Source organism: Thioalkalivibrio sp. ALJ4 (assembly GCF_000377225.1).
Taxonomy (GTDB): Bacteria; Pseudomonadota; Gammaproteobacteria; order Ectothiorhodospirales; family Ectothiorhodospiraceae; genus Thioalkalivibrio.
This window is the reverse complement of the sequence record NZ_KB897917.1, coordinates 1,123,322-1,235,846: the sequence shown is the minus strand read 5'-3', so window position 1 is coordinate 1,235,846 and position 112,525 is coordinate 1,123,322. Positions and strand designations below refer to the sequence as shown.

At 66.9% G+C, this 112,525-nt stretch carries 114 protein-coding genes, 1 tRNA gene and 1 other RNA gene (2 of these 116 cut by a window edge); 43 read left to right on the top strand and 73 right to left on the bottom strand.

All coding sequences use genetic code 11. The features are described from left to right. The 4 genes from recR to ffs all read right to left on the bottom strand — a co-directional run. A protein-coding gene (gene recR, locus C936_RS0105935) for a recombination mediator RecR (RefSeq protein ID WP_018138491.1) crosses the window boundary here: on the bottom strand, positions 1-130 show its start. It extends 461 nt beyond the left edge of the window; only the first 130 of its 591 coding nucleotides appear in the window; its start codon is at positions 128-130; its stop codon lies beyond the left edge, outside the window. 36 nt (positions 131-166) lie between these two features. Continuing rightward, positions 167-493, bottom strand: a complete 327-nt coding sequence (locus C936_RS0105930) for a YbaB/EbfC family nucleoid-associated protein (protein ID WP_018138490.1) — start codon at positions 491-493, stop codon at positions 167-169. 35 nt (positions 494-528) lie between these two features. Further along, positions 529-2,289 (bottom strand): DNA polymerase III subunit gamma/tau, encoded by a 1,761-nt coding sequence (gene dnaX / locus C936_RS0105925; protein ID WP_018649314.1) that lies wholly within the window; start codon positions 2,287-2,289, stop codon positions 529-531. A gap of 86 nt (positions 2,290-2,375) precedes the next feature. Continuing rightward, positions 2,376-2,472, bottom strand: an RNA gene (gene ffs / locus C936_RS14555) — signal recognition particle sRNA small type. A gap of 244 nt (positions 2,473-2,716) precedes the next feature. Between ffs and C936_RS0105920 the strand changes: the two genes are divergently transcribed. Beyond that, positions 2,717-3,466, top strand: coding sequence for a glutathione peroxidase (locus C936_RS0105920; protein ID WP_018175486.1), 750 nt, complete (start codon positions 2,717-2,719; stop codon positions 3,464-3,466). 180 nt (positions 3,467-3,646) lie between these two features. Then, positions 3,647-5,047, top strand: a complete 1,401-nt coding sequence (gene gorA / locus C936_RS0105915) for a glutathione-disulfide reductase (protein WP_018649313.1) — start codon at positions 3,647-3,649, stop codon at positions 5,045-5,047. Positions 5,048-5,200: 153 nt separating this feature from the next. Here the strand turns inward: gorA and C936_RS0105910 are convergent, their stop codons facing one another. From C936_RS0105910 to C936_RS0105900, 3 genes are all read right to left on the bottom strand, one after another. Beyond that, the gene (locus tag C936_RS0105910) at positions 5,201-5,833 is read right to left on the bottom strand and encodes a porin family protein (RefSeq protein WP_018862919.1); all 633 of its coding nucleotides are present in this window, start codon (positions 5,831-5,833) and stop codon (positions 5,201-5,203) included. Between the two features lie 296 nt (positions 5,834-6,129). Further along, the gene (locus C936_RS0105905) at positions 6,130-6,393 is read right to left on the bottom strand and encodes a hypothetical protein (protein WP_018138485.1); all 264 of its coding nucleotides are present in this window, start codon (positions 6,391-6,393) and stop codon (positions 6,130-6,132) included. 25 nt (positions 6,394-6,418) lie between these two features. Then, positions 6,419-6,634: a CsbD family protein gene (locus C936_RS0105900; protein ID WP_018138484.1), complete on the bottom strand. Its 216-nt coding sequence runs from the start codon at positions 6,632-6,634 to the stop codon at positions 6,419-6,421. Positions 6,635-6,839: 205 nt separating this feature from the next. Here C936_RS0105900 and C936_RS14550 point away from each other — a divergent pair, with 205 nt between their 5' ends. Beyond that, positions 6,840-7,004: a DUF1328 domain-containing protein gene (locus C936_RS14550; protein ID WP_012983227.1), complete on the top strand. Its 165-nt coding sequence runs from the start codon at positions 6,840-6,842 to the stop codon at positions 7,002-7,004. Between the two features lie 62 nt (positions 7,005-7,066). Here C936_RS14550 and C936_RS0105890 read toward each other — a convergent pair whose 3' ends face one another. Then, positions 7,067-7,819, bottom strand: a complete 753-nt coding sequence (locus C936_RS0105890; RefSeq protein ID WP_018138483.1) for a Crp/Fnr family transcriptional regulator — start codon at positions 7,817-7,819, stop codon at positions 7,067-7,069. 190 nt (positions 7,820-8,009) lie between these two features. Here C936_RS0105890 and C936_RS0105885 point away from each other — a divergent pair, with 190 nt between their 5' ends. The 7 genes from C936_RS0105885 (at position 8,010) to C936_RS0105855 (ending at position 17,463) form a co-directional block, all read left to right on the top strand. Next, complete coding sequence (locus C936_RS0105885; RefSeq protein WP_018138482.1) at positions 8,010-9,887, top strand: DUF294 nucleotidyltransferase-like domain-containing protein; 1,878 nt, start codon at positions 8,010-8,012, stop codon at positions 9,885-9,887. A 55-nt stretch (positions 9,888-9,942) separates the two neighbouring features. Further along, positions 9,943-10,206: a DUF4212 domain-containing protein gene (locus tag C936_RS0105880; RefSeq protein ID WP_018138481.1), complete on the top strand. Its 264-nt coding sequence runs from the start codon at positions 9,943-9,945 to the stop codon at positions 10,204-10,206. Positions 10,207-10,213: 7 nt separating this feature from the next. Continuing rightward, positions 10,214-11,992, top strand: coding sequence for a sodium:solute symporter family protein (locus C936_RS0105875; RefSeq protein ID WP_018138480.1), 1,779 nt, complete (start codon positions 10,214-10,216; stop codon positions 11,990-11,992). A gap of 234 nt (positions 11,993-12,226) precedes the next feature. Further along, entirely contained in the window at positions 12,227-14,074 is a 1,848-nt protein-coding gene (locus C936_RS0105870; protein WP_018649311.1) for a putative nucleotidyltransferase substrate binding domain-containing protein, read from the top strand. Between the two features lie 190 nt (positions 14,075-14,264). Beyond that, on the top strand, positions 14,265-14,855 hold the full coding sequence (locus C936_RS0105865) for an exonuclease domain-containing protein (protein ID WP_018649310.1): 591 nt from the start codon (positions 14,265-14,267) through the stop codon (positions 14,853-14,855). Positions 14,856-14,946: 91 nt separating this feature from the next. Then, on the top strand, positions 14,947-16,905 hold the full coding sequence (gene acs / locus C936_RS0105860) for an acetate--CoA ligase (RefSeq protein ID WP_018649309.1): 1,959 nt from the start codon (positions 14,947-14,949) through the stop codon (positions 16,903-16,905). Positions 16,906-17,085: 180 nt separating this feature from the next. Continuing rightward, positions 17,086-17,463, top strand: coding sequence for a winged helix-turn-helix domain-containing protein (locus C936_RS0105855; protein ID WP_018138476.1), 378 nt, complete (start codon positions 17,086-17,088; stop codon positions 17,461-17,463). Here C936_RS0105855 and C936_RS0105850 read toward each other — a convergent pair. Together C936_RS0105850 and C936_RS0105845 are read right to left on the bottom strand one after the other, a co-directional pair. Next, positions 17,460-20,795: a GGDEF domain-containing phosphodiesterase gene (locus C936_RS0105850; RefSeq protein WP_018138475.1), complete on the bottom strand. Its 3,336-nt coding sequence runs from the start codon at positions 20,793-20,795 to the stop codon at positions 17,460-17,462. The two genes, C936_RS0105855 and C936_RS0105850, sit on opposite strands and share 4 nt — an antisense overlap. A 235-nt stretch (positions 20,796-21,030) precedes the next feature. Then, positions 21,031-21,531 carry a DUF302 domain-containing protein gene (locus C936_RS0105845; protein ID WP_018138474.1) on the bottom strand — a complete coding sequence of 167 codons (501 nt, stop codon included), beginning with the start codon at positions 21,529-21,531 and terminating at the stop codon, positions 21,031-21,033. A 219-nt stretch (positions 21,532-21,750) separates the two neighbouring features. Between C936_RS0105845 and C936_RS0105840 the strand changes: the two genes are divergently transcribed. Together C936_RS0105840 and C936_RS0105835 are read left to right on the top strand one after the other, a co-directional pair. Next, positions 21,751-21,975: a hypothetical protein gene (locus tag C936_RS0105840; RefSeq protein WP_018138473.1), complete on the top strand. Its 225-nt coding sequence runs from the start codon at positions 21,751-21,753 to the stop codon at positions 21,973-21,975. A 44-nt stretch (positions 21,976-22,019) separates the two neighbouring features. After that, positions 22,020-22,223: a hypothetical protein gene (locus C936_RS0105835; RefSeq protein WP_018138472.1), complete on the top strand. Its 204-nt coding sequence runs from the start codon at positions 22,020-22,022 to the stop codon at positions 22,221-22,223. Positions 22,224-22,268: 45 nt separating this feature from the next. On the opposite strand, the gene C936_RS0105830 is transcribed toward C936_RS0105835, so the two are convergent. The 8 genes from C936_RS0105830 to sdhC all read right to left on the bottom strand — a co-directional run bounded on the left by C936_RS0105830 (position 22,269) and on the right by sdhC (position 27,701). Next, positions 22,269-22,604: an STAS domain-containing protein gene (locus tag C936_RS0105830; RefSeq protein WP_018138471.1), complete on the bottom strand. Its 336-nt coding sequence runs from the start codon at positions 22,602-22,604 to the stop codon at positions 22,269-22,271. Between the two features lie 77 nt (positions 22,605-22,681). Next, positions 22,682-23,095 (bottom strand): ATP-binding protein, encoded by a 414-nt coding sequence (locus C936_RS0105825; protein ID WP_018138470.1) that lies wholly within the window; start codon positions 23,093-23,095, stop codon positions 22,682-22,684. A gap of 43 nt (positions 23,096-23,138) precedes the next feature. Continuing rightward, positions 23,139-24,092: a NifU family protein gene (locus C936_RS0105820; RefSeq protein WP_018862921.1), complete on the bottom strand. Its 954-nt coding sequence runs from the start codon at positions 24,090-24,092 to the stop codon at positions 23,139-23,141. Next, on the bottom strand, positions 24,046-24,300 hold the full coding sequence (locus C936_RS0105815) for a succinate dehydrogenase assembly factor 2 (RefSeq protein WP_018175480.1): 255 nt from the start codon (positions 24,298-24,300) through the stop codon (positions 24,046-24,048). The genes C936_RS0105820 and C936_RS0105815 overlap by 47 nt, the downstream gene beginning before the upstream one ends. Next, positions 24,300-25,001 carry a succinate dehydrogenase iron-sulfur subunit gene (locus tag C936_RS0105810; protein WP_018138467.1) on the bottom strand — a complete coding sequence of 234 codons (702 nt, stop codon included), beginning with the start codon at positions 24,999-25,001 and terminating at the stop codon, positions 24,300-24,302. Before C936_RS0105810 ends, C936_RS0105815 begins: the two co-directional genes overlap by 1 nt. A gap of 212 nt (positions 25,002-25,213) precedes the next feature. After that, positions 25,214-26,989 carry a succinate dehydrogenase flavoprotein subunit gene (gene sdhA, locus C936_RS0105805; RefSeq protein WP_018649307.1) on the bottom strand — a complete coding sequence of 592 codons (1,776 nt, stop codon included), beginning with the start codon at positions 26,987-26,989 and terminating at the stop codon, positions 25,214-25,216. After that, on the bottom strand, positions 26,986-27,324 hold the full coding sequence (sdhD, locus tag C936_RS0105800; protein WP_018138465.1) for a succinate dehydrogenase, hydrophobic membrane anchor protein: 339 nt from the start codon (positions 27,322-27,324) through the stop codon (positions 26,986-26,988). The genes sdhA and sdhD overlap by 4 nt, the downstream gene beginning before the upstream one ends. Next, a complete protein-coding gene (sdhC, locus tag C936_RS0105795; protein WP_018138464.1) occupies positions 27,321-27,701 on the bottom strand; it encodes a succinate dehydrogenase, cytochrome b556 subunit in 381 nt (126 codons plus the stop codon). Before sdhC ends, sdhD begins: the two co-directional genes overlap by 4 nt. Before the next feature lie 188 nt (positions 27,702-27,889). Between sdhC and C936_RS0105790 the strand changes: the two genes are divergently transcribed. Beyond that, positions 27,890-28,936, top strand: a complete 1,047-nt coding sequence (locus C936_RS0105790) for a folate-binding protein YgfZ (protein ID WP_018649306.1) — start codon at positions 27,890-27,892, stop codon at positions 28,934-28,936. Between the two features lie 3 nt (positions 28,937-28,939). After that, complete coding sequence (locus C936_RS15010) at positions 28,940-29,104, top strand: hypothetical protein (RefSeq protein ID WP_018138462.1); 165 nt, start codon at positions 28,940-28,942, stop codon at positions 29,102-29,104. 28 nt (positions 29,105-29,132) lie between these two features. Here the strand turns inward: C936_RS15010 and ribBA are convergent, their stop codons facing one another. The 5 genes from ribBA to glyA all read right to left on the bottom strand — a co-directional run bounded on the left by ribBA (position 29,133) and on the right by glyA (position 34,097). Then, complete coding sequence (ribBA, locus tag C936_RS0105780; protein ID WP_018138461.1) at positions 29,133-30,239, bottom strand: bifunctional 3,4-dihydroxy-2-butanone-4-phosphate synthase/GTP cyclohydrolase II; 1,107 nt, start codon at positions 30,237-30,239, stop codon at positions 29,133-29,135. 27 nt (positions 30,240-30,266) lie between these two features. Further along, a complete protein-coding gene (locus tag C936_RS0105775; RefSeq protein WP_018138460.1) occupies positions 30,267-30,950 on the bottom strand; it encodes a riboflavin synthase in 684 nt (227 codons plus the stop codon). 138 nt (positions 30,951-31,088) lie between these two features. After that, positions 31,089-32,264, bottom strand: a complete 1,176-nt coding sequence (gene ribD / locus C936_RS0105770; RefSeq protein ID WP_018138459.1) for a bifunctional diaminohydroxyphosphoribosylaminopyrimidine deaminase/5-amino-6-(5-phosphoribosylamino)uracil reductase RibD — start codon at positions 32,262-32,264, stop codon at positions 31,089-31,091. Continuing rightward, positions 32,264-32,815: a transcriptional regulator NrdR gene (gene nrdR / locus C936_RS0105765; protein ID WP_018138458.1), complete on the bottom strand. Its 552-nt coding sequence runs from the start codon at positions 32,813-32,815 to the stop codon at positions 32,264-32,266. Before nrdR ends, ribD begins: the two co-directional genes overlap by 1 nt. A 22-nt stretch (positions 32,816-32,837) precedes the next feature. Next, positions 32,838-34,097, bottom strand: coding sequence for a serine hydroxymethyltransferase (glyA, locus tag C936_RS0105760; RefSeq protein WP_018138457.1), 1,260 nt, complete (start codon positions 34,095-34,097; stop codon positions 32,838-32,840). 569 nt (positions 34,098-34,666) lie between these two features. On the opposite strand from glyA, the gene C936_RS0105755 reads away from it, so the two are divergent. From C936_RS0105755 to C936_RS0105715, 9 genes are all read left to right on the top strand, one after another. Further along, on the top strand, positions 34,667-35,341 hold the full coding sequence (locus C936_RS0105755; RefSeq protein ID WP_018138456.1) for a PEP-CTERM sorting domain-containing protein: 675 nt from the start codon (positions 34,667-34,669) through the stop codon (positions 35,339-35,341). 331 nt (positions 35,342-35,672) lie between these two features. Then, positions 35,673-36,305 carry a PEP-CTERM sorting domain-containing protein gene (locus C936_RS0105750; protein ID WP_018138455.1) on the top strand — a complete coding sequence of 211 codons (633 nt, stop codon included), beginning with the start codon at positions 35,673-35,675 and terminating at the stop codon, positions 36,303-36,305. Positions 36,306-36,540: 235 nt separating this feature from the next. Beyond that, positions 36,541-37,542: a TAXI family TRAP transporter solute-binding subunit gene (locus tag C936_RS0105745; RefSeq protein ID WP_018175473.1), complete on the top strand. Its 1,002-nt coding sequence runs from the start codon at positions 36,541-36,543 to the stop codon at positions 37,540-37,542. Next, positions 37,539-40,331: a TRAP transporter permease gene (locus tag C936_RS0105740; protein ID WP_018649305.1), complete on the top strand. Its 2,793-nt coding sequence runs from the start codon at positions 37,539-37,541 to the stop codon at positions 40,329-40,331. Before C936_RS0105745 ends, C936_RS0105740 begins: the two co-directional genes overlap by 4 nt. A gap of 27 nt (positions 40,332-40,358) precedes the next feature. Next, complete coding sequence (locus C936_RS0105735; protein WP_018138452.1) at positions 40,359-40,778, top strand: DUF302 domain-containing protein; 420 nt, start codon at positions 40,359-40,361, stop codon at positions 40,776-40,778. Next, the gene (glcE, locus tag C936_RS0105730; RefSeq protein ID WP_018649304.1) at positions 40,775-41,887 is read left to right on the top strand and encodes a glycolate oxidase subunit GlcE; all 1,113 of its coding nucleotides are present in this window, start codon (positions 40,775-40,777) and stop codon (positions 41,885-41,887) included. Before C936_RS0105735 ends, glcE begins: the two co-directional genes overlap by 4 nt. A gap of 3 nt (positions 41,888-41,890) precedes the next feature. Continuing rightward, on the top strand, positions 41,891-43,156 hold the full coding sequence (gene glcF / locus C936_RS0105725; RefSeq protein ID WP_018649303.1) for a glycolate oxidase subunit GlcF: 1,266 nt from the start codon (positions 41,891-41,893) through the stop codon (positions 43,154-43,156). 64 nt (positions 43,157-43,220) lie between these two features. Continuing rightward, positions 43,221-44,402, top strand: coding sequence for an alanine--glyoxylate aminotransferase family protein (locus C936_RS0105720; protein ID WP_018649302.1), 1,182 nt, complete (start codon positions 43,221-43,223; stop codon positions 44,400-44,402). Between the two features lie 45 nt (positions 44,403-44,447). Further along, the gene (locus C936_RS0105715) at positions 44,448-44,777 is read left to right on the top strand and encodes a hypothetical protein (RefSeq protein ID WP_018138448.1); all 330 of its coding nucleotides are present in this window, start codon (positions 44,448-44,450) and stop codon (positions 44,775-44,777) included. A gap of 123 nt (positions 44,778-44,900) precedes the next feature. On the opposite strand, the gene C936_RS0105710 is transcribed toward C936_RS0105715, so the two are convergent. From C936_RS0105710 to C936_RS0105685, 6 genes are all read right to left on the bottom strand, one after another. After that, a complete protein-coding gene (locus tag C936_RS0105710) occupies positions 44,901-45,431 on the bottom strand; it encodes a phosphatase PAP2 family protein (protein ID WP_018175469.1) in 531 nt (176 codons plus the stop codon). Further along, complete coding sequence (locus C936_RS0105705; RefSeq protein WP_018649301.1) at positions 45,406-46,593, bottom strand: glycosyltransferase family 1 protein; 1,188 nt, start codon at positions 46,591-46,593, stop codon at positions 45,406-45,408. The genes C936_RS0105710 and C936_RS0105705 overlap by 26 nt, the downstream gene beginning before the upstream one ends. 65 nt (positions 46,594-46,658) lie before the next feature. Continuing rightward, complete coding sequence (locus C936_RS0105700; protein WP_018175467.1) at positions 46,659-47,405, bottom strand: 1-acyl-sn-glycerol-3-phosphate acyltransferase; 747 nt, start codon at positions 47,403-47,405, stop codon at positions 46,659-46,661. A gap of 4 nt (positions 47,406-47,409) precedes the next feature. Beyond that, positions 47,410-48,225: a GNAT family N-acetyltransferase gene (locus C936_RS0105695; RefSeq protein WP_018175466.1), complete on the bottom strand. Its 816-nt coding sequence runs from the start codon at positions 48,223-48,225 to the stop codon at positions 47,410-47,412. A 113-nt stretch (positions 48,226-48,338) separates the two neighbouring features. Beyond that, complete coding sequence (locus tag C936_RS0105690; RefSeq protein ID WP_018175465.1) at positions 48,339-48,752, bottom strand: rhodanese-like domain-containing protein; 414 nt, start codon at positions 48,750-48,752, stop codon at positions 48,339-48,341. Positions 48,753-48,844: 92 nt separating this feature from the next. Then, on the bottom strand, positions 48,845-50,878 hold the full coding sequence (locus C936_RS0105685; protein WP_018649300.1) for a thioredoxin domain-containing protein: 2,034 nt from the start codon (positions 50,876-50,878) through the stop codon (positions 48,845-48,847). 72 nt (positions 50,879-50,950) lie between these two features. On the opposite strand from C936_RS0105685, the gene lgt reads away from it, so the two are divergent. The 4 genes from lgt (at position 50,951) to C936_RS0105665 (ending at position 53,778) form a co-directional block, all read left to right on the top strand. Then, a complete protein-coding gene (lgt, locus tag C936_RS0105680) occupies positions 50,951-51,796 on the top strand; it encodes a prolipoprotein diacylglyceryl transferase (RefSeq protein WP_018138441.1) in 846 nt (281 codons plus the stop codon). 1 nt (position 51,797) lies between these two features. Continuing rightward, complete coding sequence (locus tag C936_RS0105675; RefSeq protein WP_018649299.1) at positions 51,798-52,616, top strand: thymidylate synthase; 819 nt, start codon at positions 51,798-51,800, stop codon at positions 52,614-52,616. Continuing rightward, entirely contained in the window at positions 52,616-53,110 is a 495-nt protein-coding gene (locus C936_RS0105670; protein ID WP_018649298.1) for a dihydrofolate reductase, read from the top strand. The genes C936_RS0105675 and C936_RS0105670 overlap by 1 nt, the downstream gene beginning before the upstream one ends. A 209-nt stretch (positions 53,111-53,319) precedes the next feature. Further along, on the top strand, positions 53,320-53,778 hold the full coding sequence (locus C936_RS0105665) for an RT0821/Lpp0805 family surface protein (RefSeq protein WP_018138438.1): 459 nt from the start codon (positions 53,320-53,322) through the stop codon (positions 53,776-53,778). A gap of 39 nt (positions 53,779-53,817) precedes the next feature. Here the strand turns inward: C936_RS0105665 and C936_RS0105660 are convergent, their stop codons facing one another. Both C936_RS0105660 and C936_RS0105655 read right to left on the bottom strand, forming a co-directional pair. Continuing rightward, positions 53,818-55,362 (bottom strand): BCCT family transporter, encoded by a 1,545-nt coding sequence (locus C936_RS0105660; protein ID WP_018138437.1) that lies wholly within the window; start codon positions 55,360-55,362, stop codon positions 53,818-53,820. 24 nt (positions 55,363-55,386) lie between these two features. Then, positions 55,387-55,818 carry a YbhB/YbcL family Raf kinase inhibitor-like protein gene (locus tag C936_RS0105655; protein WP_018138436.1) on the bottom strand — a complete coding sequence of 144 codons (432 nt, stop codon included), beginning with the start codon at positions 55,816-55,818 and terminating at the stop codon, positions 55,387-55,389. 195 nt (positions 55,819-56,013) lie between these two features. On the opposite strand from C936_RS0105655, the gene C936_RS0105650 reads away from it, so the two are divergent. From C936_RS0105650 to C936_RS0105640, 3 genes are read left to right on the top strand one after another with little or no spacing between them, the layout of a single operon-like run. Further along, positions 56,014-57,414, top strand: a complete 1,401-nt coding sequence (locus C936_RS0105650) for an MBL fold metallo-hydrolase RNA specificity domain-containing protein (RefSeq protein WP_018138435.1) — start codon at positions 56,014-56,016, stop codon at positions 57,412-57,414. Positions 57,415-57,435: 21 nt separating this feature from the next. Further along, positions 57,436-59,115, top strand: coding sequence for a Na/Pi cotransporter family protein (locus C936_RS0105645; RefSeq protein ID WP_018649297.1), 1,680 nt, complete (start codon positions 57,436-57,438; stop codon positions 59,113-59,115). Continuing rightward, entirely contained in the window at positions 59,112-60,212 is a 1,101-nt protein-coding gene (locus C936_RS0105640) for an RNA ligase (RefSeq protein WP_018138433.1), read from the top strand. Before C936_RS0105645 ends, C936_RS0105640 begins: the two co-directional genes overlap by 4 nt. A gap of 10 nt (positions 60,213-60,222) precedes the next feature. Here C936_RS0105640 and C936_RS0105635 read toward each other — a convergent pair whose 3' ends face one another. Continuing rightward, on the bottom strand, positions 60,223-60,813 hold the full coding sequence (locus tag C936_RS0105635; protein ID WP_018138432.1) for an RNA ligase partner protein: 591 nt from the start codon (positions 60,811-60,813) through the stop codon (positions 60,223-60,225). Positions 60,814-60,949: 136 nt separating this feature from the next. Between C936_RS0105635 and C936_RS0105630 the strand changes: the two genes are divergently transcribed. Next, positions 60,950-61,801 (top strand): HDOD domain-containing protein, encoded by an 852-nt coding sequence (locus C936_RS0105630; protein ID WP_018649296.1) that lies wholly within the window; start codon positions 60,950-60,952, stop codon positions 61,799-61,801. A gap of 79 nt (positions 61,802-61,880) precedes the next feature. Beyond that, positions 61,881-62,471: a BLUF domain-containing protein gene (locus tag C936_RS0105625; RefSeq protein WP_018649295.1), complete on the top strand. Its 591-nt coding sequence runs from the start codon at positions 61,881-61,883 to the stop codon at positions 62,469-62,471. Between the two features lie 21 nt (positions 62,472-62,492). Here C936_RS0105625 and guaA read toward each other — a convergent pair whose 3' ends face one another. Together guaA and guaB are read right to left on the bottom strand one after the other, a co-directional pair. Further along, positions 62,493-64,070 (bottom strand): glutamine-hydrolyzing GMP synthase, encoded by a 1,578-nt coding sequence (guaA, locus tag C936_RS0105620; protein ID WP_018649294.1) that lies wholly within the window; start codon positions 64,068-64,070, stop codon positions 62,493-62,495. Between the two features lie 64 nt (positions 64,071-64,134). Then, entirely contained in the window at positions 64,135-65,595 is a 1,461-nt protein-coding gene (guaB, locus tag C936_RS0105615; RefSeq protein ID WP_018175460.1) for an IMP dehydrogenase, read from the bottom strand. A 193-nt stretch (positions 65,596-65,788) separates the two neighbouring features. Between guaB and C936_RS0105610 the strand changes: the two genes are divergently transcribed. Then, positions 65,789-66,544, top strand: a complete 756-nt coding sequence (locus tag C936_RS0105610) for a DUF4197 domain-containing protein (RefSeq protein ID WP_018138427.1) — start codon at positions 65,789-65,791, stop codon at positions 66,542-66,544. 47 nt (positions 66,545-66,591) lie between these two features. After that, positions 66,592-68,007, top strand: a complete 1,416-nt coding sequence (gene xseA / locus C936_RS0105605) for an exodeoxyribonuclease VII large subunit (protein ID WP_018649293.1) — start codon at positions 66,592-66,594, stop codon at positions 68,005-68,007. Positions 68,008-68,015: 8 nt separating this feature from the next. Here xseA and gltX read toward each other — a convergent pair whose 3' ends face one another. Beyond that, entirely contained in the window at positions 68,016-69,443 is a 1,428-nt protein-coding gene (gltX, locus tag C936_RS0105600; RefSeq protein ID WP_018649292.1) for a glutamate--tRNA ligase, read from the bottom strand. Between the two features lie 495 nt (positions 69,444-69,938). Here gltX and C936_RS0105595 point away from each other — a divergent pair, with 495 nt between their 5' ends. Together C936_RS0105595 and C936_RS0105590 are read left to right on the top strand one after the other, a co-directional pair. Beyond that, on the top strand, positions 69,939-70,454 hold the full coding sequence (locus tag C936_RS0105595; RefSeq protein ID WP_018137548.1) for a peptidylprolyl isomerase: 516 nt from the start codon (positions 69,939-69,941) through the stop codon (positions 70,452-70,454). A gap of 8 nt (positions 70,455-70,462) precedes the next feature. Beyond that, positions 70,463-71,218, top strand: coding sequence for a UDP-2,3-diacylglucosamine diphosphatase (locus C936_RS0105590; RefSeq protein ID WP_018649291.1), 756 nt, complete (start codon positions 70,463-70,465; stop codon positions 71,216-71,218). Positions 71,219-72,074: 856 nt separating this feature from the next. On the opposite strand, the gene C936_RS0105585 is transcribed toward C936_RS0105590, so the two are convergent. The 17 genes from C936_RS0105585 to rnr form a co-directional block, all read right to left on the bottom strand. Continuing rightward, on the bottom strand, positions 72,075-72,917 hold the full coding sequence (locus tag C936_RS0105585; protein WP_018649290.1) for a ferritin-like domain-containing protein: 843 nt from the start codon (positions 72,915-72,917) through the stop codon (positions 72,075-72,077). A 19-nt stretch (positions 72,918-72,936) separates the two neighbouring features. Further along, complete coding sequence (locus C936_RS0105580; RefSeq protein ID WP_018649289.1) at positions 72,937-75,441, bottom strand: heavy metal translocating P-type ATPase; 2,505 nt, start codon at positions 75,439-75,441, stop codon at positions 72,937-72,939. A gap of 11 nt (positions 75,442-75,452) precedes the next feature. Continuing rightward, on the bottom strand, positions 75,453-75,584 hold the full coding sequence (locus C936_RS15180) for a hypothetical protein (RefSeq protein WP_018138107.1): 132 nt from the start codon (positions 75,582-75,584) through the stop codon (positions 75,453-75,455). Positions 75,585-75,692: 108 nt separating this feature from the next. Beyond that, entirely contained in the window at positions 75,693-76,061 is a 369-nt protein-coding gene (locus C936_RS15095; protein ID WP_026278817.1) for a hypothetical protein, read from the bottom strand. A gap of 96 nt (positions 76,062-76,157) precedes the next feature. Next, entirely contained in the window at positions 76,158-77,630 is a 1,473-nt protein-coding gene (cls, locus tag C936_RS0105565) for a cardiolipin synthase (protein ID WP_018649287.1), read from the bottom strand. Between the two features lie 27 nt (positions 77,631-77,657). Further along, on the bottom strand, positions 77,658-78,848 hold the full coding sequence (locus tag C936_RS0105560; protein WP_026182194.1) for an O-succinylhomoserine sulfhydrylase: 1,191 nt from the start codon (positions 78,846-78,848) through the stop codon (positions 77,658-77,660). Positions 78,849-78,882: 34 nt separating this feature from the next. Then, entirely contained in the window at positions 78,883-79,992 is a 1,110-nt protein-coding gene (gene alr, locus C936_RS0105555; protein WP_018649286.1) for an alanine racemase, read from the bottom strand. A gap of 70 nt (positions 79,993-80,062) precedes the next feature. Further along, positions 80,063-81,421: a replicative DNA helicase gene (gene dnaB / locus C936_RS0105550; RefSeq protein ID WP_018138102.1), complete on the bottom strand. Its 1,359-nt coding sequence runs from the start codon at positions 81,419-81,421 to the stop codon at positions 80,063-80,065. 88 nt (positions 81,422-81,509) lie between these two features. Beyond that, complete coding sequence (gene rplI, locus C936_RS0105545) at positions 81,510-81,959, bottom strand: 50S ribosomal protein L9 (protein ID WP_018138101.1); 450 nt, start codon at positions 81,957-81,959, stop codon at positions 81,510-81,512. Between the two features lie 68 nt (positions 81,960-82,027). Beyond that, complete coding sequence (locus tag C936_RS0105540) at positions 82,028-82,975, bottom strand: hypothetical protein (RefSeq protein WP_018175450.1); 948 nt, start codon at positions 82,973-82,975, stop codon at positions 82,028-82,030. 31 nt (positions 82,976-83,006) lie between these two features. Next, positions 83,007-83,231, bottom strand: a complete 225-nt coding sequence (rpsR, locus tag C936_RS0105535; RefSeq protein WP_018138099.1) for a 30S ribosomal protein S18 — start codon at positions 83,229-83,231, stop codon at positions 83,007-83,009. Positions 83,232-83,273: 42 nt separating this feature from the next. Beyond that, positions 83,274-83,678 (bottom strand): 30S ribosomal protein S6, encoded by a 405-nt coding sequence (rpsF, locus tag C936_RS0105530; protein ID WP_012983301.1) that lies wholly within the window; start codon positions 83,676-83,678, stop codon positions 83,274-83,276. Between the two features lie 165 nt (positions 83,679-83,843). Then, positions 83,844-84,299 (bottom strand): cytochrome c, encoded by a 456-nt coding sequence (locus C936_RS0105525; protein WP_018649285.1) that lies wholly within the window; start codon positions 84,297-84,299, stop codon positions 83,844-83,846. Continuing rightward, positions 84,283-84,909 (bottom strand): cytochrome c, encoded by a 627-nt coding sequence (locus C936_RS0105520; RefSeq protein WP_018649284.1) that lies wholly within the window; start codon positions 84,907-84,909, stop codon positions 84,283-84,285. The genes C936_RS0105525 and C936_RS0105520 overlap by 17 nt, the downstream gene beginning before the upstream one ends. Before the next feature lie 64 nt (positions 84,910-84,973). Then, positions 84,974-85,288, bottom strand: a complete 315-nt coding sequence (locus C936_RS0105515) for a hypothetical protein (RefSeq protein WP_018175448.1) — start codon at positions 85,286-85,288, stop codon at positions 84,974-84,976. Positions 85,289-85,315: 27 nt separating this feature from the next. Then, positions 85,316-86,071, bottom strand: a complete 756-nt coding sequence (gene rlmB, locus C936_RS0105510) for a 23S rRNA (guanosine(2251)-2'-O)-methyltransferase RlmB (protein WP_018175447.1) — start codon at positions 86,069-86,071, stop codon at positions 85,316-85,318. 21 nt (positions 86,072-86,092) lie between these two features. After that, entirely contained in the window at positions 86,093-88,573 is a 2,481-nt protein-coding gene (rnr, locus tag C936_RS0105505; protein WP_018175446.1) for a ribonuclease R, read from the bottom strand. Between the two features lie 238 nt (positions 88,574-88,811). On the opposite strand from rnr, the gene C936_RS0105500 reads away from it, so the two are divergent. Continuing rightward, positions 88,812-88,898 (top strand) — tRNA-Leu (locus tag C936_RS0105500). Positions 88,899-89,047: 149 nt separating this feature from the next. Here the strand turns inward: C936_RS0105500 and C936_RS0105495 are convergent. The 18 genes from C936_RS0105495 to rpoE all read right to left on the bottom strand — a co-directional run bounded on the left by C936_RS0105495 (position 89,048) and on the right by rpoE (position 104,981). Further along, complete coding sequence (locus tag C936_RS0105495) at positions 89,048-90,343, bottom strand: adenylosuccinate synthase (RefSeq protein ID WP_018175445.1); 1,296 nt, start codon at positions 90,341-90,343, stop codon at positions 89,048-89,050. A 4-nt stretch (positions 90,344-90,347) separates the two neighbouring features. Beyond that, on the bottom strand, positions 90,348-91,532 hold the full coding sequence (locus C936_RS0105490) for an ATP phosphoribosyltransferase regulatory subunit (RefSeq protein ID WP_018138093.1): 1,185 nt from the start codon (positions 91,530-91,532) through the stop codon (positions 90,348-90,350). A 216-nt stretch (positions 91,533-91,748) separates the two neighbouring features. Further along, a complete protein-coding gene (gene hflC / locus C936_RS0105485) occupies positions 91,749-92,633 on the bottom strand; it encodes a protease modulator HflC (protein ID WP_018138092.1) in 885 nt (294 codons plus the stop codon). After that, positions 92,633-93,853 carry an FtsH protease activity modulator HflK gene (hflK, locus tag C936_RS0105480; RefSeq protein ID WP_038038384.1) on the bottom strand — a complete coding sequence of 407 codons (1,221 nt, stop codon included), beginning with the start codon at positions 93,851-93,853 and terminating at the stop codon, positions 92,633-92,635. The genes hflC and hflK overlap by 1 nt, the downstream gene beginning before the upstream one ends. Positions 93,854-93,977: 124 nt before the next feature. Then, positions 93,978-94,358, bottom strand: coding sequence for a holo-ACP synthase (gene acpS / locus C936_RS0105475; RefSeq protein WP_026182192.1), 381 nt, complete (start codon positions 94,356-94,358; stop codon positions 93,978-93,980). Between the two features lie 7 nt (positions 94,359-94,365). Continuing rightward, entirely contained in the window at positions 94,366-95,133 is a 768-nt protein-coding gene (locus C936_RS0105470; RefSeq protein ID WP_018138089.1) for a pyridoxine 5'-phosphate synthase, read from the bottom strand. Between the two features lie 46 nt (positions 95,134-95,179). Continuing rightward, a complete protein-coding gene (locus C936_RS0105465; protein WP_018138088.1) occupies positions 95,180-95,839 on the bottom strand; it encodes a DNA repair protein RecO in 660 nt (219 codons plus the stop codon). A gap of 16 nt (positions 95,840-95,855) precedes the next feature. Then, positions 95,856-96,731 (bottom strand): GTPase Era, encoded by an 876-nt coding sequence (era, locus tag C936_RS0105460; protein ID WP_018175443.1) that lies wholly within the window; start codon positions 96,729-96,731, stop codon positions 95,856-95,858. 41 nt (positions 96,732-96,772) lie between these two features. After that, positions 96,773-97,483, bottom strand: coding sequence for a ribonuclease III (rnc, locus tag C936_RS0105455; protein ID WP_018138086.1), 711 nt, complete (start codon positions 97,481-97,483; stop codon positions 96,773-96,775). Between the two features lie 15 nt (positions 97,484-97,498). After that, a complete protein-coding gene (locus tag C936_RS0105450; RefSeq protein WP_017925696.1) occupies positions 97,499-97,855 on the bottom strand; it encodes a DUF4845 domain-containing protein in 357 nt (118 codons plus the stop codon). Between the two features lie 59 nt (positions 97,856-97,914). Then, positions 97,915-98,685: a signal peptidase I gene (gene lepB / locus C936_RS0105445; RefSeq protein ID WP_018138085.1), complete on the bottom strand. Its 771-nt coding sequence runs from the start codon at positions 98,683-98,685 to the stop codon at positions 97,915-97,917. A 51-nt stretch (positions 98,686-98,736) separates the two neighbouring features. After that, positions 98,737-100,542 (bottom strand): translation elongation factor 4, encoded by a 1,806-nt coding sequence (gene lepA / locus C936_RS0105440; protein ID WP_018138084.1) that lies wholly within the window; start codon positions 100,540-100,542, stop codon positions 98,737-98,739. Beyond that, the gene (locus C936_RS0105435; protein WP_026182191.1) at positions 100,539-100,778 is read right to left on the bottom strand and encodes a glutaredoxin family protein; all 240 of its coding nucleotides are present in this window, start codon (positions 100,776-100,778) and stop codon (positions 100,539-100,541) included. Before C936_RS0105435 ends, lepA begins: the two co-directional genes overlap by 4 nt. 52 nt (positions 100,779-100,830) lie before the next feature. Continuing rightward, positions 100,831-102,249, bottom strand: a complete 1,419-nt coding sequence (locus C936_RS0105430; protein ID WP_018175442.1) for a DegQ family serine endoprotease — start codon at positions 102,247-102,249, stop codon at positions 100,831-100,833. An 88-nt stretch (positions 102,250-102,337) separates the two neighbouring features. After that, on the bottom strand, positions 102,338-102,823 hold the full coding sequence (locus C936_RS0105425; RefSeq protein ID WP_018138081.1) for a SoxR reducing system RseC family protein: 486 nt from the start codon (positions 102,821-102,823) through the stop codon (positions 102,338-102,340). A 5-nt stretch (positions 102,824-102,828) separates the two neighbouring features. After that, positions 102,829-103,812: a MucB/RseB C-terminal domain-containing protein gene (locus C936_RS0105420; RefSeq protein WP_018175441.1), complete on the bottom strand. Its 984-nt coding sequence runs from the start codon at positions 103,810-103,812 to the stop codon at positions 102,829-102,831. Positions 103,813-103,818: 6 nt separating this feature from the next. Beyond that, a complete protein-coding gene (locus C936_RS0105415; protein ID WP_018175440.1) occupies positions 103,819-104,388 on the bottom strand; it encodes a sigma-E factor negative regulatory protein in 570 nt (189 codons plus the stop codon). 11 nt (positions 104,389-104,399) lie between these two features. Further along, positions 104,400-104,981 carry an RNA polymerase sigma factor RpoE gene (rpoE, locus tag C936_RS0105410; RefSeq protein WP_018138078.1) on the bottom strand — a complete coding sequence of 194 codons (582 nt, stop codon included), beginning with the start codon at positions 104,979-104,981 and terminating at the stop codon, positions 104,400-104,402. Positions 104,982-105,125: 144 nt separating this feature from the next. Between rpoE and nadB the strand changes: the two genes are divergently transcribed. Then, positions 105,126-106,766, top strand: a complete 1,641-nt coding sequence (nadB, locus tag C936_RS0105405) for an L-aspartate oxidase (RefSeq protein ID WP_018649283.1) — start codon at positions 105,126-105,128, stop codon at positions 106,764-106,766. A gap of 143 nt (positions 106,767-106,909) precedes the next feature. On the opposite strand, the gene C936_RS0105400 is transcribed toward nadB, so the two are convergent. The 3 genes from C936_RS0105400 to C936_RS0105390 form a co-directional block, all read right to left on the bottom strand. Beyond that, positions 106,910-107,638, bottom strand: a complete 729-nt coding sequence (locus C936_RS0105400; RefSeq protein WP_018138076.1) for a ferredoxin--NADP reductase — start codon at positions 107,636-107,638, stop codon at positions 106,910-106,912. Next, complete coding sequence (gene mazG / locus C936_RS0105395; protein WP_018175438.1) at positions 107,635-108,462, bottom strand: nucleoside triphosphate pyrophosphohydrolase; 828 nt, start codon at positions 108,460-108,462, stop codon at positions 107,635-107,637. The genes C936_RS0105400 and mazG overlap by 4 nt, the downstream gene beginning before the upstream one ends. 96 nt (positions 108,463-108,558) lie before the next feature. Then, entirely contained in the window at positions 108,559-109,311 is a 753-nt protein-coding gene (locus C936_RS0105390) for an MBL fold metallo-hydrolase (RefSeq protein ID WP_018138074.1), read from the bottom strand. Positions 109,312-109,541: 230 nt separating this feature from the next. On the opposite strand from C936_RS0105390, the gene C936_RS0105385 reads away from it, so the two are divergent. The 5 genes from C936_RS0105385 to C936_RS0105365 form a co-directional block, all read left to right on the top strand. Continuing rightward, positions 109,542-109,781 (top strand): BolA family protein, encoded by a 240-nt coding sequence (locus C936_RS0105385; protein WP_018138073.1) that lies wholly within the window; start codon positions 109,542-109,544, stop codon positions 109,779-109,781. 15 nt (positions 109,782-109,796) lie between these two features. Beyond that, positions 109,797-110,201, top strand: a complete 405-nt coding sequence (locus C936_RS0105380) for a hypothetical protein (RefSeq protein WP_018175437.1) — start codon at positions 109,797-109,799, stop codon at positions 110,199-110,201. Next, complete coding sequence (locus C936_RS15005; protein WP_018175436.1) at positions 110,198-110,782, top strand: hypothetical protein; 585 nt, start codon at positions 110,198-110,200, stop codon at positions 110,780-110,782. The genes C936_RS0105380 and C936_RS15005 overlap by 4 nt, the downstream gene beginning before the upstream one ends. A 95-nt stretch (positions 110,783-110,877) precedes the next feature. Beyond that, the gene (locus C936_RS0105370; RefSeq protein ID WP_026278816.1) at positions 110,878-112,089 is read left to right on the top strand and encodes an HDOD domain-containing protein; all 1,212 of its coding nucleotides are present in this window, start codon (positions 110,878-110,880) and stop codon (positions 112,087-112,089) included. An 8-nt stretch (positions 112,090-112,097) separates the two neighbouring features. Then, positions 112,098-112,525, top strand: partial view of an HDOD domain-containing protein gene (locus tag C936_RS0105365; protein WP_026278815.1) — the 5' end (the start) only. It continues 772 nt past the right edge of the window; 428 of the gene's 1,200 nt are visible here — the first part of the coding sequence; its start codon is at positions 112,098-112,100; its stop codon lies off the right edge, out of view.

Genomic DNA, 112,525 nt, shown 5'->3' with positions numbered 1-112,525 from the left:
CCCGTGCCAACCGGCGCGCACCGTCGCGGTCGCGCTCCAGCAGGTGCAGCGCCATACGCCGCGCGGACTTGGCACCGACACCCGGCAGGCAGCGCAGCGCCTGCACCAGTTCGTCGAGTTCAGCGTCCATCGCGCGCAGCGCCGGTTCCGACCCAGGGAGACGCGATCAGAACGGCAGCTTCATCCCGGCCGGCAGGCCCATACCTTCGGTCAGGCTGCCCATGCGCTCCTGGGTGGTGGACTCGACCTTCTGCACGGCGTCATTGATGGCCGCGGCCACCAGGTCCTCGATCATGTCGCGGTCGTCCTCCAGCAGGCTGGGGTCGATCTTGACCCGGCGCACCGCGTACTTGCCGGTCATGAGCACACTCACAAGACCGCCGCCTGCCTGGCCCTCGATCTCCATTTCGGCCAGCTCCGCCTGCATCTTCTGCATGTCTTCCTGCATCTTCTGGGCCTGCTTCATCAGGCCACCCATGCCACCTTTCATCATGATTTCGCTCTCCTGCCCTGCGCCTTGCGCAGGGGTTATCGTTCAATCGATTGCGACGCGGACGGCTCGTCACCCGCGCGGTCCTCGCGAATGCGTACCGTGCCCAGTTCGGCCCCGAAGGCCTCGCCCAGGGCCTGCACCACCGGATCCTCGCGCATCGCCGTTTCGGCGCTAGCCTGACGTTCCGCTGCGTCTGCCGCAAGCCGTGCAGCGGGCGTGGCCTGCGAGGGTTGTGTCTGGTCGACAATCTCCAGCCGCACCGAGTGCCCGAGGCGTTTCTCCAGGGCCTCCTTCAGGCGCGTTCGGGTTCGATCCGTATAAAGCGTACCCGGGGCTACGGCGATCACGACGCTTTCGTCATCCAGTTGCTGCAATTCGCCATGCAGCGCGAGTTCGCGCACCGTGCCGGTCGGCAGACCTTCGGCAAAGCGATGCCAGTCAAAGGGCCCGGAATCCGGCTCCGGGGGCATGACAGGCTTGGCATCCCGGGGTGGCGGCGCAGACTCGGCCGGCCCGGTATCCGGGCCGGGATCCGGCTCGCGCACCCGCTCCTGAACCCGCTCGCGCGGCGGCTCCGGGATGGGGGGCGGAGCCGACCGCGCCGTGGTGTCGGGCCGGGCCGTGGCCGAACCCGCACTAGGGCCAGCTTGCGGTGCGGCCGGGGCCCCGCCCTGGCGCTCGACGGGCACGCCCCCTTCGCCGGGCCCTTCCGGCCGAAAGGCCAGCAGACGCAACAGGGTCATCTCCACGCCCATCTGCGCATCCGGCGCCCAGGGCAGATCGCGGGCTCCATGGATCAGGATCTGGTAGGTCAGCTGCAGGGTTTCCGGATCCACCCGAGCTGCGGTCTCGCGCGCCCAGCGTTCGGCGGCATCGTCACCGTCCGCGCCGGCGGCACTGCGAACCAGCTGCTCCACGGCCACGCGATGCACCAGGGCCGCCAGCTCGTCCAGCAGGCGGGACCAGTCAGGCCCCAGCCCCGTAAGCTCCTGCAGACCCTGCATCAAGCCCGGACCATCACCGGAAAACGCCGCGTCCAGCAGGCCGGTCAGGCGGGTTCGCGGCAGCAGGCCCAGCATGTCGCAGGCATCGGACTCGGTCAGGCGATCGCCGCCGTAGGCGATGGCCTGGTCAGTCAGGCTCAGCGCGTCGCGCATGGAACCCTCGGCCGCCTCGCCCAGGCGCAGCAGCGCGCCCGGTTCGGCCTGCAAGCCTTCGGCCTCGAGGATGCGCGTCAGGTGCTCGGCGATCAGCGCCGGCGGCATCGGCTTGAGATTGAACTGCAGGCAGCGCGACAGCACGGTGACCGGCAGCTTCTGCGGATCAGTCGTGGCGAGCAGGAACTTCACGTGATCCGGCGGCTCTTCCAGCGTCTTCAACAGGGCGTTGAAGCTCTTCTCGGAGAGCATGTGCACCTCATCGATCAGGTACACCTTGAAACGCCCCGCCGTCGGGGCATAGGAGACGTTGTCCAGCAGCTCGCGGGTGTCGTCCACGCGGGTACGGGACGCGGCATCGACCTCGATCAGGTCCAGATGCCGGCCCTCGGCGATCTCCACGCAGGAACGGCACTCACCGCAGGGGGTCGGGGTAACACCCGTCTCGCAGTTCAGACAGCGCGCGAGGATGCGGGCGATCGTGGTCTTGCCCACGCCGCGCGTCCCGGCGAACAGGTAGGCATGGTGCAGACGATCCCCGCTCAGGGCATTGGCCAGAGCACGCACCACATGCGGTTGCCCGACCAGGTCCTCGAAACGACCGGGACGCCACTTGCGGGCCAGAACCTGGTGACTCATGCCTCCCCCGTCAGTGCAGTCTTTCGCGAGCCCGCGTGCGGGGCCATCACCGCAGGAGTCGGGGCCGCAGGGAAAAGGGTGGTGGCCCGCACCCGCCACACCCCGGCGCCCGACGCAGCTGCTACCGTTGCTCCCTTCCGGGCCTGGCGGGATTCACAACCTGTCGTCGCGAGGGGACTGATACGGACCACCATAACGCGGTCCTCGAATCGAGGCGAACTCGAATCGGGGTGGCAAGCTTCCGGGTTTGGCCGGGTGACGTCAAGCATACACAATAGCCGAAAACTAATGACACAATAGAAACATAAAACTGGATCAATCGATGGCCAGGCCTTACCTTGAGTCCCGTAGCCGGGAACTACCCCGGCCGAAAAGAAATCTTCATCCCTGACTGACAAGCAAGCGCCATTTAATAAGGAGAGTATTTATGGAACTCGAAAATCGCGAAGGCCAGCGCGTCCCGGAAGTCACCTTCCGCTGCCGCAAGGACAACGACTGGAACGACGTACGCTCGGAAGACCTGTTCAAGGGTCGCAACGTGGTCGTTTTCGCCCTGCCGGGCGCGTTCACCCCGACCTGCTCCTCGGCCCACGTGCCGCGCTACAACGAGCTGGCGCCGGTGCTCAAGAAGCACGGCATCGACGAGATCGTCTGCATCTCGGTCAACGACGGCTTCGTGATGGAGGCCTGGCAGGCTGACCAGCAGGCCGACCGCGTGACCTTCATCGCCGACGGCAACGGCGAGTTCACCGAGCAGATGGGCATGCTGGTCGACAAGAGCGACCTCGGCTTCGGCCACCGCTCCTGGCGCTACTCCATGCTGGTGCGTGACGGTGTGATCGAGAAGCAGTTCATCGAGCCGGACGAGCCGGGCGACCCCTTCGTGGTCTCCGACGCCGACACGATGCTCGCCCACGTCGCCCCGGATGCGGCCTGCCCCGAAGACGTGGTCGTCTTCACCAAGCCGGGCTGCCCGTACTGCTCCAGCGCCAAGGAGATGCTTGAGAACGCCGGTCTCGACTATGAAGAGATCGTGCTGGGCCGCGACGCCAGCCTGCGCAGCCTGCGCGCCGCCACCGGCGCGATGACCGTCCCGCAGGTGTTCGTGGGCGGCCACCGCATCGGCGGCTCGGAAGATCTGCAGGAGTGGATCTCCCGCGAGAAGAAGGCGGCATAAGTCGTCTCTGCCCCTCGGGGCGGGTTCTGTCCCGCCCCGGGTGGTCACCCGGAACATGGGTGGCCATCCGTGTCCGGATGCCCGCACAGACGGACGTCCGGACACGGATGGCAGACCCTGACGCCCGCGCGAAACGCGGTCGTTATGTACCATTTTCACCGAACCCTTCGAGGAACCGACATGGAACACTACGACATCATCGTGATTGGCGGCGGCAGCGGCGGCTTGGCCGTGGCGGAACGCGCCGCCCCGCACGGCGCGCGCGTCGCCGTGTTCGACCCGAAACCGCTCGGCGGTACCTGTGTGAACGAAGGCTGCGTGCCGAAAAAGCTCACCTGGTATGCCGCCGAGCATGCTGCGCAGGCCCGTCAGGCGCACGAGTTCGGTGTCGATGTCGAGATCAAGGGCATCCGCTACACCGATCTGGCGAACCAGCGCCAGGCCATGCTGAAAGGCCTGAACCAGTTCTGGGCCGGGCACCTGGAGAAGCTGGGCGTGACCCACATCCCGGAACGCGCTCGCCTGACCGACAGGAACAAGGTGATCAGCGACAGCGGCACCGAATACATCGCCGAGCGGATCGTGCTGGCGATGGGCGGTGCCCCGATCGTGCCGCCGCTGGAAGGGGCCGAACTGGGCGCGACCTCCGACGACTTCTTCGAGTGGACCGAACTGCCGGAATCCATCGCCGTGATCGGCGCCGGTTACATCGGCCTGGAGATGGCCGGCATGCTGCGCTCCATGGGCGTGAAGACCAACGTGGTTGCGATGGAGGACCGCGTGCTGGAGATGTTCGACCCGATGGTCTCGCAGGCGCTTGATCAACACATGGAGTACCAGGGCATCGACCGCCACCTGGGCGTGAAGGTCGCCGGCCTGGGCGGCAAGCCCGGCGCCGTGACCGTCCAGCTCGAGGGCGGCCAGGAACTGGGCCCGTACGAGAAAGTGCTATGGGCCGTTGGCCGCAAGCCGGCCACCGCTGACATGGGGCTGGAAGACGCCGGTGTCAAACTGGCCCGCAATGGCACCGTCCCGGTGGATGAGTGGCAGGCGACCAGCGTCGACGGCATCTATGCCCTGGGCGACATCATAGGCAAGGGTCCGCTGACCCCGGTTGCCATCGCGGCCGGTCGCCGACTGGCAGATCACTGGTATGCCCCGGAGACGAACCCTGTGCCCGTGGACTACGACCAGATCCCGACGGTCACCTTTACCCACCCGACCGCCGGCATGGTCGGGCTGACCGAGCCGCAGGCCGTGGAGCGCTTCGGTGATTCAGTGCGCATCTACGAGACCCAGTTCGGCGGCCTGGACCGCGCCTTCGCCAAGGGCGAGGTGCCGCCCGTCGCGATGAAGCTGGTCTGCGCCGAAGAGAATGAAAAAGTCGTCGGCATCCACATGATCGGTGCCCATGTAGACGAGATGCTGCAGGGCTTTGCCGTGGCCGTGCGCATGGGCGCCACCAAACGCGACCTGGACCTGACCATTCCGCTGCACCCCACCAGCGCCGAGGAACTGGTGACCCTCAAGGAGGCCCGTCCGGGTCGCCAGCAGGGCCTGGCCAAGGCCAAGGCCGCTTGACAGGCAGCTGGTCGCAAACGGCAAAACGCCGCCCCTGTGCAAAGCGCCGGGGCGGCGTGCCTGTGTTGCCCAGGGCCATGGCGAAACGACCCGGCAAGCCGGATCGGCTTGCTCGCCGATACCCGTCAGGCTTGTATAGCGTCCTTCACTCCCCTAGAAGCGCCAGCCCAGCGACGCGGTAAAGGCGTCCATCTTGTAGTCGCTGTCGAAGTCATAGCGCTCGTATTCCGCGCGAATCATGAACGCGTTCAGATTGACCTGCATGCCGACACCATAGACCGGATCGAAACCATCCTGACTGCGCAGCGTACGGCCCTCGTCTCCCAGGTTGCCGCGCACGTCCGCATCCCACTTGGCCGCGCCGACCTTCGCGAAGGCCTCTACATAGGGGCCAATCGGCAACTTCCCGAGCACACTGGCACCGTAGGCCGTCGAGCGGACGCTCGAATGGGCACCTTCCTGGTCGCCCCGCAGGTGCACCTCGCCCAGATCGGTATAGAAGCCCTCGACCGCGAGATAGCGATTGAAGTTGTAACCGACAAAGCCGCGCCAGACATTGTCGTCATCGTCGATGCTGTAGTCCGACGTCCCGGACCCAATAAAATCCGCGACCTCGTCGCTGTCATTCTTCAATGAACTGAACCCCGTACCCAGACCCATATACAGGCCTGTGGTGCGGTCGCGCTCCTGCGTCGTACGGTCACGGTCCTGCTGTGCAAGCGCACTCTGGGAACCAAACAGGACGAGCGCCGATACTGCAACCCCGGCAGCCAGATAACGTTTCATCTTCATCTCCTTCTCATTTGCTAATCGTGCTTGAGGACGGCAAAGGAACGGAGATGATTCTTGATTCAATCCAGGCCACATGGAAGGCGCAATGGTTGAACCGATTCATAATTACACCGATATCTACATGCCCCGGTCATCAATCATTGACAAAGCGCACACCCACTTTGACTCAGGTTAAGGCGAAAGTCAGGGATCAATCTAAAACGACCCATAAAAACAAAAAGGCTGGGGCGCGGATGACCACCCGCTCGTGGCCACCCGCGCCCCAGCCTTCTGGTTCAAACGACTACGGACTAATCGAAACGAATAGGGTTTCCGTCCCGGTGCTCGTCATAGTACTCGTCTTCGTATTGCTCCTCGTTTTCTTCTTCCTCACGCTGGATTTCGTCTTCGCCCTCACGCTGATCTTCGATCCAGCCGCGTGCCTCATCGCCCGATTCTTCAACGGCATCCACGGCGTCTTCTACCGTTTCTTCGAACGTTTCACCGGCATCATCCGCCGTATCCGAATCGGAACAGGCCGACAAAAACAGCAGGCCTGCCGCAGCCAGTCCCATCGCCACCCAACGAACAGCCGGGGTCTCAGGAGTCTTCTTCATTACGCACCTCGTCCATCAGTTCGTTGATCTTAGCGGCAATCTTTTCCTGGCTATCACCGTATTTCTCGCGAACCCGCGCGGCCAGCTCGTCCATATTGCCCTCGGCCTCAACCACCTCGTCATCGGTCAGGCGGCCCCATTCCTGTTTCAGCCGCGCCTTGAATCGTTCGCTGCGCCCCAGCATCTGATCTTTGTTCATACAGTTTCCCTTTGTTGAATGCGTCTGCATCACGCGGGCGGTAAAGCCTGAACAGACCGGATAACGATGGCATTAACCTGAAGCAAAAAGCTCGCCGGAAACGGAAAAAATGAGAACCGAGACACCCTGCGGGCGCTGGACCGCGCAAAAGCGCGGACCATGCCCTACACTTCAGGCGCGATTACAGCCAAAAAAGGAGTGGACGATGCTGGGATGGGCACTGATGTTCTTGATCGTCGGAATCGTAGCCGGCGTGCTGGGCCTGAGCGGGATCGCGGGCGCAGCGACCAATATTGCATGGATTCTTTTCGTGGTGGGCCTGATCCTGGCGGTCATCTTCTTCATCACGGGACGACGCCCCCCGCTATAGGCGCCCCGCTATAGACGTCTTTCTGGCACTGCAATCGCCCGGCCTTGAGCCGGGCGATTGCTTTATGAGGCTTCCTCCGCGCAACCGAGGCTTGCGCTTTTAACCCAGTTGGCTTCGCAGTCCAGATAGGCCTGGTTGAATCCGGAGAAGCGTACCAGTCCGTCCATATCCTTGATTCGGATGGCTCCGTCTTCCGTGCTAATGAGGTCCCGCTTGCGCAGCTGGCTGAACGATCGACTCACATGCACCGCGGACATGCCCAGCGCATCCCCGAGCACGCTCTGATTCATCGGGAGCCGTACCTCCTCGGACGGACGCTGCAGGCGCACTTTCATCTCGAGGAGAAAATGCGCGAGGCGCTCGGCCGCGGGCCGGCGGCCGATGTTGATGATGCGCTCCACCAGCATCGACTGTTCGCGCGCCAGGATCAGAAAGAACAGTGAAGCCAGACGCGGGGCCTGCTCGAACACCTCGGTCAACTGACGGCGGGGAAACGGGCAGGCCTCGATGTCCGTCAGCGCGACGAAGTCCGAGCGCGCCTCGTTGAACCCCATCTCGCGCAAGCCCAGGATTTGCCCCGGCAGGAAGATGTCCAGGACCTGACGCCGCCCATCGGCCAAGTCGCGTACCGCACAGGCCCAACCAGAACGCAACGTGTAGAAACGCTCGGCCTCCTCGCCAGCCGCACACAGGCAGGTCTGGGCGGCGTAACGCTTCGGGTCCTTCTCCAGTTGCAACAACAGGGCCTTCTCCTCGGGCACGAGGTCTGCAAACTGGTCAATCTGCTCGAGGATGCAACCTTGCGATACAGGCATCGCGGGCTCCTTTGTCTTCGCAAAAAGCGTTCATGTCACGCATCGAAACACCAGCGTTACCTTGCGTAACACCCGCAAGAAAGTCGTACATCCAAACGACTGATTCCCAATACTGTCCACTTATGGCGTGCTTTTTGCAGGCTGAAGGCCATTCTGTGATCCCGTTCACCCAGGGGAATGCGCCACCGCCATGACCGACGCGCTCGACAGCACCCGCGAGTTCCTCAGCGCCCACGCCCCGTTCGATCAGCTCGAACCCGACGCGCTGGAGTTCCTCGTACCGCGTCTGGAGAGTCGCTTCTACGCGCGCGGGGCCCGCATCACAGATCCCGATGCCGGACCGGCGCGCCGCTTTCACATCATCCGCCAGGGGCGCATCCGTGGCGAGACCCCCAGCGAAGACGAGCAACTCTCGGGCAAGGCGTGGGAACTGATCCCCGGCGAGTGTTTTCCGATCGGCGCCCTGCTCGGTCGCCGGGCCGTTCATACGGTACACCGAGCGGCCGAGGACACGGTATGCCTGGAGCTGGACCTGGAGGACTTCGACCGGCTGCGCACGCGCTCCCGCGTCTTCAATGACTTCTGCACGCGACGGCTGGCCAACCTGCTGGACCGCCTGCAACAGGGCCTCGACACCCTGTCCAGCCGTGACGGCGGCGCAGCCGGGCAATTGAATACCCCGCTCGCGCTGCGCATTGCCCGCGTCCCGGTGACCTGCCGTCCCGACACACACCTGCGCGAGGTGCTGACCACCATGCGCGACGAGCGCGTGGGCTCCGTGGTCGCGGTGGACGCCGAACAACGACCGGTGGGCATCTTCACCCTGCGGGACCTGCTGGCACGGGTCGCCCTGAAGGATGTCGACCTCGACACCCCGCTGGACGCGGTGATGACGCCCGAACCGGTCGCCCTGGAGGAAAGCGCGCCGGGCTTCGAGGGCATCGAGGCGATGACGGAACACGGGATGACGCATCTGTGCGTGGTACGTGACGGCCGCCTGGTCGGCGTGCTCGGCGAACGCGACCTGCTCACCAGTCAGCCCCTGACCCTGGACGGCCTGGTGCGCGAGATTCGCCGCGCCGACAGCGTGGCGGCCATTGCCGAACGGCTGCGCCAGGTCCCGCGCCTGATCGAGGCGGTCGTCGGCCAGGGGGCCGAGGCGGATCAGGTGCTGCGCCTGATCACGCGCCTGAACGAGCACGCCACGCGCCGCGTGCTGGCCCTGCTGCGCCCCCAATACGAGGCGATCGAAGGGATCGATTTCACCTGGCTGGCCTTCGGCTCCCAGGCGCGCGAGGAACAGGCCCTGGTCACCGACCAGGACAACGGCATCCTGTTCGATGCCGAGGCCGGCGATGCGGATGCGGTCCGCGAGCGCCTGCTGCCCTACGCCCGGGCCGTGAACGAGGCACTCGCCGAGTGCGGCTTCATGCTGTGCCCCGGCAACATCATGGCGGGCAATCCGGAGTGCTGCCTGAGCGGCCCGGAGTGGGATCGGCGCTTTACCCGCTGGATCGAGCAGGGCACGCCCGATCACCTGCTCAAGAGCACCATCTTCTTCGACCTGCGCGCGGTGGATGGCGACCACGGCCCGGTAGAGGCCCTGCGCACCCAGCTGCTGCAAAAGACCGCCTACAACAGCCGCTTTCGCCGCCAGATGGCGGCCAACCAGCAGGCCTTTCGCCCGCCGCTGGGGCTGTTCGGCGAGATCAAGAGCGGTGCGGACGGCATCGACATCAAGAAGCAGGGGCTGACCCCGTTCGTGGATGCGGCACGCGTGATCGCGCTGGCCGCCGAACTGCCGGCCACCCGCACCCACGAGCGTCTCGACCAGGCCGTCACCGCGGAGGTGATGCGCGAATCCGACGCGCGCGACTATCACGCCGCCCTGCGCTATCTGCAGATGCTGCGCCTGCGGGCCCAGCAAAAGGCGCTGCGAGAAGGACGCGACGACGACAACCGAATCCGGCCGGAGGAACTGGGCACCCTTGAGGGACGCATCCTCAAGGAATCCTTCCGGCAGGCCCGCAAGCTGCAAGGCCAGCTTGAAGTGCAGTACCAGCTGTGACGAATCGCATAGACGAGTCACAGCGAACAATAAAACCTATGAGAGGAGCTACGTCATGTCACAAGAAGACCTGAGCCGGCAGGCCTACTGGCGCGAGCATCTGCGCCTGTTGGCAATCTGCCTTGCCGTCTGGTTTCTCGTGTCCTTCGGGCTGGGGATCATTCTGGCCGCACCGCTGAACGCGTTCTCGATCGGCGGGTATCCGCTGGGCTTCTGGTTCGCCCAGCAGGGCGCGATCTACACCTTCATCATCCTGATCTTCGTTTATGCCTGGCGCATGAACGTCCTGGATCGCAAGTACAACGTCCACGAGGAGTAAGCCTGTCATGGATCAACAGACTCTAAGCCTGCTCGTGGTCGGGGCGACCTTCGCCCTGTACATCGGCATCGCCATCTGGGCGCGCGCCGGTTCGACCAGCGAGTTCTATGTCGCCGGCCGCGGTGTCAATCCCATCGCCAACGGGATGGCCACCGCTGCGGACTGGATGTCCGCCGCGTCGTTCATCTCCATGGCCGGCCTGATCGCGTTCCTCGGCTTTACCGGGGGCGCCTACCTGATGGGCTGGACCGGCGGCTACGTGCTGATGGCCCTGCTGCTGGCCCCGTACCTGCGCAAGTTCGGCAAGTTCACGGTGCCGGAATTCATCGGTGACCGGTTCTACTCGAAGGTCGCGCGTGTGGTGGCAGTCATCTCGCTGCTCGCGATGTCCATCACCTACGTGATCGGGCAGATGCGTGGTGTGGGGATCGCGTTCTCCAACATCCTTGAAGTGCCGCTGGCCATTGGCCTGGTATCGGGCATGGCGGTGGTGTTCATCTACGCGGTGCTCGGCGGGATGAAGGGGATTACCTACACCCAGATCGCACAGTACGTGATCATGATCTTCGCCTACACGGTGCCCGCGGTATTCATCTCGCTGACGCTCACCGGCCAGGTGTTCCCGCAGATCGGCCTGGGTTCCACCCTGCAGGGTCAGGACACCTACCTGCTGGAGGCCCTGGACCAGACGATGGTGGATCTTGGCTTCACCATGTACTCGGCCACCGAGGGCGGCATGAGCATGCTCAACATGTTCCTGCTGACGATGGCGCTGATGATCGGTACCGCCGGTCTGCCGCACGTGATCATCCGGTTCTTTACGGTGCCGCGTGTGCGCGATGCGCGTAAGTCCGCCGGCTGGGCGCTGGTCTTCATCGGCATCCTCTACACCACCGCCCCGGCGGTCGGTGCGATGGCGATCTGGAACCTCGTCAACACCGTGCATCCGGGCGAGATCGGCACCGAAGAAGGCCACCTGGCCTACGAGGACAAGCCGGCCTGGATGGAGCGCTGGGAACAGACCGGTCTGCTCGCGTTCGAGGACAAGAACGAAGACGGCCGCATCCAGTACTACAACGAGGACAACGAAGAGTTCGCCGCGATGGCGGAAGAGGAATACGGCTGGGAAGGCTCCGAGATCGTGACCCTCGACCGCGACATCATGGTGCTGGCCAACCCCGAGATCGCCGGTCTTCCGGGCTGGGTGATCGCGCTGGTGGCGGCCGGTGGTATCGCGGCGGCCCTGTCGACCGCGGCCGGGCTGTTGCTGGCCATCTCGTCGGCCATCTCGCATGACTTGCTGAAGGGCGTATTCATGCCTCGAATCAGCGAGAAAAACGAGCTGATGGCGGGACGTATCGCCATGGCAGGCGCAATCTTGTTCGCCGGATATCTGGGGTTGAATCCACCGGGCTTTGCGGCCGAGGTGGTAGCACTAGCCTTCGGTCTGGCCGCGGCCTCGCTGTTCCCGACCCTGATGATGGGCATCTTCATGAAGAAGATGAACAAGGAAGGCGCGATCGCCGGCATGCTGGTCGGTCTGGTGACCACCCTGCTGTACATCTTTACCTACAAGGGGTGGTTCTTCTTCTCCGGCACCGCCATGCTCCCGGATACCGAGGAGTACTGGCTGTTCGGCGTGAACCCGACCGGCTTCGGCGCCATTGGTGCGGTGTTCAACTTCGTCGCGGCCTACATCGTGATGAAGCTGACCAAGGAGCCGCCGCAGCATATCCAGGAGCTGGTGGAAAGCGTGCGTGTCCCGCGCACCGACAACCCGAGCTGATGTCGTGCCCGGTCATGCCGGCGGCATGACCGGGCCTCTCGGCCCACCATGAATGGAAATGCATGACGAACGTCCATGCAAGAAAGGGGGATCCGGTTCCCCCGGGGGTCGGCCCGGCGCATGCCGGGTCGGCCTTTTTTCCTTCGGGACAATTCTCCAGTACCCGGCAGAGGCACTGGAGAATTGCTCTGACCCCACCACCCACGCCGCGAACGAAGGTTGCCTGGTACGCACATGAACGGTGAACTGGAAGAGATTCGCGAGTTCCTCGAACGCTGCCCGGAGCTCGCACGACTGCCGTCCGAAACCCGTACCAGCCTCGTTCGGCGCCTGACGCTGCGCTACCTGCGCGAAGACAGCCCGTTCCCGCCCGAAGATGCGCCCTCCGGCGAGCTGTGGATCGTGCGCACCGGGGCCGCCGAACTGTACGACGCCCAGGACCAGCTCCAGGACCGTCTGGGCGAGGGCGACCTGCTCAACACCGCCCACACCGACCACCTGCACGGCCGCATCACCGAGGATGCCCTGATCTACCAGCTCGAGGCCGGTCGTGCCCGCGATCTCGCCGGCCGGGACGAGGCCTTCCGCGAGTTTGTCGATCTCGGCACCGACCGCCTGCGGGCGCCAGCCGCGACCTCGCCGGCGGGCGAGCGCAGCCTGCTGACCACCCCCGTGCGTGCCCTGATGACGCCACGACCCATCATGTCGCCCACCAGCCTCACCCTGCGCGAGGCGGCCCAGCGCATGACCGAGGCGGACATCTCCGCCCTGCTGCTGCACGAGCCCGGAATGGAAGACATCCCCGTGGGCATCCTGACCGACACCGACCTGCGCCATGCCCTGGCCGCCGGCACCGATCCCGGATGCCGCGTGGCCGAATGCATGGCCCGGCCGGTCGCCTCGGTCAGCCGCGACACCCCGGCCTTCGATGCTCTCCTGCGCATGGCGCGGCGGGACATCCACCACCTGCCGGTCACCGATGGCGAGAACGGCCCGCTGGTCGGGATCCTCTCCAGCACCGACCTGATCCGACATCAGGGCACCAGCGCGGTCTACCTGGTACGCGATCTGCGCCGCGCCGACGGCCTCGACGGCCTGCGTGACGTGATGCGCGCCCTGCCCAGCCTTCAGGTGCAACTGGTCGAGGCCGGGGCCGATGCGACCCAGATCGGCCAGACCATCACCACGGTGATCGACACCCTCACGCAGTGCCTGATCGAACAGGCGGAAGAGAAGCTCGGCCCCGCGCCAACCGCCTACGCCTGGCTGGCCAGCGGCAGTCAGGGGCGGCACGAACAGACGGTGCATACCGATCAGGACACGGCGCTGGTTTGCGACGATGCGGCACCCCCCGATGCCGACGCCTGGTTCCAGCGCCTGGCCAACGAGGTCGGCGAAGGCCTGGCAGCCTGCGGCATCCGCCGTTGTCCGGGCGATGTCGACCCAAGCCAGCCCCACTGGCGCCGTTCGACCAGCGACTGGGAGCGCGAGATTCGACGGGTGTTGAGCCACCCCTCACCGCGCGATGCGATGCTCGCCACCCATTACCTCGATCTGCGCGTGATCCATGGCCCGACCCGCCTGTTCGAGCCCATGCGCCACGCGGTCCTGGAACAGGGCTATCGCAGCGAAGCGGTATTGAGCACGCTCGCCGACCAGGCACGGGAGCTGCGCCCGCCGCTCGGATTCTTTCGCCAGTTCGTACTCGAGCGCGGGGGCGAACACGCCGACACCCTGGACCTGAAGATGCGCGGCCTGATGCCGATCGTCGCTCTGGCCCGGGTGTTTGCCCTGCGCGCCGGGTCGGACGCCCGTGGCACGGTCGAGCGACTGCGGGCCGCTCGCCACGCGGGTGTTTTGTCGGAGGGCACAGGCGCCGACCTGATCGACGCCTGGCAGTTCATCGCCACGCTGCGCGCGCGCCTGCAGGCCGAGCAGATCCGGCGCGGGTCCGCCCCCGACAACGCCCTGCCCCCGAACGAGCTGTCCGGGCTGGAGCGCAGCCACCTGAAAAACGCATTTCGTCTGGTGGCCCATGCGCAGAAGGCCGCCCTGGCTCAGGCCGAGCGGGTACACGGGTGACTTGCCCTGTGTGTCGAATTCCTCCCCGGCTTGAGGCCCCCTGATGCCCTGCCCACGGCCGGAGGACACCCCATGGATGCGCCCCATCGGGCACTGGCGTTTTTGCCGGGACCGCCAGCGAGCAGCGCGACACGCCCCGGCAGGGGCCCTGCGGGCCTGCCTGGAGTCACCCCTGCCCTCCGCCCGGCACGTGGTGGCGGGCTGTCGCTTTCTCGCGGTGGATCTCGAAACCACGGGGCTCGACCCGGAGCACGATGCGATCCTGAGCATCGGCTGGGTCGCGATAGACGGTGTACGGATCGACCTGGCGACCGCCGATCAGCGGCTAGTGCGCGCGGATTGCCCGGTGCCGGAACAAAGCGCGGTCATCCACCGCATCACCGACCGCGAGGCCGCCGGAGGGGGCACCGTCGACAACGCCCTGGACGCGTTGTTCGAGGCGCTGCAGGGACGCATCCTGGTCGCCCATCACGCCGCACTGGAGCTCGGCTTTCTGGAGGAGGCGTGCCAACGTCTGTACGGCGTGCGTCCCCCGCTCCCGGTGGTAGACACCCTGCGCCTGGCCGAGCGCCAGCTGCGCCGTGCAGGACGCCCCATCCCGGCAGATGGCATGCGCCTGCACACCCTGCGCACACGCTACAATCTGCCGCAGTACCGTGCGCACGATGCACTGTTCGACGCGCTGGCCGCGGGCGAGCTGTTCGCCGCCCTGGTCAGCCAGCTTTCCCCGGACGCGCAGGTCCCGCTGGCGCGCGTACTGTTCCGTCCCGGCTGGTTCTGAAAGCACGGATCCCGGCGGTCGGCATGCTATCCTCAGCCCCCAAAATGCCACGAATTGATCACGATTCCCGAACTGAATCACGGAGGCCCTGATGAGCGACACCATCGAGTCCACGCTGCACGAGACCCGTCACTTCGCGCCGCCGGCGGAGTTCACGAAGAACGCCCGTCTGAAGCCCGAGGATCTCGAGGCCCTGTACAAGAAGGCCGATGCCGACTACGAGGGCTTCTGGTGCGACCTCGCGCGCGAGAAGATCGACTGGCAGACCGAGTTCACCGAAGGCCTGGACAGCTCGAACGCCCCCCACTACCGCTGGTTCGCCGACGGGCGCATGAACGTGTCCTACAACTGCATCGACCGCCATCTGGAGGTCCGCGGCGACAAGACCGCAATCATCTTCGAGGCGGAGAACGGCGAGACCCGCAACCTGACCTACCGCGACCTCTACAACGAGGTCGGGAAGCTCGCCAACGCGCTCAAGACCATGGATGTGGAAAAGGGCGACCGGGTGATCATCTACATGCCGATGAACGCCGAGGCCGTGATCGCCATGCAGGCCTGCGCCCGCATCGGCGCGATCCACTCGGTGGTCTTCGGGGGCTTCTCCGCCGATGCCCTGCGTGACCGCATCGTCGACTCCGGCGCAAAGCTGGTCATCACGGCGGATGGTGGCGTGCGCGGTGGCAAGACCGTGGCACTCAAGGCCAACGTCGACAAGGCGCTGGACTCCAATCCGGCCGACGTCGAGAAGGTCATCGTCTGCAAGCGGGCCGGCAACGACGTGACCATGCAGGACGAGCGCGACGTCTGGTGGGACGACGCCGTGGACGGCGAGTCGGTGGACTGCGAGCCGGAGTGGGTCGAGTCCGAGCACCCCCTGTTCCTGCTCTATACCTCCGGCTCCACCGGCAAGCCGAAGGGCATCCAGCACTCCAGTGCCGGCTACCTGCTGGGCGCGATCATCACCAACCAGTGGGTGTTCGACCTGCAGGGCGACGACGTCTACTGGTGCACCGCCGATGTCGGCTGGATCACCGGCCATACCTACGTCGCCTACGGCCCGCTGGCGGTCGGCGCGACGCAGGTCGTCTACGAGGGCGTGCCGACCGTGCCCGACGCCGGGCGCTGGTGGAAGATGTGCCAGGACCACGGCGTGACCGTGTTCTACACCGCCCCAACGGCGATCCGCGCGCTGATGAAGGCCGGCGACGATTTCCCTGCCCAGCACGACCTTTCGAAGCTGCGTCTGCTGGGTACGGTCGGCGAGCCGATCAACCCGGAGGCCTGGATGTGGTACTACCGCGTGATCGGCGGCGAACGCTGCCCGGTGGTCGACACCTGGTGGCAGACCGAGACCGGCGCCAACATGATCGCGCCGATCCCCGGCTCCACCACCCTGGTGCCCGGATCCTGCACCCAGGCCCTGCCCGGCGTCGACGCCGATGTCGTCGACGAGAATGGCAACAGCCTGCCGGCCGACCAGGGTGGCTACCTCGTGATCAAGAAGCCGTGGCCCTCGATGCTGCGCACCGTTTGGGGCGACGATCAGCGCTACAAGGACACCTACTGGCCCAAATTTGGCGGCAAGTACTACCTGGCCGGCGACTCCGCCCGCCGCGATTCCGAAGGCAACTTCTGGATCATGGGCCGCATCGACGACGTGCTGAACGTCTCCGGACATCGCCTCGGAACCATGGAGGTCGAATCCGCACTGGTCGCGCACAAGGCCGTGGCCGAGGCCGCCGTGGTCGGACGTCCGCACGACGTGAAGGGCGAGTCCATCGTGGCCTTCGTGATCATGCACGGCGACCGTCCCACGGGCGACAGCGCGGAAAAGCTGGTCAAGGAACTGCGCGACTGGGTGGCCGACCAGATCGGGCCGATCGCCAAGCCGGACGACATCCGCTTTGCCGACGGCCTGCCGAAGACCCGCTCCGGCAAGATCATGCGCCGCCTGCTGCGCTCCATCGCCAAGGGCGAAGAGATCACCTCGGATACCTCCACCCTCGAAAACGAGGCCGTGATCCCGCAGCTCCAGGGCAAGGCCTGAGTCACGGGCCGGGGCCCACCGCCCCGGCCCTGCTTTGATCTTCCTGTAGGAGGCCGGCCCTCTGGCCGATTGGGCGCCGGAAAGGGCCGATCGGCCAGGGGGCTGGCCTACTACCGTTTGTGCCTTGGCGGCGATCCCCATTCCGGGCACCATATCCGTTCCACCCGGGGCACCCAAGGCATGACGACACACCACTCCGATCACTCGCAAACCCCGCGCCTGCGCGTGCTGCTCGGCGAAGTCACGGCCATGGGTCCGGGCAAAGCCATGCTGCTGGAGGCCATCCGCGAGAAGGGCTCCATCTCGGCCGCGGCACGCAGTGTCGGCATGTCGTACCGGCGTGCCTGGGATCTGGTCGAGACGATGAACCAGAGCTTCCGTGAGCCCATGGTCGAGACGGCCAAGGGAGGCTCAGGTGGTGGCGGCGCACAAGTAACGGAGTTCGGCGAGCGGGTACTGGCGCGCTACCGGGAGATGGAAGCCCGCGCGACAGCGGCCATTCGCGAGGAGCTGGACGACTTCAGCGAATTCCTGACCGACCCAGCCCGCCCGGACTAATACTCTTCCGCCACCAACCCTTCGGCCAGCAACGTGGCAAAGCGCTCGGCGGGTAGCGGGCGGCTGGCCAGATAGCCCTGGTAGTGATCGCAGCCCAGCTCGCGCAGCGCGCCGAGCTGCTCGCGCGTCTCCACCCCCTCTGCCAGCACGCTCAGGCCCAGCCCGTGTCCCAGCGCCACGATCGCCCGCGCAATCGAGCGGTCATCAGCATCGTGCGCACCCGCCGCCAGGCCATCCACGAAGCTCTTGTCGACCTTCAGCGTATCGACCGGGAAGCGCTTGAGCTGGGCCATGGACGAATACCCAGTCCCGAAATCGTCCACCGCGAAGCTCACGCCCCGCTCGCGCAGCCGCTGGAGGATACGCCGGGCGCGTTCGGGGTCGAACATCAGTGCCGATTCCGTAATCTCCAGCTCCAGATACTTGGCCGGATAACCATGCCCCTCCAGCAGATCGGCCACCTGCTGGTCGATCGCCACCCGCTGAAACTGGAGTGCGGAGACATTCACCGCCAGGCGTACAGCCGGATAGCCGGCATCGCGCCAGGCCTGCCCCTGCGCCAGCACGCGCCGCAGCACCCAGTCGCCCAGCTCCACGATCAGGCCAGTCTGCTCCGCCACCGGAATGAAGCGTCCGGGCGATACGGGCCCCAGTTCGGGATCGGTCCAGCGCAGCAGGGCCTCGGCCCCGATCAGCACACCATCACTGACGCGATACTGCGGCTGGTAGTGAACCTCAAGGCTGTCCTGCTCGATCGCGCGCCGCAGCCGCGCATTCAGGTCGATGCGCTCGCGGGCCGCTTCAGTAAAGGCATCCGAGTAGTAGCGATAGCCGCCGCGCCCGTCTTCCTTGGCACGCGACAGCGCCGTACCGGCCTGCTGCAACAGGGTCTCGGCATCCGCCCCGTGGTCCGGGAACACCGCGATACCAATCGTCGCCGCGATCTCGATCTCGACACCATCACCGATATCCGCCGGACGCCCCACTTCGCGAAGGATGTCTTCAGCGACCAGTGCCGCATCATCCACATGGGCCAGGTTGTCCGCCAGCACGGCAAACTCGTCGCTGGCCAGGCGGGCGACCGTGTCGGTCCCCCGCCGCCCCGCCTGGAGACGATCGGCGACAATCTTCAGCAGGCGATCACCCGCGGCATGCCCTCTTGAGTCGTTGATGTCCTTAAAACGGTCAACGTCGATAATCAGTACCGCCAGCAGACCATTACGCCGCCGCATCAGCCCGATCGCCTGTGCCAGTCGAGCACGTAGCAACCGGCGGTTGGGCAGTTCCGTCAGGGGGTCGTGGTGCGCGAGAAAGTCGAGCTCGGCCTCCGAGGCCTTGAGGCGGGAGATATCCGCGAACACGGAGACATAGTGTGTCAGGCGACCCTGGTCATCGCGCACTGCCGTGATGCTTTGCAGCTCGGGGAAGATCTCGCCGGTCTTGCGCCGGTTCCAGATCTCGCCCTGCCAGTGCCCTTCGGTCTCGATCTGACGCCGCATGTTGGCGTAGAAGGCCTGGTCGTGGCGACCCGACTGGAACATCTTGGGCGTGCGCCCCACTACCTCGTCCTGGGTATATCCCATCAACTCGGTGAATGCGCCATTGACCGACAGGATATGGGCGGTGGCGTCGGTAATCACCACGCCCTCGCGGGTGTTCTCGAATACCACCGAGGCCAGCCGTCGGCGCTCCTCCTCCTCGCGCCGCTCGGTGATATCCTCGATGGTTGCGACCACGCGATCCACGGCGCCGTCGGCGGTACGCGTGCACTTCACATCGATGTCGGTGACCAGAACGCGCCCATCCCGGCGCAGCAGTCGCTTCTGGATGCTGTAACTATCCCGCTCGCCGGCCTGCATGGCCGCGTCCAGCGGCGCTTCACAGCCGCGATCCTCGGGCACCGCCAGCCGATCCCAGTCGGTCCGCACCAGTTCCTCTGGCGAGTAGCCCAGCATCTGTGCCAGGAACGGGTTGACCCGCTCCCAGCCCCTGCCGCCCGGATACGAGATCGCCATGCCCAGAAACGGCATGTCGAAGTACAACCGCAGCAGACGGTCCTGCTCGGCATGCGAATGCATCAGCTGCAAGTGATGGCGCAGCCATTGCTGACGCCAAAGCAGACCGCCCCCTGCCAGCACGACCAGCCATACAAAGAGTGTGGCCGCCCCCATCCAGATCGCCTGCTGGCGCGGAACGATCGCCAGGGGTGCGACATCTCGCTTGAGGATCAGGTCCCATCCCGGCGCCGACAGTGGCTGTACGCCCGCCAGAAAACCACCATCGGCGTCATCGAACAACGCCACGCGCACACCGTCTCGTTCCTGATCGAGCAGCTCGCTGCGCAAGCGCGCAAAGGCCTCGGGCGGGTCGATAATTCGTCCGCCCCCTGCCTCGATCCGCGCGATCGTAGCCCAGCGTGCGTCCTCCCGAGCCACTACATGCGGGTCCACGGTGCCCGCTTCCTCGCCCACGGTCAGGAGCGCCCGCAGCGTCTCGATACCGGAGGACAACACGACTACAGCAACCGCCTCGCCCTCCGGGTCCACGCGGTCCTCGACGGGGACCGCCCAGCTGATACGGGCCTCGCCCCGGGCATTCGCATGCAGATGGGGGGTGCTCACCTCGCCGCTGACCAGGGCCTCCGTCACCGCCTTGTCCACCGCGGCATGGTCCAGCGAGTTGTGCCCCACCTCGACAATCGGGCGCCAGTCGCGGTCAATCAGCGTGATGGCGTCATAGTCGTAGCGCTCGTGCATCAGTTCCAGGCGGTGACGGACCTGTTCCAACGCCAGCGCCGACTGCATCTCGACCGCGGTTCGTGCAAAGACGGAGAAGTCCCGCGCCTCGGCGAGTACCATCGCATCGCCTTCGCGCTCGGCCAGCCAGCGATCCAGCAGCCCGGCTTTCAGGAAGGCAGAGCGGTGCAGTTCCTCTTGCGCCTGCCGCTGGGCCGAGGCGTACTGCACATGGTAGGTCACCAGGGTGGCCCCGATGATCGAGACAATCACGACCAGCACGAGCAATAGCCAGGGCCCGTAGCCGAAACCCCCGGGGCGCAGCGGGCTGGTGACTGCCCCCCCCTCCGGAGGGCGCGCCAGGACCCAGCGGATGGCCAGCAACAGGGCCATACCCGAGACGATCACGAACCCGAAGCCCTTCCCGAGATTCGCTACTGTCAGCGCGTCGCCGACCTGCCCACCCGACCACCAGGCCACCACCGCATCAGACAATGCAATCCACAGCAGACCCAGCACCGTGTAGGTACCGGCAATCCAGGCTGCAGGGCGCAGGGGGCTGTGTACGCGTTCATTCACGCGCAGCCGCCCGTCCACGCCGTACCGCGTGACCTGCGCCAGCTTTCGTCCGGCCCCACCCTGCTCACTCGCATGCCGCTCCCAATGGTCGATCCATGCCGCATTCCGGACAGGCGACATAATCGGTAAGCGATATGCCGCTCGCGCATTATGCCCACAAAAGCGAATGGGGCACGTCCCGGACGTGCCCCATTCGCTGCTTCATCAACCGCGCCCCCCAAATTCCGGGTCCGCGGGTCGAGTTCGAGGCGGATTATTCCGCTACAGTCTGCTCGATGATGGCCTCGATCTCGTTGCTGGAGAGTTCCATCACCTCCGCAATCTCGTCCGGCATCATCGGCAGGAAGGCCGGGACGTTCATCCGCGAGATAAAGACATCCCCCTGGCTGTCCTGGTAGATGCTGACGCGGCAGGGCATGAAGGCAGAGACCGGCCGAAACGCGTCTTCCTCGAGAATGCGGGCGCTGTACTCCCCGCTGCAGACGTCGATGATGACTACCGGATCCAGTGTGAAACCACGCTGCGAGAGCACACCGGACATGTAGTTCTTGTTCAGCACGCTCCAGCCGGCGTCTTTCACCTGGGCCTCGAAGGCCTCGACCGTGTCCGGGAAGGACATCGGGCTGGGCGTGACCTTGACCATGTCCGGCTGCTCGCCGCCATGGCTGCCGGCCTGGGCGGCACCAGCGAGCAGCAAACCCGCGAACAGCATCGCGAAAATCGGCAGGAACCGGGCACCGGCGCGTGATGTCATCTTTGTAAGCGTTCTGGTCATTGCAATTCTCCTGGCGTGAATCGGCACAAGCTTGTGATTAGAGGCCGCCCGGAGAGTTCCCGGAGGCTGCGGAGCCATTATTCGGGCACCGGCGCGGGAAGGTATTGACCCAGATCAACGGAATGCGATTCAGACGCGCTCCAGCCCCTGCGGGCAATGCGGACGCGACCCACGAAGCCAGACGACAAGGAGCACGACATGGAGGCCACACTGAAGGACGGGACCCTGACCCTGAAGATCGACAAGAAGACCGCCGAGAGCATCGCGGAGAACATCACCGAGCTTGAGGGCGAGATCAGCAACGGGGCGCGCGCGCTCGGCTCCGTACTGCAGCAGGGCGTCTACGAGCTGGGGAACGAATTCCGCCAGCCGCCACATGCCTTCGACGAGCACGCACCCAAGCAGCCATCGATCGAGGACTGACGCGAGCCCGCTCGTATACACACGGAACCCGCGAGGAGGACGTTATGCACCTGGAAAAGGCCGAGAACGGCGAACTGCTGATCACGATGCCGGAGGCGGAGGCCTCCGATGCCCTGGCCACGCTGAAAAAGCGCGCCGATGAACTGGACGAATGCGAGGAACTGACCGAAGCGCTCGAGGAGGCCGGGATCCAGCTGCCCGCGCAGCCCGATCACATCCGGCACGAGTACATGCCCCCGGCGGATTAATGATCCGATCTGCCACCCGGCCCGCGACCGGGCCGGGTTTTCCCATCAGGCGTTGACCTGTTCCACGGCCCCCAGGGGATCGTCACACACCTCGAGGATGGTCAGGAACCCGCTGATCTCGAACACCTCGCGAATCGGATCCCCGATCTCGCACAGCACCAGTCTCCCACCGTTCTGCTTGACCTTCTTCGCGGTCATCAGCATCACGCGAAGGCCCGCGCTGGAGATGTAGTCGACGTCGCCAAAGCGGATGACCAGCGACGGGTGATCTTCCATCCGCTGGAACAGATGGGCTTCGAATTCGGGCGAGGTATTGCTGTCCAGACGGCCGGTCGGACTGACGACCAGCACGCCGTCGATCGTCTCTTCGTTGACTTGCATCGGTGCGCCTTGCCTTTTCGTTTGCGTTGAATAGCGGCCCCGCCCACACGCGCTACACCGCGCGGACGCGACCGGAATCAGACCGGTTGCTTGCGCAGGGTCAGACGATTGACGCCATCGGCGGATCGGTAGTCGATCTCGTCCATCAGCGTCTTCATGAAATGAATCCCCAGCCCGCCGACCTGACGCGACTCGATATCACCGTCGAGCTGGGCCTCGGGGGCATCGGTCAGCGGATTGAAGGCCTGGCCGTCGTCGGTGACCGTAATCGTCAACCCGTCATCCGCCTTGCGCAGCTCCACCTCGATGGTGTGCTCCGCGCCATCATCGAAGGCGTAGGTGATCAGATTGGTCAGCCACTCGTCCAGCACCAGATTAATCGGGTAGACCGAGGACATCGAGACGCCGGCCTCCTCGCAGAAGGCCTCCACCTGCTCGGCCAGGCGCGGGATCTCCCGCAGTTCAGTCTGGATCCGGAACGCCCGCTGCATCATGCACTCCCTGCCGGCGCTCGACGAGCGAACGCCCGTCGAGTCAAAAGGTATTCGCGACGCTGGCAACCCCCGGCGCGCGCGAGCGCACCAGGCGCTCGACCACGTTCTTCAGATCCAGCGTCGAACGCGGGCAGCCTACGCAGGCCCCCTTCAAGCGCACCCGTACGGTGCGCCCGTCGAGCTCCACGAACTCGATATCGCCGCCGTCCTGCATCAGGATGCGCCGTGCCTCCTCGATCGCCGCGCGCACCGCATCTTCGTCGATCGGCCCGTCCGCCGGGACATCGGACGCCTCGCGCTCGGCGAAGGTCTGTGCCCGGTCCAGGCGCAGGGCCAGTTCCGGATCAAGCTCCTCGATCGCGTCCAGTTCGTCCTCACTGTACACATGATCCGGGTCGTCGTTCAGCAGGTGGGAGACGTCCACCATCACCTGTGCCTTGTCGGGTCCCGCCATGGTCGGTCCTCCGCATGATCGCATTCGCGCCAGTATAGCAACGCCCCATGCCCACCCGGCCCGAAGCCGCACGCGCCAACCGGATTCCGGTGTTGCGACTGGCGGCCAGCGCAGGCGGACCCGCAGCCGGCGCAGGTCATCAGGATCCAAGCGCGCGGCATGCAGCCAGAGCCGCCACAGGCGCCCCCCGTCCCGTTCGCGCAGCACCAGCAGGACCATCCCGGCCAGGACCCGGCTGTCGGGCAACAACTCCACCCAGGTTACCTGTTCCTGGCGAAGGCCCTCGCGGGTCGCGACCCAGGTATCCCCCTCCGGCGTCTGTCCCAGCCAGGCCCAGTCCGGTGCCGCATCGCGACGCTGCCACCACCAGCCGACGGCCGCCAGGCCCCAGACGGGCAGCAGCATCCACAACGGGCTGTAGACCAGCACAAAACCGGAGACGGCGAGGACCAGCAGGATCTGCCCGGCCTGCGCGAGCCGCGGCAGGACGGGGTCAGGGTGCAGTCTCAGCCGCAGCGGCGGCGCGGATCGCCGGGACAAGCCGCGCTATCCCGTCGTCCACCGTAGTCTGGCGACCCATGACCACATCCAGCAACACATTGTCGGGGTAGTCGAGCAGGCGCTCGAAGGCATCGCGACCCTCCTGGTCCAGTTGCGCATATCCCTGCGCGAGAAACTGCCCGAGCAGCCAGTCGTTCTCCAGCATGCCGCGGCGGCAACGCCAGCGGGTGCGGCTGTCGGGTTCCATCACAGCGACTTCTTGAGCATGGTGCGGCGGATATCGCCGATCGCCCGGCTCGGGTTCAGGCCCTTCGGGCAGACCTGCGTGCAGTTCATGATGGTGTGGCAGCGGTAGAGCTTCCAGGCATCGTCCAGCTCAGCCAGGCGGTGATCGGTGGCCTCGTCGCGGCTGTCCTGGATGAAGCGCGCGGCCTGCAGCAGTGCGGCCGGGCCGAGGAACTTGTCCGGGTTCCACCAGTACGACGGGCAGGCGGCGGAACAGCAGCCGCACAGGATGCACTCGTACAGGCCGTCCAGCTGGTCACGATCCTCCGGGCTCTGCTTGCGCTCGACCTCGGGCTCCGGGCTGTCGTTGACCAGCCAGGGCTCGGCTCTTCGGTACTGCTCCCAGAAGTTGCCCATGTCCACGATCAGGTCGCGGATCACCGGCATCCCCGGGAACGGACGCAGCGTGACCGGCCCCTCCAGATCCGCCAGTGGCGTGATGCAGGCCAGGCCGTTCATGCCGTTAATGTTCATGCCGTCGGAGCCGCAGACCCCGTGCTGGCAGGAGCGGCGAAAGCCCAGCGAGTCATCCTGCTCCTTCAGCAACAGCAGGGCATCCAGCAGCATCATCCCCGGCTCGATCTGGTCGTCGGGCAGGGTGAAGCGCTGCATCTTCGGCAGCGTGTCCGTCTCCGGGTTGAAGCGGTAGATCGAGAATTCCAATCGTCTCTCCTTTCAGTGGCGCCACCGGCGGCCCATCATCGCGCTAGGGGGCCGACTGCGATCGTCGCTTCCTGCCACGTACAGCCCAGGGTGCGTAGGGTGCGTTGAGCCCCGCGAAACGCACCGAACGTGGTGCTTTCACTGGCACCACCTGATGCGATTCGCTGCGCTCATCGCATCCTACGAGGCTTCCCTGCAAGCAGCACCGGCCGTCAATAGACACGCTCCTTCGGCGGGAACGAGGGCACGGTGTTCGGCTGGGTGCGCACCGGCTTGTAGTCCAGACTGTCGTCCGCCAGGGAGTACAGGCTGTGCTTGAGCCAGTGCTGATCATCGCGCTCGGGGAAGTCGATGCGCGAATGCGCCCCGCGGCTCTCTTCGCGTCCCAGCGCGGAGCGGATGGTCGCGATCGCGCAGTCCATCAGGTTCTCCAGCTCCATCGCCTCCACCCGCGCGGTGTTGAAGGTGGCCGAGTGGTCCGCGATCACCGCGTGGTTCAAGCGCTCGCGCAGCGCGCGGACCTTCTCCACCCCCTCGCGCATCACCTCGTCGCTGCGGAACACCGAGCAGTGGTCCTCCATCACCTTGCGCAGTTCGCGCTTGAGCGGTTCGACCTGCTCGGCGGAGCCGTCGCCCGGGTCCTTGCGGTCCCAGCGCGTGAGCCGCGCCATCGCCTGCTCCACCGCCGTCTCGTCCAGCGGCCGGTGATAGCGGTTCTCGCCCAGGTACTCGAGGATGTGATTGGCCGCCGCACGCCCGAATACGAGGATATCCAGCAGCGAGTTGCCGCCCAGGCGGTTGGCCCCGTGCACCGAGACACAGGCGGCCTCGCCGGCCGCGTACAGCCCCGGAACCGGGTCCTCCGGGGTGTCCTTGACCGGCGCCACCACCTGGCCGAAGCGGTTGGTCGGGATCCCGCCCATGCTGTAGTGGCAGGTGGGGAACACCGGGATCGGGGCCTCGATCGGGTCCACGCCGAGGAAGGTCATGCTGGTCTCGCGGATGCCCGGCAGACGCTGCATGATCGTGTCCGCGCCCAGGTGGCGCAGATCCAGCAGCACATGGTCGGCATTGCGCCCGCAGCCCCGGCCCTCGCGCACCTCGGTGGCGATGGAACGGCTGACCACGTCGCGCGAGGCCAGGTCCTTCGCCCGCGGGGCATAGCGCTCCATGAAGCGCTCACCCTCGGAGTTGATCAGGAACCCGCCCTCGCCGCGCGCGCCCTCGGTAATCAGCATCCCGCGCCCGGCGATCCCGGTCGGATGGAACTGCACGAACTCCATGTCCTCCAGCGGCACCCCGGCGCGCAGCGCCATCGCCATGCCGTCGCCGGTGTTGATCAGGGCGTTGGTGGTGGTGCGGAACAGCTGCCCCGCCCCGCCGGTGGCGATCAGCGTGGTCTTGGCCTCGATCACGATCGGCTCGCCGGTCAGGATCTCGAAGGCCAGCACACCGAGCACGAAGCCCTGCTCGTCGCGCAGCAGGTCCACCGCGAAGTACTCGTCAAAAAAGTGCGTGCGTGCGCGCAGGTTCTGCTGGTACAGCGAGTGCAGAATCGCGTGCCCGGTACGGTCGGCCGCCGCACAGGTACGCGCCGCCTGGTCCTGACCGAAGTTCTGGCTCTGCCCGCCGAAGGCGCGCTGGTAGATGTTGCCGTTGTCCAGACGCGAGAACGGCACGCCGAAGTGGTCCAGCTCGTAGACCACCTTGGGCGCCGCGCGGCACATGTACTCGATCGCATCCTGGTCGCCCAGGTAGTCCGAGCCCTTCACGGTGTCGAACATGTGCCAGTGCCAGGAGTCCGGCAGCACGTTGGCCAGCGCGGCGTTTACCCCGCCCTGCGCGGCGACCGTGTGCGAACGCGTGGGAAACACCTTGGAGACCACCGCGACCTTGGCATCGCCGTTGGACAGCTGCAGCGCGGCGCGCAGGCCCGCGCCACCGGCGCCGATGATCAGCGCGTCGAATTTGCGCCGGGTCAGATTCATGCAAGCCCCGTTCGAATCAGGAGGTAGAGGGCCCACAGGCCCAGAAGGATGAGCGCGCCCGCGCCGAGGGTCAGCACGGTCAGGCGCAGCGCCAGCGGCTTCACGTAGTCGAGCACGACATCGCGCAGCCCGATCCACGCATGCAGCAGCAGGAGCACGACAAACAGTGCACTGCCCAGCGCCACCACCGGGTGCGCGATCACCGCCACCCAGGCCGCGTGATCGGCCGGCGGGGCGATCAGGAAATATCCCAGGGCTGCGATCACGAACAGCCCCACGTAGACCGCGGTGATCCGCTGCAGCAGCCAGGCGCCCTGCCCCGACAGCAGCCTCACAGGATCAGCCCCAGCCAGACGGCGAGCGTGGCGAAGATTGCGGCGTACAGGGCATCACGCGCGGTGCGCAGCGAGCCGGCCCGGTCCTCCCCGATGCCGAACTCCATCAGCAGATAACGAATCCCCGCGAACAGGTGATGCAGCAGCCACCACAGGCCGATCAGCAGCAGCGCCAGCCCGACCGGGTGCCGGATGATCGCGGCCACCTGCGCAAAGCCCTCCGGGCTCGCCAGCGAGCGATCCAGCAGCCACAACAGCACGGGGATGGCGAGAATCAGGAGAATCCCGGTAATACGGTGCAGGATGGAAACTACGGCATTCAGCGGTAGGCGGATCTTGCGCAGATCCAGGAAAACGGGCCGTGCCGGAGAACTCATGCCACCCCCAAAACCGGATGATGAAAAATGTCGGGCTGACACCCTGCAAGAGGTTCGTCTACTATCGACCCGCTTGGTTCAGCCGGTCGCCCGACCTGTGTTGAGCTTACCACCTCAATCCGCCGCCGTGGGTCCCCAAGGCCACCAGCCGAACGGACACACGACGCGCTGCCACGGGAGAGTTTTCGATGCGCGAAGACTGGAAGAATCACCTGATCGACGCCGGGGCCGAGTTCGAGGACGACGACCTCCTGCACTACGGAAACCCCGAACGCGAACGCCGCATGGCCATCAATGGCGAGGTGATCTGCGACCTGTCCCACCGGGGCCTGCTGGAGGTCCGCGGCGAGGACGCGACCGAGTTCCTGCAGGGCCAGTTCGGCAACGACATCACCCAGGTCGATGCCAGCCACAGCCAGATTTCCAGCTACTCCAGCCCCAAAGGGCGCGCCTACGCGGTGTTTCGCGTGCTGCGCACCGCGGACAGCTACCTCCTGGAGATGCCGGCTGACCGCATCGAGACCATCGCCAAGCGGTTGCGGATGTTCGTGCTGCGGGCCCATGTGGTGATCGAGCGCGCCGACGACTCGCGCATCCACTTCGGGTTTTCCGGCCCCGACGCCGAAACCGAACTGAACAACGCACTGGGCGCCCGCCCCGCGAACGTGGACGACGTGGTCGAGAAAGACGGCGTGACCATCGTGCGCGTGCCCGGGGTGCACCCGCGTTACGAGCTGTTCGGCGAGCTCGAACCGATGCGCACCGCCTGGGACAAGCTGAACGTGCGCTCGGGCCCGGTGGGGCCGCGCGAGTGGGCCCTGCTCGACATCCTCGCCGGGATGCCGACCGTGGTCGAGGCGACCAGCGAGATGTTCGTGCCGCAGATGCTGAACCTGCACGCGCTGGGGGCGATCAACTTCGAGAAGGGCTGCTACCCGGGACAGGAGGTGGTGGCCCGCATGCACTACCTCGGCAAGCTGAAGCGGCGCATGTTCCGCCTGGCAATCCCCGCCTCGGAGCTGCCGCAGCCGGGCTCACCGGTATTTCGCGCCGGAGGCAACCCGGAGCAGTCGGACGGCGAGATCGTGGCCGCGGAACTGCACCCGGACGGCCTCTACTCGGCCCTGGCGGTGGTGCAGGTGGCGGCCGCCGAAGGCGAGCTGCACTGGGGGGCACCGGATGGCCCGCGGGCGGAGGTCGTCGACCTGCCCTACGCGGTACCGGAAGGAGCCTAAGCCATGCGATTCCTGTTCTTCTTCTTCGTCCTGATCCTGCTCGCGCTGTGGGCGGCCTTCTTCAGCCGCCCCAACAACCCGACGCTGTCCAATTGGCTGTACGTGCTGTCCGGGGTCCTCGCCGTGCTATTCCTGATCGGCTACCTGCGCCTGGACGGGGTGATATAGCGCAGACGAGCACGAGGAGTGCCCTGCGCTACTCGTGAATGTAGTCGACGACCTCGAGCCCGAAACCGCCCAGGCCATGGAAGCGCTTGGGCGCGGACATCAGCTTCATGCGGCCCACGCCGCAGTCCGCCAGGATCTGCGCGCCGATGCCGTACATGCGCCACTCGGCCGAATTCTCGCGCCCGCCACGCTCCTCCTGCGGCGGCTGCCCGAGCTGTTCCAGGCGCTGCGCCAGGGCCTCGGCGCTCTCGTGCTTGCGCAGCACCACCACGACGCCCTCGCCCGCCTCGTCGATGCGGCGCAGAGCGTCGTCCAGCGGCCAGCCACGATCCGGGCCGGCATAGCCCAGGGTGTCATGCAGCGTGTTTTCCAGGTGCACGCGCACCAGGGTGCCCTGCTCCGGCTTCGGCTCGCCGCGCACCAGCGCAAAGTGTAGCTGGTGGTCGACCTCGTCCTGGAATGACAGCAGGCGGAATTCGCCGTGCGCGGTCGGGAACGGGCGCTCCGAGACGCGCTGAACGGTCTTCTCGTTCTCGATGCGGTAGCGGATCAGGTCCTCGATCGTGCCCATCTTCAGGTCGTGTTCGGCACAGAAGCGCTCGAGGTCCGGGCGCCGCGCCATCGTACCGTCCTCGTTGAGGATCTCCACGATCACCGCGGCCGGCTCGGCCCCGGCCAGGCGCGCGAGGTCGCAACCGGCCTCGGTATGGCCGGCGCGCACGATCACCCCGCCCGGCTGCGCCATCAGCGGAAAGACATGTCCCGGCTGGACGATGTCACCCGGCTGCGCGTTGGGCGCCACGGCCGTGCGGATGGTGTGCGCGCGGTCATAGGCGGAAATACCCGTAGTCACGCCCTCGGCGGCCTCGATGGACAGCGTGAAGTTGGTGCCGTGCACATCGTTGGTGTCGGTCACCATCAGCGGCAGCGCGAGCTGCTTGCAGCGCTCGCGGGTCAGCGTCAGGCAGATCAGCCCGCGGCCGTACTTGGCCATGAAGTTGATGTCCTCGGGGCGCACATGCGAGGCGAGCATCAGCAGATCGCCCTCGTTCTCGCGGTCCTCGTCGTCGACGATGACCACCATGCGCCCGGCCTGCAGTTCCTCGAGGATGGTTTCGGTATTGGAAAATTCCATGCGTGCCTTCGGTCGGGGGCCGTGCGCTCAGTCGCGCGACCCGGAATGATTGGGGAAGCCCTGTTCGGCCAGCCAGGCCTCGGACAGATCACCCGCGCCCACGCCCGGCTCCGCCGCGCGCTCGCCCAGCATCAGGCGCTCGAGGTAGCGCGCGATCAGGTCCACCTCCAGGTTCACCGGCGTGCCCACCGCGTAGACAGAGAAGCGGGTCAGCGACCAGGTGTGGGGGATGATGTTGACCTCGAACTCGGCCCCGTCGACGCGGTTCACGGTCAGACTGGTGCCATCGATGGTGATCGAGCCTTTCGCGGCGATGTAGCGCGCCAGCGCGGCGGGGGCGCGAAAGCGCACGCGGGTCGAGCGTGCGTCCGGCTCCATCGCGACCACCTCGCCGACGCCATCGACGTGGCCCGAGACCATGTGGCCCCCGAGGCGGTCGCCCAGCGCCAGGGCCCGCTCCAGGTTGGCCCGGTCGCCCGGCCCCAGCCCGCCCAGCGTGGTCACGTTCAGGGACTCGCGCGAGACATCGGCGGCGAAGCCCGCGCCCGTCAGGTCGGTCACGGTCAGACACACGCCGTTGACCGCGATGGAGTCGCCCAGGCGTGTGTCCGACAGGTCCATCCCGGGGGCATTCACATGCAGGCGCACGTCGCCGCCGCTGGGCGTCAGGCGATCCAGGCTGCCAAGGGTCTCGATGATTCCGGTGAACATGGGCCTTGCTTCGGTTACAGGCCGCCCCGGGAAGGGACGCCGCGAGCCGCCCATCTTAGGGAAACGCGAAGGCGTTCGCACCACACGATGGAGGACGTATGGATTTAGCACCCGACAAGGTGCAGGACGATCGGACCATCAGGAGCGCGGACGGGCCCGCAGGCGCAGGCTGTCACCGACCCAGCGGCTCTCGAGGATCTCCAGCTCCGCGCGTTCGTCCATGCGCGCCAGCGGCCACTCCACCAGCGGACGGGCACTCGAGCCCAGCAGCAACGGCGCCTGGTACAACAGCCACTCGTCCACCCAGCCCCCGCGGGCCAGGGCGCCGGCCAGACCGGGGCCGGACTCGACATGCAGTTCGTTTACCTCGGCGCGTGCCAGCTCCACCAGCACCTCGCCGAGGTCCAGTCCGCCCTCGGGCGAGTCGCTGGCCAGCGCGATCGGCCGCACATCCGCGCCATGCCCGCGCAACGTATCCGCGACCGGCGAACGCGCGGCATCCGGCCCGGTCAGGACCCACACAGGCCCGCTCTTCAGGATCTGGGCGCCGGGGGGCGTGCGCAGCCGGGCATCCAGGATCACCCTGAGCGGCTGCCGGGTGGGCAGATCCGAGTAGTGCGGGTCATCAGGAAAACCGGCCTGGGCAGCCAGCTGATGCGGTTTCATGCGCACGGTCAGGCGCGGGTCGTCGGCCACCACGGTACCGCTGCCGGTCAGAATCGCCCCGGCGCGCGCCCGCCACAGCTGTACGTCGCGACGCGCGGCCTCGCCGGTAATCCAGCGGGACTCGCCCGAGGCCATCGCCGTGCGCCCGTCCAGGCTCGCCGCGAGCTTGATCCGGACCCAGGGACGTCCTTGCTCCATGCGCTGGACAAAGCCCGGGTTCAGTGCCCGGGCCTCGGCCTCGAGTACGCCGGTTTCGACCTCGATCCCGGCCGCGCGCAGCGCCTCCATGCCGCCACCACAGACCCGCGGGTTCGGGTCCTGCATCGCAATCACGGCCCGGGCCACGCCGGCCTGGATCAGCGCCTCGGTACAGGGAGGAGTGCGACCGTGGTGACTGCACGGCTCGAGCGTCACGTAGACAGTGGCCCCGCGCGCGGCTTCGCCGGCCGCGTGCAGGGCGTTCACCTCGGCGTGCGGCTCGCCGGCACACCAGTGCAGCCCCTCTCCGACGACCTCGCCATCGCGCACCAGCACACAGCCCACCCGAGGATTGGGATCGGCACTGAAGCGGCCATAGTCGGCCAGCTCCAGCGCCCGCGCCATGTGACGCCGATCCTCCACCGCCTGTTCGTGTCCCGGCTGTGCCATCAACTGCCCTCCTGCGAATCCCCCGGTGCGGCGGCATCCGTGTCGGCGAGTCCCTCATCGATCAGGCGCAGCTGTGAACGGCGCATCTCCGGCGTCAGGTCATCCTCGAGCCGCTCGATGGCCTCGCGGAAGGACTGCACACTGGCAAAGCTCAGATAGATGGAGGCAAAACGGATATAGGCCACATGGTCCAGGGCATGCAAGGCTGCCAGGACCATTTCGCCAATACGGTCGGACTTGACCTCGGGGGCCGCCAGGGACGCGAGCTGGCGCTTGATGTCGTCGATCACGCGCTCGACATCCTCGGTCTTCACCGGGCGCTTGTGCAACGCCCGGCGCAGACCACTGCGCAACTTGTCTTCGTCGAAGGCAACGCGCTCGCCGGAGCGCTTGACCACCCGCGGCAGGCTGAACTCCGCCCGCTCGAAGGTGGTGAAGCGCGCCCGGCACTCGCGGCACTCGCGCCGACGCCGGATCTGCTCCTGCTCCGGACCGGCCACCCGCGAGTCGACCACGCGGGTGTCCTGAGCGCCACAGGCCGGGCAGCGCATGGCGGGCCGCCGCTACGCCGCGTTATTCGGGGGCGCCGTAGACCGGGAAGCGGCGGCAGATCTCGACGACCTTGTCGCGGGTCGCGTCGATCACCTGCTCGTTCTCGTGGTCGTCCAGCACGTCGGCGATCCAGCCGGCCAGCTCGCGCGACTCCGCTTCGGTGAAGCCACGCGTGGTCAGAGCGGCGGTGCCGATGCGGATGCCGGAGGTCACGAATGGGGATTCCGGATCGTTGGGCACGGCGTTCTTGTTGACCGTGATGTTGGCGCGACCCAGCGCGGCGTCCGCGGCCTTGCCGGTCATGCCCTTGGACACCAGGCTCAGCAGGAACAGGTGATTGTCGGTCCCGCCGGAGACGATGTCGTAGCCACGCTCGACCAGGACCTCGGCCATCGCGCGGGCGTTGGCGATCACCTGCTTCTGATAGGTCTTGAATTCCGGCTCCAGGGCCTCCTTGAAGGCCACCGCCTTGCCGGCGATCACGTGCATCAGCGGGCCGCCCTGGGTACCCGGGAAGATCAGCGACTGGAACTTCTTGTTCAGCTCCGGCTGGCCCTTGGTGATGATGAAGCCGCCACGCGGCCCGCGCAGGGACTTGTGCGTGGTGGAAGTGACCACGTGGGCGTGGTCGATCGGGTTCGGGTATTCGCCGGCGGCGATCAGGCCGGAGACGTGGGCCATGTCCACCATCAGGTAGGCGCCCACGGAATCGGCGATCTCGCGGAAGCGCTTCCAGTCGACCACGCGCGAGTAGGCGGAGAAGCCGGCGACGATCATCTTCGGCTGGTGCTCGGTGGCCAGGCGCTGGACCTCGTCGTAGTCGATCAGACCCTCGTCGGTGATGCCGTACTGCACCGCGTTGTAGATCTTGCCGGAGAAGTTCGGCTTGGCGCCGTGGGTCAGGTGACCGCCGGCGTCCAGGCTCATGCCCAGCACGGTGTCATGCGGCTGCAGCAGGGCCATGTACACGGCCGCGTTGGCCTGCGAGCCGGAATGCGGCTGCACGTTCGCGTAGTCGGCGCCGTAGAGCTGCTTGAGGCGATCGATCGCGAGCTGCTCGACGATATCCACATACTCGCAGCCACCGTAGTAGCGCTTGCCCGGATAGCCCTCGGCGTACTTGTTGGTCAGCACGGAGCCCTGGGCCTCCATCACGCGCGGGCTGGTGTAGTTCTCGGAGGCGATCAGCTCGATATGCTCTTCCTGGCGCTGCGCCTCCTTGCTGATGGCGCCCCAGAGTTCGTCGTCGTAGCCGTGGATACTCATGTCGATCGAAAACATTCGGATCTCCCGTTTCATTACTTTCGTGGATTCGGTTTCCCGGCGCGCCGACTCACCGGCGCAGGCCTGGGAAGGGGGAAACAAAGACGCGTAATGATAGGGGATGCGGGGCTTTTTTTCAGGTGGCCGCCACGCCATGGCCAGACCACCGTCCAGGTAGCGCACAACGCAAGAATCCAAAGCCTTCCGTATTTTCAGCTACATACGGCCTATTGCGCGCTGCCGGGCAAGCTCGACAGGGTAGCCATGGCCTCCGGCGCGCACGGCCTGGTGTCCCGTTTCTTTACACCCAATCCTGGCCGGGTAAACCCCTCTCGCGGCACTGAGAATGTACCCGCCGGGCGCCACTCACCCGAACGGCGTAGTCGTCGGTGTCACACTTTTTTACGCCCATCCAGTCCCGCTGCCATCCGGCAAAAGGCGCATCCTCCTATCGGTCTGTTTTTTCGAATGAATTAGCGCGCATATGGGAATGGCACCGTTTCTGCATAGCCCTGAGTGCACAAGGACCGGATGGGCCGGATCCGCGCAAGCCACCCAGGGGGCTATTCCCAGGGAAGGTGCATCGAATGAACCCCAAACGTACTACACCCTATTTCGCGAGTGCCGCCCTGTTGCTGGGCCTGGGCCTTTCCGGCGCCGCACAGGCTTCGTTGATCAGCTGCGCCAGCCTGGATGGCGGCGTTGAAAACCGCGTCACCGCCAACATCGGCTGCCAGATCCTCGAACCCCTGGATGGGCATGCAAACGACCCTGTGGGAGGCGACCCATCCAACTGGATCGTCAACACGGCCGGTGGCACGGGCTTTTTCGGCATCAGTGACTGGCAGTTCGATGGCCGCTGGGAAGATCCGCCGAACAGCAACGGCGATCCGCTGGAGTTTGATCCGGCCGATCCGACCCTCAACCTGGTCACGCTGGACGGAACCTCCCAGGGCGGGACCTGGACACTGGATCCGAGCTTTGTCTACGGCGACCTGCTGTTCCTGTTCAAGGATGGCCGCGGCACCAATCTGACCGGGTTCCTGATGACTGGCTATAACGGCAGCTACCTCTCGCCATTCATTGACCCGCCGTTTGACTTCCCGGGTGCAAGCCCCAAAGACATCTCCCACGTGAGCATCTACTACCGTCCGAACGGGCAGGTACCGGAGCCCCACACACTGTTGCTACTGGGTCTGGGTCTGGGCTTGCTGGGTATCGCCGTCCGCCGCAAAGCACGCAGGGACACGATGGCGGCCTGATCACGTCCTGCTCGACTTGGCATGATGGCGCCCATGTGGCGCCATCATTTCGTTCATGCCTCCTGATCCACAGTGATTCGCTCGCCTCGACCGAACATGTCCGGTTCTTTTACATCTCGGCCGTAACCCACGACCGCCTCTCCACATCAAATCTCACAAGCGATTGTTTCATCGCCCGAATCCCCCATCTCGTCGAACATGGCACGAAGCGTGCTGCATTCCCGCCTTGTGAGTGATGGCACTTTCAGGCGATCCGCGCCCCAGCCGCATTCATGAGAAACCATGGAGGGACTTTCGTCCCATGGAGGTAAGCTCGATGTCATGCAAGCCATTGCTCTCGTTCCTGGCCGGAACGGTGTTCCTGTTGACCCTGTCGCTCTCCGGGGCCACCCAGGCCGCACTGCTCGATTGCACTGCCCTGTCCGGCAACGTCGGTGACAAGGTCACCAACAATCTCGGCTGTCAGATTTTGTCGCCACTGGATGGCGCAGCCACCGACTCCACCACCGGCGATCCCTCCAGCTGGCTTGTGAATACCGCGGGCGACACCGGATTCTTCGGAATCAGCGACTGGCTATTCGACGGCCGCTGGACCTCCCCCGGGTCGAACAGCTCGACCCTCGCCAGCTTTGATGGCAATCGCCACAGCGGGCAATGGAACCTCGATTCCGAATGGGACTATGGAGACCTGCTGTTCGTGTTCAGTCATGGCAGCGGCACCAACCTGGTCGGCTTCCTGATGACCGGGATCAATGGCGATTACAGCTCACCCTTCACCCAACCGCCCTTCAGCTATCCGGGTGTGGCCACACGCAACATCTCGCATATCAGCGTCTATTACCGTTCGGGCGCGGTCGGCACCGTCCCCGAACCGAAGACGATGCTGCTGATGGGACTGGGGCTCGGCCTGCTCGGGCTGATGCTTCGCCGGAACCGACGCCAGGGGCCCCGTTTTCCGGCCTAGGCGAACGCCCAACGGCCCGTCGCCGCGCCATCAAGGGCACGCCTGTCGGGCGTGTCCTTTACCCTGATTGAAGAGGGGCCTGCACAGGACCGCGGATGACCGAAGGCGAGGCGATCCCCATCGCCCCCGGCCCGCAGGCACAGTCGACCTGAACGCGAACGTGCTATTTGATCGGCGTCTCCCTAGAATCCTCGGCACTGCCGCGATTCGTTCCCGGCATGACCCCGGAGGGCGTATGAATCGATCCAGTGTGCCGAGGGCCGACCGGCGATGGCTGCAACGCCTGCTGCCAGTGCTCACCCTGGTCAGCCTGCTACTGGCCACCACCGCGCAGGCCGAATCGCGCTTCATCAATATCGGCACAGGCGGGGTCACCGGCGTGTATTACCCGGCGGGCCAGCACCTGTGCCGCCTGTTCAACACCCGTCGCGACGAGCACGGGATGCGCTGCACAGCGGAGAGCACCGGCGGCTCGGTCTTCAATCTCAACATGATCCGCTCGGGCGACATGGACTTCGGCGTCGCGCAGTCGGACCTGCAGTACCACGCCTATCGGGGCTCCGGGCGTTTCGAGGAATTCGGGCCCGCTCCCCATCTCCGGGCGGCGTTCAGCCTGCATGCCGAACCCCTCACCCTGGTGGTGCGCCCCGACGCAGACATCGAGGGGCTGGATGACCTGCCCGGCAAGCGCGTCAACATCGGCAACCCGGGCTCGGGCCAGCGCATCCTGATGGAAGAACTAATGGGGGCGCTGGGCTGGGACCAGGACACCTTTCGCCGGGTGAGTGAGCTGCCCTCGCGCGAGCAGGCCCAGGCGCTTTGCGACAACCGCATCGACGCCTTTGTATTTTCCGTCGGCCACCCCTCGGCCGCGATTCAGGAACCCATCGCGACCTGCAACGCCCGACTGGTGTCGATCGAGGGTTCAACCGTCGACCAACTGGTCGAGGACACCCCTTATTACCTGCGCGCGCTGATCCCCGCCGGCACCTACCCGGGCCAGGACGACGACATCCATACCTACGGTGTCGGCGCCACGCTGGTGACCTCGACCCGCACCTCGGAACGCGCGGTCTACGAGATCACCCGCGCGGTGTTCGAGAACTTCGAGACCTTTCGCGGCCTGCATCCGGCCTTTGGCCCGCTGGAGCGCGAGACGATGGTGGACGAAGGACTGTCGGCCCCCCTGCATCCGGGGGCCCAACGCTATTTCCGTGAAGCGGGGCTGATCGAATGAGCGATACCAGGGGGACCACCGGGGGGGCCACGGAACCGGCCGACAACGCGGCCGAGACTGCTCAGGAGCTGGAATCCGGCGCACGTCATCCGGGGCGCGGCACGCGCAGCCTGATCTGGCTGACGGCGGTGGCCTGGTCGCTGTTCCAGATCTGGATCGCCTCGCCCCTGGGCGACTGGCTGGATTTCTTTGTCGTCTCGGACACCGAGGCGCGCTCGATCCATCTGGCCTTTGCAGTCTTCCTGGCCTATCTGCTGTTTCCCGCGATCCGGCCGGGCACACGCCACGTGTCCTGGCCACGCGCCATTGGCGTGACCTATGCCCTGGGCGGGCTGGTCCTGATGGTGTTCGGGATCTGGCAATTGCTGGGCCTGGAGCGCCTGGCCGAGGTCTACGTGATCATCGGGCTGACCCTTCTGGTGGTCGCATTGCCGCTGCTGCGCGGCCATGACCCCATCCACCACATACCGCTGACCGACTGGATGTTCGCTGCAATCGCGGCCTTCAGTGCGCTGTATCTGTACCTGTTCCACGCCGAGCTGGCCGACCGTCCCGGGGCGCCCTCGGACGTCGACCTGATCGTCGCCGGGATCGGCCTGATCCTGCTGCTGGAGGCCACCCGGCGGGTACTGGGCCCGGCGCTGACGATCATTGCCGCGATCTTTTTGTTCTACACCTTCGCCGGCCCGATCATGCCGGACATCATTGCCCATCGCGGCGCCAGCTATCCGCGCGCGATGGCCCAGCAGTGGCTGTCCAACGAAGGCGTGTTCGGGATCGCGCTCGGCGTCTCGACCAGCTTCGTGTTCCTGTTCGTGCTGTTCGGCGCGCTACTGGAACGGGCCGGCGCCGGCGACTACTTCATTCGCGTGGCGTTCTCGCTGCTGGGGCACATGCGCGGTGGCCCGGCCAAGGCGGCGGTGATGGCGTCCGGGATGACCGGCGTGGTCTCGGGCTCGTCCATCGCCAATGTCGTCACCACCGGGACCTTCACCGTGCCCCTGATGAAGCGGGTCGGCTTCAGCCCGCACAAGGCCGGGGCCGTGGAGGTCGCCAGCTCGGTGAACGGGCAGCTGATGCCGCCGGTGATGGGTGCGGCCGCGTTCCTGATGGTCGAGTACGTCGGGATTCCCTATGTCGAGGTCCTCAAGCACGCGATCCTGCCGGCCCTGATCGCCTATATCGCGCTGATCTACATCGTGCACCTGGAGGCCTGCAAGAACGGCATGGAGGGCCTCAAGCGCGCTACCGTCACCACCTGGCGCGGCCGCCTGATCAGCTTCGGGATTACCGTCTCCAGCCTGATCATCCTCGCCGCCGCGGTGTACTGGGGGCTCGGCTGGATCAAGGACCTGGCCGGCGACGCCGCCGCCTGGATCATCGCCGCTTTGCTGTTTACCGCCTATATGGTGCTGCTGTGGATTGCCGCTCACGAGCCGGAGGCGGAGCCGCTGGATACCGAGCGTCCCCTGCCGCGCGTGCTGCCCACAGTGCTGGGCGGCCTGCACTACGTGCTGCCGCTGGTGGTGCTCGTCTGGGCCCTGGTCGTGGAGCGCCTGTCGCCGGGGCTTTCCGCCTTCTGGGCCGTGGCGTTCATGATCTTCATCGTGCTGACCCAGCGGCCGCTGGTGGCGCTGTTCCGGCGCCAGGGCCGGCTCGCCCAGGCGACCTGGGTCGGGGTGTGGGAGCTGTTCCAGGGCTTCGAGACCGGCGCGCGCAACATGATCGGCATCGGGGTGGCGACCGCGGCGGCCGGGATCATCGTCGGCACCGTCGCGATGACCGGGGTCGGACTGGTGCTGACCGACCTGGTCGACACCCTGTCCGGCGGCAACCTGCTGATGGTGCTTTTGCTGACCGCGCTGATCAGCCTGGTGCTGGGCCTGGGGCTGCCGACCACCGCTAACTACATCGTGGTCGCGACCCTGATGGCCCCGGTGATCGTGGAGCTGGGCGCGCAGAACGACATCCTGATCCCGCTGATCGCCGCGCATCTGTTCGTGTTCTATTTCGGCATCATGGCGGACGTGACGCCGCCCGTGGGGCTGGCCTCGTTCGCCGGGGCGGCCGTCGCCAAGGCAGACCCGATCCGCACCGGCATACAGGCCTTCGCCTACAGCCTGCGCACCATCGCGCTGCCGTTCTTCTTCATCTTCAACAGCCAGCTGCTGCTGATCGGCGTGGATAACGTGTTCCAGCTGCTGCTGGTCTTCCTCGGCTCGCTGGCGGGCATCCTCCTGTTCACTGCGGCGACCCAGGGCTGGTTCCTGGCCCGCAGCCGGCGCTGGGAATCGGCACTGCTGCTGGTCAGTGCGTTCGTGCTGCTGGCCCCGACCGTACTGATGGACCGCGTGGCGGAGCCCTACGAGCGTGTGCCGGCCGAACAGCTGTTCGAGGTCGTGGAGACCGTCCCGGATCGCGAATCGCTGCGGGTCGAGGCCACCGGCATCGACCTGGAGGGCCGCGAGATCACCCGCACCGTGATGTTCCCGCTGGGCGACCCGGGCCTGGAGCCGCGCGAGCGCCTGTCCGATGCCGGACTCGATGTCACCTTCGATACGGACACGGAAAAAGCGCGCATCCAGACGGTTGCTTTTGGCAGCCCGGCCGGCCGGGTAGGCTTGGAAGGTGGCTGGACGATCACCAGCGTGCTCGTGGATACGGACCGCCCGAGCCCCTACTGGTGGTACCTCCCGGGCATGCTGCCGGCGCTGCTGGTGGCCTGGAACCAGCGCCGTCGCGAACCGCCCGCCGGGCCGACCGCGACGGCACCGGCGCTCAGCGCCTGACGACCCACGCGACAGGAAGACGGCACCATGGAACAACCCAAGTACGGCTTTAACGTGATTCTGAGCGTCCCGATGGATACGGCCATCGAGCGCACGACAGCGGCCCTCGGCGAGGAGGGCTTCGGCATCCTCAGCGAGATCGATGTAGCCGCCGCCTTCAAGAAGAAGCTGGATCTCGATCATCGCCCCTATCGCATCCTCGGCGCCTGCAACCCGCATCTCGCGCGTCATGCCATCGAGGCCGATCCCAACATCGGGCTGCTACTACCCTGCAACGTCCTGGTGCAGGACAACCAGGACGGGACCTGCACCGTCGGCTTCATGGACCCGGTAGCGGTGATGGCCCTGGTGGACAAACCGGGCGTCGAGGCCCTTGCCAGCGATGTCCGGGAACGCCTCGAACGGGTCCGCCAGGCACTGGAAGCCGGTGAGCCTGCCACCCGGTGAGAGATAACAAGGACCATGCCGCGCCGCTCGCGGAGGCGATTCGCGAGGCCAGCGTTGCGGGGACCCGAATCGCCGTGCGCGGCGGGCGCCAGCATGGTGATCAGAGCTTCCCCGACGGCCTCCCCTCCGGTGTACTCCAGCTGGAGACCCGCGAGCACCGGGGTATCGCGACCCTGGAGCCGAGCGAGCTGGTCGTCACCGTGCGCAGCGGAACGCCCGTGGTCACCCTGGACCAGGCGCTGGCCGAGGTCGGCATGATGCTCCCCTTCGAGCCCGCGCTGGGTACTCCCGAAGCCACCGTCGGCGGCATGGTCGCGCTGGGGATGTCGGGACCGCGGCGCCCGTGGGCCGCCGCGCTACGCGATGCGGTGCTGGGCACCCGGGTTGTGAACGGACGTGGCGAGATCCTGCAGTTCGGCGGCCAGGTCATGAAGAACGTCGCCGGCTTCGATGTCTCCCGTCTGATGTGCGGCAGCCAGGGCGGTCTCGGGCTGATCCTGGAGACCAGCTTCAAGCTGCTGCCAAGACCGCCCTGCGAGCGCTACCTGCAACGCGAGGATGATGCGGAGTCGTTCGTCGCGCGCTGCAGCGCCTGGGGGCGCACCGGGTGGCCGTTCTCGGGGATCGCCTGGCACGACGGCGTCACCCATATTCGGCTCGGTGGCGGCGAGGAGGCGGTCGACGAGGCCATCCAGCGCATCGACGCCGAACCGGGCGACCCGGCCCGGGGCTTCTGGGACGCGCTGAGGGACCGCAGCCTGCCCCTGTTCACGGACGAGCTGGCCGCCGAGGCCCGGCTGTGGCGGATCAGCCTGCCGCCGGCGACGGAACCGCTCGCGCTTTCCGGCGAATGGCTGATGAACTGGGGTGGCGCGGAGCGCTGGCTGCGCACGACGGAGCACGCTGAGACCGTGCGCCGCGTCGTGACCGACGCCGGCGGGCACGCCCGCCTGTGGCTCGGCGACGCCCCGGGCGTGCCCCGCCTGCACCCGCGCGGGGAGGCACTGGAGGCCCTGGAAGGCCGCCTGCGCGAGTCCCTGGACCCGGATGGCGTCTTCTTCGCCCCCCTGCTGCCGAACCCGCGCTCCCGCCGGCCGCGCACGACCTGAGCCATGGAGACCCGGCTGCACAAACGCTTCGCCGATGACCCGGCCGCGCGCATTGCGGAGGATGCGCTGCGCGCCTGCGTGCACTGCGGCTTCTGCAACGCGACCTGCCCGACCTACCAGGAACTGGGCGACGAGGTCGACGGCCCGCGCGGCCGCATCTACCAGATCAAGGAAATCCTCGAATCTGGCGAGGCCAACCCGACCGCGCGCACCCACCTGGACCGCTGCCTGACCTGTCTCAACTGCATGACCACCTGCCCCTCCGGCGTGGATTACAACCACCTGGTCGCCTATGGCCGGGAGGTGATCGAGCACGACCTCGACCGAAACTGGCGTGACCGGGGCCTGCGCAGCCTGCTGGCCCGCGCCCTGCCCGCACGCTGGCCGTTCCGAATGGCCCTGGGGCTGGGGCGCCTGGTCCGCCCCGTCCTGCCGGCGACCCTGCGCCGTCGGGTACCCGCGCGACAGGAAGCCCACGAAACGACACAACCGACCCCTTCGCCAACCCTGGAAGGTTTCCCCCACGGGCGCATCCTGCTGCTGGCTGGCTGCGTACATGACGCGATTGACGCACGCACCAACGCCTCGCTGAAGAACCTGCTGGGGCGCCTCGGCATCGACGTCGTGGAAGTCGCTGAAACGCGTTGCTGCGGCGCGGTCGAACATCACCTGGCGTTCGAGGAGCGCGCCCGGCAACGGGTGCGCGCCAACCTCAACGCCTGGAAAGGCGTACTCGACCAGGGCGTGGACGCGGTGGTCAGCACCGCCAGCGGCTGCGGTGTGATGCTGCGCGACTACGGCCACCTGCTGGCCGGCGACCCCGACTACGCGGAACGCGCACGCACCGTTGCCGAGCGCGTACGCGATCCGGTGGAACTGTTCACCCCCGCTGCCGTACAGAAGCTGGGCATCCGCGCGCCGCAAGGCCACGACCCGATCGCCTGGCACGCCCCCTGCACCCTGCAGCATGGCCAGCGCCTGGCCGGGCGGGTGGAACCGCTGCTGCAGGCGGCCGGCTTCGAACTGGTACCCACGGCGGAGCCACACCTGTGCTGCGGTTCGGCGGGGACCTATTCGATCACCCAGCCGGCGATGGCCGCCCGGCTGCGTACCCGCAAGCTGGACAACCTGGAGGCCGCCACGCCCGCGCGCATCGTGACGGCCAACGTCGGTTGCCAGACGCATCTCCAGTCCGGGACCGACACCCCGGTCGAGCACTGGCTCACGCTGCTCGAGCGCCATTGCCCGGCAACTCCCGCCGGTGCGTAGGGGCGCTTGCCCGGACCGGTACGGCACACTAGATTCCCCCTTTTCCAATCCGGTAGACGCATCCATGCAGGCAAAATCCTTTCTCCCCCCGCAGCGCACCCTGATGGGCCCCGGCCCCTCCGACGTGAACCCGCGCGTGCTGAGCGCGATGAGCCGCCCGATCATCGGTCATCTGGACCCGGTATTCGTCGGCATGATGGAGGAGATGAAAGGCCTGCTGCAGTACGCGTTCCAGACCGAGAACGCGCTGACCCTGCCGGTCTCCGCCCCCGGCTCTGCCGGCATGGAGACCTGCTTCGCCAACCTGGTGGAGCCGGGCGACAAGGTGATCGTCTGCATCAACGGCGTGTTCGGCACGCGCATGAAGGAGAACGTCGAGCGCTGCGGCGGCACCGCCGTGGTGGTCGAGGATGACTGGGGCGCCCCGGTCTCCCCGGGCAAGGTCGAGGACGCGCTGAAGGGCAACCCGGACGCGAAGATCCTCGCCTTCGTGCATGCCGAGACCTCCACCGGCGCCTGCTCCGATGTCGAGACCCTGTGCCGGATGGCCCGCGAGCACGGCTGCCTGACCATCGTGGACGCGGTCACCAGCCTGGGCGGCAGCCCGCTGAAGGTCGACGACTGGGGCGTGGATGCGATCTACTCCGGCAGCCAGAAGTGCCTGTCCTGCACCCCGGGTCTGTCGCCGGTCAGCTTCAGCCAGCGTGCGGTGGAGCGCATCCAGGCGCGCAGCCACAAGGTGCAGAGCTGGTTCCTCGACCTGAACCTGGTGATGGGCTACTGGGGTGGCGGCGGCAAGCGCGCCTACCACCACACCGCGCCGATCAACGCCCTGTATGCGCTGCACGAGTCGCTGGTCATCCTCGCCGAGGAAGGCCTGGAGAACAGCTGGACCCGCCACGCCCGCCACCACGCAGCCCTGCGCGCGGGCCTCGAGGCCATGGGCCTGACGTTCCTGGTCGACGAGGCCCACCGCCTGCCGCAGCTCAATGCCGTGCACATCCCCGAAGGCGTGGACGAGGCCGCCGTGCGTGCGGAGCTGCTGGAGCGCTACAACCTCGAGATCGGCGCCGGGCTCGGCCCCTATGCCGGCAAGGTCTGGCGCATCGGCCTGATGGGCCATGGCGCGAACGAGCGCAACGTGTCGCTGTGCCTGTCCGCGCTGGAGGCGGTGCTGGCCGACATGGGCGCGGTGAAGCCGGGCCAGGCCCTGGCCGCCGCCCGCGCGAGCTACAAGCAAGCGTAGCGCTGGACCACCCGAGCCAATAACCAAACCTGCGGGAGACGCAACATGACGCTATCCGAACTGCTGCAGTACCTGGACGAAAATATGGACGGGGTCTTCCTGGACGGCGACCCAGCCGCCACGCTGGACAAGGCACGCGAAGGCTCGCACCGCAACCCAATCGCCGCCGAGGTGCTGGTGGCGTTGATGGACGGTGCCGGCGCCGATCGTCCGGATGCCACCCTGGAGCGCGCCGAGGCGGTCAAGGCCATCGGCCCGGTACGCCTGAAATACATGGCCGACGACGCCCCGGTCGAGGGCTTCCGCCTGGTCGAAAAGACCATCGTCACCATCGACGCCGCCTACAACGACGAGGCCCTCTCCTCACGCGGCTGACCCCCATCCCCCGCCGTCCCGGAAACCGCATGGCGGTTATCCGGGACCTCGCGTGCACTGGCGGCGGCCGGCACGACGGAACACTTCCTGGACGACAGGTCGCAACCGCACCATCGGGCCCGTTCAAACCAGACCGGCCAGTGCCAGCACCGCCCCGGCCATACTGGCCCCGATCAGCGCCCCCATCGCGACGTCGCTGGGATAGTGCAGCGCCAGCACCAGGCGCGAAGCGGCGACCAAGGCGGCGAACGGCACCACCAGCCAGACCCAGACGGGGAACCATGCCACCAGCACGACGGTGAATCCCACCGCATGCATGGTGTGGCCGGAGGGGAAGCTGAACTCGTCCAGTGGATCTACCGTGCGGGTGAACGGACGGTCGCGGTTGCACGGTCGCGGCCGACTCGTGCGGCGTTTCAGCCACTTGTACAGCGGTAATGACGCCAGCCCCACCGCGGCCATCTGCAGGCTGACCCAGGCGGCCTGCGGACCGTGGAACAGCGGCAGCAGGAGCATCAGCCCGTACCAGAACACCCCGTCCCCCAGCCGGCTGATCAGTCCGAAGAAGCGGCTGATCGCCCACTGACGATTGACCTGATTGCACAGCTGGCAGATCGCCAGCTCCGCCTCATCCATGCGCCGAGGCATGCGCATCACGGGCCTCCGTCTGCACCAGTTGCACCAGGACCGACTCGAAGCCGCCGATCACTTCGGACCAGTCCAGCGTGGACGCATGCTCCCGCGCACGCGCGCCGAGCAGCGGCCACTGCTCGGGATGGCCGGCGAGCTCGCGTGCCGCGCGCACGAAGGCCTGCTCGTCGACCCGGCGACTGCCGGTCAGCGAAACGCGGACACCCGATACGCCATCGGCCAGGTGCTCGTGAGCGGCGGCCGTATCGAAAGCGAGCACCGGAAGGCCGCTGGCCATGGCCTCGATCACCACATTGCCGAAGGTCTCCGAGGTCGACGGGAACAGGAACAGGTCCCCACTGGCGTAGTGCTGCGCGAGGGCCTGTCCGGTCTGCTGCCCGGCGAGAATGACATCCGGATGCGTACGCGCCAGACGCTCGCGCTGAGGGCCATCCCCCACCAGCACGAGCCGCGCATCGGAACGAATCGTCTGGATCGCGCGGAAGGCGGCGATCACCAGATCCAGATTCTTCTCCGCGGCCAGGCGTCCGACATGGATCACGACCGGCGCCGGGCCACTCGCGCCCCACTGCCCCCGCAGCGTCCGGGAACGACGCGCGGGGGTGAAACGCCGGGTATCCACCCCCCGCGCCAGGACACCTACTCGTTGAAACCCCTGATCCCGCAGTTCCTCGGCCAGCGCACGGGTGGGTGCCAGAGTGGCGCCACAGCGGTTGTGAAACCGACGCAGCAGACGCCGCACCGGGAGCGTCAGCAGCCCCAGCCCGTAGTGGCGGGCATAGCCATCGAAACGCGTGTGAAAACCCGAGGCCACCGGGATGCCGAGCTGCCTGGCCACCGCCAGCGCGGCATGCCCGAGGGGTCCTTCGGTGGCGATGTACGCGACATCCGGGGGGGAGTGCCGCCACAGGCGGCGCAAGCGTCGAGTGGAGGGGAGGCCCATGCGCAGCCCCCGGTAGCCGGGGATCGCGATACCGGGCAGCGTGACATCCTCGGGGCTCGTTGCATGCCGGGGCCCCGCGACGGGCCGATCGAGCCCCTGCCGCGGGCGAATCACCTGGACCCGATGGCCCCGTTCCCGCAGCCCCTCGGTCAGCCGTTCGAGGGTATGCGCCACACCATTGACCTCGGGTGGCCAGGTCTCGGTCACGAGGGCCACGTTCAAACGACCTGGATTCGGGCCACGCGATGCAAGGGAAAACGGGGCTGGCATCGTCGCGGCCTCCATGGTCAGCGCGCCTTTCGTCGCTTCGTGGCGGGCGGGTCCAGGGGCTCGGCGGGCAGCCCCAGTCGCTCGACGATCGCGTCCCGCGAGGCCTCGGCCAGCGAACGGCGATCCTCTTCGGCGGTTTGCAGCGGCGCGAGGAAATGCACCTGCACGCGGGTCTCGCGGCGGCACAGCAGCTGCCAGGCATTCACCAGCAGGCGGTCGTCGTCGGTATAGGCGACGGGGACCGGGCCGCCCTCGGGGCGCTCGTAGTCCAGCGCCACCGGCTGCACCGGATGGCCGTTCTCGGCCACCGCGGCAAACAGGCGCGGATGAAAGCGGCGCACGCCCTGCCCGCGGCTGGTCGTCCCTTCCGGGAACACGACGAAGTGCCGGCCCTCGTCGAGGCCCTCGCGCATGGCCTCGATGTGGGCGTTTGCCTCGCCCGCGCCACGGCGGATGAAACGCGTGTCGTGCTGGCGTGCCAGCCAGCCGATCACCGGCCAGCGGGCGATTTCGTCCTTGGACAGAAAGCACGGGTCCACGGCCGCGCCGATCAGCGGAATGTCCAGCCAGGAGACGTGGTTGGCGACCACCAGCGAGGCCCGTTCAGGCGGTGTTCCGGTCAGGCGAAAACGCACACCGGCCAGCCACAGCGCGCGGTCGTACCAGTCGCGGCGGATGCGGCTGCGCGTCTCGAAGTCATCGCCCCGGCGCGACATGCGCCAGGTCAGCCAGACGCCCTTCAGCAGGTGTAGGAGAATGCGCATCAGCCTACCCGATGCCCGCAGGCTTCCCGTCATGGTGCAACCCTCGGCTTGCGGGCGCGGTCGCGCCCAGGAAATGCCGATGGTAGCGATCCGGAAGGTCCCTGACATCCAGCAGGACCAGCAGGTCGGCGACGTTGAAGTCGGGATCGTGACAGGCCTCGCCACAGATACGGGCGCCCAGGCGCAGGTAGGCCTTGAGCAGGGGCGGCAGACCGGCACGCGACGGCGTGCCGTGCCAGATGCTCAGGGAATTGGGCAGCGGGCGGCGCGGCGTGACTCGGAGGCGCGACGGGCCGCGGTGGAACAGGCGCAGCCACGAGAGCTGAGCCGGGGTCTGTTCGGTCAGCGGCAGACTGGCGCAGCCCATCAGATACTGATACTGCCTCGCGGTCATAAAGCGGGCGAGACCGGACCACAGCGCGTTGATCGCCGCACCCTGGCGCTGATCCGCGCGCACACAGGTGCGCCCGATCTCCAGCGTCTTGCCGGGCAGATTCATCAACGGACCCAGCTCGAACTCGGCCAGTGAGTAGAAGCCACCGGCAATGGCCGCGCTCTCCTCGGTCAGGATGCGTGTGCAGGCGACCAGCTCCCCGGTGCGGGGCTCGCGTACCAGGAGGTGATGGCAGTGGGGGTCCAGATAATCGGCACCCAGCTCGCGTTCGGCGTCGGGGATCCGCGCGCCCATCTCCTCCGCGAACACGGAGTAGCGCAGGCGCTGAGCGGCCTCCAGATCGCCCGGTCCGGCGGCCAGATGAACGCGAAAGCCCGTCTCGGCGTGAGCCGCCTTTACGGGCGGGATGATCTGCGGTGCGGACATGGGCGCCACCTCCGGTTGAACTGTCCCGGAGACTACGCCCGCGATTTGACGGCCTCGTGTAACCCGCGTGACGTTCCCGTGAACACGCCACGGGTGTCAGCAGGGAGGGTTTTCTACGGCAGCTGACCGGTATAGGCGCCGGATTCCACCGGCAGGTCCTCGGCCTCCCAGCCCTTTATGCCGCCGGCCACGTTCACGACCTGGCCAAAGCCCATCTCGCGCAGGCGCTGCACCGACATCGCGGCACGTCCGCCCGTGGCGCACATCACGGCCACCGGCTTCTCGCGGGCGTTGACCAGTGCATCGATGCGATGCGGGGTGTTCGGATCCGCCGCGCCTTCGAGCAGGCCGCGCGGGATCAGCAGCGAATTCGGCACATGGATCTTTTCGTATTCATACGGCTCGCGCACGTCCACCAGCAGCCAGTCCTCGCCGGCCTCCATCTTTTCGGAGAGGTCCTCGGGGGAGATCTCCTCGACGTTCTGGCGCGCCTCGGCGACGAAATCCATCAGCTTCTTCTCGCTCATTCGAACCTTCCCTTTTGCAATGATCTGGATGTTTTTGTGGGAGCCTGCTTGCGGGGCTGACCCATTCTACTGTGGGTGCGCGACCAGGCGTTTCAACCCGGTGAGAGCGCGTTGTACAGCGCCGCGGGGTCGGTTACCGGCGCCTCGCAGTGCAGGCCGCGGCAGAGATAGGCGCGCACGCCAGACTCCGGCGGCGCCTTCTCCGCCAGGGCCGCCGGCAGGTCGTCGACCTCGCCCGCGATGGCGAAGCCCCATGCCGGATGGCCCTGTGACCGCAGGCGCTGCTGCCAGGCCGGCAGCTCGTCCGCCGCGCCGCGCAGCACGACGAGCGGCGGCGGCTGCTGGTGCATATCCAGCGCAATCAGCAGGCTCATGTGGCCCAGCGGGGCCTGCTCGATCATCGGCCCGGCGTTGGCCAGCGTGCGTTCGGCGGCCTCCAGGTAGCGCGGCTCGGCCAGCAGGAAGCCGAGTTTCTGCATGGCCTGCGCGGCGATGCCATTGCCGGCGGCCATCGCGTCGTCGGCGTAGACCTTGGGCCGCTGGATCAGCGCCTCGTGATCGCGCGCGGTGTAGAAGAAGCCGCCGTGCTCGGTATCCTCGAAGTCGTCCAGCAGGGCCTCCGCCAGGGTCGTAGCCCAGCCCAGCAGGTCGCTGTCCCATTCGGCTTCCAGCAGCGCCAGCGTGGCCTCCAGCAGCAGGGCGTGGTCGTCCAGATAGGCCCGTGGCAGCTCGCCGGTCGCCCCTTCGCGGTAGCTGGCAAACAGCCGGCCATCGCGCCAGAGCCGTTCACGCACCGCATCCATCGCCGCGCGGGCGAGTCCCAGCCAGTCGGGCCGCCCGAGCGCGCGCGCGGCGCGGGCGAGCCCGGCAATCATCAGCGCGTTCCAGGCGCCCAGGATCTTGTCGTCGCGATGCGGCCGCACGCGCTCCTCCCGCACGGCCAGCAGGCGCTCGCGGGCGCGGCCGAGGCGCGCGTTCGCCTCGGGCTCGTCGATGCCCAGGGCATCGGCCACGGTCGCGATCGGGACCACCTCGTGCAGGTGCCAGCGACCCTCGAAGTTCGCCGGGCCGTTCAGTCCCCAGACCCGACTGGCGACCGCCCATTCGTCCTCCGCCAGCAGGCCCTCGACCGTCTCCGGATCCCAAACGTAGAAGCGGCCTTCCTCCCCTTCCGAATCGGCATCGAGACTGGAGTAGAACGCGCCGGAGGGGTCGCGCATCTCGCGCTCCAGCCAGGCGACCGTCTGCTCGGCCACATGCCGCGCGCGGTCGTCACCGGCGGCCGCGCGCTCGGCATACAGGCCCAGCAAAGGCCCGTTGTCGTAGAGCATCTTCTCGAAGTGCGGGATCATCCAGCGCGCATCCACCGAGTAGCGGCAGAAGCCGCCGCCGACCTGGTCGAAGATCCCGCCGGCGGCCATCGCCGCGAGCGTCCGCTCGAGCATCCGGTCGGCCTCGGCGTCATCGTGGCGCGCCGCGTGCCAGGCCAGCCATTCGAGGCTGGCCGGGTGCGGGAACTTGGGTGCGTCGCCGAAGCCCCCGAACTGCTCGTCGAAGGTCTGCGCCAGTTCCGCCCGCGCCTTGTCCAGCACGCCGATCGCCGGGATCGCCCCGCCCGCCGGGCGGTAGATGCGTGCCAGCGCCTGCTGCAGCGATTCGTTCTGGCGCTGGATCTCGTCGGGATGCTCCGCGAGGAAATCGGCCACCCGGTTCATCAGGTCGACGAACGACGGCAGTCCGTGGCGCGGAGTGCTGGGGAAGTACGTGCCGGCAAAGAACGGCACCTGGTCAGGGGTCAGGAACACCGTCAGCGGCCAGCCTCCCGGGCGCTGGGACAGCAGCATGTGCGCGTTCTGATAGATACGGTCGAGGTCGGGACGCTCTTCGCGATCCACCTTGATGTTGATGAAACGTTCGTTCATCACCTCGGCGGTGGCCGGGTCCTCGAACGATTCATGCGCCATCACGTGGCACCAGTGACAGGCGGAGTAGCCGATCGACAGCAGGATCGGCTTGTCCTCACGGCGGGCGCGCTGCAGCGCGTCCTCGCCCCACGGATACCAGTCCACCGGGTTGTCGGCATGCTGTAGCAGATACGGGCTGCTGGCCCCGGCCAGTCGATTCATCGCACGACCTCCCTGGAAAGCGGATTCGCCCCGACGGGTACAGGTGCACGCCAGGGCCAGGCCGGGTAGCATGTGCAGCCGATTTTCCATCCGCAAGCGACCATGCCCACGCACCCGTTTATCGATCCGGTAGCCCTGTCGCTGGGCCCCCTGACCCTGTACTGGTACGGGCTGATGTACCTGATCGGCTTCGTGGCCTTCTGGGCACTGGGCGCCTGGCGTGCGCGCACGCAGGGCTGGGCGCCCCTGCAACCGGTTCAGGTCGGCGACCTGCTGTTCTGGGGCGCGATCGGCGTGATTATCGGCGGGCGCCTGGGCTATGCCCTTTTCTACAACCTGGATGCCACACTCGCCGACCCGGTCAGCCTGTTCCGTGTCTGGGAAGGTGGCATGGCCTTCCACGGCGGCCTGGTCGGGGTACTCGTAACCTCCTGGCTCTATGCACGCCGGCTGGGCGTGGGCTTCTTCCGCCTGACGGATTTCATTGCACCGCTGATCCCGATCGGCCTGGGCGCGGGACGCATCGGGAACTGGATCAACGGCGAGCTGTGGGGCAAACCCACCGACCTGCCCTGGGCGATGATCTTCCCGGCCGCCGACTACGTGCCGCGCCACCCATCGCAGCTCTACCAGGCGTTCCTCGAGGGGCTGGTGCTGTTCGTGGTGCTGTGGATCGTCTCGCGTCATCCGCGCCGCACGGGGCTGGTCTCCGGGCTGTTCCTGACGCTCTACGGCGGCTTCCGCTTCCTGGTCGAATTCGTGCGCGTGCCGGATGCGCATATCGGCTATCTGGCCTTCGACTGGCTGACGCTCGGCCAGGTACTGAGCCTGCCGGTCATCCTGTTCGGGATTGGTCTGATCCTCTGGTCACGCAAGAATGCCGTGCCGGAATCCCGCCCGGCCACCGAGAACGCCTGACATGCAGCAATACCTCGACCTCGTCCGCCACATTCGTGAACACGGCACCGACCGCCCGGACCGCACCGGCACCGGCACGCGCTCGGTGTTCGGCTACCAGATGCGCTTCGACCTGGCCGCGGGCTTTCCGCTGGTCACCACCAAGCGCACCCACCTGCGCTCGATGATCCACGAACTGCTGTGGTTTATCCGCGGCGAGACCAACATCGGCTATCTCAAGGAACACAAGGTCCGCATCTGGGACGAGTGGGCCACCGAGGACGGCGATCTGGGCCCGATCTACGGGGCACAGTGGCGCAACTGGGCCGGGCACGACCAGCTGGCCGAACTGGTGGACAACCTGAAGCAACGCCCCTACTCGCGGCGCCACATCATCAGCGCCTGGAACGTGGCCGACCTGCCGGACGAGTCCGTCTCACCACAGGAGAACGCGACCGCCGGGCGCATGGCGCTGGCGCCCTGCCACACCCTGTTCCAGTTCTACGTCGCCGACGGCCGGCTGTCCTGCCAGCTCTACCAGCGCAGTGCCGATGTGTTCCTGGGTGTGCCGTTCAACATCGCCAGCTATGCCCTGTTCACGCACATGCTGGCGCAGGTGGCCGGCCTGGAACCGGGCGACTTCGTGCATACTTTCGGCGACGCCCACCTGTATCACAACCACGAACAGCAGGTGAACGAGCTGCTGGGCCGCGAGCCGCTGCCGCTGCCCACCCTGCACCTGAATCCCGAGGTCACGGACCTGTTCGCGTTCACCTTCGACGACATCGAGGTGCGCGACTACCAGTCGCACCCGCCGATCAAGGCGCCGGTGGCGATCTGATGGCGGCCCCCGAGATCCACCTGATCGTCGCGCTGGACCCGGACCATGTAATCGGACGCGACAACGATCTGCCCTGGCATCTGCCGAAGGACCTGCAGCACTTCAAGCGCGTGACCGACGGGCACCCGATGATCATGGGCCGGCGCACGTTCGAGTCCATCGGTCGCCCCCTGCCGAAGCGCCGCAACCTGGTGCTGACCCGCCAGGCAGACTGGCAGGCCCACGGCGTGGAGGTCTATCCGGACCTGGACAGCGCCCTCACCTCCATCCCCGAGGGCCCGGCCTTCGTGATCGGCGGCGCAGGGCTGTTTGCCGAGGCCCTGCCCCGGGCCTCCGTGCTGCACCTGACACGCGTGCACGAACCCCATGCCGGGGACACCTGGTTCCCGGCCATCAACCCCGATGACTGGGACTGCGTCTGGTCCGAACACCACGAACCCGACGACCGCCACGCCCACGCCTTCACCTTCCAGCGTCTGGAACGTCGCCGCTAACCCCCACCCTGCCATGGGACACTGTGCCGGCCCGGAAAGCCTTCGCGGGCAGGCCGCGCCACTCGTGCCTATACTCGGTAGAAACACCCAGGACCGCAGGTCGCCCTGACGGCGCTGCACCCGATGGTTCCGGACCGGCAAGCTCACAAGCGGCGCGCTGTTGGTCGAGCCCGGTCATATTATCCAACAGCTTCGCGCGGAGGGATGCCATGCTGCGCAAGACGACCTACACGATCCTTGCGGCCGGGGCGCTTGCCCTTTCCGGCTGTGCACACTACGGGGGACAGGAGCAGGCCGGCATGGTGATCGGCGGCGCCCTGGGAGGCCTGCTCGGCGCCGAGGTCGGCGCGGGGCGTGGGCGCACCGCCGCGATCATCGCCGGCACCCTGGCCGGCGCGGCGATCGGCGGCGCAGTCGGCCGCTCGATGGACGACGTCGACCGCATGAAGACCGCCCAGACCCTGGAAACCGTACGCACGGGGGTGCCAGCGCAATGGGTCAATCCGGATACCGGACACCAGTATGCGGTGACCCCCACCCGGACCTTTGATACTGCGACCGGACCCTGCCGCGAGTACACCATCGATGCGACCATCGGTGGTCAGCGCGAACAGGTCTATGGCACGGCATGCCGCCAGCCGGACGGGAGCTGGCAGGTCCAGAGCTGACCGCAGCACACCCAGCCCGGTCGCTGCCCGAGCGATGGGTCAGCGCCAGGGCGGATCCACGCCCTCGACCCGGTACTCGCGGCCCAGCGCGCGCATCAGGCTGATGCAGCAGAACACCAGGATGATGGCGACCGGCAGCCCGGCGGTCAGGGAACCGGTCTGCAGGCTGTCCAGCGCGCGCTCGCCGCCAACGATCAGCAAGGTGGCGGCCACTGCCCCCTCGGTAATGCCCCAGATCACCCGCTGGCGCTTCGGCGAGTGCTTCGAGCCGCGCGAGATCAGCGCATCGACCACATAGGTGCCCGAGGCCGACGAGGTGATGAAGTAGGTCGCAATCAGCAGGGTCGCCACGCCGGAGGCGATCGTGGTCCAGGGCAGCTGCGCCAGGGTCGCGTACAGGGCCACGGTGGTGTCCTCGGCGACCGCCGCGGCGATACCCGCGCCATCGTCGAACAGCTCCATGTGCAGCGCGGTGCCGCCGAAGATCGCCATCCAGGCGAACACGAACAGGCTGGGCAGGGCGAGCACGCCGACGATGAACTCGCGGATGGTGCGCCCGCGCGAGATGCGCGCGATGAAGATGCCGACGAACGGCGACCAGGCGATCCACCACGCCCAGTAGAACATGGTCCAGTCCTTCTGCCACTGCGAGCCGCCGATGGCATCGGTGTGCAGGCTGAGCTGGACGATCTGCTGCAGATAGCCGCCGGTGGAGTCGAGGAAGAAGCGCAGGATGAACAATGTGGGCCCGGCGATCAGCACGAACAGCATGAAGCTGATCGCCAGTACCAGGTTGAACACGCTGACCCACTTCAGCCCGCGGTCCAGCCCGGAGATCACCGACAGCACCGCCACCGCGGTGATCGCGGTGATAATGCCCACCTGCCACCAGTGCGAGACCGGCATGTCGACCAGCACGTTGAGCCCGGTATTGAGCTGCATCGCCCCGAAACCCAGCGAGGTGGCCAACCCGAACAGGGTGCCGAATACCGCGAGGATGTCGATCACATGCCCGATCGGGCCGTAGATGCGGTCCCCCAGCAGCGGGTAGAAGATCGAACGAATGGTCAGCGGCAGGCGGTGACGGAAGCTGAAATAGGCGACCGACAGCCCCAGCACCACGTACACCGCCCAGGCGTGCAGTCCCCAGTGAAAGAAGGTGTAGACCATCGCCTGGCGCGCGGCCGCGTCGGTCTCGCCATCGCCGGTCGGCGGGTGCTGATAGTGCAGGATCGGCTCGGCCACGCTCCAGAACACCAGCCCGATCCCCATGCCGGCAGAGAACAGCATCGCGAACCACGCGGCAAAACCGAACTCCGGCCGGTCATCCGGCTGCCCCAGGCGGATGGCCCCGTAGCGGCTGAAGCCCAGCCAGATCAGAAAGCCGAGGAAGAAGGTCACCACCAACAGGTAGCCCCAACCGAGATACTCGGTGATGAAGCCGTGGATCCTGGCGAACACCTCGCTGGCGGTGTCGGGGAAGATCACCCCGAAGGCGACGAACACCACCACCATAATCGCGGAGGCAGTGAACACCGTCGGGTTCACCGTGGCGAAGAAGGCCTCCGGGCGATAGTGGCTCATGCCGCGGCCTCCCCGCGGGCGGAATCAGGCCGGCGCATCGGGATCCGCGCCCGCGTCCGCCGAGCACAGCGCCCCGGTGAGGTCCGCCTCGTCGAGCACGTGCCCCTCGGCCACGGCATCGAACTGGCTGCGGGTCGCCCCCGCCTCCAGCTCCAGCTCGGCATCCAGCGCCAGCAGGCGGAAGCGGTAGTGATGACAGCCCTCCGGCGGCACCGGGCCGAGATAGCCGACCTTGCCGAAGGCATCCATCCCCACGCGCCCCTCGCGGGGCAGGTGCAGGGCATCCACGCAATGCGTATCCGGTGGCAGGTTCCAGACCAGCCAGTGGGTGACCTCCCCCAGCGGCGAGTCCAGGTCTTCCAGGATCAACGCGAGACTGCGTGCACCCGCCGGCACATCACGAATGTCCAGCTGCGGCAACTCGTTGGCATCCCGCGCCGAGACCTCGATCGGCATCCGTTCTCCGTCTGCAAACGCCGGACTGCTCAGCCGCATCGCCTTGCAACCTACCCCGTGGTCCTGTTGACAGCCTCGCCCGCCGGCCGGGGTGGGTCAACCCATGCGGTCAACTGCCACGCCCGGGGTTGATCCGGATCAAGTGCGAACGCTTTGCTTGCCCATTACACCCACGTCCCGCGTACACTTCCCCTCATGGCACAACTGACCTTTCAGGGGGCAACCGGCGAGGTCACCGGTTCGCGTTATCTCCTCGAGACCGACGACGCCCGCATCCTGCTGGAATGCGGCATGCACCAGGGCAACAGCGAAGCGGACGAGGCCAACCGCGCCTCGCTCGTCGAACTGGCGGAAACACTCGACGCAGTGGTGCTGTCGCACGGCCACCTCGACCACTCGGGGCTCCTGCCCAAGCTGGTGCGCGATGGCTACCGCGGCCCGATCTACTGCACGCCAGGCACCGAGGAGCTGCTCGAGATCATGCTCGAGGACGCCGCGTTCGTGATGAGCAAGGACATCGAGTGGGAGAACAAGTGGCGCCGGCGCGCGGACAAGCCGCTGCTGGAGCCGGTCTATGACATCGACGACGTCGCCACCACCCTCGGGCTGTGCGAGGCCGTGCCCTACGGCCAGGCGCGCAAGATCGCGGGCGGAATTGGCCTGACCTTCCGCGATGCCGGGCATATCCTCGGTTCCGCGATCGTGGACCTGATCGTGCCCTCCGGCGGGCGCGATCGGCACCTGGTGTTCTCGGGCGATCTCGGCAACGCCGACGCCGTGCTGATGCACGACCCGGCACGCCCGGAACACGCGGATCACGTGCTGCTGGAGAGCACCTACGGCGACCGCGACCACCGCCCGATGGAGGAGACGGTCGAGGAGTTCGCGCAGGTCCTGGCCGAGGCCGACAAGAGCGGCGGCAACGTGCTGATCCCAGCCTTCGCCGTGGGCCGCACCCAGGAGATCCTCTACCACCTGAGCATGTTGCACCACGCCGGGCGCCTGCCGCAGCAGAAGGTCTTCCTCGACAGTCCGATGGCGATCAAGGTCACCGAGCTGTACGCCCGCCTGCGCCGCACGCTGGACCCGGAGGACATGGACCGGCTGCACCAGGCCGCGAATGGGGATCCGGCGGCCTACCTGCCGGGGCTGCAGGTCTGCCGCACGGTCGAGGAATCCATGGCGATCAACCGGATCACCGGCGGCGCGATCATCATCGCCGGCTCCGGAATGTGCAATGGCGGGCGCATCCGGCACCACATGAAGTACAACCTGTGGCGGCGCGAGGCGCATCTGGTGATCGTCGGCTTCCAGGCGACAGGCACGCTGGGCCGGCGCCTGGTCGACGGCGCCGAGCGAGTCAAGCTCCTGGGCGACGAGGTCGCGGTGAACGCGAAGGTCCACACCCTGGGCGGCTTTTCCGCCCATGCCGGGCGCAGCCAGCTGATCGACTGGGCGCGCGCCTTTCAGGACCAGCCGGTATTCCACCTCGTGCACGGCGAGCCGGAGGCGCGCGAGGCCCTGGCCACCGGCCTGCGTGACGAGCTGGGGGCCGAGGCGCATGCACCCGCCTTCGGCGAGACCATTACGCTGTAACTGCGCGAAAAATAAGGACCGATGCCGGAGGCCGAAGCCGTCAGCACCTACGCCCTGATCGCCGGCTTCCTCGGCGGTCTCGGGCTGTTCCTGCTCGGGATGACCCTGCTGACCGACGGCCTGAAGACCGCCGGCGGCAGGGCGTTGCAGCACATCCTCGGGCAATGGACCCGCACCCGGCCGCGTGCCCTCGCCTCGGGCATGGGCGTGACCGCGCTGGTGCAGTCCTCCAGCGCGGTCACGGTCGCCACCATCGGCTTCGCCAATGCCGGTCTGCTGACGCTGGGCCAGTCGGTCTGGGTAATCTTCGGCTCCAACGTCGGCACGACCATGACCGGCTGGCTGGTCGCACTGATCGGCTTCAACATCCGCATCGAGGCCTTCGCCCTGCCGGCGATCGGCATCGGCGCCCTGCTCTACCTGTTCATGAAGGCCGCACGGCCGCGCTATCTGGGCCTGGCGCTGGCCGGCTTCGGTCTGCTGTTCTTCGGGATCGACGTGCTGCGCGAGGCCTTCGAGGGACTGAGCGCCACCTTCGACCTGGGCGCGCTGGCGCGTCCCGGTTTCGCCGGGCTCCTGATCATGGTCGGCATCGGGGCACTCCTGACCGTGCTGATGCAGAGCTCCTCGGCCTCCATGGCCATGGCCCTGACCGCCGCGATGAGTGGCGCGGTACCGCTGGAAGCGGCCGCCGCGGCCGTGATCGGCGCCAACCTCGGCACCACGGTGAAAGCGCTGCTGGTCGTAATCGGCGCAACCCCGAACGCCAAGCGCGTCGCTGCGGCCCATGTGATCTTCAACGGCCTGACCGCGATCGTTGCGCTACTGATCCTGCCCTGGTTCCTGGCCGCGATCGCCTGGATCTGGGGCAGCACCGGCGAGGCCCCGGCGCCGGCGGTGCTGCTGGCGCTGTTTCATACCGCGTTCAACCTGCTCGGGGTGGCGCTGATGGTGCCAGTCGCCCCGCCGATGATCCGCTGGCTGCAGGGCCGCTTCCGCACTATCGAGGAGGACATCGCCCGGCCACAATACCTGGACCGCAGCAGCTCCGGGGTCCCGGATCTCGCCCTGCAGTCGCTGATCCAGGAGACCGAGCGCCTGGCCGACATCGGCCACTCGATGGCCCGCGAGGCCCTGCAGACCGCGCCGCCGGCGGCCGGCACCCTGGACCGCAGGCGCCTGGCCGCGGAGCAGCTGACCCAGGCCATCGCCGACTTCGCGGCCCATACCGCGAACCACCCAATGCCGGAACAGGTCGGGCACGGAATCGCCGAAGCCGTGCGCATTGCCCGCTACCATCGCGAGGTCGCCATACTGGCCGACGACATCGCCGACCTGCGCCGCCAGTCCAGCGGCGAGGAGCGCCCGATCGTGACCGAACAGCGCCGCGCCTGGCAGGAACAGGCGATCCGCGCCCTGGACCTGTGCAACCTGGAGGCGGACGATGGCGACAATGGGCATGAACTGGCCGCCGCAGAGGCTGTAGACACGGTGGAATCCGCCTATGCCGAATTGAAGGCCGCCCTGCTGCGCGAAGGCACCTTCGGCTCGCTGAGCATGGCCGAGATGGAACGACAGCTGCGGATCATCAGCATGGCGCGGCGCCTGGTAACCCAGGCCGGCAAGGCCCGCCGCCACACCGAGGCCCTGAAGGATCAGATCCGGGGCCTGAGGAAGACCCCGACAGAAGAGAACGCATGATCGACCACGAAACACTGCAGGATGCCGTCGCAAATCGCCGCGCCGAGGCCCTGACGTTTGACGGGCTGGAGTACGCACGGCTGCTGGAACCGGTTAATCACTACCCGCGCGGATCCGTAGTATTGCCGGACGGTTCAATAATCCCCGGCTACCCGGCAATCGGACGCATCCAGTCGCTGGAAGCCGGGCTGCCCCGTCAGTTCGACCAGCCCTTCTGGGCGGAGGAGAAGATCGACGGCTTCAACGTGCGCATCCTGCGCTGGCACGGGCGCATCTATGCCTTCAGCCGCGGCGGCTACGTCTGCGCGTTCAGCACAGACCGGGTGACGGATTTCATGGACCCGGTGATCTTCGACGCCGAGCCCGACCTGATCCTGTGCGCAGAGATCGCCGGTCCGGATACGCCGTACCTGGAAGGTTCCACCCCCCGGGTCGCACACGATGTGGGCTTGTTCGTCTTCGACTTGATGCGCCTCGGCCAGCCCGGCTTCGTGCCCCAGCCAGAGAAATTCTCTTTGATCGAGCACCACGCACTGCCCCCGGCGCCCCTGCACGGACAGTTCACCCCACACGACACCCAGGCGCTCGGGCAATTGATACGGCGGCTGGACGAGGAAGGGGCCGAGGGGCTGGTCCTGAAGACCGTGGACGGGCAGCACCGCGCCAAATATGTCACCGGGAGCTCGTGCATCTCCGATATTCGCGTATGTTCGGAACAACTGCTCGACCTGCCGCCAGAGTATTTCACCAACCGCCTGACGCGCCTCGCCATTTTTCTGTCCGAGCACCCGTCCCGGCACCACACCGATCTGGAACAGATTCTCGGCGATGCGCTCCTTTCAGGGCTTTACGGGGCGGTCGGGCAGCACCGCCGGCAGGGCCATGTCGGCCATCGCTATCGCTGCCGCTTCCGCGAGCGTGCCAACGCGCTGCATTTCATGAACCACATGCGTGCCACCGGCGGACGCCACGTGGCCTTCGCCGACGACGCACCGCGCCAGGAAGATGGCTACTGGCTGCTGGAATTCGACCGCCAGTTCGACCGCATCACCGGCACACTGGCCTCCGCCCTGGCCGGCGAACGCCAGTACGATTGAGCCGGCGCGCTCAAATGCCGGGGCGCTCCGCCTCTGCGAGGTTCTCCATCACCCGGCGCAGATAATCGGCGGTGACGAGCTTGATGCCCATGCGGTTGCCCAGTTTGCGCATGCCCTCATCGGCACTGGCCAGCTCCGCATCCAGCTCCATCGCCAGTAGAACGGCATCGACGTCCTCGCGCGAGTCCACCAGGCCCTTGCGCATGGCCTCGCGAAAGCGCTCGCGCAGCTGGGTGATGAGCTCAGGTTTGAGCGACTCCGCCGCACCCGCCTGGCGCGTGTGCTCCTCGGCGATGCGCAGCCCGCGGTCGATACGCGTGCGCACCTCGTCGATGAACTCGTAGAGGATGTCGCTGGGTAGTGTCAGGGCGAAGCGACGCGGCGAGCGCACCCAGACCACGGTCTCAAAATCCGCGGCCAGGGCCTCCAGGTCGCGCATGCCGCGGAATTCCTCGTACACCGACAGCGGCATGTAGAACTCGGCCGGGCAATCGCGCGCCAGATGCAGAAAGGTGCGCAGGATGTCCTCCGCGTCCGCGCCAAACTGGCCCGCCACATGCGGGTTGGTGAACACACTGGTATCCAGCACGAAGCGGCGCATCACGACCTCCTGTCGGGTTCTTTCTCCATCATCGGCGGCGACCGCAAACCCGTCAACCAAGGCCATGTTCGGATCGGCGCCAGGGGCACCCTGTGGCATAATCCCGCCTGACCTCCCAGCCATACAGGGACGACCCTTGGCCACCCGCGCGGAAGTGGAAAAATTCCTCGAGCGACTGCGCTCGGATCTGGAACGTCAGCAGATCGATATCCCGACCCTTCCGGATATTTCCGTGCAGGCGCTGTTTATCGTGCAGGACGACACCAGCTCCATCGCTGATCTGGTCAACCTGATTTCGCGTGACACGGCGCTGGCGACTCGGCTGGTGCGCCATGCCAACAGCCCCGCCTATCGGGGACTGAGCCGCTGCGCGACCATCCGCTCCGCGGTGACCCGACTGGGCATGGAGCGGGCGCGCCAGACCATCATCGCCCTGTCGATGAAAGAGGTCTTTCAAAGTGGCAACGACGCGATCCGGCAACGCATGGAGGCATTGTGGAACCACAGCCTCGAGGTCGCGATCATCAGCTATCTGCTGGCGCGCCGGCATCCGCATCTGGACCCGGACACCGCCCTGCTCGCCGGCCTGGTGCACGACATCGGGATGATCCCGATCCTGCGCCGTGCGGAGAAGACGCCGGCGATCTACGAGGATCCACGCGCCCTGCAGGCAGCGGCAGATGCCGCACACGTCGCGATCGGCCGAGCGATGCTGAAGAACTGGAACTTCGAGCCGGAGATCATCCGCGCGGTCGCGGACCACGAGAACCTCCAGCGCGAACCGGAGCCCGAGTCCCCGATCAGCTACAGCGACGTCGTACAGGCCGCCAACATCGAAAGCCATGTCGGCACCCCCCACCGTCTGGCCCACATCGATCGCGAAGGGGTCGCTTCGCTGCGCCGCCTGGCCCCGCGTTCGTCCACCCGGGACCTGGACTGGGAAAGCGACGCGATTGGCCTGGAGCACGTCAACCAGATCATCGAATAGGGTCGACGCTCATCCCACTGCGGAACGTCCGACCCCGGGCGTGGTCTTCCCTACATATCCATTCAGAGATGTTCCGCTGATGACGCTCCAGCTGGTGTATGTCAGCCGCGCGGCCTTTGCGCGCCACGAACATCCCGCCCAGGGCATCGAGCCCGAGGTCGGGCGGATCCTGCTGCAGTCGCGCCAGAACAACCCCCGGGCCGGCATCGTGGGTGCCCTCTATTACGGCGACGGCCACTTCTTCCAGTGCCTGGAGGGCGAGCCCAAGGCCGTCTACGCGACTCTGGAGCGCATCCGTTGCGACCCGCGCCACGAAGAGATCACCGTACTGCGCGAACGCGAGCTGGAGCGCGCAGGCTTCGGAGAGTGGTCGATGAAATATGTCCCCGCGGCCGGCGAGGTACGCGCCCTGTTGCAGCAATTCGGGCAGCGCCGGTTCGATCCCTTCGGCTTCGACGACCAGCAGATTGAAGCGATGCTGGATCTCCTGCGCAGCGGACGCGACAGCGAACTGGAGGCGACACCCGCGATCAGCGGGAACACGCCTTCAACGAGCCCCGCCCCGCCGGGCGATCGGCGTCGCCTGCTAGCCCTGGCGGGCTGGGTCGCGGCCGCCGTGGCCGCAGGCATCGCCGGTACGGCGGGCTATCTGTTCCTGGCCGGGGGCTGAGTTAGCCACCCCCCGCAGCGGCTATTCCCACTCGATCGTGGCCGGGGGCTTGCCGGAGATGTCGTAGGTCACGCGCGAGATGCCGGGGATCTCGTTGATGATCCGGCGCGAGACGTGGTCGAGGAAGTCATACGGCAGGTGCGCCCAGCGCGCGGTCATGAAATCGATGGTCTCCACCGCGCGCAGCGCGACCACGTAATCGTAGCGCCGGCCGTCGCCCATCACCCCAACGGACTTCACCGGCAGAAACACCGCAAACGCCTGCGAGGTCTTGTCGTATAGATCCGCGGCACGCAGCTCCTCGATGAAGATGGCGTCCGCCCGGCGCAGTAGCTCGGCGTATTCTTTCTTCACCTCGCCCAAGATGCGCACGCCCAGACCCGGCCCCGGGAACGGGTGGCGGTAGACCATCTCGGTGGGCAGGCCCAGCTCCACACCGATCTTGCGCACCTCGTCCTTGAACAGCTCGCGCAGTGGCTCCACCAGCCCCAGCTTCATGTTCTCCGGCAGCCCGCCCACGTTGTGGTGCGACTTGATCACATGCGCCTTGCCGGTCTTGGAGTCGGCCGACTCGATCACGTCCGGGTAGATCGTGCCCTGGGCCAGCCACTGCACGTTGTTCAGCTTCGCGGCCTCCTCGTCAAAAACGTCGATGAACAGCCCGCCGATGACCTTGCGCTTGGCCTCCGGGTCCTCGACCCCGGCGAGCGCGCGCATGAAGCGGTCTTCGGCGTCCACGCGGATCACGTTCACGCCCATGTGGCGGGCGAAGGTCGCCATAACCTGGTCGCCCTCGCCCAGGCGCAGCAGCCCGGTATCCACGAACACGCAGGTCAGCTGGTCGCCGATCGCCTTGTGCAGCAGCGCCCCGACCACCGAGGAGTCCACCCCGCCGGACAGGCCCAGCACCACGTGGTCGTCCCCGACCTGCTCGCGCACCCGCGCGGCCATGTCGTCGATGATGTTGTCCGCAGTCCACAGCGACTCGCAGCCGCAGATCTCGTGCAGGAAGCGCTCCAGGATGCGCTGGCCCTGAGTCGTGTGCGTGACTTCGGGGTGGAACTGCACGCCGTAGAAGCCGCGCTCCGGATCGGCCATGCCGGCGATGGGCGCGGAGTCGGTGGAGGCCATCAGGCGAAAGCCCTCCGGCAGCTCGGTCACGTGGTCGCCATGCGACATCCACACGTCCAGCAGGCCGTAGCCCTCCGGTGTGGTGTGGTCCTCGATGTCGCGCAGCAACGGGGTGTGGCCGCGCGCGCGTACCTGGGCATAACCGAACTCGCGGCGCTCGGACGGCTCGACCCGCCCGCCCAGCTGCGCGGCCATGGTCTGCATGCCGTAGCAGATACCCAGAACCGGCACGCCCAGTTCGAACACCGCATCCTCGGCGCGCGGCGGCTGGTCGACGTTCACCGACTCCGGGCCGCCGGACAGGATGATGCCGGTGGGATTGAACGCGCGGATATCCGCCGCCGGCATATCCCAGGCGTGCACCTCGGAGTAGACCCCGGCCTCGCGCACGCGGCGGGCGATCAGCTGGGTGTACTGGGAGCCGAAGTCCAGCACCAGAATGCGGTGGGCGTGAAGATCCTGGGTCATGAGGTCATCCGCTATACCGGCCGGACGGCCGGTGGGGTATCGGGACCGGGCCGTGACGGGCCGGTCAGTCCATTCGGTAGTTCGGGGCTTCCTTGGTGATCGCCACGTCGTGCACATGGCTCTCGCGCATGCCGGCGGCGGTCACGCGCACGAAGTGCGGCTTGCTGCGCATCTCCTCGATGTCGTGCGCGCCGACATAGCCCATGGACGAGCGCAGCCCGCCCATCAACTGGTAGATGATCGCGACAATCGAGCCCTTGTACGGCACCCGGCCCTCGATGCCCTCGGGCACGAACTTGTCGGCCGAGCTGTTCGGGTCCTGGAAATAGCGGTCCGAGGAGCCCTGCTGCATCGCACCCAGCGAACCCATACCGCGGTAGATCTTGTAGGAGCGGCCCTGATAGAGCTCGACCTCGCCCGGGGCCTCCTCGGTCCCGGCGAACATCGAACCCAGCATCACGCAGTTGGCGCCGGCGGCGATGGCCTTGGCCAGGTCGCCAGAGAAGCGCACGCCGCCATCGGCGATCATCGGCACACCGGTACCCTTCAGCGCCTCGGCCACATCCGAGATCGCGGTGATCTGCGGCACGCCCACGCCGGCCACGATACGGGTAGTGCAGATCGAGCCCGGGCCGATCCCGACCTTCACGCCATCGGCCCCGGCCGCGACCAGATCCTTCGCGGCGGCGGCGGTGGCGATGTTGCCGCCGATCACCTGCACGTCCGGATAGTGCTTTTTCACCCAGGCCACGCGATCCAGCACGCCCTGCGAGTGACCATGCGCGGTATCCACCACCAGTACGTCCACCCCGGCCTCGACCAGCGCGGCCACGCGCTCGTCGGTACCGGCACCCACGCCGACCGCCGCGCCCACGCGCAGGCGACCGCGATCGTCCTTGCAGGCGTGCGGGTGTTCGGTGGACTTCTGAATATCCTTGACGGTGATCATCCCGCGCAGCTGGAAGTCGTCGTTGACCACCAGCACCTTCTCGATGCGGTGCTTGTGCAGCAGCTCCAGCACGTGACCGCGGTCCGCGCCCTCGGGCACGGTGACCAGCCGCTCGCGGGGGGTCATGATCTCGGTGACCGGGGCCTCCATGCGAGTCTCGAAGCGCAGGTCGCGGGAGGTCACGATGCCAACCAGGTCATTTCCGTTCACCACCGGCACGCCGGAGATGTGATTGGCCTGGGTCAGCTCCACGACCTCGCCGATCGTCGCGGTCGGGCCGATGGTGATCGGCTCGCTGATTACCCCGCTTTCGTGCTTCTTGACCTGCTGAACCTCGGCGGCCTGGGCCTCGACCGACATGTTCTTGTGCACGATCCCGAGCCCGCCTTCCTGCGCCATGGCAATCGCCAGACGCGCCTCGGTCACCGTATCCATCGCGGCGGAGACGACCGGCGCGCTCAGCTGGATTTCGCGGGTGATGTTCGTGGTCAGATCAACATCGCGGGGGACGACATTCGAATGCCCCGGGATCAGCAGCACGTCATCGAAGGTCAGGGCTTCACCGAGTATCCGCATGCATCGCTCCAGGACAGTCCAGCGGGGGAAAGAACCGATATCTTTCCCGGAATGATAAATAGCCGTTCAGTATAAATTTTCCGGCCACCTCCCGACAAGCAGACCGGGCGAACGCCGTACATGTCGCCCGGCAGACGCGAAATCGGCACCCTGCTACGATGACCGTCCTCGTTTCAAGCCACCGAGCCCCTTCATGCCCTGCCTGAGCCGCCGCCGACTGCTTGCCCTGATGCTCGCACCCGGGCTGCTGACGGTTGCCGCGGCACCGACGGCCAGCGCCAGCTGGTGGCCCTTCAACCCCGACGTGCTGCGCGCGCTGACCCGCCGCCCGGACGCCTCCGACCTCACGACGGCCGAGATCATCGAGGCAGTACACGAGGCCCTGATCATCGCCTCCCATTCGGCCACCGAGACCCTGTCCCAGCGCAACGGCTTCTTCGGCAACCCGGATGTGCGCGTCCCGCTGCCGGAGGTACTCGCGACCGCCCGTCGGTCGCTGGATCGCATCGGCATGGCCACGCCGCTGAACCAGCTTGAGGAGCGGATGAACCGGGCCGCCGAGGCCGCTATACGCGAAGCCCGCGAGCCACTGGTACGGGCCGTCTTCGCGCTCGACCTGGACAACGCCCGCGAAATCCTGGTCGGCGACGACGACGCCGCCACCCGGCATCTCGAACACCACGCACGCGCCGAAATCACCGAGACGATGCGCCCGGCCATCCAGCAGAGCCTGGAGCAGGTGGAGGCCCTGGACACCTACGGTGAGCTGAAGGAGCGCATGCGCGACATCCCCTTCCTCGCGCGCGTGCGCTTCGACCCGGTCGAGCACGTCCTTGAGCATGCGATGGAAGGCCTGTTCTTCATGCTGGCGGAGGAAGAGGCCCGCCTGCGCGCCAACCCGCAGGGACGCGGCACCGATGTCCTGCACCGCGTGTTCCGGCGACAATAGCCCTTCGCCACGCACATCCCGAACACCACGTCCGTGAATCCCGAACCATGAGCGACGCCCCCGTACTGACCGTCACCGAACTCAACCAGTGTGCCGACGGCCTGCTGCGCGACGGCCTGGGCCGGGTACGCGTGGAGGGAGAGGTCTCCAACCTGCGCCAGTACGCCTCCGGCCACCAGTACTTCTCGCTCAAAGACGCGAACAGCTCGGTCAGCTGTGTGCTCTTTCGCGGCAATGCCCGCAACGCTGCCCGCTTCGCCGATGGCGACGCGGTGCAGATCCAGGGCCGTGCCGGGATCTACGCGGCACGCGGCCAGTTCCAGATCATCGTCGAGCAGCTGCAGCCGGCCGGCGAGGGCCAGCTCCTGGCAGCCTTCCAGCGCCTGAAGGAAAAGCTCGCCGCCGAGGGCCTGTTCGACCTCGAGCGGAAGAAGCCCCTCCCCACCTGGACCCATCGCCTCGGCGTGATCACCTCCACCCAGGGCGATGTGCGGCACGATATCGAACGCACCCTGGCGCGGCGTTTCCCTCTGCTGTTGCCCTTTACCCTCTACCCCACCGCGGTACAGGGCGCGCAGGCCGCCAGCCAGATCGTCGCGGCCCTGGAGCAGGCCGCCCGCGAGGGCATCGTGGACGTGATGATCCTGGCGCGCGGCGGCGGTTCGCTGGAGGATCTGCAGGCGTTCAACGAGGAAAGCGTGGCCCGCGCCATCGCCGCGTCGCCAATCCCGGTCGTGACGGGTGTCGGGCACGAGACCGATACCACCATTGCGGACTTCGTCGCCGACCTGCGCGCCTCCACCCCGACCGCGGCGGCCGAGGCAGTCAGCCCGGATGGCGCCACCCTGCGCCACCGGATCGAACGGGCGCGCGACCGGATGACTACACTTGCAGGCCAGCGCGTTGCCCAGCACCGGCAGACGCTGAACGCCCTGTGGACCCGACTCGAACGGCGCCACCCGCGCCAGCTGATGGAACGCAACGCGCAGCGCCTGGACGACCAGCACGAGCGCCTGCAACGCGCCTGGCAGCGCCGGCACGAGCAGGCCGGCCAGCGCCTGCAGCATCTACGCCTGCGCCTGGCCGGGGCCTCCCCCGGCAACCGCATCGCCTCCGCGCGGATGCGCCTCGACCATCTGCACCAGCGTCTCGCGCGCGCCGCCCCGGCACACGACATCCGCACACACCGCGAGCGCCTGGCACGCCTGCACCGGGATCTCGAATACCAGATGCGTCAGGCCCTGACGATCCGCCAGCAGCGGCTGCAGGCCACCCGGCGCCAGCTGAGCGCCCTCGGCCCCCAGGCGGTCCTGGAACGCGGCTATGCGATCCTGCAAACGAAAGAAGGACAGGTCCTGCGCGACGCCGCAAGAACCGAGATCGGCGCGCCGCTGCAGGCCCGCCTGGCGCGCGGCGCACTCGAGCTGAACGTGACGGCGACGAAATCGCCCGAGGGAGACTGAAGGGCGCTTCAGCCCGCCTGCTCAAGCGCGGCCTGCAGGCGCGCACGCACCCGTTCACGCCCTAGATACTCGAAGATGCGCGGCAGCTCGGGCCCATGCGTCTGGCCCGACAGCGCTGCGCGCAGCGGCATGAACAGCTTGCGCCCCTTCGCACCCGTCGCCGCGCCGACAGCCTTTGCCAGGGCCGGGAAATCCTCGGCCTCGTCCAGGGCATCGAGGGCGGCGCGGTAGAAATCCGCACCCGCCTGCTGCAGCTCGGCGGCGGCCGCCTCGCTCAGTGGGGCCGGATCGGCGGCGAAGGCCTCCACCCAGATACGGGCGTCCTCGGCGCGGGTGATGTTGTCACGCAACAGCCCCGCCAGTGCCGGGCGCTGGTCCTCTGACAGCTGCCCGAACACATCGAAGTCCTCGAGATAGGCCAGCAGATCGGCATCGGACAGCTGGCGCAGGGCCTCGGTCTGCCAGTGTTCCAACTGCTGCGCATCGTGGCGCGCAGCGCTGTGACCAATGCGCTCCGGGCTGAACCCGGCCGCGAGTTCCTGCGCACTCAGTAACTCGTCCGACTCGTAGCGATGCCCGAGGCGTGCCAGGTGATTAAGGATCGCGAGCGGCAGGTAACCCGTAGTGCGCAACTCCTCGACACTGGCCGACCCATTGCGCTTGGACAACGGCGCACCGTCGTGCCCCATCACCAGCGGCAGGTGATGGTAGGCCGGCGCCGCCAGCCCCAGCGCCTCCAGCAACAGCATCTGGCGTGGGGTGTTGGCGATATGGTCCTCGCCGCGCACCACATCGGTCACGCCCATCAGGGCGTCGTCGATCGCATTGGAGAAGAAGAAGGCGGGCGTGCCGTCGGAGCGGCGGATCACGAAATCGCCGATCTCGTCGGTGCGAAAGCTCACTGGTCCGCGCACCCCGTCCTCGAAACGGACCGTGCGGCCCAGCGGCACACGAAAGCGCAGGGTCGGCTTCTGCCCTTCGGCCGCGCGCCGCTCGGCCTCCTCCGCGCTCAGGTGGGAGCAGGTCCCCGGATAGCGCGGCGGCTTGCCCTGGGCGCGCATGCGCTTGCGTCCCCGCTCCAGCTCGGCGGGCGAGCAGAAGCAGGGGTAGGCCTGACCGGCATCAATCAACTGCTGGTAATAGCCATCGAAGATCCCGCCGCGCTCGGACTGGGCATACGGTCCGGCATCGCCACCGGCGTCAACGCCCTCGTCCCAGTCCAGCTTCAGCCAGCGCAGGTCGCGCATTAGCGCGACCACGAACTCCGGGCGCGAGCGCTCGGCGTCGGTGTCCTCGATCCGCAGCAGAAAATGCCCGCCGCGCGAGCGGGCAAACAGCGCGCTGAACAACGCGGTGCGCACGTTGCCGAGGTGGAGAAGCCCGGTGGGACTGGGCGCGAAACGGGTCTTGGTCGGCGGTGTCGTCATCGCGCGCATGGTAGCGGAGCACCCCGCGGGCCACCAGCCGGGCCTGCCGTGGCCCTAGGGAGACGCTGATTGAATCGCGCGTCCGCGCTCGAGTCGCTTTTGCGTGCGAACAAGGCGCGGTGACTGCCGTGCAGTCATTCTGCACAAGGGAACCGCAACGCTGCGCGCGCGCCCGTTTTTGATCAACAACGGGCGGCCGAGCCCCTGATTTCGATGGCTTGTGGGGTTGGTGCCCCCTGTTCCCCGATCCTGCGTTGCGCCGCTTACGGGTAGAACCACTACCCGCTGCACGACGCGCCTTGTCTCGGAAAACAGGGGGCACCAACGCGGACGTGCGATTCAATCAGCGTCTCCCTAGTAGCGTTGCTGGCAGGCACCCCGCCTGCCGGGTACCATGGCCGCCCGACACTCATCCGGAGGGCCAGTCCCGTGCAGCGATCCCGTTTCCGGCTCGGCATTGTGCTGGCCACCGCCCTTCTTGCCCTACTGCTTTCAGGAGCCCCCATGGCCGATACCAATCCGCAGGTCGCGATCGAAACCAACCATGGCCGCATCGTGCTGGAACTCAATGCCGAGGCCGCCCCGGAGACGGTCGCCAACTTCATGTCCTACGTGGATGACGGCTTCTACGACGGCACGATCTTTCACCGCGTGATCCCGGGCTTCATGGTCCAGGGCGGCGGCTTCGACAAGAACATGAGCCAGAAGTCCGCCGGCGAGCCGATCCGCAACGAGGCGGACAACGGCCTTAAGAACGAGGTGGGTGCGATCTCCATGGCCCGCACCCAGGATCCGCACTCGGCCACCGCGCAGTTCTTCATCAACGTGAACGACAACGACTTCCTCAACCACACGGCCCCGAATGCGCAGGGCTGGGGTTATGCGGTCTTCGGCAAGGTGACCGAGGGCATGGACGTCGTGCGCCAGATCGAGTCCGTACCCACCGGCCGTTCCGGCATGCACCAGGATGTGCCGCAGGAGCCGGTCGTGATGGAAAGCGTGAAGCGCGTCGAGGACTGAGCCACCCCGTGGCTTCCAGCGCGCCGGCCCTGGTCATTTCCGACCTGCACCTGGATCGCGAGCCCGGCCCCCTGCTGGAGGCCACACTCGCCTTCCTGAAGGGACCGGCGCGCAGCGCCTCGGCGCTGTACATCCTCGGCGACCTGTTCGAATACTGGGTCGGCGATGACGCCGGATTCCCGGCCGCTGAACAGCTCGCCGAGGCCCTGCAGACACTCGAGATCCCGGTCGCCTTCATCCATGGCAACCGGGATTTTCTCGTGGGCCCGGACTATGCCGCCCGCGCCGGGATGCAGCTGGCGCCCGAGCCGCTGCACGCGGCCCTGCCCTGCGGACCCGCCGTGCTACTGCATGGCGATTCCCTGTGCACCGACGACACCGAGCACATGGCCTTTCGCCAAGAGGTGCGCGGCGGCGAATGGCAGCGGGCCTTCCTGGCCCAGCCGCTGGAGGAACGCATCCGGCAGGCCGAGTCCATGCGCGCCACCAGTCGTGACAACAGCCGGATGAAGGCCGACGCCATCATGGACGTGAATGCGAACGCCGTAGCGGATACCTTCCGCGACGCCGATGTCCCGCTGATGATCCATGGCCACACCCACCGCCCCGCGATCCACGACCTGAGGGTCGACGGCCAGCCGCGCCAGCGCTGCGTCCTCCCGGCCTGGGACGAGCACCCGGGCTACCTGGAAGTCGCGGCGACCGGCCCCGTCCTGCGCAAGCTGGACGGCTCGCCCTACCCGGCGCGCCTGCTGCACGCCTGAACCGCTGTCACGCCTCGGCCATTCTTGGCTGGGCCTGGTTCGGCATCTGGTGTTTCCGTGCCTTAGTCCGGCCGCCTGCCTGCGCTGTCTCGGCAACGCACCCCGAGGTACTTTCTTGCTTGCCCAAGAAAGCACCCAAAGAAGGGCACCCGGATTCCGCCCGGGAACCTTGCTCCAGGGCCCTCGGGCCGGCGGCGCTGAAACTCGCTACGCCTTTGGCTTCGCTCAGACAGTCAGCGCCTCTCTTCCGTCCCGAGAACCCTTCCGCAAGGGGCTTCATACGGGGGGATGAAGGTCAAAACAGAAGTTATCCCCGCGCCTGCAGCCAACTCCAACGCCGTAGGGTGCGGTTGAGCACAGCGAAACGCACCGTTCCGACGTCGGGGCAACCTCGGCCTTCGGCCTTGGCGTGCCGCGCCCGCAAGCGGGCGCCAGACCCATCGTAGGATGCGGATGAGCGCAGCGAATCGCATCAGGATTAACCCCGACGTCGGAGCGGTTCGTTTCGCTGCGCTCAACGCACCCTACAACTCGGGACTTAGGACAGATGCTGGAACACCGCCTGTTTTGACCTTCACTCCCGATATGAGCCCCTTATGGAGGGCGTGACAGGCCGGGAGAAGGCGCTGACTGTCTGAGCGTAGCGAGTTTCAGCGCCGCCGGCCTGGCGCGGCCGGAGCAAGGTTCCTGGGCGAATCCCGGGCGTGTTTCTTGGTTACTTCTTTGCACGAGCAAAGAAGTAACTCGCGGCGCGCTCGCGAGTGAGCGCATGGCAGGCGACTGGACGAAGGCACGTAAACACCAGATGCCGAACCATGGCCAGCCACAAAACGGAACAGAGCCGATCCACTGGAGTCTAGGGCGATGGTTCGCCGATGGCCTGGGCCTCCAGTTGCACCATCTCGGAGTCGGTGAAGCCGGCGGCGCGGCGCGCCTCGTGGGCAAAGGGCGGGCGTACGCGGCCCGGCATGTACTCGGCCAACAGCTCGAGGAAGAGCGGCTCGGGATCAAGCCCGCGTACGTGCGCCAGCTCGCGAAACCAGCGCGAGCCGATCGCCACGTGGGCGACCTCCTCGCGCTGGATGATCTCCAGAAGCGCGACGGTCGCGTGATCGCCCGCCGCCGTCAGGCGCTCGATCATGCCGGGGGTCACGTCCAGCCCGCGCGCCTCCAGCACGCGCGGCACCAGGGCCATGCGGATCATCACGTCGTGGTCGGTCGCGAGTGCGGCCTCCCACAGTCCGTTGTGGGCCGGCAGCTCGCCGTAGTCCGCCCCCAGCTCGTGGAGCCGCGCGCGCAACAGCCGGAAATGACGCGCCTCCTCGGCCGCCACCTGCAGCCAGTCGCTGACAAAGGGTGCCGGCATGTCGCGAAAGCGATAGACGGCATCCAGCGCCAGGTTGATCGCGTTGAACTCGATATGCGCGACCGCATGCACCAGCGCCACCCGCCCGGCCGTCGTGTGCAACCCGCGTCGCGGCAGGTCCTTCGGGTACACCAGCACCGGCCGTTCCGGACGCCCGGGCACCTCCAACCGTTCCGGCCCGGAGCTGGCGACCGCCTCCAGCTCATCGGACCACCAGGCCTGCATCAGCGCCAGCACGCGCTCGCACTTGGTCTCGGGATCGCACTCGCGCAGCGCCATTTCGGCCGCTTGGTAGAGATCCGGGCTCGCGGGATGGGTGATCGGCTGACTCATGGCGGCCAAGGATACCCGTTCAGCGCTCGTCGGTCGGCATGCTGCGGCGCAGCAGGATGGAGTTGCCGATCACCGAGAGCGAGCTGGCGGTCATCGCGATCACGCCGATCATGGGGTGCAGCAGGCCGGCCGCGGCGATCGGGATTGCGGCGGAGTTGTAGCCCCAGGCCCAGAACAGGTTCTGCACGATCTTGCGGAAGGTCAGGCGCGAGAGCTGCACGGCCTCGACCACCTTGGTCAACTCGCCACGCACCAAAGTCACGTCAGCGGCCTCGATGGCCACATCCGCGCCGGCCCCAATCGCGATGCCGACGTTGGCCTGCTGCAGGGCCGGGGCGTCGTTGATGCCGTCCCCCACCATGGCCACGTGGTCGCCGTACTGCGCCTGCAACTCGCGGACTGCCTCGACCTTGCCCTCCGGCAGCACGCCGGCACGAACCTCGTCGATCCCCACCTGCGCGGCCACGGCCTTCGCGGTGTGCTCGTTGTCGCCGGTGACCATCACGCAGCGTATGCCGAGGCTATGCAGCTGCTCAATGGCGCTCTGCGACGCCTCCTTGAGGGTGTCGGCGACCGCGACAATGCCGGCCGGTCGCTCGCCAATGGCCACCAGCATCGCGGTCTTGCCGGCATCCTCGAGCCGCCGCAGCGATTCCAGCAGGCCGGACGGATCCAGGCCCTGCTCCTCCAGCAGCCGCTGGCTGCCGACCAGGACGCGTTCCCCGTAAAGGTGAGCCTCCACCCCGCGCGCGGTGTGCGACTGGAACTGTTCGACCTCGGCGATCGCCAGCTCCCGGTCGCGCGCACCCTGCACGATGGCCTCGGCCAGCGGGTGCGCGGAGCCGGCCTCCACGGCCGCGGCCGCACCGAGCACGCGAGCGTCATCGAAGCCCTCGGCCGCGATCACGTCGGTCAGCGCCGGCTGCCCGCGGGTGATGGTCCCGGTCTTGTCGAGCACGATCACGCGGATGTCCTTCAGCGTCTGGATCGCGGAGCCCGAGCGGATCAGCACGCCGCGCTCGGCCCCCATGCCGGAGCCGACCATCAGCGCCGTGGGCGTGGCCAGCCCCAGCGCGCAGGGGCAGGCGATGACCAGCACGGCGATCGCCGCCAGCAGCGCCAGCACCATCGGCGGGCGCTCCGCGTCGACCCAGGGCAGGAAGCCCTCGCCCCAGATCAGGATCGGCTGCAGCGCCCCGGAGAACGCCAGCCAGGCCGCGAACGCCGCCAGCGCGATGATCAACACCGCCGGCACGAAGCGCGCGGTGATGCGGTCCGCCAGCTCCTGCACCGGCACCCGCGAGCCCTGGGCCTCGTTCACCAGGCGGATCACCTGCGACAGGAAGGTGTCGGCCCCCACGCGGGTCGCACGCACCTTCAGCCGCCCCTGCTGGTTCAGGGTCGCGCCGAGCACGCTATCGCCCTCGCCCTTGTCCACCGGCACCGACTCACCGGTGGCGATGGATTCGTCCACCGTGCTCTCGCCGGCGACCACTTCGCCATCGGTGGGGATCTTCTCGCCCGGGCGCACGATCATCAGCTCGCCCACCTGCAGCGATTTCACCGGCACCTCGACCTCTTCGCCATCGCGTTCGACCCGGGCGGTCTTCGCGCCCAGATCCAGCAGCTTGCGGATCGCGGAGGAGGCCTCGCCCTTGGCGCGGTACTCCAGATACCGCCCGAGCATGTGGAAGGCCATGATGGTCGCGGCCATCTCGATGAACGAGGTCATCGGATAGAAGAAGCCGATCAGCCCCAGCAGGTAGGGTGGCAGCGAGCCCATGGAGATCAGCACGTCCATGTTCAGGCTGCCGCTTTTCAGCGCGCGCCAGGACGAACGGTGGGTGGCCGCACCGCCCGCCATGAACACCACCGGGAAGGCCAACACGGCAATGATCAGCAGATAGCCGGGGATCTCCTGCCAGAACATGTGCGGCATCATCAGCACCATGATCGCGATGGTCGGGATCATCGCGATCCACAGCCGGCGCCAGGCCTGCTTCAGATAGGCGGCGTCAATCTCGGCGTCGTCCGCCTCGCTGCCGGCCTCCTCGGTCTCCACCGCCGCCACGTCATAGCCGGCCCCCTCGACCGCGGCGCGCAGGGCCTTGGCATCGGGGCCGCCGGGACCGGGCTCTACGGTCACACGGTGATCGCCGATGTTGGTGCGCACCGCCTGGATGCCGTCCAGCTTCTCGATCGCACCGCGCACGATCCCCGCACAGTGATCCGACCCCATGCCGGGCACCACCAGGCGCACCGCACCGACACCGCCCGCCGCGCCCTCGACCTGGGCAACGTCGTAGCCGGCCCCCTCCACGGCGGCCCGCAACCCCTGCGGGTCCACCTGCTCGGGGTCGTATCCCACGGTCACCCGGTGGCGGGCGATATTGGTCCCCACCGAGGCTACACCCGGGGTCTTCTCCAGCGCCGCGCGGACAATCCCCGCGCAGTGGTCCGACCCCATGCCGGGGACGATCACCACCGCCTCGCGGGCGTCCGCTGGCTTCGTTTCCGTCGTCATCGCGCGACTCCTCAGCGATTACTGAACAGATACTTGATCAGGGCCGCGATCCCGAGGATCAGCAGCGCCAGAATCAGTAGACCAATCCAGCCATGGCCGAAGCCGAGGCCCGTCATCCAGCCAAAACCTTGTTCATGCATCATGGTGTAGTCCTCCCAGGGAACTAGTGACAACCGCAATGCGCGACACCGCGCACCGAGTGGGCGATCCACGATCACCCGGGGCCGGGCGGAACCCCGGCCAGGGAGGACTCAGAGGGGTGGGCGAAGATCCGGTGCCGCAGGGATACCGGGGCCCATGGCGACGGGAAGGGGGGCGAAAACGGGCGCGGCCGCCGTGACCGGCGTGCCGGCGGGTGAAGGCAAACCCGAGACCCCGCAGGCGCCACAGACCGCACAGGGCATCTCGCAGGCCGAAGGCGCAGCCTGGATCACAAGGTCCGGCGAAAGGTCCGATGACATGGGGTCTGCAGGTGATCCCGCTCCATGATCCAGGCAGCGGTCCGCCGCGGTCATGCCGCCCGCGGCGCCACCGTGCATCATCCCCGCACCGGCGATCGGCGCCAGCAACAGGGCGGCGACGATCAGTAGATTCATTAGATGGCGCGAGGCTCGTGACACGGGCTGGTCTCGAAAAGGTATTCTGCCTGCAAGTCTAGCAGCCGGTCCGGCGTTCGGCGTGACACAGATCAAGCCGCCCGTTCATCGCCCAGAGCGCTACAGCACAGGCGCCAGCAGATAGGCGGCCCGCGCGGCCACGCGGCGCCACAGCGGCAGGTCGTCCACGTCCTGCCGGGTCATCTCGCGCGAGCGGGCGAAGTCGGCCTCGAACATGCGCGCCGTCTCGCGGGCAAATCCCGGATCCAGCACCAGCGCGGTGACCTCGAAGTTCAGCCGAAACGAGCGGTTGTCCAGGTTCACGGTCCCCACCGCCGCACCCATGTCGTCCACCACGAAGGCCTTGCCGTGCAGGAAGCCCTCCTGATAGCGGTAGACGCGCACGCCGGCATCCAGTAGCGGGCCCAGGAAGGCGTAGGCCGCATGCGTGGTCAGCGGGTTGTCGGTGACCTCGGGGATCAGCACGCGCACGTCGACGCCACTGAGTGCCGCCAGCTTGAGCATGCCCTGCACGCCCTCGTCGGGCACGAAGTACGGGCTGGCGATCCAGATGCGCCGCTCGGCCGAATGGATCGCCTGCTGCATCATCAGGCTGGCGGTCTCGAACTCGTCGGCCGGTCCTGAGGGCAGGATCAGCACCGGGACGCCATCGTCCGCCATGGTCGCCGGCTGCCAGTCCAGCTCCGGGATCTCTTCGGTGGCCCAGTGCCAGTCCTCCAGGAACACCGACTGCAGGGCCAGGGCGGACGGCCCCTCGATGCGCAGGTGGGTGTCGCGCCAGGGGCCGATCTTCGGGTCCCGCCCGAGGTACTCGTCCCCCACGTTCAGTCCGCCGACCCAGCCCTGTTCGCCATCGGCCACCACGATCTTGCGGTGATTGCGGAAGTTCAGCTGGAAGCGATTGCCGCGCCCGCGGGTCGAGTGAAAGTGCTGCACATGCACCCCCGCGTCGCGAAGGGTGTCCAGATAGCTGCCGGGCAGGCGGTAGCTGCCGATCTCGTCGTAGAGAAAATAGACCTCGACCCCGTCCTGCGCCCGCTCCACCAGCCGCCGCTGGAGTTCGCGCCCGATCGCGTCGTCGCGCACGATATAGAACTGCACCAGCAGGTAGCGCTCGGCCTGCTCGATCCCCTCGAAGATACTGTCGAAGGTCGCCTTGCCATCCACCAGGAGCTCGACCTCGTTGCCGTGGAGGAACGGCCAGCGGGCGAGTTGCTGCACCCCGTCCAGGTGCTTGCTCGGCTCTTGCGCGATGTACTGGTGTGACCACAGCTCCTCGGTCTTCGGCTGCAAGGCCCGCGCCAGAGCGGAGTCCTCGTCACGGCGCGCGACCACATAGCCGCGAAACTCGCTGGCGCCGAATACCCAGTAGGCCGGCACAGCCACATAGGGAACGGTGTTGAGCGACACGATCCAGGCCACCGCGCCCTGCGGCGTGCGGGTGGACATCAGCGCATCCAGCGACGACAGGAACCCCAGCAGGTGAAAGCCAATTACAACCGTCAGCAGCACGCGCCAGCGCGGACGCCGGCGCGGCTTCGGATGGGCATCACCGGACTCGGGTCTGGACATATCCGTGCGGTCGACCCGGGAGCCGCGTCAGAGCGCGTCGAGCCCGCGGGCCAGGTCGCGCTGGATGTCGGCGACCGCCTCCAGCCCCACGGCGACCCGCACCAGAGCCTCGGTAATGCCCTGGGCCTCCCGCTTGTCCGGGTCCACACGACCGTGGGTAGTGGTGGCCGGGTGGGTGATGGTGGTCTTGGCATCGCCCAGGTTCGCGGTGATCGACAGGAATTTCGTTGCGTCGATCACCGACCAGGCGGCCTCGCGCCCGTCGGCGACCTCGAAGCTCAGCACGCCGCCGAAGCCGCTTTGCTGGCGCTTGGCGATCGCATGCTGCGGGTGGGATTCGAGCCCCGGGTAATGCACGGCGGTGATCTTCGGGTGGGCCTGCAGCCACTGCGCCAGGGCCAGGGCGTTGTCGCTGTGGGCGCGCATGCGCAGGGCCAGGGTCTCCAGCCCCTTCAGGAACACCCAGGCGTTGAACGGCGACAGGGTCGGCCCGGCCGTGCGCAGGAAGCCGTAGACGTCCTTGCCGACGCGCTCGGCATCGCCGACTACCGCGCCGCCCAGGCAGCGCCCCTGGCCGTCGAGGAACTTGGTCGCCGAGTGGATGATGATGTCGGCGCCCAGATCCAGCGGACGCTGCAGGATCGGCGTGCAGAAGCAGTTGTCCACCGCGAGCAGCGCGTCGTGCCGATGCGCGATCTCCGCCAGCGCGGCAATGTCCACCACCTCGCCCAGCGGGTTGGACGGCGTCTCGCAGAAATACAGCCGGGTATTGGGCTGCGTGGCGGCCTCCCAGGCCTCGAGGTTCGACAGCTCGACGTAGGTCACCTCGACGCCGAAACGCCCGAGGTAATTGTTGAACAACACGGTCGTCGTGCCGAACACCGAACGCGAGCAGACCACATGATCGCCGGCCTTCAACAGACCCATCATGGTCGCGAGGATCGCGGACATGCCGGAGGCGGTGGCCACACAGGCCTCGCCCCCCTCCAGCGCCGCCAGACGGTCCTGGAAGGTGCGCACGGTCGGGTTGGTGAAGCGCGAGTAGATATTGCCGGGCGACTCCCCGCCGAAGCGCGCGGCGGCCTCCGCGGCCGAACCGAACACGAAGCTGGAGGTCGGGAAGATCGCCTCGGAGTGCTCGCCCTCGGGCGTACGCCGGTAGCCGTGCCGGATGGCTACAGTCTGCGGGTCGTAATCAGCGGGGTCGAAGTCGGTCATCGCGGCATCCTTGAATGCGGAATGCCACAGTGTATCAGCGCGCCGGCTGCAGCCGGTCGGCCACACGCGTCAGCAGCTCGTAGCTGATCGTCCCCGCCGCACGCGCCACGCGTTCCACGGGAAGGCCTTCGCCCCACAGGGTCACCGGGTCCCCGACCTGCGCATCGGGCACCCCGGAGAGATCCACCGCCAGCATGTCCATGGACACGCGCCCGATCAGCGGGCAAAGCGCCCCCTTCACCAGCACTGGTGTGCCCGACGGGGCATGGCGCGGGTATCCGTCGGCATACCCCATCGCGACGATCCCGGCCCGGCCCGGCACATCGGCAGCCCAGGTCGCCCCATAACCGACGGTACTGCCGGATTCGAGCGGCTGGGTGGCAATGATCGGGGCCTGCACGGTCATCGCCGGGCGCAGGTCGCTGTCCGGACCCTCCGGGAGGTGCTCGGTGGGTACCGAGGCCGGATGCGCGCCGTAGAGCATGATACCGGGCCGGCCCCAGTATTCACCGGGGGCATCGGACGTCCCGCCCAGACCCCAGCCGGCAAACAGGGCCGCCGAATTGGCCACGCTGCGGCGTCCCGAAAATTCCGCCACCGTCGTCGCGAAACGGTCCAGCTGGCGGGCATTTTGTGGATGCTCCGGCTCGTCGGCACAGGCCATGTGGGTCATCCAGTGCAACCCGCCCTGCCCGTGGCCGGTAACCTGCAGTCGCCTGGCGACCGAGGCCGCCTCCGCCGGCACGAAACCCAGCCGGTTCATCCCGGTATTCAGTTTGATCCAGACGATGGGAAGCGTGACTCGGGCGGTCTCGAGATGGTCGAGTTGTGCCGCGTCGTGCAGCACGGGCTGCAGATGGAATTCGGTGCAGGCATGCACCTCGGAGGGATCGCGCGGACCCTGCAGCACCAGCAACGCGCCGTCGAAGCCGGCATCGCGCAGTGCCCGCGCCTCACCGACCTGGGAGACGGCCAGCCCGTCGCTTTCGCTGGCGAGTGCCTCGGCCGCCCACAGCAGTCCGTGGCCGTAGCCTTCCGCCTTTATCACCGACCACATGGGGACACCGGGTGCGAGGCCTCGCGCCACGGCCAGGTTGTGCCGCAGGGCCTCGGGGTGGAGCTGGATGCTGGCCGCGCGCCTCACGCGCCGCCTCGGGCCAGGGATCGAGAAGCATTGGGCGCCAACGCAAGTGTGTACATGGCTGGGTGTCCCCCTACTGCTCCATCCCGCCGTAGACGTCGGGGGCGTAGTTCTCGAAGCGAGTGAACTGCCCGCGGAAGGTCAGGCGCACGGTACCGATGGGGCCATTACGCTGCTTGGCGATAATGATCTCGGCCGTGCCCTTGTCCGGGGACTCCTCGTTATAGACCTCGTCGCGGTAGACGAAGGCAATAATGTCGGCGTCCTGCTCGATGGCCCCGGACTCGCGCAGGTCGGACATGACCGGGCGCTTGTTCGGGCGCTGTTCCAGCGAGCGGTTGAGCTGCGACAGCGCGATCATCGGCACGCTCAGCTCCTTCGCCAGGGCCTTCAGTGATCGCGAGATGTCCGAGATTTCGTTGGCGCGATTCTCGCTGCTGCCGGGCGACTGCATCAGCTGCAGGTAGTCGACCACAATCAGCTTGAGCCCCTTGTGCTCGCGCATCAGCCGGCGGGTACGGGCGCGCAGTTCGGTGGGTGACAGCGCCGGGGTGTCGTCGATAAACAGCGGGGCCTCGGAGAGCATCTGCACGGCACTGGTCAGTCGCGGCCAGTCGCCGTCCTCCAGGCGCCCGGAGCGCAGCTTCTGCTGGTTGATCCGGCCCATGGACGACAGCAGACGCATCGCCAGCTGCTCGCCGGGCATCTCCATGGAGAAGATCGCGACCGGTTCGGCATTCTTCATCGCCACATACTCGGCGATGTTCATGGCAAACGAGGTCTTGCCCATCGAGGGCCGGCCGGCGACGATCACCAGATCGCCGGGGTTCAGCCCCGACGTCAGGGCATCCAGGTCCTGATACCCCGTCGCCACGCCGGTGATCGGGTTCTGCGTCTCGTAGAGGTACTCGATCTGCTCGACCGCGGCGGTCAGCAGTGGCTTCATGCCGCGGAAACCCCGAGCCCCGCGCGCACCCTGCTCGGCGATGCGGAACACCTTCTGCTCGGCCTGATCCAGCAGTTCCTTGGATTCCCGACCCTCGGGCACAAAGGCCGAGTCGGCGATCTCGGTGCCCACCGAGATCAGGGAACGCAGGATGGAGCGCTCGCGAACGATATCCGCGTAGGCCACGATGTTCGCGGCACTAGGGGTTTCGGCCGCCAGACGGCCCAGGTAGGCCATCCCGCCCGCGTCTTCCAGCTCGGAGCTGCGCTCGAGCTGCTCCGACACGGTCACCATGTCGAACGGGGCATTGCGTTCGGCCAGCGCGGCCACCGCCCGAAAGATCAGGCGGTGGTCGTGGCGATAGAAGTCTTCATCGGTAATGCGGTCCGCCACCCGATCCCAGGCGGCGTTATCCAGCATCAACCCCCCGAGGACCGACTGTTCGGCCTCCTCGGAGTGCGGCGGGATGCGCGGATTCGGCGTCATTGGCCGGTTCATGCCCGAGGGCACCGTGTGAACCGGCCAGCCTGCCGGGCGTCAGCGACCTGCGGCCACTCTCCCGACATGCGGAGGATCACTCCTCGCCGATGACCACGACGTGAATGTCGACATCCACGTCCGTATGCAGATGCAGTCCGACCTCGAACTCACCCGTAGTACGCAGCGGTCCTTCCGGCATGCGCACTTCCTTCTTCTCCACCTCGGTGCCCTTGGCAGTCAGCGCATCGGCGATATCGGCGGGCCCGATGGAGCCGAACAGCTTGCCTTCGCCACCGGACTTGGCGGTGATTTCCAGCACGGTGCCTTCCAGCTGTGCCTTGCGCGCCTCGGCGGCGGCCAGCGCTTCGGCGGCGGCCTTTTCCAGCTCGGCACGGCGGGCCTCGAACTCGGCGATGTTCTCCGCGGTGGCGAACTTGGCCTTGCCCTGCGGCAGCAGGTAGTTGCGGGCGAAGCCGGAGCGCACGGTCACGCGGTCACCCAGACCACCCAGGTTATCGATCTTTTCCAGCAGAATGACTTCCATCTTCGGTATTCCTGTAACGTTGGGTCAGCCCCAAAAACGAGGCATTCTACACCGGTCGCCGACCGGTCTCACGAATTGTTGTCACCGTCCGGTCCGTCACCCGGACCCTTTCGCCCGCCCAGCGCGCCAAGACGCGAGCGGATGTCCGCCCAGGCATCGATCACCCCGATCGTCGCCAGCAGCAGGAACATCTGCGGCAGGGCCAGCGCCATCAGCACGTACATGCCCACCAGCCAGAAGCTGCTCATGCCCTGGTGATGCGTCAGTGCATGCACCAGTGCAATGCCCTGGAGGAAGAACAGCACCCCAAGGATGAACGCCAGCTCGGTGGCCAGCGGCACCGGGCCGAGATGCCCGACCAGCCCCAGCGCGACGGTCACGCCGCTCATGGCGCGACCGAACTGCAGCGCGCGGAACTCCTCGCCAAACGCCCCCGGGTTATACAGAAGCGCCTGCCAATAGCGGCCGATCAGCAGACTCAGCGTCAGACTCAGCAGCACGATCCCGGCAAAAAGCCCCGTCAGGTAGGGCGCCGCACGGCGCAGCGCGGCCTCCAGCTCCTGCGCCCCGGTATCCGTACCCTCGACCAGCGGTCCCAGCAGGGCCATGCCCGCCTCGGACCAGGCCGTCTGCAGATCCGGTACCAGGGCATGTACTGCCAGTACGCCAAGCCCGGCGACCATCGCGCCGGCCTTCAGCGTCATGCGCCAGGACACCGTACGGCGCAGGACCTCGGCCAGCAGGACCACGGGTGCCCACTGCACAAACCCCGCGGCCACACCCGCCATCGGCGGGGCCTCCGGGATCAGCACGAACATCGCAGCTCCGAGCACCAGCGCCGACAACGCGGCGACGAGCAGGGCCTGCCCCAGACCGACACGCAGGCCGACCAGTGCGATCAGGGCACTGCTGACGATCGCGATCGGCGGCAGGAAGAGCCCCGCAACGCCAAAGCCGGAGACCGCGCCCACGGCGCGGCCCCGGCTTTTCATCACGAATTCGGCCAGTACACGCATGGCCGTGCGTCCGGGCGAACCGGAGCGCGGATCAGTGGTTGTCGCTGTACGGCAGCAGCGCGAGGTAGCGCGCGCGCTTCACGGCCGTGGCCAGCTGGCGCTGATACTTCGCGCTGGTGCCGGTCACGCGGCTGGGCACAATCTTGCCGGTCTCGGTTACAAAACCTTTCAGCAGGTTCAGGTCCTTGTAATCGATGTACTCGATGCCTTCGGCGGTGAACTTGCAGTACTTGCGACGACGCGGAAAACGGGCCATGTCAGATCTCCTTCAAAAATTCGGTCAACGGACGGGCGGGACTTACTCGGCGGAGGCCGAGTCGTCAGAGGCGGCCTGGCCACCTTCGTCGTCACGCTCGCGGCGACGGCCCTTGGCACCTTCCTCTTCCTGGCCCTTGGCCAGCGGGGAGGTTTCGGTGACGGCCTCTTCCATGCGCATGGCCAGGTGGCGCAGCACGGCATCGTTGAACCGGAAGGCACTGACCAGTTCTTCCAGCGCCTCTTCCGAGGCCTCGATGTTCATCAGCACGTAGTGGGCCTTGACCAGCTTCTGGATCGGGTAGGCCAGCTGACGACGGCCCCAGTCTTCCAGACGGTGGATCTTGCCCTCGTGACCTTCGACCAGGCCCTTGTAGCGCTCGATCATCGCCGGGACCTGCTCGCTCTGGTCCGGGTGGACCAGGAACACAACTTCGTAATGACGCATTTTCGACTCCTTGCGGGTATCAGCCTCCCGACGCAGCGGTGAGGCAAGGATTCCGACCGCCGGATAACCGGCAGACGGAAAGGCGCGATACCTTAAACGAACTGGGCCCCGGCAACAAGCCCGACGCCCCTCGGCAACGCCGTCGCGCCGGGCCGGGTGACGACGTCAGTCCTCATCCACCGGCCACTCGTCGTCCGGGATGATCCCGTCGTCGCGCTGCTCGTGCCGCACCCAGGCGACGATATCCGCCACAGCCTGATGATCCAGACCGGGCACCGGCGGCATGTCGCCGTATTCCCAGTGATGTGCGACCACCCCACGCTCGACCGCGATAAAGAAGGTGATGTCGGCGTGATGCGACGGCTCGTAGATCCGGTGGATCAGCGCCGGCCCCTGCTCGGTACCGCGGGCATCGGCGCCATGACACTCCGCACAGCTCTGCGCAAAGCGCTCCCGACCCACCTGTGGATCGCCGTACAGCTCAATGTTGGCCAGCCCCTGGATGGGATACGGTGCGCGCTCCTTCGCCGCCTCCGGGGCCTCTTCGCCACACCCGGCGAGCAGACCGACAAGGGCCAGCGCGACCACCGGTGTCCCGACCGACTTAATGCGCATGCCCATGATGGCCCCCGTTGTGGTGATCGTGGTCATCGTGCCCGTCAGGCACATGATGGTCATCGTGGCCATCCGAGGGGTCGTCGCCGGCATCGGCCAGCTCGTAGCGGATGTAATTGACCACGTGCCAGATCTCGTCGTCGTCAAGCACACCGGCAAAGGCGGGCATCTCGCCCGAGCCCTCGCGAATCACCCAGTGGTATTCGCCTGCGGTGTGTCCCCCGGCGTGTTCCCGTAGATCGGCCGGACGCGACTCCAGCGCACGCGCCTGCGCGCCGTCACCGGCACCGGCCTCCCCGTGGCAGGCCAGGCACTGGGCCTTGTAGGCCTCCCGCCCCATGCGAATGGATGCCTCGTCCGCCGCGTGGGGGTTATCCCGCTCCGCCGCATCGGAAGGTGCCTCCCAGCGATGCTCGTGCGCATCGTGGTCATGCATGGGGTCATCGTGCGCGTGGTGGTCATGGCCGTGGTGGTCACCCTGGCCGGAATGGTCATGGTGATCATGCGTCGGCTCCCCGTGGTGGTGGTCGTGGCCCTCGCTCGCCGCAAGCGGCGTCGCCAGGGTCAGGCTCATGGCCAGCAGGGTGCTGACCGGAAAAACGGTTGCAATGGACATCTGGATTCCTCGCTGTCGCAATCATTGAAACGGACGCGGCCAGGCCGCATCCAGGACAGGGGAATCAGGATCTCGGTGGAGGGCTCGGGGGCTCGGCGGACAACCGGGTCGGCTGGACCAGGGGCTCGGCGGGCACCCGGGTCAGCTTCGTCGTAGGCGAGACAACGGTCGCCAAGGGGGCCATGCAACAGCCACCGTGGCTGGAACACTCCTGCTCGGCGTGATGATCGCAGTGCGCGCCATCGCAGTGCATGGAGGCGTCCATCTCCACGGGATCGGTGTGCATGGTCGCCATGTCGGCCGCATGAACGGTTTGCGCCATCACCAGCAGGGGCAACAGCAGCAACAGCCAGAGGAACAGTCGAGGATGCACGCGCATGTACCGAGTGTATCAGGCCCGCCGGCGTCAGGATTGGCGCTGGCGGCGGACCTCGAACAGCGAGACCCCGGTCGCCACCGAGACGTTCAGGCTCTCCACCGTGCCGCCCATCGGGATCCTGGCGAGATGATCGCAGGCCTCGCGGGTCAGGCGCCGCATGCCCTCGCCCTCGGCCCCCATCACGATCGCGGTCGGGGGGCGCAGATCCACTGCATAGAGGTCCTCGCGCGCGGCACCGTCCAGACCCACGGTCCACATGCCGGCATCCTTCAATGCCGCCAGGGTCCGCGCGAGGTTGCCAACCGCGACGACCGGCACGGTTTCCGCCGCGCCCGAGGCGACCTTGATCGCCGCCGGCGTGAGCGCCGCGCTGTGGTGTCGGGGCGTCACGATGGCACCGGCACCGGCCGCATCCGCCGTACGCAGGCAGGCGCCCAGGTTGTGTGGATCGGTGACCCCGTCCAGCACCAGCACGAGGTCCAACCCATCCTGTACCCGCTGGACCAGGGTCTTTTCGTCCACTACCGGGCGCGGGGCGCAATGCACGATCACACCCTGATGCTGGAAGCCGGGATGGTGCTGGTCGAGCTTGTCGCGCCCCACCCGCTCGACCGAGATCCCGCGCGCCTGGGCCTGCTCCAGCAAATGCGCCAGCGCCGGCTCCAGGGTGCCGCTCGCCAGCTGCAGCAAACGCGCGCGCTCCGGGGCATGCTGCAGCACGGCGGCAACCGCATGGATCCCGCCGAAGGACTCGCCGCGAGACCCCTTGCCGCCCTTGCCCATCGCCCGTATCCCTCCTAGGACTTAGGAGGCGCTGGACGAGCGGCGGCGCCGACCACGACGACGCCGACCGGACTTGCCACCGGGCTCGCCATCGGTGCCCGACGGCGTCTCTGAAGCGTCGGCAGCCGGGGCCTCGGACGGGGCATCAGCGGCGGACTCTGACGACTTGCCACGACCGCGCCCACCGCGGCGGCGGCGCTTCTTCTTCGGCGGGCCGTCGTCCTGAGCCTGCTCGGGCGCGGCCTCCGGTGCCGGCTGCACGGCCTCGGCGTCCTTGCGATTGCGACCACGGCCGCCCTTCTTCTTTGGCGCGGCCTCGACTTTGGACTCTTCGGCCAGAGCCAGATCGATCTTGCGATCGTCCAGGCTGACGCGCACGACCTGCACGCGCAACTCATCGCCAATACGGAATACGCGACCGCCGCGTTCGCCGGTCAACGTGTGGCGCGACGGCTCGAAGTGATAGAAGTCGTTATCGAGGGCGGTCACGTGCACCAGGCCCTCGATGTAGACGTCCTTGATCTCGACGAACAGGCCGAACCCGGTCACCCCGGAGACGACGCCGTCAAAGGTGTCGCCGACCTTGTCCTGCATGTATTCGGCCTTGAGCCAGGCGACCGCGTCGCGCGTGGCATCATCCGCACGGCGTTCAGCCATGGAGCAGTGCTCGCCGAGCGATTCCATGTCGTTGTGCGAATACGGGAAGGCCTTGTTGCTGCCCTTGCGCAGCACATGGCGAATCCCGCGATGCACCAGCAGATCCGGGTAGCGCCGGATCGGCGAGGTGAAGTGGGCGTAGTCATCCAGCGCCAGCCCGAAGTGGCCGTCCAGTTCGGGCGCGTACACCGCCTGGCTCAGCGAGCGCAGCAGCACGGTCTGGATCAGCTGCTGGTCGGGACGCTTCTTCGCCGCCTTCAGGACCTCGGTGTAGTCGCGGGGGCTCGGCTCGCTGCCCCCGCCGAGCGCCAGACCCACCCCATTGAGGAAGTCACGCAGGTCGTCGACCTTGTCCGTCGGCGGCTGGTCATGGATACGGTAGAGCGCCGGCACCTTGTGCTTCTTGAGAAAGCGCGCGGCCGCCACGTTGGCCATGATCATGCATTCCTCGACCATGCGATGCGCGTCGTTGCGCTCGGTCGGCACGATCTGCTCGATCTTGCGATCCTCGCCGAACAGGATCTTGGTCTCGGTGGTATCGAAGTCGATCGCCCCGCGGCGGTTCCGCGCGGCGTGCAGCGCCTTGAAGACCTCGTGCAGGACCTCCAGGTGGGGCATCACATGCCCATTCTGCTCGCGCAGCTGCTCGTCGCCATCGAGCATCGCGGCGACGTCCTCGTAGATCAGGCGCGCATGCGAGCGGATCAGCCCCTCGTGGAAGCGATAGTTCTTCAGGGCACCGCGAGCACCGATCTCCATCTCGCAGACCATGCTCAAGCGATCGACCTTCGGGTTCAGCGAGCAGAGCCCGTTGGACAGGACCTCCGGCAGCATCGGGATCACGTTGTTCGGGAAATACACCGAGGTCCCGCGCGTACGTGCCTCGCGGTCCAGCGCCGCATCCCGCTCGACGTAGTGCGACACGTCCGCGATGGCCACCCACAGGCGCCAGCCCTTGCCGTCGCGCTCGCAGTACAGCGCGTCATCAAAGTCCCGCGCATCGTCGCCATCGATAGTCACAAATGGCTGCTCGCGCAGGTCCAGGCGGCCCTTCTTGGCCTTCTCGTTGACCTCGGCCCCCAGCTCATCGGCTGCGGCAGCGACCTCCTCTGGCCACTCGTGCGGCAGACTGTGCGCACGGATCGCGATATCGATCTCCATGCCGGGCGCCATGTGTTCGCCCAGCACCTCGATGACGTCCCCGCGCAGGCGTGCCGTGCGCGACGCGGACTCGCGGATACGCACGACCACGATCTGGTCGTCTTCGGCCTCGCCCAGACCATCGGGCGGCACCAGGATGTCGTGCGTGATGCGCTTGTTGTCCGGGGTCAGGATGCCCACCCCGTCCTCGATGCGCAGGCGCCCGACCACCTGGGTCGTGTTGTGTTCGAGGACCTCGACGATGCCGCCCTCGCGGCGACCGCGACGATCCACGCCCATGACCCGCGCCAGCACGCGGTCACCATGGAACACACCGCGCATCTGGCGCGGCGAGAGAAACAGATCGTCGTCCTGTTCATCCGGCACCAGAAAACCGAAGCCGTCCGGGTGGCCGATCACGCGACCGCGAATCAGGTCTTCCTGGTTGACCGGGAGATAGGCGCCGCGCCGGTTGCAAAGGGCCTGCCCGTCGCGCTCCATCGCCTTCAGGCGACGGCGCAGGGCCTCGAGACGGTCGTCGTCGACGATCTCCAGCCGCTCGGCGATCTCGTCGTAGGACAGGGGGTTGTCGGCTTCCTGCAGGAGCCCGAGGATGAACTCGCGGCTGGGGATGGGATTGTCGTACTTCTGCGCCTCGCGCTCGAAATTGGGATCGGCCGGCGCCTTGCTTCTTTTTCTTGGCATTCAAACAACTCGTTGGATGACTCGGTGGCCGCCAGCGGAAGGCTGGCAACGCAAGCGCCCTATTATGCGGCAAGTAAAGATTTGCTGCCGGAAGCGCCGAGGGACGCGCGAACCCAGCCTCACGTCCGCGCCCATGGCACAGGACATTCTTGCGGGCGTTGACAGGCTTTTGGCCGCGCACTATATTGCGCGCTCCTGAAGCGCAGGACCCGGTCTCGAACCGGCGATCCGACCTCGTGCCGAGGTGGCGGAATTGGTAGACGCGCTAGCTTCAGGTGCTAGTGAGCGAAAGCTCGTGGAGGTTCAAGTCCTCTCCTCGGCACCATTTCTCTGCTTCCCGATCCCCCGAGACGAAAATACCCGCCCCGTTCTCCGCACGGATCTCCGTGTAGCGGTGGAACTATGTCTGTCCGCGCGTACGGCACGGGCCTGGCCCGCACCGCACGTCCAAGCGATATCCCAAACGCGCCTGGATCAGCAATCGAACGGGTCGCGCAGCACAAGCGTCTCGTCGCGATCCGGCCCGGTGGAGATCATGTCGATCGGGACACCCACCACCTCGGACAGGCGCTCCAGATAGGCTCGCGCCGCGGCCGGCAGCTTTTCGTATTCGCGAATCCCCACGGTGGATTCCTGCCACCCCGGCATCTCCTCGTAGATCGGCTTGCAGGCCGCATAGGCCTCGGCTCCGGACGGCGGTACCTCGTGGCGTTTGCCGCCACAGTCATAGCCGACACAGATCTGCACGCTCTCCAGCCCGTCCAGCACATCCAGCTTGGTCATGCACAGGCCGCTGATGCTGTTAATCGCGACCGCGCGCTTGAGCGCGACCGCATCGAACCAGCCACAGCGCCGTGCGCGCCCAGTGGTGGAACCGAATTCGTTGCCGCGGGTGGCCAGGTGCTCGCCCATGTTATCGAACAGCTCGGTCGGAAACGGGCCGGCCCCGACACGGGTGGTGTAGGCCTTGGTGATCCCCAGCACGTAGTCGATATCGCGCGGACCGACACCGGAGCCCGTCGAGGCGCCCCCGGCGGTGGTATTGGACGAGGTGACGAACGGGTAGGTCCCGTGGTCGATGTCCAGCAGGGTGCCCTGTGCCCCCTCGAACATCACGTCCCGGCCCTGGGCCCGCAACTCGTGCAGTCGCCCGGCGACATCCGCGACCATCGGCTGCAGGCGCTCGGCGTGCGCCAGGCACTGTTCCAGCACCTCCTGCTGGTCGATCGTGGGGGCCTTGAAATAATGCTTCAATGCGAAGTTGTGGTAGTCCATCACCTCGCCCAGCTTGGCGGCCAGACGCTCGCGGTGGAACAGGTCGTCCAGGCGCAGGCCACGACGCGCGACCTTGTCCTCGTAGGCGGGGCCGATCCCGCGCCCGGTGGTCCCGATCGCAGCCTTGCCGCGCGCCTTCTCGCGCGCATGGTCCAGCGCCACGTGGTAGGGCAGGATCAACTGGCAGGCGTCCGACAGCCGCAGGCGGTCGGCAACCGGCACGCCCTTGGCCTCGAGCTCTTCCATCTCGGTAATCAGCGCCTCGGGCGAAAGCACCACCCCGTTGCCGATCATGCATTCCACGCCTTCGCGCAGGATCCCCGACGGGATCAGGTGCAGCACGGTCTTCTCGCCATCAATCACCAGGGTATGCCCGGCATTGTGCCCACCCTGAAAACGGACAACAGCGGCTGCGTCCTCGGTCAGGCGGTCGACGATCTTGCCCTTGCCCTCGTCACCCCACTGACTGCCCAGTACGACTACGAAACGTCTCATCGGCTCAGTACTCCACTACCGTCCAGGCCCCGTCGCGCAGCTCCAGGCGCGCATCGGCGGGGGGTTCATTGGTTTGCCCTTCCAGATCGCGCACCACGCGATTACCGCGCGCACGCAGGTCGGCGATTGCGGCCTCCATGGCCACGTCACCCGAGGCCGGCGCGCGCACCGTACGACGCGGCACCGGCGGCGCCACCTCGGCGCGGCGCAGCAACTCGCGCAGATCGGTGCTGAAGCCGGTCGCGGCGCGCGCCCGGCCAAAGACGCGACCAATATCGTTGTAGCGCCCGCCGCGTGCAATTGCCTGCCCGGAGCCTGGCACGAACACCGCGAACACCAGGCCCGTGTGATAGGCATAGCCGCGTAACTCGCCGAGATCAACGTGGAGGTCCACGTTCGGCTGTGTCGCCTCCAGACGTTCCGCCACCGCCTGCAGGTGATCCAGGGCCGCCTCGACCTCGGCCGGCGCACCGGCCAGGGCCTCACGCGCCGCGGCAATGACACCGGCGTCACCATTGAGATCCACCAGAGCGCGCAACCGCCGGCAGACAGCCGCATCCATGCCTTCCGTCTCCCATGCCTCGAGGGTCCCCTCGATCTCGGGGACGCTTTTGCGCTGCAACTGGTCGAAGAAGGCCTCTTCGCGCGCGTTGTCCAGACCGGCCTCGCGCGCCAGCGCGCGATAGATACCGACATGACCCAGATCCATGCTGGGCTGATAGACCCCGCAAACCTCCAGTGTGGCGAGCATCAGGCGGATGATCTCAAGGTCGGAATCCAGACCATCATGGCCGAACAACTCGGCCCCGGCCTGCAGGGGACTGCGCGATCCGGACCACTCGTCCGCACGCGTACGCAGCGTACTGCCGACATAACAGAGGCGGTTGGGGCCTTCGACCTTCAGGCGATGGGCGTCGATGCGTGCCACCTGTGGGGTCAGGTCCGCGCGCACCCCCATCAGCCGACCGTTCATCTGGTCGGTTAGCTTGAAGGTCTGCAAATCCAGCGCATGGCCCGCGCCCACCAGCAAGGACTCCAGGTATTCCGCCAGCGGCGGCATTACCAGGTCATAGCCCCAGGTATCGAACTGGTCCAGCACCCGACGGCGCAGTCCTTCCAGGCGCCGCGCGGCGTCCGGCAGCGCCTCGTCGAGGCCATCCGGCAGTAGCCAGCGGTTGATCTCGGTCATCTCGTCCCTGCCCTTGTCCTAGGGAAACACTGATCAATGTCCACGCTCGCACTCAAGGCGCTTTTGCGTCCGGCGAGTGTGTACATTGATCAGTGTTTCCCTTGTGTCACCCAATGCGCGCCGGCCGGGTCCCGGCATGACTCGGGCCCGGAAGACCGGGCCCGAGTCAAACGGTCACTGCGCACCGGACACCTGCGATGGCGCCCGGCCCCGGTGTTACTGGGTCGGCAGCGGCGCCGGCCGCTCCCCGCCCGGCGCGTTGAAGAACTGGAAGAACTCGGAGTTCGGCTCCAGGATAAAGGTGCTCTTCTCGCCGCTCATGCTGTTGCGGTAGGCGATCAGGCTTCGATAGAAGCGGAAGAACTCCTCGTCCTCGCCGAACGAGCGGCCCAGCGTCTCGGTGGCACGCGCATCACCGGCACCCCGGATCTCCTCGGAGTCGCGATAGGCGTTGGCGAGGATGACCGTGCGGTCACGGTCGGCGCGCGAGCGGATGCGCTCGGCCTCCTCCTGGCCACGGGCACGGAAGTCCTGCGCCACGCGCTCACGCTCGGCACGCATACGTTCGTACACCGACTCGGAGACCTCGTCGGGCAGATCCATCCGGCGTACGCGCACGTCGACCAGGTCAATCCCCAGCTCCAGCGCCGTCTCCAGCGCGGTCTGCCGTACCGCCCCCATGATCGCCAGGCGCTCGCCGGCGACGACTTCCTGCAACTCGAAGCGTGCGAACTCGTTACGCATGCCGTCGCGCAGGATCTGGGCCAGACGCTCCTCGGCCAGCCGCTCGTCACCGCGGGTAGCGCGGTAGAACTGACCAATATCATCGATACGCCACTTGGCGTAGAAGTCGACGATGATGTTCTTCGCCTCGGAGGTCAGGAACCGATCCGGCGGGATGTTCAGCGTCATAATCCGGGCATCGAACTTCTCGACGTTCTGGATCAGCGGAAACTTGAAATGCAGACCAGGCTCGGGATCGACCTGACGGATCTCCCCCAGGGCAAACTTGATCACGCGCTCGCGCTCATCGACGGTGTAGGTCGACAGCGCCACCACGATCCCGATGACAACAACGGCGATACCGGCTATGCGTAGCATTAGCGCACCTCCCGCGAGCGCTGGGCCGCCGGATCACGGCTACCCAGTCGATTGACACCTGACCCAGGAGTGGCACCGAGGCCACCGCGGCTGGTATCGATGGGTTGCGGGGTCGGCGTATCACCCGAGTTGGATCGGGTACCGGTACCACGGAACAGCTGATCCAGCGGCAGCATCATCAGGTTGTTGCTGCTGCCCACGTCGAGCATGACCTTGCGCGAATCCTCGAGCACGGCCTCGACGGCCTCCAGATACAGACGGTCACGGGTCACTTCCGGGTACTGCTGGTATTCCACCAGCAACTGATCGAAGCGCGCAGCATCACCGTCGGCCTGCGCAATGACCTGATCACGATAGGCCTCGGCCTCCTCGATGATACGCGCCGCCTGACCACGGGCCCGCGGGATCACGCCGTTGGCGTAGGCCTCGGCCTCGTTGCGGAAGCGAACCTCGTCCTCGCGGGCGCGGATCGCGTCGGCAAAGGCCTCCTGGACCGGCTCGGGCGGCTGGGCCTGCTGCATGGACACGGCGGTAACCGTAACCCCGGCCCCGTAGGAATCCAGATTCTCCTGCATCACCACACGCGCCGACGAGGCAATCTCCCCACGCCCTTCGCCGAGGATGAAGTCCAGGTTGGAACGCCCGACACGTTCGCGGATCGCGGATTCCATTACGTGATTCACAGTGGAGTCCGGGTTGCGCACGTTGAAGAGGAAATCGACCAGATCGAGGATGCGGTACTGCACCGCGATATCGATATCGATGATGTTCTCGTCTCCGGTCAGCATCAACGCGCGGTGCTCGATGGTTCGCACGTTATCGACGTTGACGATCTCGACCCGCTCGATCGGATAGGGCAGATGCCAGCCGGGACCCGGGTTCTTCACTTCCTGGAAGGCGCCAAAGCGCAGCACAACACCGCGCTCGCCCTCGGAGATGATATGGAAGCCGGAGGCCAGCCAGACGACCAGAGCGATGATCAGCCCGAGACTGACCAGGGCCTGGGTACCACGGCCCATGCCACCACCGGAGGAACCCCCGGAGCCACTGTCGCCACCACCGCCGAAGATTCCATTCAGCTGGCGCGACAGCTTGCGCATCATTTCTTCCAGATCGGGAGGCTGGTTGCCCCCGCCGCCACCGCTACCACCACCGCGCTGGCCACCGCCGCCCCCACTCCAGGGGTCGCGGTTACTATTTCCCGGTTCGTTCCAGGGCATGGACTGGACTCCGTCACTCGCTCAGGGCTGGCACCATCCGTTCACCCGACACGGATGGGCATAAGGGGCCATATTCTAGGGAGCCGGTCCCACCCGGGCAACCACGACCGGAGGGAAAAGCGGGTTACTCACCACCCTCGAGGACGACAAAGGCCTGGGCATACTCGCGCTCGTCGCTAATACTGAGGTGAATGGCGCTCACCCCAAGGCGTTCGGCGGTCGCCCGTGCGCGGCCTTCCAGCACGAATTCGGGGCGCCCGCGGGCATCATGGGTCACCCCGGCTTCGGCCAGCCCCATGTCGGCCCCGACCCCACATCCCAGCGCCTTGGCGAGGGCCTCCTTGGCCGCAAAGCGCCGGGCGAGAAATCCCGCCGGATGCTCCGACGGCAGGTCGGCGTGCTCGACCGGATGCAGGATACGCTCGGCCAGCCGCCGGCCATGGCGCTCCCACATGCCCTGCATGCGCGCCACCTGGACGAGGTCGGTGCCGATCCCGAGGATCATGCGGCGATCACACCGGGTACTGGCCGACTGGCAGGCCAGCGCGGGCGGCATCCATCAACCCGCGCATGTGGCTGACTGCCTCCGGCAACCCCGTAAACAACGCCCGGGCCACGATGGAGTGGCCGATATTCAGCTCGTGAAAGACCGGATTCGCGGCGATCGGACGTACATTGTCGTAGTCGAGCCCATGACCGGCGTTGATCACCAGCCCCATGGCCTGACCGGCAGTGGCGGCCTGGTTGATCCCGGCCAGCAAACGTTCGCGCTCGGCTGCATCACGGGCATTGGCATAGGCGCCCGTATGCAGCTCCACCACCGGAGCGCCAATCTTGACCGCCGCCTCCATCTGGCGAACATCCGGCTCCACGAACAGCGAGACCTCGATCCCGGCCGCGGTCAGCGGGGCCACGAAATCACGCAGCCGCTCCAGCTGCCCGGCCGCATCCAGCCCGCCCTCGGTGGTCAGTTCCTCGCGCTTTTCCGGCACGATGCAGCAAGCCTCGGGGAGCAGCTTCAAGGCGATCGCCTGCATGCCCTCGGTGGCGGCCATCTCGAGGTTCATCGGCACCGTAAGCCGCGGCTTGATCCCGAAGACATCGTCATCCTGGATATGGCGGCGATCCTCGCGCAGGTGCAGGGTGATCGAATCCGCGCCGCTGGCCTCGGCCAGGCGTACCGCCTGCATCAGGTCAGGATACGGCGTGTGGCGGGCCTGGCGAATCGTGGCGATGTGGTCGAGGTTGACCCCCAGCTTGAGCGGTGCGGGATGCGACATGGTACGTGTGGCCTTGTATGGGCTTGAATGCGTGTCAGGGCCGGGGCTACAGCAGCGCTCGCGTGCGCAGCACGCGGCCGGCCAGGTGATGGTCAATCAGGGCGCGCATGAAGTCACGCGCCGGACGGGCATGATTATCGGGGACCGGCTGCCCCGAAGCGAGCGCCCACAGGGCCTCCCCGGCGATGGCACCCGCGCGCCCCGGTGCCGTGGGCTCCAGGCCCATCTCGGGCTCGTACCGATACCAGGCCGCCGGATCAAGCTCGGCGGCATCGACATGCTCGAGCCCGGAATCGATCGGCAGCAGCAGCGCCCACTCGGCGCGGCGCAACACCACGTCCGCGCGCTCCCGGGCCGCCAGCCGCGCGTAGGCCGTCAGCAGGGCCGGCAACGCCTCGGGGATCGGCGCGTCACGCGGATAGAGGCGCAACACCAGCTCATTCAGATACAAACCGCAGACCAACGCCCGCCCGGTCAACGGAAAGACCCGCTGCTGCTCCGCCACCTGCAGCGTGGGAAGCTCGCCACGGCCGCGCCAGGCCAGATCCAGTAGCACAAAGGGCTGTACCGACCCCGCCTTGCCACGTACCACCGCCGCCACACGCCCGGCCTCGCCCGTCAGCAGTTCCAGCACGCGGCTGTTCTCGCGCAGTGCCCGCGCATGCAGCACTACACCCTGGGTGACGGCCGTCGCCGCGCCACTCATGCGCGCCGCGGCGCCTTCACCGGGGTTCTTCGATGCCCAGCTCGCGCAGGGCGCGGGGATTCCGGGTCCAGTCCGCCTCGACACGTACCGTCAGGCGCAGCATGACCTTCCGCCCCAGCAGCTCTTCCAGCTGCAGACGCGCCGCCTGCCCGATCCGCTTCAGGCGCTGTCCACCCTTGCCGATCACGATCCCCTTCTGGCTGTCGCGCTCGACCATGATGACGGCATCGAGATGCGTGGTCCGCGGCTCGTCGGACCACTGCTCCACGCGCACCGCCACCGAGTACGGGACCTCCTGCCCCAGGCTCTCCAGCAGGGACTCGCGGATCATCTCCTCGGCGCGGAAGCGCTCCGGGCGATCGGACAGCTGCTCGGGGTCGTAGAGGAAGGGCCCCGCGGGCAGGTGGCCGCGGATCTCGTCGATCAGGCCCGCGACGTTGGAGCCCGTCTTCGCCGACAGCGGGACAACACCTGCATACGGCATCGCCTCCATGCGCGCCGCGATAAAAGGCAGCAGTTCTTCTTTTTCCCGCGCCCGATCGACCTTGTTGATCACCAGCAGCGCCGGCCGCTCGGACTGGCGAATCAGCTGCTCGATGCGCTCGTCGCCCTCGCCAAAGCGTCCCGCCTCGACCAGGAAACACACCAGATCCGCGTCGGCCAGGGCCTGACTGGCCGTGCGGTTCAGCACCCGGTTCACCAGACGCGTGCGCTCGGTATCGATCCCCGGGGTGTCCATCAGCACGATCTGGTCGTTCCCCTCGGTCACGATGCCGAGGATGCGATTGCGCGTGGTGTGGGGACGCCGCGTCGTGGCTGCGAGCTTCTCGCCCACCAGGCGGTTCATCAGCGTAGTCTTGCCAACATTCGGGCGGCCGACCAGCGCGACCATACCGCACCGCGTTCCGGACTCGGAAGTGCTATCCATGCCGTTCACTGCTCCTGTGCCTGCTGCTGCAACCGCTGCAGCGCGGCCTCGGCCGCGGCCTGCTCCGCGCGGCGCCGAGAGGAGCCCTCGCCCTGCTGCCCCCAGCCCTGAGTAGGCAGGTGTACGGAGACGGTGAAGCGGCGTTGGTGATCGGGACCAACCACCTCCAGCACTTCGTAAACGGGCAGTTCCGCATTGCGACCCTGCAATTGTTCCTGCAAACGGGTCTTCGGGTCCTTCAGGGATTCGGCGGAGGGCAGATTCCCCAGGCGCTCGGCATAAAGTGCCAGGGTGAAGTCGCGCGCAGCCTGCATGCCGGCCTCGCGGTAGGTCACGCCAATCAGGGCCTCGACCGCGTCGGCGAGGATGGAATCGCGCCGCTGGCCGCCGCTCTTGCGTTCGCCCTGGCCGAGATTGAGCGTGCCTTCCAGTCCCGACTCTCGCGCCAGGGCCGCCAGCGATTCGCGGTTGACCAGCGCCGCGCGCAGGCGCGTGAGATCCCCTTCTGGCGCGTCCGGCAGCTGCTCGTACAGGGCATCGGCGATGACCAGACCCAGGACCGCATCGCCCAGAAACTCCAGGCGCTCGTTGTTGCGCCCGCCGGCACTGCGATGGGTCAGGGCCTGGCGGACGCCATCGCCCTCGCGCACCGCCTCCGGCAGCAGATCACGAAAATCGCGACTCGCACTCGATCGTTGAAGGTTACGGTCCGACAATCCCACAGCGTTTCCCTAGGGCGCCAGGGTTTCGCTACGCGAGAAACGCGCGACCACGTCGACGTTCCCCAGGAACTCGCGGCGGACTTCGTATTCCAGATGCATCTGCCGGCGATCGCCCTCCTCGGTCACCGAGAAGTCGTCCTCCTCGATCCCGTCGTACACCGAGTTGATCTGGAAGCGGCGGTTCATCTCGCGCCACAGCTCGCGCTCGCTTTTCTCGGCCGCACCGGGCTGGGTCGCCACGTCCTGCATGATCGAGCGCACCGTCAGGTACTGGGTGTACTGCGTACCCATCTTGATCACGAAGGTCCCGACCAGCAGCGCCAGCAGGATCAATGCCATCACCGTCAGGGCACCCGCCCCGCGCATGGAATGTCTGGAATGCCGCATCGCCCTACCCCCTGGTTGCCTGCGCCCGCGAAACAGGCCTAGCGAATCGCCTGGCCAATCCGGGAAAAGTCCCTGTGCCCTTCATTGTAATCCCAATGCAGCCAGATAAAGAGGGCACGCCCCACCAGCAGATCCTCGGAGACGAATCCCCAGGTCCGGCTGTCGTTCGAGTTGTCGCGATTGTCGCCGACCATGAAATAGTGGCCGTCGGGGACCGTCACCGAGCCATCCAGGCTCGGGCGTTCCTCGCGCATCAGCGTCGTGTAGGTGCGCCCGTCGAGGGTCTCCTCGTACAGTGAGGCACCGGACATCATCTCCCCGGACCCCTCGCCCTCAAAGGTACCCACGCGCTCGGCCGACTGTGCCTCGCCGTTGACGTACAGCACGCGATCGCGGAACTCGATGGTATCCCCCGGCAGCCCAATCACTCGCTTGATGTAGTCCTCTTGTGGGTTGCGCGGATACTTGAACACCACGACCTCGCCACGCTCGGGCTCGCCCATATCGAAGACCTTGGTACGCGTAACCGGCAGGCGAATCCCGTAGGAAAACTTGTTCACCATGATGAAGTCGCCCACCAGCAGGGTCGGCATCATGGAGCCCGACGGGATGCGGAACGGCTCGGCCACGAACGAGCGCAGCACCAGCACAATCAGCAGCACCGGGAAGAACGAACGCGAATAGTCCACGAACCACGGCATGCGCGCCTGACGCTCGGGGCTCAGCCGCCGCCGCAGGAGCACCCAGCCCAGCCAGATCAGGCCCGTTGCGGCCGTGGCCAGTACCAGGATCAGTTCCAGATTCGCCATGTATTGTCCTCGATCACCGCCTTGCGGCGTGCCCGCTCCGACCCGGGCGCGTTATTTGTCGTCGCCGACCGACAGCACCGCCAGGAAGGCCTCCTGCGGCACATCTACCTTGCCAATCGACTTCATGCGTTTCTTGCCGGCCTTCTGCTTCTCCAGCAGCTTGCGCTTGCGCGAGACGTCGCCGCCGTAGCACTTGGCCAGCACATTCTTGCGCATCGCCTTGACCGTGGAGCGCGCGATAATCTTCGAGCCGATCGCCGCCTGGATCGCCACCTCGTACATCTGCCGCGGGATGATCTTGGCCATGCGCTCGGTCAGCTCGCGACCGCGCGACTCCGCATGGTCACGATGCACGATCCCGGACAAGGCATCCACCCGCTCGCCGTTGATCAGGATATCCACGCGCACCAGCGGCGCCGCCTGGAAGCGCCGCGGCTGGTAGTCGAACGAGGCGTAGCCACGGGTTGCGGACTTCAGCCGGTCGAAGAAGTCCAGCATCACCTCGGACATCGGCAGCTCGTAGGACAACTGCACCTGACGCCCCAGGTATTGCATCTTGGTCTGCACCCCGCGCTTCTCGATGCACAGGGTGATCACCGCGCCGACGTAGTCCTGCGGCACGAGGATGTTCGCCTCGATAATCGGCTCGCGGATCTCGGCAATCTCGTTGCTCGGCGGCAGCCCGGATGGGTTGTGCACCATCACCACCTCGCCGTCGCTCTTTTCCACCTCGTAGACCACCGTGGGCGCGGTGGTAATCAGGTCAAGGTCGTACTCGCGCTCCAGGCGCTCCTGCACGATTTCCATGTGCAGCATGCCGAGGAAGCCGCAGCGAAAACCAAACCCCAGCGCCTGCGAGGTCTCCGGCTCGAAGGACAATGCGGCATCGTTCAGGCGCAGCTTGTCCAGCGCCTCGCGCAGGTCGTTGAAGTCATCCGCGCTGACCGGGAACAGGCCGGCGAACACCCGCGGCTGGACCTCCTGGAAGCCCGGCACCGGCTCGGAGGCCGGGTTGTTGAAGTCGGTGAAGGTGTCGCCCACCTTGGCCCCGGAGATGTCCTTGATGGTCGCGATCAGGTAGCCAACCTCGCCGACCTCAAGGGTCTCGCGGTCCACCGGCTTCGGCGTGAACACCCCGACCCGGCTGACCTCGTGGGCGCGCCCGACCGACATCGCCTTGATCTTCTGCCCCGCGTAGAAGCGCCCGGCCTTCACCCGCACCAGCGCGACCACGCCCAGGTAGTTGTCGTACCAGGAGTCGATCACCAGCGCCTTGGGCGAGGCCTCGGCGTCCCCCTCCGGCGGCGGGATGCGGCGCACGATCTCCTCCAGCAGCTCGGCAATCCCCTCGCCGGTCTTCGCGGAGACCCGCACGGCGTCGGTGGCCTCGATGCCGATCACATCCTCGATCTCGGCCGCCACCCGATCCGGCTCGGCCGCCGGCAGGTCGATCTTGTTAAGCACCGGGACGACCTCGAGCCCCTGATCGATCGCGGTGTAGCAGTTGGCCACACTCTGCGCCTCCACACCCTGGGAGGCATCGACCACCAGCAGTGCGCCCTCGCAGGCATACAGCGAACGCGAGACCTCATAGGAGAAGTCCACATGCCCCGGGGTATCGATGAAATTCAGCTGGTAACGCTGTCCGTCCTGGGCGTCGTAGAACAGCGAGACGCTCTGCGCCTTGATGGTGATCCCGCGCTCGCGCTCCAGGTCCATCGAGTCCAGCACCTGCTCGGACATCTCGCGCTCGGTCAGGCCATGGCAGCCCTGGATCAGGCGGTCGGCCAGCGTGGACTTGCCGTGGTCGATATGCGCGATGATGGAAAAATTGCGGGTCAGGCGAGTTTCGGTCATGCAGGGGCCAGTAGGTCCAGCAGTGCCTTTCGGTCGAGGAAATGGCAGCAAAGAATGTCGCCGTCGACCGCAAGCACCGGGACCTTCGCGTTGAAACGCACGCGCAGGTCCCGGTCCTCGTCGATGTCGACGATCTCGAGGGCGAAAGTATAACGACTTTTGAGGGCCGAAAGCTCCGCGAGCATCTGCTCGCAAAGCCCGCAGCCTTCGCGGTGATACAGCGTCAGAGTCCGCATCATGATCGCTGCCGCCGCCCGGGCGCACAACGCCCGGGCCAGGGCACGACCATCATTCGGACGGGATGCGCAGGGCGATAAAGGTCGGGTTGCCGTCGCGCTGAATCAGGACCGGGACCGTGCGCCCGGTGCCGGCCGCCTCGATCTGCTCTTCCAGCTCTTCCAGCGAATCCACCGAGTGGCGACCGAACTGCACAATCACGTCGCCTGGCCGAACGCCGGAGGAACGGGCCGGATTACCCGTCACCTCCGTAACCACCAGCCCGCCGTCCAGCCCGAGCTCGTCGGCCTCGGCGGCATCCAGCGGCTCCAGGTGCATCCCGAGCAGGCTTTGCGGCTCGGCACGCTCCTCCTGCTCCGGCTGGCGACCGCCGCGTTCCGCCGCCACATCGTCCGGCAGGCGTTCGATCTCGACCGTCAGGGTCCTGGTCTCCTCGCCGCGACGAATCTCCACCTCGGCCTCGGTACCGACCGGTGTACGTCCCACGATCGGCGGCAGCGCGGAGGAGTTCGGGACCTCGATCCCATTGAACTTGAGGATCACATCTCCCGTCTCGAAGCCGGCCTTCTCCGCCGGGCTGTCCGACTGCACACGGGCGACCAGGGCGCCGCTGGGCTTGTCCATGCCAAACGACTCGGCCAGATCGCGCGTAACCTCCTGGATCAGCACGCCCAGCCAGCCCCGCGTGACCTCGCCGTGCTCGCGCAGCTGCTTGACCACGTCCTCGACCATCTCGATCGGGACCGCGAATGACAGCCCCATGAAGCCACCGGTACGGCTGTAGATCTGGGCATTAATCCCCACGACCTTGCCGTCCAGGTTCAGCAGCGGGCCACCCGAGTTCCCGGGGTTGATCGCGACATCGGTCTGGATGAACGGGACGTAATTCTCGGTCGGGAGGTTGCGCCCCTTGGCGCTGACGATCCCGGCCGTCACGGAGTGATCGAAGCCGAACGGCGAGCCGATCGCCAGCACCCACTCGCCGACCTTGAGGTCGTCCGAGGAACCCAGCTCCAGCGTCGGCAGGTCATCGGCATCGATCTTCAGCAGGGCCACGTCGCTTTGCGGGTCCTTGCCGACCACCTCGGCGTCGAACACGCGCCGGTCGGAGAGATGCACGACGACCTCGGAGGCCCCCTCCACAACGTGATTCGCCGTGATGATGTAGCCATCCTCGGTGTAGATGAAGCCGGACCCCAGCGAGCTGCGCTCCGGCATCCGGCCTTCGCCGCCCTCGCCTCGTCCGCCACCTGGGGGGGCGCCGAAGAAGCGTTCGAACAGGTCCTCGAACGGGGAGCCCTCGAAATCGGGGTGTCCGCCCGTCTGGCCACCCTCACGCTCACGCGTGGTGGAGATATTGACCACCGCGGGGCTGTGCTCCTCCGCCAGCGGGACAAAATCCGGCAGCATGCGCGCCGAAGCCGGCAGGGAGAAGGCAAACAGGATCAGCCCCAGCAGGGCCCATTGCATCGGTCGCGTCATGATTGAACCCGCTCTTGCTCGTGCGTTCATGCTCTAGAAAATTCGTACCGGGACAAGTTCCCGGCGATTGCCTGCATTATTCGATCGGACGCGGACGGCCCTGCGCCCGGACCACACCGGCGTCGGGCTCGCGGCGCAGGAATACCGGCGCCAGATCCGGTGCGCGGTGGCGCATCCAGTACCGAACCCCGCCGAGCCCCAGCACGAAACCCGCCGCACCGGCCAGCATCAGCCAGCCCTCGCCCAGCAGCGGCCAGGCCAGCATCAGCAGCCCCGGCACGGCGACCAGGCCCAGCAGTGGCAGCAGATACATCGCCAGGGCCCCCGAGACCAGGGCCTGGTCGCGAATCCCGATGATCACGCGATCGCCGGCGCGGAGCTGACCCGGGTGGCCGATGGTCACTTCCACGGCCTTTCGCCCCAGCACCTCGGACAGCACACCGCTACCGCAGCCGGTGCGGGCCGAACAGCTTCCGCAGGTGGACTGGCGCTCGATGCGCACGCGCGCGCTGTGCGCCTCGGCCGCGAGCACGACACCTTGTTCCTCGATCCAGTGCCCCACCGGCCTTACTCGCCCGCGGCGCCTTGGTAATAGACCGCGTCCAGCACCTGCTGGACCGTAATATGGGGGACATCGCCGACCGCCGTGACCTGATGTCCGGCCATCACCCGTGCAGCGGCATGCGTGGCGCCGGCACGGGTTGTACCCTCGAAACTCTTCTCGCCATCCGCCGGCTCTACATAGACCGACACCGAGGCCAGACCATCACTCAGCACGAAGTGGCGCGAGACCTCGTCCCCGTTACCCAGCGAGCGCTCCGTGGCGGCGACTGCCTGAAAGCCAGGGGGGAGTTCACCAAACTTCCAGCCACCCAGGCCATTGTCGTCGTCCCACTGGGGCTTCTTGTGGCCGCGATCGGCGCGCACCTCGATGTGCTCGGCCTGATCGGTCGTCGGCTCGAGTTCGCTCTCGGCGATCTCGTCACTCAACTCCAGATCGGTGAAGGCAAGCCGTTCCAGCAGCTTGCCCTTGGGATCGTACAGCTCGCTCAGGAGCGGCAGGGCGCTGTCCATATGGAGGCAGTAGCGATGGCTGTAGCGCAGGGCATCCCGCGCGCGCGCCATAATCAGGGTGCATGGATAACCGGCCACGCGGTCCAGGCCCTGGATCTTCAGCGCATAGAGGTCATGTGTTTCCAACAGGGAGACCGGCGCGCCGGCAGGGCCCAACGGTGACTGCGCCCCGTCTCCCGAGGCACCGCGCGCGCCCTTGATTGCACTCAGGCGATCCACCGAGCGCAGGATCTCGCGTTCGGCGCCAGTCAGGGTCTCGAGGCGTTCTCGGTAACCGCCATCATCGGCGACATGTACCACACGGATGGTATCGATGCGGTCATCGCGCTGCAGCACGAAGGTGCCTTGATAGCTCTCCGCATGCAGGCTTGTCGTCATGCGCTCAAGCCATTCCGACGGCGAGACCTCGTCCGCCAGTACCTGCGCCGGAAGGCAGAGCGCGGTTGCGGCCAGAACGAGCGGCAGCCCACGCCACATGACGTATTACTCGTCGCTGACCGAGTAGCGTACGCGTCCCAAGGCCGAAGAGCCCGGGCCGGTCAGTTCGGCATGATTTTCGAGGTAGCGGGCAAACCGCGGATCCAGGGACTCGCCAACTTCCGCCTGTGCGGGATCTTCGGCACCGGCGCGGGAGCTGGCCGTCTGCACGTCGCCCGTAGCCGCCGGGGTACCGCTTTCCACGGCCACCGGGGTCGCATCCTGACCGGGTTGATCCCCCAGCATCTGCATACCCACCAGCGTGACCATCGCCACGGCCGCGGCCACTCCGGTGCCGGCGACGGGCTTCAGCCAGCGCGGCGATTCGCGCCGGGGCACACCCTGCAGGGCGGGTTCGTCCGCCAGGGCCGTGCGGATGTCATCCATGAAATGTGCGGGGGCCGTGTTGCGCAGCCCGCCGCGGAGACTGTCACCGATCAGGTGATAGCGTTCCCACTGATTGCGATCCTCTTCGGACTTGACCAGCTCGTCGATCAGGCGCCGCGTCTCGAAGTCATCCGTTTCTCCGTCTACGAGGGCGGATAGACGTTCATTCTTGGTGACTTGTTCTTTCATGGTGCTTCTCGTCATTCTTCGTCTAACAAAGGACGCAAGGTCCGGTCGATGGCCTCGCGGGCCCTGAAGATGCGCGACCGTACGGTACCGATCGGACATCCCATCGTCTGCGCGATTTCTTCGTAACTCAGTCCCTCGATTTCGCGCAGCGTAATCGCCATGCGAAGGTCGTCGGGCAGTTTCTCGATGGTGCGCTGCACCGCGCCTTCTATCTCCTCGGACAAGAGCTCCCCCTCCGGGGTTGCATTGTCCTTGAGAGCGGAGTCACCGCTCATCTGTTCCGCGTCCTGTGCGTCGACTTCGGCCTCCGGCCGCCGCCGTCCCTGGGAAACCAGGTAGTTCTTGGCCGTATTGATCGCGATGCGGTAGAGCCAGGTGTAGAACGCACTCTCGCCGCGAAAGTTCGCCAGTCCCCGGTACGCCTTGATAAAGGCCTCCTGGGACACATCCTGGGCGGCAGCCTGATCATGCACGTAGCGCCCGACCAGGTTGATAATCTTGTGCTGATACTTCAGCACCAGGATGTCGAAAGCCGCCTTGTCGCCGGTTTGTACGCGTTTGACCAGAGCCTCGTCGGAAGCCTTCTCGCTCATGCGGGGGCTCCCGCCAGGGCACCGGTCTCCGGTAATCTATGAAGCATGGACCGCCTGACTCGCATTAAGTTCGCTTTCCGCACAACACTGTTGCGAAAGGGCCACGATTTGCTCGGGCAACAAGCGCAGCACGTTACCTGAGCCATGGGAACAGTACAACAACCTCGCCTGGCCGACGTACTGGTCATCGGGAGCGGCGCAGCGGGGCTCTCCGCTGCCCTGCATCTGGCCCCGCATCGCCGCGTCACCGTAATCAGCAAGGGTCCAGTGGACGAGGGCTCGACCCGCTATGCGCAGGGCGGGATCTCCGCCGTTCTCGACCGCGCCGACTCGTTCGATGCCCATATCGCCGACACCCTGGATGCGGGGGCCGACCTGTGCGATCCGGACGCGGTCCGGCGCACCGTGGCCGCCGGCCCCGAGGCAATCCAGTGGCTGCTGAACCTCGGCGTGCCGTTCACCCGCGAGGCCCTGGAGGGGCGCAGCCGCCTGCACCTGACCCGCGAGGGGGGGCACAGCGCCCGGCGCGTCGCCCATGCCGCCGATGCGACCGGCCGCGCAATCGAGGATGCCCTCGTGAAGAGCGCCTCCGGGCAGGCCAGCATCGAGGTCTTCGAGCGCCACGTGGCAGTGGATCTGATCACCCAGCCCGTGGACGGAACCCGGCGCGTGGTCGGCGCCTATGTGCAGGACGCCAAGACCCGCGAGGTGGAAACCATCCTCGCCCCGACCGTGATCCTGGCGACCGGCGGCGCGAGCAAGGTCTACCTCTACAGCTCCAACCCCGACGGCGCCACCGGCGACGGGATCGCGATAGCGTGGCGTGCCGGCTGTCGCATCGCGAACATGGAGTTCATGCAGTTCCACCCGACCTGCCTGTTCCATCCGCGCGCCAAGTCGTTCCTGATCTCCGAGGCGGTGCGTGGCGAGGGCGGTCTGCTGCTGCTCCCCAACGGCGAGCGCTTCATGCCGCGCTTCGACAAGCGTGCGGAATTGGCCCCGCGTGACATCGTCGCCCGCGCGGTCGACCACGAGATGAAGCGTCTCGGCCTGGATCACGTGAACCTGGACATCAGCCACAAGCCGGCAGAGTTCATCCGCGAGCACTTCCCCACGATCTATGAGCGCTGCCTGGAGTTCGGCTTCGACATGACCCGCGAGCCGCTGCCGGTGGTGCCGGCCGCGCACTACACCTGTGGCGGGGTGATGGTGAACCACTTTGGCCAGACCGATCTGCCCGGCCTGTACGCGGCCGGCGAGGTCTCCTATACCGGCCTGCACGGGGCCAACCGCATGGCCAGCAATTCCTTGCTGGAGTGCCTGGTCTATGCCCGCGCGGCCGCCGAGCACATCCTCTCGCAGACCGACCTGCCCGCGCCGGAGCAGCTCGCGGCACCGCCCGCCTGGGACGAGTCACGGGTCACGGAATCCGAGGAGGAGGTCGTGGTCGCCCACGACTGGGATGAACTGCGCCGCCTGATGTGGGACTACGTCGGCATTGTGCGAACCCGCGAGCGCCTGCACCGCGCCGAGCGCCGCATCCGCATCCTGCAGGAAGAGATCCACGAGTATTACAGCCATTTCCGCATCTCGCCGGACCTGCTCGAGCTGCGCAACCTGGCCATGGTCGCGGAGATCATCGTGACCAGCGCCCTGTCCCGCAAGGAAAGCCGCGGGCTGCACTTTATTCGCGACTACCCCGAGACCGACCCGGCCCTGGACAGCCAGCCGACGATCCTGGCACCGGACAACGCCCTGCGCCCCGGCGACCGCCGCCGGCCGTAACCTGCCTCCCCGTCATTGCGAGGAACCTCGCGACGAAGCAAGCGGTATCCGCTAGCCAGCAAACCCCAAAGCGACGTCCAGCTTCGGGCGGTTGCCGCGTCGCCTGCGGCTCCTCGCAATAACGGGGGGCAAGCGCGGCGGCGCTACCACCACTTCTCGTACTTGAGCTGCGCCTCGGGGATTCCCCACTCGGCCAGAAGCGTGGCCATATCCTCGATGAACTCGCGCGAACCGCAGAAGTAGAACAGGGCGTCGCGCGGCAGGTTCAGGGACTCCAGCAGCTCGTGGCTGATGCGCCCGGTGTGGCCCAGCCAGTCCTCAGCCTCGCGCGTCACTGTCAGCGTTACGTCGATGTTCTCGGCCTTGGCCAGGTGCGCCAGCTCGTCGGGGAACAGCATCTCGTCCTGGTGAGCGACGCTGTAGACGAGATGGGCGTAGACGTCCGGCATGCCGTCATTGACCGCACGCAGGATGCTGAACAGCGGCGTGACCCCGATCCCCGCGCCCAGCAGCACGACGTTCCGCGCCATACCCGGCTCGAAGAAGAAGCTGCCCTGGCCGGGGGTGATGTAGACCGTATCTCCCTCGCGTGCGGTGGAGTGCAGGTAGTGCGTGGCGTGATGGTGATCGGCGTACTTGATTGCGAGCTGCAGCCGCCCGTCATCGCGCGGCGCGGAGACCACCGAATACCCCCCGACAAACGGCTTGCCGGCGGCCTGCGGGATCACCAGATCCAGCCACTGCCCGGCCTTGCTGGCAAAGCGCGCCGGGTCGGCCGACAGAGTAAAGACCTTGATCAGCGGCGTAACCTGTTCGATCGCCTCGATCCGGGCCGGCATGAAGTGTTCGGGCAGTTCAACGGCGTGTGTCATTTGGGGTCCGTGTTGGTGTCGCGTTCACGCCGCCGGGCCTCCTGGTAGAGAGCCTCCTGGGCGTCGAAATCCAGTTGTTCCAAGGCCTGCCCCTGCGCGCGGGCCAGGGCCTCCATGGTACGAAAGCGCGCCTCGAACTTGCGCGTGGTGCCACGCAGCGCACCCTCCGGTTCCACTCCCAGATGACGCGCCCAGTTGGTCACGGCAAACAGCAGGTCGCCGATCTCCTCGGCCACGCGCTCGGGATCGGCGTCGCTGGCCAGCTCCTCGCGGACCTCGTCCAGTTCCTCGTGGATCTTCTCCAGCACCGGGGCCGGGTCGCCCCAGTCGAAGCCCAGCCGGGCCGCGCGGCGCTGGGTCTTGGCGGCACGGGCCAGGGCCGGCATCGCCAGCGGGATGTCGTCCATCGCGCTGTGGTGGTCGCGCGCGGCGCGCTCCTCGGCCTTGGCCGATTCCCAGGCGGCCTCGCGGGCGGCATCATCCGAGTATTCGGCATCGGCGAATACATGCGGGTGGCGCCGCACCAGCTTGTCGCCGATCGCACGTGCGATGTCATCGAGGTCGAAACGCCCCGCCTCCTCCGCGATCCGCGCCTGGAAGACCACCTGAAACAGGAGATCGCCCAGTTCGTCGCGCAGCTCGCGACTGGCCGCCTCGCGGCCATCGTCGCGAGCGATCGCATCGGCCAGCTCGAAGGCCTCCTCCAGTGTGTGGGGCACGATAGTTTGAGCGGTCTGCGCCCGGTCCCAGGCACAACCCTGCTCGGGATCACGCAGGCGCGCCATGATCGCGCGCAGGCGATCCACGGGATTGGTGTCCGTCATGACGGTGGAGTGTAAGGGGTCCCGGTGGGCGGGCAAAACCGTCCGCCACACTCCGATGCCAGTGTCGGGGCCGCGTGATCGGCCCCGACACCTCGATCAGCCCTGCTGATCCGGTTCGCAGAGGCGCTTTTTCTCGTCCGGCAGGTTGTCCGGGCAGATCCCGCAGCCCTCGTTGCCGGGCAGCGCCCAGTCGATCTTCTTCGGATACGGCAGGTCCATCTCCTCCATGATCTTGACGAACTCGGCCTCGGGCTTGTTCTTGCCCAGACGCGGGTTGCGCATCTTCTCCTGCCCGATGGTGGTGATCTGGCGCTCTTCGTAGTCGTGGCACGGATATACCAGCGTCTCGTCTGGCAGGGTGAAGAACTTGTCATGGATCGACCGGTACAGGGTCTTGGCGTCACCCGACTGGAAGTCGGTGCGGCCACAGGCCTCGATCAGCAGGGCGTCCCCGGAGAACAACATCTTCAGGCCGACGTGATCCATCAGATAGGCATGATGGGAATCGGTATGCCCCGGGGTATAGAGGGGATTGATCACCAGATTCCCCACCTGGAAGGGCTCGCCCTCGCGCAGGCCGACGTCGCGACAGGGCAGCTCGTCCAGCGCCGGGCCGGCCAGCTGGCAGCCCGTCCGCTCGCGCAGCATCTTGCCGCCGGTGATGTGGTCGGCGTGGATGTGCGTCTCGATCGCGTAGTCGAGGCTCAGCCCCATCTCCTGCAGCACCCGCAGATCGCGGTCCACGGTCTCGATCACCGGATCGATCAGCGCGGTCTTGCCCGTGTCCGGGCAGCTCAGCAGATAGGTGTAGGTGGACGATTCTTCCTCGAACAGCTGCTTGAAAATCATGCGGTGTCCTCCAGGGCCATATGGGCCTGTCCGTTATATCAGTATTTACTAATACTAACCGGTAGTCGCTGCCGGCACCAAGCCAGTGTGCGTACCGCGACTATCTCCCGTTCGGAACCCCACCACTACCACGAGTTCCCGGAGCCGGGCCACCTCGCCCTTCTGTAGCGCCACGCCACTGGCTATCATGCGGCCTCTGCCGACATACACATCGACATCAAGGACTCACCATGGAAGCCAATCAAGTGGCCGAACTCATCCGCGCCGGCCTGCCGGAGGCCGAGAAGGTCGAGGTGACCGGGGGCGAGGGCAAATTCGAGGCCCTGGTCGTCAGCCCGCAGTTCGCCGGAATGAACAAGGTCAAGAAGCACCAGACCGTCTACGCCACCGTGCGCGACCAGATCGACTCCGGCGAGGTCCACGCGCTGTCCATCCGCGCCCTGACGCCGGAAGAGGCCGCAAGCGCCTAGGCACGGCGAGCGGTAATGCTTTCACCCAAGGGCCGCGAGGAGATCGAGCGCCTGCTGGAGGGCGGCCTGGTCCACGACTGGGGCGAGGCCGAGACGACCCTGCGCAATGTCACGCGCATGCTGCTGACCACGCGCCCGGACCTGCTACGTCTGTACTTCAGCCCCGAGGCCTGGGGCCAGATCACCACCTGGCCGCAGAAAAAGGCTGCCAACGCAATCATCGCCGCATTGCGCACCGGCGTGGTCGACACCCTCGGGCGACCGGCTATCGCCAACCGCGAGCAGGCCCGCTTCTACCTCCTGTGCTTTCAGGATGACCTCGCCGAACGGGTGGATGCCTGGTGCCGCAAGCACCCGGAGGAATGCCCGCGCCGCAGCCGCGCCCAGACCCAGGCCCTGCCCGGCAACTCCGACCCATGACCTCAACCGTTCTCGAATGCGGCGATGCCACCATCGAAACCCCACTACGCGACCTGCTCGAACGCTACGGGCTACAACTGGTAATGCATCCGCCCGGTGCCGCACTGCCCGGGACCTGGTGGGGCGAGCCCGAGGCGGGGATCATCGGGTTGGCCGTGCATGTACGCCCGGACACCCCGCTGCACTCGGCGCTGCACGAGGCCGGCCATCTGATCTGCATGGAACCCGAACGCCGCGCGGCCCTGCATACCAATGCCGGAGGCGACGACCTGGAGGAATGCGGGGTGTGCTATCTGCAGATCCTGCTCGCCGATGCCCTGCCCGGGGTCGGGCGCAACCGGCTGATGCAGGACATGGACGCCTGGGGCTACAGCTTCCGCCTGGGATCGACCGCGCGCTGGTTCGAGGGGGACGCCGACGATGCACGGGCCTTTCTGCGCGCCGAGGGCCTGATCGACTCGCACGAGCGTCCTTCCTTCGCCTGCCGCGGGGGCCTTGAGCCTGCGCGGGATGCTACACTGAGACCCACGTCACAAGACGCAACGCTCCCGCAAAATGTCCGGCCAGATCCGGGGCGGTGATTGCGCGGCCGGGCACCGCGGGCCGGGGGCACACGAACCCACTGGCGCCCCGCCCGGACCAGGGAATGATCGAAACACAGGCAACGGAATCGCTCATGGACACGACGACCATCGACAGTCTGCTCCAGGAAATGGACCTCACCGCGCACCTGTCGGAATCCGCCCGCGCGGAACTGGCCCAGGCATGCGCGAGCCCGGAGCTGCCCGCTGGCAAGCGGCTGCGGCCCAAGGACGTCGCGGACCGGCACCTGTTTCTGCTGAGCGGCCAACTGGTACGCGTCAGCGGCGGCACCCCTTCGCGCATTACCGTCAGCGATGGCAACAGCGAGCCGCCCCTGCAGATGTTCGACGGCGGGGCCGGCCAGCACGATTTCATCATCACCGAAAAGCCCTGCCGCATGCTGGAGGTGCCCACAGGGGCGCTGGAGCAGGCCCACAGTGCCTCGCTGGTAATGCACGACACCGAGCTGGATGACACGGAAGGCGCCTTTTTCGGCGAGCTGTACGACTTGATCACCAGCAATCGTCTGGAGCTGCCGACCATGCCCGAGGTCGCCCTGCGCATCCAGGAGCTGACCAAGGATCCAGACGCGGACATCGACAAGCTGACCGATGTCATCCAGCGCGACGGGACCATCGCCGGGGCCTTGTTGCACGCCACGAACAGCCCGCTGTTCCGCGGCTCGCAGCAGATCCAGTCGGTACGGGACGCGGTCACGCGCCTGGGCTTTCGCAATACCCGCATGCTGGCCATGAACATGGCTATGCGACAGGCCTTCAAGGCCCGTCATGCGGCTACACGCGAGGCGATGGAGGCGGTCTGGCAGCACGGGGTACTGCAATCGGCCTATGCCTATCTGGTGGCCGATTCCCTGAAGCTGCTGGACCGCGAGCGCGCGCTGCTCGCCGGCCTGGTGGCCGGCATCGGGGCCATCCCGATCATCCAGTTCATCGAGGTACGCGAGGACCACCCGGAGCCCGAGCGGGTGGCCCGTCTGGTTCGCCGCCTGCGCAATCTGGCTGGCGTACTGGTTATCAACTACTGGGACCTGGGCGGAGACCTGGTCAATGTCGCGGAGCACAGCAGCGACTGGGGCTACCGGCCGGCGGAACCCGACTATGCCAGCATCGCGCTGGTCGCCCAGTACGCCGCGCTGCAGGCCGAGGGCAAGGAACTGCCGGCCCCGTCCGAGGTCAAGGCTTTCGAACTCCTGGGCATCGATGCCCCCGCCCCCGGGGAACCGATCGCCTTCCTGGAGGCCCGGGCCGCCGACCTGGCGGAATTGCAAAAACTCTTTGATATGTAGAGGTGTCGGTGATCGAGGAACGTCTTCCACAACTGGTCCCGTTCGCCGACCTCGGCGAGCGTGCGCGCCACAAGCTCCTCCAGCACGCCAGCACCCTGGACATCAAGCCCGGCCTGAAGCTGCATGCGCGTGACGAATGGCGCCACCTGATCTTTCTCCTTGAAGGCCGGGTAATCCTGTCTGACGACGGCCAGTCGGTCATCCTCAAGGGCGGCAGCCCGGAATCCCTGAACCCACTGTTCAACGAACGCGATTACCACAGCCACGCGATCGCGGCGAGTAGCGGGCGTATCGCCCTGTTCGACCGCAAGGTCTACGAAAACCTGATCGATGGCGCGCGCGAAGGTGTGGAGGTCAGCGAGATCGAGCTGTCCGACCTTGAGGGCGAGCTGTTCACCAGCATCTACACCCGCGCCTTCTCCGGCGAACTGCAACT

Excerpts from the sequence above, each read along its gene's own strand:
- ribBA (WP_018138461.1), bottom strand. The coding sequence starts at position 30,239 with ATGGAATTTTCCAATACCGAAACCATCCTCGAGGAACTGCAGGCCGGG.
- C936_RS0105560 (WP_026182194.1), bottom strand. The coding sequence starts at position 78,848 with ATGACCGACTTCGACCCCGCTGATTACGACCCGCAGACTGTAGCCATC.
- C936_RS0105735 (WP_018138452.1), top strand. The coding sequence starts at position 40,359 with ATGGAACAACCCAAGTACGGCTTTAACGTGATTCTGAGCGTCCCGATG.
- C936_RS0105845 (WP_018138474.1), bottom strand. The coding sequence starts at position 21,531 with ATGACATCACGCGCCGGTGCCCGGTTCCTGCCGATTTTCGCGATGCTG.
- C936_RS0105710 (WP_018175469.1), bottom strand. The coding sequence starts at position 45,431 with ATGCGCATGCCTCGGCGCATGGATGAGGCGGAGCTGGCGATCTGCCAG.
- C936_RS15005 (WP_018175436.1), top strand. The coding sequence starts at position 110,198 with ATGACCTCAACCGTTCTCGAATGCGGCGATGCCACCATCGAAACCCCA.
- rnr (WP_018175446.1), bottom strand. The coding sequence starts at position 88,573 with ATGCCAAGAAAAAGAAGCAAGGCGCCGGCCGATCCCAATTTCGAGCGC.
- C936_RS0105875 (WP_018138480.1), top strand. The coding sequence starts at position 10,214 with ATGGATCAACAGACTCTAAGCCTGCTCGTGGTCGGGGCGACCTTCGCC.
- C936_RS0105650 (WP_018138435.1), top strand. The coding sequence starts at position 56,014 with ATGGCACAACTGACCTTTCAGGGGGCAACCGGCGAGGTCACCGGTTCG.
- mazG (WP_018175438.1), bottom strand. The coding sequence starts at position 108,462 with ATGACGGACACCAATCCCGTGGATCGCCTGCGCGCGATCATGGCGCGC.
- C936_RS0105700 (WP_018175467.1), bottom strand. The coding sequence starts at position 47,405 with ATGCGCATTCTCCTACACCTGCTGAAGGGCGTCTGGCTGACCTGGCGC.
- C936_RS0105890 (WP_018138483.1), bottom strand. The coding sequence starts at position 7,819 with ATGCCTGTATCGCAAGGTTGCATCCTCGAGCAGATTGACCAGTTTGCA.
- sdhA (WP_018649307.1), bottom strand. The coding sequence starts at position 26,989 with ATGAATCTGACCCGGCGCAAATTCGACGCGCTGATCATCGGCGCCGGT.
- C936_RS0105465 (WP_018138088.1), bottom strand. The coding sequence starts at position 95,839 with ATGAGTGGCGCGGCGACGGCCGTCACCCAGGGTGTAGTGCTGCATGCG.
- C936_RS0105815 (WP_018175480.1), bottom strand. The coding sequence starts at position 24,300 with ATGGAACCCGACAGCCGCACCCGCTGGCGTTGCCGCCGCGGCATGCTG.
- C936_RS0105415 (WP_018175440.1), bottom strand. The coding sequence starts at position 104,388 with ATGAAAGAACAAGTCACCAAGAATGAACGTCTATCCGCCCTCGTAGAC.
- C936_RS0105390 (WP_018138074.1), bottom strand. The coding sequence starts at position 109,311 with ATGATTTTCAAGCAGCTGTTCGAGGAAGAATCGTCCACCTACACCTAT.
- C936_RS14550 (WP_012983227.1), top strand. The coding sequence starts at position 6,840 with ATGCTGGGATGGGCACTGATGTTCTTGATCGTCGGAATCGTAGCCGGC.
- rplI (WP_018138101.1), bottom strand. The coding sequence starts at position 81,959 with ATGGAAGTCATTCTGCTGGAAAAGATCGATAACCTGGGTGGTCTGGGT.
- C936_RS0105495 (WP_018175445.1), bottom strand. The coding sequence starts at position 90,343 with ATGAGACGTTTCGTAGTCGTACTGGGCAGTCAGTGGGGTGACGAGGGC.
- C936_RS15180 (WP_018138107.1), bottom strand. The coding sequence starts at position 75,584 with ATGATGCATGAACAAGGTTTTGGCTGGATGACGGGCCTCGGCTTCGGC.
- C936_RS0105655 (WP_018138436.1), bottom strand. The coding sequence starts at position 55,818 with ATGCCGATCGAGGTCTCGGCGCGGGATGCCAACGAGTTGCCGCAGCTG.
- guaA (WP_018649294.1), bottom strand. The coding sequence starts at position 64,070 with ATGACCCAGGATCTTCACGCCCACCGCATTCTGGTGCTGGACTTCGGC.
- acs (WP_018649309.1), top strand. The coding sequence starts at position 14,947 with ATGAGCGACACCATCGAGTCCACGCTGCACGAGACCCGTCACTTCGCG.
- C936_RS0105640 (WP_018138433.1), top strand. The coding sequence starts at position 59,112 with ATGATCGACCACGAAACACTGCAGGATGCCGTCGCAAATCGCCGCGCC.
- gltX (WP_018649292.1), bottom strand. The coding sequence starts at position 69,443 with ATGCGCGCGATGACGACACCGCCGACCAAGACCCGTTTCGCGCCCAGT.
- C936_RS0105400 (WP_018138076.1), bottom strand. The coding sequence starts at position 107,638 with ATGACACACGCCGTTGAACTGCCCGAACACTTCATGCCGGCCCGGATC.
- C936_RS0105585 (WP_018649290.1), bottom strand. The coding sequence starts at position 72,917 with ATGAGTCAGCCGATCACCCATCCCGCGAGCCCGGATCTCTACCAAGCG.
- C936_RS0105450 (WP_017925696.1), bottom strand. The coding sequence starts at position 97,855 with ATGCGCGGGGCGGGTGCCCTGACGGTGATGGCATTGATCCTGCTGGCG.
- C936_RS0105870 (WP_018649311.1), top strand. The coding sequence starts at position 12,227 with ATGAACGGTGAACTGGAAGAGATTCGCGAGTTCCTCGAACGCTGCCCG.
- C936_RS0105745 (WP_018175473.1), top strand. The coding sequence starts at position 36,541 with ATGAATCGATCCAGTGTGCCGAGGGCCGACCGGCGATGGCTGCAACGC.
- C936_RS0105790 (WP_018649306.1), top strand. The coding sequence starts at position 27,890 with ATGCGCGAAGACTGGAAGAATCACCTGATCGACGCCGGGGCCGAGTTC.
- dnaB (WP_018138102.1), bottom strand. The coding sequence starts at position 81,421 with ATGACGCCGAATCCGCGCATCCCGCCGCACTCCGAGGAGGCCGAACAG.
- C936_RS0105740 (WP_018649305.1), top strand. The coding sequence starts at position 37,539 with ATGAGCGATACCAGGGGGACCACCGGGGGGGCCACGGAACCGGCCGAC.
- C936_RS0105830 (WP_018138471.1), bottom strand. The coding sequence starts at position 22,604 with ATGCAAGTCAACGAAGAGACGATCGACGGCGTGCTGGTCGTCAGTCCG.
- era (WP_018175443.1), bottom strand. The coding sequence starts at position 96,731 with ATGGTCGCGCTGGTCGGCCGCCCGAATGTTGGCAAGACTACGCTGATG.
- glyA (WP_018138457.1), bottom strand. The coding sequence starts at position 34,097 with ATGTTTTCGATCGACATGAGTATCCACGGCTACGACGACGAACTCTGG.
- glcF (WP_018649303.1), top strand. The coding sequence starts at position 41,891 with ATGGAGACCCGGCTGCACAAACGCTTCGCCGATGACCCGGCCGCGCGC.
- C936_RS0105755 (WP_018138456.1), top strand. The coding sequence starts at position 34,667 with ATGAACCCCAAACGTACTACACCCTATTTCGCGAGTGCCGCCCTGTTG.
- hflK (WP_038038384.1), bottom strand. The coding sequence starts at position 93,853 with ATGCCCTGGAACGAACCGGGAAATAGTAACCGCGACCCCTGGAGTGGG.
- C936_RS0105430 (WP_018175442.1), bottom strand. The coding sequence starts at position 102,249 with ATGCAATGGGCCCTGCTGGGGCTGATCCTGTTTGCCTTCTCCCTGCCG.
- C936_RS0105825 (WP_018138470.1), bottom strand. The coding sequence starts at position 23,095 with ATGCAGCGGGCGTTCCGGATCCAGACTGAACTGCGGGAGATCCCGCGC.
- guaB (WP_018175460.1), bottom strand. The coding sequence starts at position 65,595 with ATGCGGATACTCGGTGAAGCCCTGACCTTCGATGACGTGCTGCTGATC.
- rpoE (WP_018138078.1), bottom strand. The coding sequence starts at position 104,981 with ATGAGCGAGAAGGCTTCCGACGAGGCTCTGGTCAAACGCGTACAAACC.
- C936_RS0105645 (WP_018649297.1), top strand. The coding sequence starts at position 57,436 with ATGCCGGAGGCCGAAGCCGTCAGCACCTACGCCCTGATCGCCGGCTTC.
- sdhC (WP_018138464.1), bottom strand. The coding sequence starts at position 27,701 with ATGAGTTCTCCGGCACGGCCCGTTTTCCTGGATCTGCGCAAGATCCGC.
- C936_RS0105835 (WP_018138472.1), top strand. The coding sequence starts at position 22,020 with ATGCACCTGGAAAAGGCCGAGAACGGCGAACTGCTGATCACGATGCCG.
- C936_RS0105715 (WP_018138448.1), top strand. The coding sequence starts at position 44,448 with ATGACGCTATCCGAACTGCTGCAGTACCTGGACGAAAATATGGACGGG.
- C936_RS0105675 (WP_018649299.1), top strand. The coding sequence starts at position 51,798 with ATGCAGCAATACCTCGACCTCGTCCGCCACATTCGTGAACACGGCACC.
- rpsF (WP_012983301.1), bottom strand. The coding sequence starts at position 83,678 with ATGCGTCATTACGAAGTTGTGTTCCTGGTCCACCCGGACCAGAGCGAG.
- C936_RS0105435 (WP_026182191.1), bottom strand. The coding sequence starts at position 100,778 with ATGCGGACTCTGACGCTGTATCACCGCGAAGGCTGCGGGCTTTGCGAG.
- C936_RS0105490 (WP_018138093.1), bottom strand. The coding sequence starts at position 91,532 with ATGACCGAGATCAACCGCTGGCTACTGCCGGATGGCCTCGACGAGGCG.
- C936_RS0105595 (WP_018137548.1), top strand. The coding sequence starts at position 69,939 with ATGGCCGATACCAATCCGCAGGTCGCGATCGAAACCAACCATGGCCGC.
- gorA (WP_018649313.1), top strand. The coding sequence starts at position 3,647 with ATGGAACACTACGACATCATCGTGATTGGCGGCGGCAGCGGCGGCTTG.
- C936_RS0105720 (WP_018649302.1), top strand. The coding sequence starts at position 43,221 with ATGCAGGCAAAATCCTTTCTCCCCCCGCAGCGCACCCTGATGGGCCCC.
- C936_RS0105905 (WP_018138485.1), bottom strand. The coding sequence starts at position 6,393 with ATGGGACTGGCTGCGGCAGGCCTGCTGTTTTTGTCGGCCTGTTCCGAT.
- C936_RS15010 (WP_018138462.1), top strand. The coding sequence starts at position 28,940 with ATGCGATTCCTGTTCTTCTTCTTCGTCCTGATCCTGCTCGCGCTGTGG.
- C936_RS0105920 (WP_018175486.1), top strand. The coding sequence starts at position 2,717 with ATGGAACTCGAAAATCGCGAAGGCCAGCGCGTCCCGGAAGTCACCTTC.
- cls (WP_018649287.1), bottom strand. The coding sequence starts at position 77,630 with ATGTCCAGACCCGAGTCCGGTGATGCCCATCCGAAGCCGCGCCGGCGT.
- C936_RS0105660 (WP_018138437.1), bottom strand. The coding sequence starts at position 55,362 with ATGAGCCACTATCGCCCGGAGGCCTTCTTCGCCACGGTGAACCCGACG.
- C936_RS0105885 (WP_018138482.1), top strand. The coding sequence starts at position 8,010 with ATGACCGACGCGCTCGACAGCACCCGCGAGTTCCTCAGCGCCCACGCC.
- C936_RS0105580 (WP_018649289.1), bottom strand. The coding sequence starts at position 75,441 with ATGACGACGGAAACGAAGCCAGCGGACGCCCGCGAGGCGGTGGTGATC.
- lepA (WP_018138084.1), bottom strand. The coding sequence starts at position 100,542 with ATGACCGAAACTCGCCTGACCCGCAATTTTTCCATCATCGCGCATATC.
- C936_RS0105385 (WP_018138073.1), top strand. The coding sequence starts at position 109,542 with ATGGAAGCCAATCAAGTGGCCGAACTCATCCGCGCCGGCCTGCCGGAG.
- ribD (WP_018138459.1), bottom strand. The coding sequence starts at position 32,264 with ATGGCACAGCCGGGACACGAACAGGCGGTGGAGGATCGGCGTCACATG.
- C936_RS0105540 (WP_018175450.1), bottom strand. The coding sequence starts at position 82,975 with ATGCGTGTACTGGCCGAATTCGTGATGAAAAGCCGGGGCCGCGCCGTG.
- C936_RS0105665 (WP_018138438.1), top strand. The coding sequence starts at position 53,320 with ATGCTGCGCAAGACGACCTACACGATCCTTGCGGCCGGGGCGCTTGCC.
- C936_RS0105635 (WP_018138432.1), bottom strand. The coding sequence starts at position 60,813 with ATGCGCCGCTTCGTGCTGGATACCAGTGTGTTCACCAACCCGCATGTG.
- C936_RS0105520 (WP_018649284.1), bottom strand. The coding sequence starts at position 84,909 with ATGTCCATTGCAACCGTTTTTCCGGTCAGCACCCTGCTGGCCATGAGC.
- C936_RS0105625 (WP_018649295.1), top strand. The coding sequence starts at position 61,881 with ATGACGCTCCAGCTGGTGTATGTCAGCCGCGCGGCCTTTGCGCGCCAC.
- C936_RS0105930 (WP_018138490.1), bottom strand. The coding sequence starts at position 493 with ATGATGAAAGGTGGCATGGGTGGCCTGATGAAGCAGGCCCAGAAGATG.
- rpsR (WP_018138099.1), bottom strand. The coding sequence starts at position 83,231 with ATGGCCCGTTTTCCGCGTCGTCGCAAGTACTGCAAGTTCACCGCCGAA.
- lepB (WP_018138085.1), bottom strand. The coding sequence starts at position 98,685 with ATGGCGAATCTGGAACTGATCCTGGTACTGGCCACGGCCGCAACGGGC.
- C936_RS0105685 (WP_018649300.1), bottom strand. The coding sequence starts at position 50,878 with ATGAATCGACTGGCCGGGGCCAGCAGCCCGTATCTGCTACAGCATGCC.
- C936_RS0105880 (WP_018138481.1), top strand. The coding sequence starts at position 9,943 with ATGTCACAAGAAGACCTGAGCCGGCAGGCCTACTGGCGCGAGCATCTG.
- C936_RS0105525 (WP_018649285.1), bottom strand. The coding sequence starts at position 84,299 with ATGGGCATGCGCATTAAGTCGGTCGGGACACCGGTGGTCGCGCTGGCC.
- nrdR (WP_018138458.1), bottom strand. The coding sequence starts at position 32,815 with ATGCGCTGCCCGGCCTGTGGCGCTCAGGACACCCGCGTGGTCGACTCG.
- C936_RS0105690 (WP_018175465.1), bottom strand. The coding sequence starts at position 48,752 with ATGAGCGAGAAGAAGCTGATGGATTTCGTCGCCGAGGCGCGCCAGAAC.
- acpS (WP_026182192.1), bottom strand. The coding sequence starts at position 94,358 with ATGATCCTCGGGATCGGCACCGACCTCGTCCAGGTGGCGCGCATGCAG.
- hflC (WP_018138092.1), bottom strand. The coding sequence starts at position 92,633 with ATGCTACGCATAGCCGGTATCGCCGTTGTTGTCATCGGGATCGTGGTG.
- C936_RS0105370 (WP_026278816.1), top strand. The coding sequence starts at position 110,878 with ATGGACACGACGACCATCGACAGTCTGCTCCAGGAAATGGACCTCACC.
- C936_RS0105420 (WP_018175441.1), bottom strand. The coding sequence starts at position 103,812 with ATGTGGCGTGGGCTGCCGCTCGTTCTGGCCGCAACCGCGCTCTGCCTT.
- C936_RS0105515 (WP_018175448.1), bottom strand. The coding sequence starts at position 85,288 with ATGCGCGTGCATCCTCGACTGTTCCTCTGGCTGTTGCTGCTGTTGCCC.
- C936_RS0105695 (WP_018175466.1), bottom strand. The coding sequence starts at position 48,225 with ATGTCCGCACCGCAGATCATCCCGCCCGTAAAGGCGGCTCACGCCGAG.
- C936_RS0105900 (WP_018138484.1), bottom strand. The coding sequence starts at position 6,634 with ATGAACAAAGATCAGATGCTGGGGCGCAGCGAACGATTCAAGGCGCGG.
- C936_RS0105840 (WP_018138473.1), top strand. The coding sequence starts at position 21,751 with ATGGAGGCCACACTGAAGGACGGGACCCTGACCCTGAAGATCGACAAG.
- C936_RS0105610 (WP_018138427.1), top strand. The coding sequence starts at position 65,789 with ATGCCCTGCCTGAGCCGCCGCCGACTGCTTGCCCTGATGCTCGCACCC.
- C936_RS0105670 (WP_018649298.1), top strand. The coding sequence starts at position 52,616 with ATGGCGGCCCCCGAGATCCACCTGATCGTCGCGCTGGACCCGGACCAT.
- rlmB (WP_018175447.1), bottom strand. The coding sequence starts at position 86,071 with ATGGGCAAGGGCGGCAAGGGGTCTCGCGGCGAGTCCTTCGGCGGGATC.
- C936_RS0105910 (WP_018862919.1), bottom strand. The coding sequence starts at position 5,833 with ATGAAACGTTATCTGGCTGCCGGGGTTGCAGTATCGGCGCTCGTCCTG.
- xseA (WP_018649293.1), top strand. The coding sequence starts at position 66,592 with ATGAGCGACGCCCCCGTACTGACCGTCACCGAACTCAACCAGTGTGCC.
- dnaX (WP_018649314.1), bottom strand. The coding sequence starts at position 2,289 with ATGAGTCACCAGGTTCTGGCCCGCAAGTGGCGTCCCGGTCGTTTCGAG.
- C936_RS0105855 (WP_018138476.1), top strand. The coding sequence starts at position 17,086 with ATGACGACACACCACTCCGATCACTCGCAAACCCCGCGCCTGCGCGTG.
- C936_RS0105380 (WP_018175437.1), top strand. The coding sequence starts at position 109,797 with ATGCTTTCACCCAAGGGCCGCGAGGAGATCGAGCGCCTGCTGGAGGGC.
- C936_RS0105775 (WP_018138460.1), bottom strand. The coding sequence starts at position 30,950 with ATGTTCACCGGAATCATCGAGACCCTTGGCAGCCTGGATCGCCTGACG.
- nadB (WP_018649283.1), top strand. The coding sequence starts at position 105,126 with ATGGGAACAGTACAACAACCTCGCCTGGCCGACGTACTGGTCATCGGG.
- C936_RS0105470 (WP_018138089.1), bottom strand. The coding sequence starts at position 95,133 with ATGTCGCATCCCGCACCGCTCAAGCTGGGGGTCAACCTCGACCACATC.